Here is a 115,343-nt window from a genome sequence, read left to right on the forward strand (position 1 = left end):
CGCAGGCGGAAGTATCTGGATTGATGCTCTCAGTATAGCAGGCACAACCGGCTCTATTTCTGCTGACGGAGGAAATAGCGGCGGCCTTGTAACTACTGCAAATGGCGGCGGCGGCTCAGGCGGAAGGATTGCGGTTTCTTATACAACCAATACAAGCAGTATTTTAACCAGTACCAATACTACCGCTACCGGTGGAACAGGTTTTGCTAATGGCGGCAATGGTTCCATCTATGACGGAAACACAAGCGCAACATATATGGGTGGAGGATATGGCCTGGCGTATTTTAATAATTCCAATTCGAGATTGGCGAGTAATGATTTAAAACAGTATCAAGTATTAGGTATTAAGCATAAAGTGTCAGAAAACCAGGATTTGAATATGAGATTGCTTCGCTTGTCCGCTGACAGTCTCGCAATGACAGAAAAAGGGAATCCCGGCATTTTTTCTACCATCAAATTCTATCTATCCAATTTTTTCTCTCAAGCCAAAAATATCTTTGATCTCGCTTTTAGCATTCCCTCTGCCAGCGCCGCGACAGTGGCTGATTATACTTCTCCATATAAAGACACCACATTCCCGATAGTTTCATATACCACTGTCTCATGGAATGCTTCAATTCCGAGCGGCGCAACCTTGCAATTCCAGATCCGCACCGCGCCTGATTCTTCCGGCTCTCCGGATTGGACGAACGGCTCCAAATGGTGCGGGCCCACAGATTGCGCCGCCACTGCCGGCGACGCGGATTATGCCGCGAGCTATTATACGACAAGCGAAACTGATTTAAATTCTGTTCACTCTAACGATGAAAATGATCGATATATCCAATACAAAGCATGGTTTGATTCAGGCTCAAGCGGGGATATAATCACTCTTACAGATATAACCATTAACTATTCCCAATCCGGCTATCCGGGCGAAGCGTTTCTGCTTTCTTCTCCGTATAAAGCCGATGTCGGCATCGGTGATAATAAGTTTAATCAAATTTCTTGGAATGAATTAGTTCCCGGCGCCGCTTTTGACGTGAAATTCCAAGTCCGCACCGCGCCCGATTCTTCCGGCTCTCCGGATTGGACGAGCGGCTCCAAATGGTGCGGACCAACTACTTGCGCCGATACTGTGGCGGACGATAGCTATGCCACCACTTTTTACAACACTACCAAAACAGGAGAATCTCTTAACTCAGTTCATTCCGCTGGAGCCAATGATCAATGGTTGCAATACAAGATTTGGTTTATCGGCGACGGCACAGCCACCTCCAAGCTTTACGATGTCTCCTTCAACTATTTCAATACCCTTACCGGTAACTTCACCTCTTCCTCCTACAATACCGAGCAAACCTACAACGTGCCTTACTCTCTAAGTTGGAATCAAACTTTGGGAAGCGGTAATACGATTAAATTCCAGATCGCCACTTCTGCCGATGGTTCAAGCTGGACAAGTTTCTATGGTCCGGCCGGTACCACCGATATCAACATTGATTTCTATTCTTCCGCCAATGCCGTCAACTGTTCCGGCGCCGCGACCGTCACTTGCAATATTCCCCCAAACTCAATTTTATCCGATGGCTACTCTGATCAATACATCAAATACAAAACATATTTTACTTCCGCGGGAACTGCCGCGCCGACTATCACCAGCGTCACTTTTGAATACAAACAAAACACCGCGCCAACAGCTGCTATTACTTCCGCTTCCCAAGGCGCTGATGGAACCATCACCGTAAATTACAATCTTTCCGACATCGAGCAATCCGATATCGATATTTCTGTTTTAGCCGATATTGGCATTACTCTGAATCAAGTTTTATCTAACGATACCGCCGGCGGCACGATTCTTGTGTCCGGAGATATCACTTTTTTGCCCGCCTCCGGCACTGTTCAAGTGGAAAATGAATTGATTTCCTACACCGGTAAAGGTTCCGGCTCTTTAACCGGCGCCACTCGCGCTATCAATAACACCAAATACGCCGGTCACGCTTCCGGCACAGTGGTCTGGATTAAAGCCGCAACGGTTTCCGGCGCCGGCGCGCTAACCGGCATCACTGCTACTCCCGCTGCCAAATCCGCCATCTGGACCGCAGCCGCCAATCTGCCTAATTTCTATTCCACCGCTGCCAAAATCCGCGTCACGGCCAATGACCGCGAAATCGGCAATCCGACCGGCACAGGGGATTCAGGCAATATTACCATTGACACCAAAGTTCCAGCCTATGCTTCTTATGCCGTGAAAATGGATGTTAATGCTCCCTCCGGTCTTACTATGAATATTAGCGCTGCTGCCGGCCAGACCGCCGCCTTTATGAGATTTTCCAACGCCAATGATTTGCCTGCCGCTTGCACGGATATTACTACTCCATGGGAAGCCTATACTGCGACAAAATTATGGTCATTTGCTCCTCCGGATGCCAACGGAGTCTATATGGTCTATTGGCAGTTCAAAGATGATAATTGCAATATGATTTCCGGATATTCTTCCAATCCGGCTATTCCGGTTAATATGAAGATCACGGATATCTCCGCAGTGCCGGCTAGCAAATATCGGGATATTTTCTGGTGGGATGTGGTTTCCGTCGCTACGGCATACAATGTCTGGCGCTGCGAGCAAACCGCGGCCGAGATCATCTCCGATCCTAATAAATGCGACAGCCAGGTTAATTATGGCGGTACTTCTTTTGCGGTTATCACCACTGTTGCCGGCGCCACCAATTATTGCTTTGACGAAGGCGATGGCAATTGCGCGGACAATGCTCTTGGTACTCTTATCCCCACCACTAAATATTTCTACAAAGTGACAGCGGAAAATATTAACGGCGTTTCCGGTTATTCTGCCACAGTCTCGGCCATTCCCGATGGCTCGGTGATCGGAGAATCAAATGACGATGTCACCCCTCCTTCTTTGACCGTTCCTCCCACTGATACTCTCACTACTCAAACCGGTACAACCATTGGCTGGACTACGGACGAAGCTTCCTATTCCCTGGTCAAATACGGCACTAATCAAAACAATCTTAACCTGATTGCCGGCAATGCCACCGAGTCAATGCTGGCTCATTCCGTGGCGCTCTCTAATCTCGCTTCCGGCACTCTTTACTATTATCAAATTTTATCTGCTGATGCCGCCGGTAATTTACTCAAAAGCCCGGCTAATCCTCCCGCTGGCTTATACACTTTCACCACTCTGGCCGATTCCACCGTTCCTTCCATTGTCGGCACGCCTTCAGTCATCGCCGGTCAGGTTTCAGCCACGATTTCCTGGACTACCAGCGAAGCTTCCACTTCTCAAGTAAAATACATTGAAGCCGTAGATAACACTACTGATCCGGCCGCCGGCACTGCCACCTCGGTTCAATCCGAACTGGTTACCAATCATATTGTAATAATTCCTAGCGGACTTACTCCTGACACCATTTACAATTACCAGGTACTGAGTAATGACGCTTCTGCCAATAATCTGACCTATCAGACTGTTTCTCCTTTTGATCAATTCAATACCGCGACCACGGCTGATATCACTGCTCCTACTCTGGATGTGGCTCCCGCCGACACCGGCACGACTCAAACTACCACCACTATCGGCTGGACTACCAATGAAAATTCTTACTCCGTGGTCAAATACGGCGCTAATCAAAACAATCTCAACCTCACCGCCGGCGCCGTGACTGATTCGGTTACCGTTCACTCCGTGGCTATCGCGAGCCTCACCCCCGGCTCTCTTTATTACTATCAGATTTTTTCCGCTGATTCTTCCGGCAATCTCCTCAAAAGCCCGGTTACTCCTCCGACCGGCCTCTACACTTTTACCGCTGCGGCTGATTCCACCCCTCCAAGCTTGGTCGGCACTCCGGCCGTTACTGCCGGCCGTGATTCTGCCACTGTGAGCTGGGTAACCGATGAGCCCTCTTCTACCCGGCTTAGATATGTCGTGGCCGTGGATAATGCCACTGCTCCGGTTACCTATACCGATCTTCAACCGGAATTAGTCACCAATCATTTTGTTATTCTCACTTCGCTCGCTTCTTCCACCACCTACAATTTTCAAATCATTTCCGCTGACGCGAGCGCCAATACCCTTACTTCTCCTTCTGCCTTTCCTTATCTTCAATTCACGACTGAATTTGATAAAGCTGATCCGACCGCGCCGATCATCACTTTCACCGAAGCTGCTCAAGGCCCGTCAACAGCCAACTCTTCCTTAGGCGATACTACCGCCTCCGCTATTTTCTCAGCCAACGAAAACGCTTTCTTCTCCGTTATCTACCAGCCCTCTGCCACTCCTCCGGCCAGCTATTCCAAAGAAACCGGCTATCCCTCTTTGATCACTTTCGGTGTTTTGAATACCGTAACCATGGAAGCCCTTAGCACCAACACCAAGTACTATTACAAACTCCGCGCCCGCGATCTTTTCGGCAATGTCGGAGAGTCCGTCCCATATTTCTTCACCACCACCATTGATTCCATCCCTCCCGCGGCTATCTCCGATTTGGCCGCTCCGGCTGCCAGCATCGCTTCAACATCCCTCACTCTTACATGGATCGCTCCCGGCGACAACGGCGCTACCGGCACGGCAACCAGTTACGACATCCGCTATTCCACGGTTTCCGCTTCGGACATTGACACTAATTGGAACGCGGCCACCCAAATTGCCAACGAGCCTCTGCCCGCAATTTCCACTACGGCTCAGTCCATGACTGTCACAGGGCTTACCCCTTCCACCTCTTATTATTTTGCCATCAAAACTTCGGATGAAATTCCTAATGTCTCGGCTATTTCCAATATCGTTTCCGCCGCTACTCCGGCTCAGCTTGATATCATCGCTCCGGTCATTACCAATGTCACGCTTGGCGCTGTCGGCACCACCACCGCGATTATCTCCTGGGACACGGATAAAAACTCCTCCAGCTTGATTGATTACGGTCTTACCGCTTCTTACGGCTTTACCCAAGGTAGTTCTTCCGTTTCCACCAAATCTCATACTGTTAATATGGCGGGACTGGCTCCCAATACCAAGTATTATTACCGCGTGAAATCCATCGATTCAAGCGGCAATGCGGGTTCAAAAGAAGATCCTTCCTATTTTTTCACCACGCAAGCCGATGCTAGCGCCGGCACTCTGCCTATCATCTCTTCAATCGCGTCTTCCGGCATTGCCGCCACTTCCGCCACGATCACTTGGACCACGAGCGTTAACGCCGATTCCACTGTCGGCTACAGCTTGGACAAAACCTACGGCTATGAAACCGGCGTCGCCAGCAATCTCACTTCCCATACTGTTACCCTGACCAGCCTGGCCCCTTCCTCTATTTATTATTACCGCGTCAAATCTCGTGATGGCAATCAGCTGGCCACTGACGATAACAGCGGCGCGGGTTTCACTTTCACTACTCTGGCTGGCACAGACAATATCCCCCCGATTATTTCCAATGTCCAAATTTCCACTGTGACCGCCAACAAAGCGATCATTACTTGGACTACCAATGAAAACTCCAATTCTTACGTGGAATTTGGCACGGTGGCCAATATCTACACTTCGGTTCAAGGCAATCCCGGCGATTCTTTAGTTTCCCATTCCGTTCAGCTGATTTCCTTAACCCCTCTTACCCCCTATTATTTTCAGGTCAAATCCACCGATGCCGCCGGCAACCGCGGCGTTGACAACAATTCCGGCGCCGGCTACACATTTTCCACTACTGCCGGCGCTGCTGTGGATTGCCCGTCTTGCCGCTCTTGCCCGGTTCAGGAAACTCTTACTTGTCCGATTATTGACACTGCATCCCCTATAATTTCTGACATCAAAGTTTCCGCTATTGATTTCAACGCCGCCACTATCACTTGGACCACGGATGAAGCTTCCAGCTCCATGGTAGGCTATGACACTTACTCCTATGACATTAAAGGGAAGTACGCTTATTCCAGCGGCAACAGCAAAGACTCTGTTAAATCTCATTCCGTCACTCTTAACAGTCTTGACTCCGCTTCCACTTACTATTTCCGGGTTCTGTCTACTGATCTTCGCGGCAACACTGCCGAATCCCAAGATCAATCTTTCAAAACCCCGGCTATCTCCGAATCCAAAGACAAAGGCGCGGCTACGGTGGATACTCTTAAAAAAGAATTTGAATCCATTGCCAAAACTTTAATTAAAGACAAGCTGGCCACTGAAGAAAATATTAAAGAACTTCTCTCTCGAATCGTTAATCCTCCTATCATCGGAGCGGAAGGTCCAAATATCAAAGACATTCGAAGTTATGGAGCGACGGTTTATTGGCAAACCGATCGAAGAGCTAATTCCATTGTGAAATTCACAGAAGAAAAAACCAATTCATTGTCGAAACAAACCGAATGGACTAAAATAGGCGATAATGATATTTTCAGCACCAAACACGAAGTCGCGCTTCTCGGTCTGGTTCCCGCCACCAAATATTCTTTTCAAGCTCAATCCCAAGATATTCTTGGCAATACCGCTTCTTCCGATATCAAATCTTTTACCACCGCCTCAGCCTCTTCAATTTTCAATGTTCTTGTTTCCGATCTTAATCTCACCTCTGCCAAGATTAGCTGGGAAACAGCCAATATTTCCACCAGTTCTCTCGAATACGGACCAACTTCAAATTATGGCAACTATCAAGAAAACAAAGACGAGCAAGTCAGGCTTCATTCCATCATTTTGACCAATCTGGCTCCTTCCTCGGTCTTCCATTTTCGAGTCCGTTCCACCGAAGACCTCGGCACCATCCTGGTCTCCGACGATTATTCTTTTTCCACTCCTTCTCTCCCTGAGATCACCAAATACACCCTCAGCGAGGTCAAAGACAATTCCATCGCTCTGGCCTGGACATCTAACATTCCGATTAATTCCAACGTCCGCTACACCAATGCCGAAACCAGCGAAGTGAAAAATCTCGGCAAAGAAGAAAAAACTATTGACCACGCCATTCTTCTTGCTTCTCTCGAAGCCGGCAAGACCTACAAGATCGAGATCCAAGGCCGCGACGATGCCAATAATCTGGCTTCCGTTCCCGCTTTTGATGTCCAGACCGGTATGGATGTGGTTCCTCCCGAGATCTCCCAAGTTAGAAGCCAGTCCGCCGTCCTCTCCACCGTTGATGACAAAGTCCAGTCCATTATTTCCTGGAAGACCAACGAACTTTCTTCCACCAAAGTCCTCTGGGACATGGGCGGCACCAAAGGCGACACTCTGGCCAACGAATCCGCTCTTGACGCCAACCTTACCACCAACCACATCGTGGTCCTTACCCAGTTCAAGCCCGGCACCGTCTACCGCTTCCGCGTCGCTTCCACCGACAAATTCGGCAACACCACTATCTCCTCCGACTACACTATTCTTGCTCCGATCAAGCGCCAATCCATCATCCAGATGATCATCAACCAATTCGAGAATATCTTCGGCTGGGCTAGGGGGATAGGGAGGTAGGAAGAGGAATAGAGACAAATTATGATAGAAAAATCCGCTGATCAAAAAACAAAAACAAAATCAATAAGCAAAAAAACATTATTTTTTACAGTAGCTATATTAGCCATTATTGCTACTGGTTTTTTAATTTATAAAATATATTTTAAGCAAAGCATAAGCAATAAGAAAATAGCTCAGAGCGAAGAAAATGCTGATAACTCATTTAAAAATACCAAAGAAAGTTTTGATGCGGAATATATCGTCCGAGAAGGAGATACTTTATCCTTGATTTTGGAATCATTAAACGCAAAAAATGAGGAGAGAATTAAGATAATTGAAGCTTTTGAAAAAATTTATAGTCCGACAAAAATAAAAATAGGGAATGCGATAAAAATTAAATTCGAGGAGGATAAAAGTTCTGTGAAAAAAATTGAGTACGCGATTAGCGCGGAAAAAGTTTTAATAATAAGTAAAAAAGATGAAAATGAATTTATTGCGGAAGAAAAAGAAATTATTTTTGATGTTAAAATTGCCAGCAAGGGAAATAAGGTTACAAGCTCGCTTTTTGAAGCCGGAAGCGAGATAGGATTGAGCGCAGGCACGATTTTGCTTATGGCGGATGTTTTTTCCGGAGAAATTGATTTTGCTACTGATATCAGAGAAGGCGACAATTTTAAAATAATTTATGAAGAAAAATACAAAGATGGCGCGCTAGCGTTGGAAGGGAATATTTTAGCGGCGGAATTTCAGAATCAAGGACAAACGTTCAGGACGTTTTATTTTGATGATCCGGGGAATGCCAGTTCTTATTTTGACGAAAACGGAAAGTCGCTCAAAAAAGCGTTTTTAAAATCGCCTCTGAACTATCGTTATATCAGTTCAGGTTACACCAACGCGCGGCTACATCCGATATTAAAAATAGTCACCTCTCACAGAGCTATTGATTATGTAGCGGCTGGGGGAACGCCGGTAGTAACAGTGGGAGACGGCAAGATTATGCTGGCTACTTGGCGATATGATTATGGCAATTATATCGGTGTGCGCCATTCGAACGGATACGTTACTTATTACGGACATCTTTCGGGTTTTGCCAGGGGAATAAAAGTCGGGACTTCGGTTTTACAAGGTACTACAATCGGATATGTTGGATCGACGGGATATGCTACCGGCGCCCACTTGGACTATTCAATGAAATTAAATGGAGCATATATCAATTCACTGACAGTAAATATTGTTGTCGGGGATCCGATTTCCAAGGCGTCTAAAGAAGATTTTGCTTCTTATGCGGAGAAAATGGTAAAATTACTGGAGGCGATAAAGGAATAATCAAATATTAAAAAAACACTCCTGAAAAGTTGAGAGTGTTTTTTTGTGCGCAAAAAGTTTTTTAGTTGCCGCAAGAGGCGCTGCTTGCGCTGGTGCTGACGCCGGTTCCAAATCCCGGAGCTGGAGCAGTCGCGGAAAGCGTGACGCTACATTCTTTAGGCGGAGTATTAAAGGCGGAACAAATAGTTTTTAAAAGGCTGGCTGAATCTCTGGCTGAATCTGCCGTTGCGCCATTTATAATAAGGGTTGGAGAGCCGGGGACTCCATATTTTGCATTATCTTCGGCGTAAATATTAAAAGTGGGGTAATTTCCTTTCCAGGTGTTTTTGTCGGCGAAGTTGGCTGTTACTTTGAATTTTTTATCAGTGGCGGCAACACAGGAAGATAATTTAGTTTTGTTTACACTTGCTTTCGTAAGACAGGTTGCCGAGTCTCCGCTTGTGCTTTCAATAAAACATTTTAAATAGTTATTAAATTTTGCGGGTTCGTTTGTTTTGATGCAGTATTGGCTAAGCTCTTCCTGTAATTCTTTTTCCCCATGCATGGCATAATCAGTGAATTTAATATCAAAGTTTATTTTATTTCCAAGAGCGCTGACTACAGGAAGAATTCCTTTTTCAATTTGCGTGCCATAAGGGCAGTGGCTCATAACAAAGAGCTCCACTTCCGGTTTGTCGCTTTTTACCAATTCGGTTTGAGCGGCAGAATTAGATTGAGCCGCGTTTTTTTTATCATTTTCCGTTTTTTCTATATCCACGGCTTGAGGAAAAAATATTTTTCCGTCCTTGGTCATGTAAGCGTCAATATCGTTTCCCGAACCGGTATTGACGGCGATTTTGTAAAGGCCGTTTTTTTCCTCAGCTCCTTTTATCGTGATTTTGCTTCCCGGAGCCATAAGATTTTTGTTAATAAAAGTTTCAGCTTTTATTTTGGCTTGTTCCAATGTGATGGGATTTTTTATTGATCCGTTTTTAATAAGAGGGGATAGTTTTAAGGAAACTATTCCGGTCGCCAAAATAGCCATGATAAAGAAACCCGCCAAAAATCCTTTGGAAAAGCTTTTATTGTCGAATAATTTTTTCTTTTTTTTCTCAAGGGTTAATTCGAACACTGTTTCATCTGTCCTTTTGTGTGTTTCGTGACCGACACTTTTATGGTTTTCTTTCTTTGTTTCCATATTTTTTATTTTATTTTTTTTATAACCGATAATGCATAGATTATAGCACAAAGCTTTTTTTTTGAAAAGATTTCGGTTTTTTAAAAAAACTAAAAAGCCCTTCCTTAGGAAGGGCTTTTTATATGGAGTAAGTTCTACCATTTTTTAGTTTTAAATTTAAATTTGGATCTTTTGCGGTGATTTCCAAAATTTTCAAAAGATTTTGATGGTTCTTGCGATCCGCCATGAGATCTGCCTCGTGATTTGCCCCAGGGTTTTGCGCTTTGTTTTTCTTGCGAAGCAAAAGGATGCGTCTGAATGCGTGTTGCTCCGGTTTGCCGGAAGCTTCCCTGAAATCCGCCAGGCTGAGCTTGAGGTCTCGGTAAATTCGGCAGAGGAGAAACTGGCAATTGTTTTTTGATAAGGCGTTCAATGGTTTTAATATCAAATCTTTGGTTGGGCGTGGCAAAAGAGATCGCGTGTCCCGAATGTCCGGCGCGTCCGGTGCGGCCGATGCGGTGCACATAGTCTTCGGGATTTTCCGGCAAGTCAAAGTTTACCACCAGTTCAATATTGGTGACATCAATGCCGCGGGCGGCAATGTCGGTAGCCACTAAAACTCGGAAAGCTCCGGTTTTAAATCCGGACAGCGCTTTCAGTCTCTGGCTCAGGCTGCGATTAGAATGAATTTCAGCCGCGGTGTGTCCCATGCCTCTGATGGTATAAGCGATTTTTTTCGCGCCATGTTTTGTCCGGGAAAAAACCAGAGTGCTTCCTTTATGTTCTTTTAAAACCGTTTCCAATAAAGATAATTTTGATTCTTTTTGGACAAAGAAAATTTCATGCGTGACGTTGGTTGCCGCCGTGCCTTGAGGAGCCACCTCGACTCTTATCGGGAGCTTCATGTAAGAATTAGCCAGAGCGACGATCTTTGGCGGCATGGTCGCGGAAAAAAGCATGGTTTGCCGATCGCGCGGCACAGTCTGCAATATCTTGTTTATCTGCGGCGCAAATCCGATATCCAGCATATGATCAGCTTCATCGAGCACTAAAATTACCACATTGTTCAGGCTGACCGTTCTTTGTTCAAGGTGATCAATAAGCCGGCCGGGGGTGGCGATAATAATATGAGGATCCCGGCTCAAGGCCCGGTTTTGGTGGAACATTTTTTCTCCGCCGATCAATACCGCGGTTCTTAAACTTAAAGGCCTGCCAATTTTATCAATCGCTTCATTTACTTGCAAAGCCAGCTCTCTGGTCGGAAGCAAGATAAGCCCTTTACCTTTTAAAGTTGCCAGCCGCTGGATCATTGGAATGCCAAAAGCCAGAGTTTTGCCGGTTCCGGTTTGAGCAATACCTACGATATCTTTTCCCGTCAGCGCGGGAGGGATAGATTGAAATTGTATCGGAGTTGGCGCGGTAAATTTTAGCGCATCCAATATTTCTAAAATTTTTGGCGCAATGCCAAGTCCGTCGAATGTTGTTGGTGTCATATATTTATAAAAAATTCTGACCCATTCAAAGTCAGAAATATATACCTAAATATAAGCTGAGAAAGATGAGTCTGTTAATTAGAAACTACACTATATCATATCTAAATAGGTTTGTCAAGTCCATTAATAATTTTATTTTGAATGGAATTTTGGTCTTGCCGGAAGATAATATAGTTTTTGTTATCATGGGAGCCGTTTTCATATCATATATTTGATTTTAGTGTGTTTAATAAAGTTTACCCCGTACGATATTTTATATTCATTTGTGTTGCAAAATAATATTATTTATTTGTTTTGGCGATTTTAATTTTTATTCTTAGCTTATTGTAAATTATCGTTTGGAGTTTACTTTTTACACAATTTATGTTATATTTTATATTAAGCAGTTAATAATTAATAAATAAAAATATGATCGAATATGTATTTTTAGTAGCGGTATTAGCGATAATTTTGTGGGCTGTTGGCATTTATAATGGCCTTGTAACCTTGAAAAACAGGGTAGACGAAGCCTGGAGCGATATTGATGTTCAGTTAAAAAGACGGTATGATTTGATCCCGAATCTTATCAATACAGTTAAGGGATATGCGACGCACGAAAAAGAGCTTTTTGAAAAAGTAACTCAAGCTAGAGCGAATGCGATGAACGCGCAGAGTCCTGAGCAAAAAGCTGGAGCGGAAAATATGCTTACGGGCGCACTTAAGAGCCTGTTCGCGGTTTCGGAAAATTACCCTCAACTTCGAGCTAGCGAGAATTTCTTGGAATTACAGCGCGAGCTGACTGATACGGAAGACAAAGTTCAGGCTTCCCGCCGATTCTATAACGGTAATGTGCGCGATTTCAATATCAAGCTTGAAGTTTTTCCGGATATGATTGTGGCCAATATGCTGGCTTATAAGAAGAGGGAATTCTTCGAGATTGCCAACGTGGCGGAAAAAGAACCGGTGCAAGTGAAATTCTAGTATTCGCTAGTTGCGAAATATGCTGTTTTGTCATTTCGAATTCGCCATCAGGCGAAGAGAAATCCCTTATTCTTGTTATTTTGTATGTTCAAGGGATTCCTCGTGGAGTTTATCCTGAGGAACCGAAGGGCTCGGAATGACAAAAAGAGAGTATTTCGTGTTTAGAATTAAAATTATGCCAACTTTATATACCCAATTAGATAAAAATACTCATAATCGTTATATTTTGGGTGTTTTTATTTTTTTATTTTTATTTTTTCAACCGCTGTCTCTCGATTCATCTTTTTCTGAGACGAAGACTTTCGGCATTAATATAGCAAAAGCGGCTTGTCCGACGGGGTTTGCGGATTGTGATGGAAATTCATTAAATGCATGCGAAGTTGATTTATTAACTGATAAAAATAATTGCGGATATTGCGGAGTAAAATGCAATGGCGCCTGTACAAATGGCCAGTGTTTAAAGATTGCGGGAGGACTTATTTCTTGCGGCAGACTTTCCGATAATTGCGTTACTCCAATCGACGAATCTGCTCCTTGCGGCCTTTGTGCTTTATTTTATATGCTGAAAAACATCATTAATTTTGTTATGACCTTGACAATCGGCGTCGGAGTATTTATCCTTGTCATCACCGGACTTCTCTATGCTTTTTCCGCCGGAAATTCTCGAAAGATCGAATTGGCTAAATCAGCCGTCACCAGTGCAATTACTGGAATAGCCATTGTTTTTATTGCTTGGCTTGTTATCGCGGTAATTTTGCAAGGAATGGGATACGCTAATATGGCTACATGGAATCAGGTGAATTGTAATATGCCAAGCGCAACCGTAACTTGTGTTTGCGGTGATGGTATTTGGGATCCGGAATTGGGAGAAAGTTGTGATGGATTGAGCGGGGTAGCTCGCTCGCCGGAAGAAAGTTCCCCTTCTCACCAATATGCTTGTACCGCTAGCTGTACTCCTACTGGCGGATATGCCGGGGATGGCATAGTGAACGGACCGGAAATTTGCGATCAAAATAGTCCTATTACAAATGATTGTTCAGGTATATATACGACAGGGCTTCCGGCATGGTGTACGGGTGTACCGGTTGCGGGGACGCAAACCTGCAACAGCACTAGCACGGATTGGGGCGCTTGTACTGTTTCAGAACCGCTTCCTGTAGGTAGTTCTTCTACCGCGTGCTCCAGCACAAGTCCGCAAATGAATGATTACGCTTGTTGCGAGCTAGTAAGTTGCACGAAAGACGGATGTGATTGCTGCGGGAGACCTGCGGGCGCCGCAATACCAGGCGGTTATACAAATGTTCAAAGCTTAAGTCCGTGCGGAACCAGCAATAATAGTTGCAGGTTGAATCAAAGCATTGCTATCCCTAGAAACTGGACGATAACCACAAATCATACAACAGCCGCTTTTAGATGTTGGGAATAAAATAAACCCAGGTTTATGTTTAATAAAACAATAAAAATTATTATAGGAATTATAATATTGGCTTTAGTAGCTTTTGCAATTTTTTTATTTAAAGATACCGAAAACAACAACGGGAACGGGGGGTCAGAAAATATTGTAAATAGATTGCCGGAAAGTGAAAATATTGCCAGTATTTTAGAGGAGTTAAAAAATAATCATCCGGAATTTAGCGCTTCGCAATTAGAATTTTATCGCGAAACAGCAAAGAGCGATAAAGAAATTATTAAACTATGTAAGGGGAGAGGCGATGAAAATGATTGTATCGCTTCGGTAGCTTTTATTAAAGGTGAAAGCGCCGTTTGCGGCGAAATTGAAAATTCAAAAATACGAATTGAATGCGCGAATGCAATCTTGCAAAGATTGGGCGTGGAAAAGATTGATAAATGTTGGTCTTTTGACGGCTATGATCTTATGCACTGTTTGAGGAACATTTTTGTAATGTATGATAAGCCGGAAGATTGTTTAAATTTAAAATCTGAAAAAACGCAGCAAGTGTGCGAAAGCGTTTTTTATTACGAGATAGCTTTTATACAACATGACGGGGAATTGTGTAAAAAGATTACAAACGAGAAATTAAATCAATATTGCTTTGAAAATGCAGGCGGTAAATTTCCGGATAGCGATAACGATGGATTAACTGATTATGAAGAAATAAATAAATATCATACCGATCCAGCTAATCCCGATACAGACGGCGATGGCTATACCGACGGCGACGAAGTTAAAAATGGTTTTAATCCATTAGGGGAAGGCAAATTAAAATTCTAATTTGTAGTTGGTAGGAAAATTTTGTTCCTGCTACTCACTACAACCTACTCACTACTTACTATGCCTACTTTATACAATCAAGCTGATAAAAATATACGAAACTCTTATCTGTTAATTACAGCTTTTTTGATATTCGCGATAGGAGTGGGCTGGGTTTTCAGCCGGGCAATGGATAGCCCCGGCATTTTGGTTTTTGCCGTGATATTCAGCATGATAATGAGTATCAGCAGCTATTGGTTTTCCGATAAAATTGTTTTGGCCATGAGCGGGGCCAAAGAAATTGATCACGACAGCAATCGCGAGCTTTATCATATCGTGGAAAATCTTTGCATTACGGCCGGACTTCCTGTGCCGAAAATTTATATTATTGACGACACGGCGCCGAACGCGTTTGCCACCGGCCGCGATCCCCAGCATGCAGTCATCGCGGTAACAACAGGAATTTTGCAGAAACTCGAAAAATCCGAACTGGAAGGAGTATTGGCTCACGAATTAAGCCATGTAGGAAACCGCGATATTTTATTTTCCACGATCGTGGTGATTTTGGTGGGTTTTATTACTTTGCTGGCTGATATGTTTTGGCGATCGTCTTTATTCGGAGGCGGGCGCAGAAACAGGGAAGGCGGCGGGGCGATTATGATTATCGCGCTTGTTTTGACAATTTTGGCGCCGATCGTGGCGACTTTGATTCAGTTGGCGATTTCCCGGAAGCGCGAGTTTTTGGCTGATGCCAGTGCCGCGCTTTTGACACGACATCCCGAAGGATTGGCCAGAGCGCTCGAAAAAATCTCCGGCGACACTGAACCGCTGGAAGTGGCGAACAAAGCCACGGCGCATATGTATATCGTGAATCCTCTGAAAGGCAACGGTAGCGGCCGGAGCTGGTTTGCCAATATGTTTTCCACTCATCCGGCCGTAGAGGAGCGAATTGCGGCGCTGAGAGGATTGGAAATAAAATAATTTATTAATTTTTTAAATACAAAAATATGAAAATAATAGAGAATATCAAATCCAGTATTTACAACTCCGCCTATTACAGCGAAATTTTGAATAAGCCGTTTTCTTATTCACTAAAATATTTTTTATCCTTGATATGCTTGATCGCCTTGGTTTCCACTATTATTTTTACTTTTTCAACATTGCCGAAAATCAATAAAGTCTTCGACGAGATCGGTTCCAATGTTTTAAATTATTATCCTGAAGAATTGGAAATAACCGTAAAAAATGGAATAATTTCAACTAATGTTTCGGAGCCGTACTTTATAAAAGCGCCGGCCGAGTTTAAAAATGACAGCAAAAGATCGGACAATAAAACAATAAAAGATGAAATTGATAATTTATTGGTTATTGATACCCAGTCGCCTTTGAACCTGGACGCGTTTAAAGATTATAAAACCTTTGTTCTTATAAGCCGCGACAGTATTGCTTATCGCGACTCGAACGAAGCTATTAAGATCCAATTTTTAAATCAAGAGTTCAATGGAGTTATTACCAAAACGAAAATTTCCTCGGCGCTGAACAAAATTATGCCATATTTAAAAGTTATACCGCTTGTTTTGGTGCCGCTGGTTTTTGTCGGATCAATTTTAGGCGCTACTATTAAATATCTTATTTATTTGATCTTTGGCGCGCTTGTTATCTGGATTATGGCTAAAGCGATGAAAAGGAATTTGAGATTTGGTAAAAGCTATCAGATCGGTATTCACGCGATAACGCTCGGAGTGATCTTGGAAGCGACAGTTTTCCGATTTTATCCGAATTTGGAATTTCCTTTATTTTTTACGCTTTTAATGTTTGCGATCGTCTGGATAAATCTTAAATTTTTGCCTAGTGTAAGCATTCCCATACCGACATTGAAAAAAGATTAACTTAAAGCGTTAATTTTTAAAAACTAATTTTGAACGGAGGTGATAAAAATGGAAACTCAACAAATGCCGCCGCAAAATACGCCGCCGGTAGCGCCGCAAGCGCCGCTGACTGACGAGCAGGATATCCAGCAGAATAAAATCTGGGCGCTTTTGAGCTATTTGGGAATTTTGTTTTTAATTCCGCTTTTAGCTAAAAAGGACAGCAAATTCGCTCAATTTCACGCAAAACAGGGAGTGATTTTGTTTGTTATATCGTTTGTTAGCGTTATACCGATAATCGGATGGATGTTATCACCTTTAGTGATATTTGTATTATTTATCGTATCCGTGATTGGTATAATAAATGTTTTGCAGGGTAAATATTGGAAAATTCCGGTGATTGGAGATTACGCGGAGAAGATAAATATATAAAATTTAATAAAATCTATTGATTCTAATACCGCGATATGAAACCCGCGGTATTTTGTTGTAAAATTAAAAGAATATGATATGATTTAAGTAAAGACAATCAAAAACAAAGCGATAAAATATTTGATTTTGAAGCACATTTTATCGCCCTTTGTAAAAACTTTTAATAAATTCATTTTTGGGCGATAAAATCTGAGCGAGGTGGAGTTGATGTAGCTATCTGGTATAATTGCGGCCGAGCGTCTGAAAAATTAAGTATTTTATCGCTTTGTATAAAATCTGTAGAATTATAAGAAATTTTATGCTTCACTCCATTGCTAAAATTTTTAGTAAAAGATTTATTGCACTTCCCGCTATTTTTATTTTCGGTTTTTTATTGTCTTTCCAAGCAGCGGAAGCGAAAAGTTACTCTTATGATTTAATTGATGTAAAAATCAATATAAATCAAGATTCCACTTTTGACGCGGAAGAACAGCAGACTTTTAATTATATCGGCGAGTATCATTCGGGCTGGCGGAGCATTTTGCTTAATAAAACCGATGGAATTTCAGATATTGAAGTTGTCGATGGTCAAACAGGGCAAAAATTGGCGTATAGCAGAAAAAGATTGGATAAATTGGATTCGGCAAGCTGGGGGCGCTTCACTTATTTCAAGGAAAATGGCGCTGAAAATATCGAATGGTATTATAATTTGGCGGATACAACCTATAAGTGGATCATTAAATATAAAGTTCATGGCGGTATTGGTTTTTTCCCTGATTATGACGAGTTGTATTGGAATGTTTTTACTGATTACGAAATGCCGGTAAAAGAAGCGACAGCGCAAATAATGCTTCCCGAAGAGGTTAATTACAGTAATGTGATTTTTAAAGCCTATAGAACCGATGTTTATCAGGAATATTTTATCGATAAGTCTCCTTTGCCTGACAAAAAAAGTTTTCTTTTTGAAGCTAAAAATTTTAAATCCAAAGAAGCGTTCACCGTCCAGCTGGATTGGCCCAAAGGCATAGTGAGCCAGTCCGCTTACTGGCAGGATTTTTTAAGGATTTATTTATTTTATCTTTTGGCAGGACTTATTACGTTTGCCAATTTGATTTTTATATTTGTTCACTGGTATTGGCGGGAAGTGCGGCCAAAAGGCAGGGGAACGATCATTCCGCAATACGCGCCGCCGGAAAATCTGCGTCCGGCAATGGCGGAAATATTGATCAAAGAAAGGGTGACGGATAAAGGCTGGTCGGCGACGGTAATTGATCTCGCGGTAAGGGGATATGTCAGGATTAAAGAAGATACTGCGGATTGGATGGATACCGCTAGAAATATTTTTCCGATCATTCCTATTATATTAATCTTGCTGATATTTATCACTCAGATCGTAAGATTTTCTGCTTATAAAAATTTTTGGTTTGCTGTTAGTTTTGGCGGCATATTCATGTGGCTTATTTTTATGTTCGTTAAACCTTTATGGGCATTGTTAAAAAACGGCTTAAAAGATTTTTTTGTTCCCAAAAATTATATATTGGAAGAAGTGGAAGACGCTGATAGGTCATCGCTGGAAGACTATGAAATTTTATTTTTAAGCGTGATTTTTGGGGAGACAAAAACTTTTTCAACTAAGGCAATGAAACACGCCAGTAATGCAAGAAAAAGAGAATTATTTGAAGCGATGGAAAAATTGAAAGAAAAATTATACAGCGAAACCACTATTGATACCGGGGCTTTTGAGATCGGGGTTGAAAAAGAAAAAACCGGGTGCGGGATTTTAGCCGTTGCTTTTATTGCGGTTATTCTTATTTTTGCCTTTTTCCAAACCATCGTGGCATCATTTGCGATTTTTTTAGGCGCTGTTTTTTTAAACGGGATACTTATCTACATTTATCTTAATTACGAGGCCCGGCTTTCTAAAAAAGGATTTATCCTGAAAGAAGACTGGCTGGGATTTAAAATGTATTTGGAAACCGCGGAGCGGTATCGGATGCAGAATTTGACGCCGGAAACTTTTGAAAAATATTTGCCGTATGCCATAATTTTCGGTATTGAGAAAAAATGGGGCAAAGCTTTTGAGGCTTCTAATATACAAAATCCTTCCTGGTATATCGGCGTTTATGTCGGGGGTGGAATTCACTCCGGTGGATTTTCCCAAGGCGGCGGATTTTCGCCTGCCGGTTTTTCCGCGTCTTTCAGTTCCAGTTTTTCCTCGGCATTTTCTTCGGCGGGTGGCGTGGGAAGCGCTGGCGGAGGCGGAGGCGGTGGCGCGGGAAGCGCTGGCGGGGGCGGTGGCGGGGGAGGAGCGGGGTAGGCTGTGCACTTTTTACGAATTGGCGAAAATATGGTATTATATATACATAGGTAAAATATTCTCTATTTTTTAAATACAAAAATAATTTTATGCAAAATAATCAACTTCTCGCGCCTCCTCATAATCTGATCAATGACCATAAGCATAATGGCAAAGACAAAAGCAAAGAATTAATTCTTTGGTTTTCCGATGTCGGTATCGGGGATGTCGGGCTGGTCGGCGGGAAAAATGCCAGCCTGGGCGAGATGTATCAGAATCTTGCCGCAAAAGGGGTAAGCGTTCCGAATGGCTTTGCGACCACAGCTTACGCTTATCGATATTTTTTAGAACAAAGCGGATTGAAAGATAAAATTAAAAAAATATTAAAAGGGTTAAATACTCATGACATCAGGAATCTGGCGAAGCGCGGTGCCGCGGTGAGAAAAGCAGTCTTGGCGGTGGAACTTCCTAAAGATTTTAAAAAAGAAATTCTTGAGGCGTATTATCAACTTGGCGCCAAATACGGCAGCCATAATATCGATGTCGCAGTAAGAAGTTCGGCGACAGCCGAGGATTTGCCGGATGCTTCTTTTGCCGGCCAGCAGGAATCTTATTTGAATGTTCACGGTGAGAAAGCGCTTTTTAAAGCAGTGAGAGATTGCGTGTCTTCTTTGTTCACTAATCGGGCGATTTCTTACCGTGTGGATAAGGGTTTTGATCATTTTTCCATCGCGCTTTCGGTCGGCGTGCAAAAAATGGTGCGAAGCGATTTGGCCACGAGCGGAGTGATGTTTTCCTGCGATCCGGATTCCGGATTTGCCGATGTTACCGTAATTAATGCCGCTTATGGATTGGGAGAAAATGTGGTCAAAGGCCGGGTAAACCCCGATGAATATTGGATTTTTGAGCCGTTTTTAAAAGAAGGAAAAAATTCGATCATCGAAAAAACGATCGGCAGCAAAGAATGGAGAATGATTTATTCCGGCAGCGCGAATTCAACTAAAAATACTAAAGTTTCTCAGTCGGATAAGAAAAAATTCGTATTGACTGATAAAGAAATTATTCAGCTGGCTAAATGGTCGGTAATCATAGAAAATCATTATAAGCGGCCGATGGATATTGAATGGGCTAAGGATGGCAAAACGAATAAATTGTATATTGTCCAGGCGCGGCCTGAAACCGCTCATCAGAGCAAGCGCGATGTAAATATGCTGGAAGTTTATAAATTAACCGTACCCAAGACCGGACTGCAAGTGGTTTCAGTCGGAGTAAGCGTGGGCGCTAAGATCGGAGTTGGAAAAGCTAATGTGATAAAAAGCGTAAAGCAGATTAATAATTTCAAGCCCGGACAGGTTTTGGTGACAAAAATGACCGATCCCGACTGGGAGCCGATCATGAAGATCGCTTCGGCTATCGTGACCGATGCCGGAGGCAGGACTTGCCACGCGGCGATCATTTCCCGGGAACTCGGAATTCCGGCCGTGGTGGGCACGAAAAACGGCACCGCTACAATAAAAAATAATTCAGACGTTACGGTGGATTGCTCTCAAGGAGAGACCGGTTATATTTATAAAGGAATTATTCCGATAAAGGTGGAAAAAACCGATCTGGGCGCAATTCCCGCGCTTCCGGTGAAAATTCTTATTAATTTGGGCGAGCCTGATCAGGCGTTCAAATATTCTTTCTTGCCGCAAAGCGGGATCGGCTTGGCGCGTGAAGAATTTATCATTAATAATTACATTAAGATCCATCCGTTAGCCCTGATCAATTATAAATTTAAAAAAGGCGGAGTGAAGCTCGACAGGCAAACAATTAATAAAATCGATGAATTAACCGTCGGCTACACCGACAAAGTCCAGTTTTATGTGGATAAATTAGCCGAGGGAGTGGCGAAGCTGGCGGCCGCTTTTTATCCGAAAGAAATAATTGTCCGTTTTTCTGACTTTAAGACCAACGAATACGCGAATCTTGTCGGCGGCGCATATTTTGAGCCGAAAGAAGAAAATCCGATGATCGGCTGGCGCGGCGCTTCCCGATATTATGATAAAAAATTCAAGGAAGCGTTTAGACTGGAATGCCGGGCGATCAAAAAAGTTCGCGATACTTTCGGATTCACTAATGTCATTGTAATGATCCCGTTTTGCCGGACCGTCGAGGAAGGAAAAAAAGTTTTGGAAATTATGGCCGGCGAAGGATTGAAGCAAGGCGACAACGGCTTCAAGGTGTACGTGATGGCGGAAATTCCCGCGAATATTATTTTGGCCGAAGAATTCGCCAAGATTTTCGACGGATTCTCGATCGGCAGCAATGATCTGACTCAATTGACCCTTGGGCTTGATCGCGATAATGGCACTTTGGCGCATATCGGCAACGAAAAAAACGAAGCGGTAAAAATATTGATCAGGCAATTGATCAAAGTGGCGCACAAATATAATCGTAAAGTCGGCATTTGCGGCCAGGCGCCAAGCGACTTCCCGGATTTTGCGGAGTTTTTGGTACAGGAAGGCATAGATAGTATTTCTCTTAATCCGGATACGGTATTGAAGACGACAATAATGTTGGGAAAAATGGCAAAATCGGCTAAAAAATCTTCAATGTTCGCGGGACTTATCGGGTTGATCGGGTTATAACTTCGCGATAAATATAAAATAGTTGAGTTATCATTGCGGCGGAGCTACGAGCTCCGCCGCTTTAGCGCTATTGAAAAAATAACCATATTGTGGTAAATTTAGTAAGCTAAGTCGTTAATCTATATTTATGAAATGTCCAAAATGTTCAGCAGATCTCGGGGAGTTTTCTTCTCAAGATCTAAAACTTGCCAGGTGTTTTACCTGTCATGGCATTTGGTTCGACAAAAATGAATTAAAAAAAGTCATTGATGAGCGGGATATGGATCTTGCCTGGATGCATTTTAATCTGTGGAGCGATAAAGATAAGTTTAATGCCGTTTCCGGGAAAAAAATATGTCCAAAATGCAAAAAAACGATGGCAGTGCTTAAATATGATAAGAGCGAAGTGGAAGTGGATGTTTGCGCGGATTGCGGCGGAATGTGGCTTGATAGTGGAGAGTTCACGAAAATCGTTGATTTTTTGGAAAAAGCATTATTGAAAAAAGATGTGCCGGGATATATCGCAGAGCTCGCGAAAGAAGGGGAGCGGGTTATCTTGGATCCCGCGCATGGCGCGGTGGAAGCCAGACATTTTTTAATTCTGACAAAATTGTTGCAATATCGCATTCTGGCCGAGAATACATTCATTGCCAGTATTATTTCCGCGCTTCCGAAATAGAAAATAATAAGTATTAGTTTCCGCCAATCGGCGGTTTGGAGAGGTCGCATAGTGGCCGAGTGCGTCCGCTTGGAAAGCGGATATACCGAAAGGTATCGAGGGTTCGACTCCCTCCCTCTCCGCAGGTATTGACATTAATGCTTTAATCGTTTATAATTGTTTTTGTAAGTTTCGAAGGGTTTTCTTTCCTTATATAAAACAATTAAGTATAAGTTAAGTTGAGCCGTTTGGCTCCTGAAAGCAAATCCCAGAGAAGTAGTCGACTTGCAAAATTAATTAGTTTATATAAGGAAAAAACACATGGCAAAGAAATTATATGTGGGCAGCTTATCATATAGCACCACAGATGACGCTTTGAAAGCGACTTTTTCCGCAGCTGGAACAGTAACATCAGCCTCAATTATCATCGATAAGATGAGTGGCCGATCAAAAGGTTTTGGTTTCGTGGAAATGAGCTCCGACGAAGAAGCAGTCAAAGCTATTGAAATGTTCAATGGCAAAGAAGTTGATGGCAGAACCATTATCGTTAACGAAGCGAGACCGATGACCGAGAGACCACCCCGCGCAGGCGGACGTGGCGGATTCGGCGGCGGTAATCGCGGCGGCGGACGAGGTTTTGGCGGAAACGACAGATTCTAATTATAAAAATATTTAGAAAACAAGAAGACGGCTTTCGGGCCGTTTTTTTGTTTTTAGTTGAACAAAAGCGTTTTTTTTGATAAAATTAAAGGATGTTAGCGTTAATGACAAATTTTCAATGTCAAATGACAATTCAATATCAAAGCTCAAATATCAAAAGTAATAAATAAATTAAGGAATAATTCATGGATTCTAAAAAAATAATCGCAAAATTAAAATCACAAAGAAATCCAAAAAATATCGCCGGAATGGCGCGATTTGGAATTAGCGCGAAAAACACTTTGGGCGTAAGTATGCCGTATTTGAGAAGTTTGGCAAAAGAAATCAGGAAAGAGGCTAAGACAGATAAAAAAGGCGCGGAAAATCGCCATAAATTAGCGATAATGCTTTGGAAGTCAAAAATTCACGAAGCGCGGATTTTGGCGGCGTTGATCGATGAGCCGGAAATGGTTGGCGAAAAGCAAATGGAAAATTGGGCGAAGGATTTTGATTCGTGGGACGTGTGTGATCATGTCTGTATGAATCTTTTTGATAAAACAGAGATTGCCTGGCAAAAAGCGGCTGATTGGAGCAGGCGAAAAGAGGAATTTGTCAAAAGAGCCGGCTTTGCTCTTGTGGCGGCGCTGGCTTTTCACGATAAAAAAGCCGATAATAAAAAATTCATTGAATTTTTCCCGCATATTAAGCGTGAGGCGGTTGATGGGCGAAATTTTGTCCGCAAAGCCGTAAATTGGGCGCTTCGCCAGACCGGCAAAAGAAATAAATCTTTATGTGTGGCGGCTTTGAAAACGGCGCGGGAAATTCAATCAAAAAACCCCGAGAATAAAACCGCTAAATGGATCGCTTCCGACGCGATCAGAGAATTGGAAAAGAAAAAGTTCTAGCACCGCTTGTTATTAGGTTCGGCGTCTATAAAAAATTAATAAATTAATTTAAAAATTATGACAATGAAGGTTGAGTACAATCCAGGTCTTGCTTTGAGAAATATTTCGGAATTTAAGAATGGAAATCGGAGAATCGAGGAATGCATTCCGGAAAATCTTGAAGTGGGTAAGACCTATCCTTTTTTGAAAAAAGACCAGAGAAATTTTTGGCTTTACGGAGAAGTTCCTTTGGCTGAAACAAAAGGCAGCGAGATAATTTCGAGTTCGAAAGCAAGCATTCTGATCCTTGAAGCGACGCATTATATGGAAAATAATGAAATTTATACGAAAGGAATTTATAAGGTTTTGGAAATATGCAACGGGAAGGATAATTGCAGGGTTTTTAACAGGATCGGGTTAAAAAAATAGTTAATAGCTGAATAGTCTTGCTTACGGCAGGGCTATTTTTTTTGGTTTAAATATGATAAAATACACTTATGGTTAATATGGGCAAAGTTGTAAAAGATATAAAATCCATTAAAATTCAAGGTGCCACTAATATTGCGAAAGCATCGATTGGCGCGCTTTTGGATTTCAGCAAAGATTTTAAGATCGGAGCTCTGCCAAAAATATCAAATGGCAAAATTTGCAATTTTTTAAGAGCCACAGAGATTAATGCCAATAAATTGGCCTGGGCCAGGCCTGACGAGCCGCTGAACCAAAATCTTCTGAATTTAATAATGGCGCAGCTCGCGCGGGATAAAAATAAAAATGTCAAGAAAAAGATTGCTAATTTTCAAAAGTCGTGCCTGGAAACGCTCGATTTGATTCAAAAAAATGAGGCACGGATAACCGCTAATGGAATAAGTTTGGTCAAAAAAATCTATAAAAAAAAGAAGAAACCGGTTTTGGTTTTTACTCACTGCAATTCTTCGTCGGTGTTTAAGATACTGATCGGCGCGCGCAAGGAAAAAATACGGTTTAAGGTCTATAATTCTGAAACCCGGCCAAGATTTCAAGGGAGGATCATGGCAAAAAATCTTGTTAAAAAAGGGATTGACGTGACGATGATGACTGACAGTGCGGCGCCGTTCGTGATCTCCAAAAATGATCCGGACAAGATCAATATTGACTTGGTGATCATCGGAGCGGACGTGGTCGGTATGGACGGTTCAGTACTGAATAAGATCGGCAGCTATTCTTTATCTCTCGCGGCTAAAAGCGCCGGTGTGCCTTTTTATGTGGCTGCCAGCCTTTTGAAAGCTAGGAAGGATATAGACTCTTACAGGGAAATAGAAATTGAAAAAAGAGATCCAACTGAACTTTGGCCATCCTTCGCCAAGGCTACGGATGGCAAGCAAAAAGGAATTAAAGCGATCAATTACGCTTTTGATACCGTGCCGCCGGAATACACCAAGAAATTAATTACGGAATTCGGGATTTTAAAGCCGGGGAAGGTCAAAAAAGCGGCGATGAAGAACTATAAGGAGATTTTTAAAAATAAACATTAAATTTCTCAAATAATTTTTATGTCTAAATTATTCTATCTGTGTCTTGGCGCGGAAATCGATAAAACCAAGCATATTATTGCGACCTTTAGAATTGAGTCGAGTTTGCCGCTTGAAGAAGCCGCCGGTGAAATTGCGGCGGAATCATCGATTGGCACTTGGACCAAGGTAGGAACTTTAAGCGAAGAAACTTTTGATCGCTTAGCGGCAAAAGTTTTTGATATTAAAAAGATTATTGGCGATTGTAGCGCTGATATTAGCGAGCTATTCTGGTATTTTTCCAAAAAAGGAAAGCCGCCGATCAACAGGGGGATCGTGAAAATTGCTTACCCTTTGGATTTATTCGAATTTGGCAATATTCCGCAATTGCTCTCATCGGTAGCGGGAAATATTTTCGGAATGAAAAAAACAAATTATCAGGCTTAGAGGATGCGTGTTTCGTAAATTTTATTATGTCCACCGAACAACAAAAAATAAGATTGGCGAAAATCGCTTTTGAAAGATTTTTACAAAAAATCATTCTTTTGCTTGGTGAAGAAAAACAATTATTTGAACGGATTATGGGGAAAATCGAGCAAAGAAAAATAAATGAATGCCGGGGAAAAATTTGCGAGATCTACAAAAATAAATAATTGATAATTTTAAAAATATGAGCGATGAAAAAGAAATAAAAAAACCAATAGATCCGGAAAAAGAAAAAGCTGGCGAGATTAGAGGTGAAGCGCCGGAAAAAGAGCCAAAAACCTTAGAAGAGGAAATTAAGAGAGACGCGGTTGAAATAGAAAACGCGAAAGCGGCTATTACAGAACAACAAGAAAAAGATGAGAAAACTTTGGCGATCAACGATGCGGACGAGTCAAATAAGGAAGAATTTAATAATGGGAAAAAAGTGATCGGTGAAAAAGTAAAAGCGGCGGAAGGCGAGTATGGGGAAGAAGTTAACAAAATACGGGGCGATGTTGCTAATAAAATAATTTATAATGATAATAATATGGAAAATAAAGAAGGAGCAAGCCAAAATTTATCAAAAGAAGAAATAGGGGTAAAAGTGACAAAAATCAATGAACAATTAGATAGTGCGAGATTAAGCCCTAGACAAATCACTGAATTAAAAAAAGAGAGAGAAGTATTGTTAAATATGCTTCCAGAGTATCAGGGAGATTGGGGAAAAGGACCGGGAGCGGAGAATGAGATTACCGATCTTGATGATAATAAAACAATAAAATCGACAGATAGAGAAAGTAAAACTAAAGAAGAACCGAAGGAATTTAAACAAACAACCTTGGATAAGATTGAGAAATTAATGAGAGACCCTAGCTCTGAACTTTTTATAATCAATAAAGCTGTAAATTTTGAAGAGGAAAAGATACCAAAGCTTGAATTTGAGCTTGCTGACACGGAGTCGTCGAAAAATAACATACAAAAGGAAGAAAGAATTAAATTCACAAAAGCTAACATTAGAGAACATAAAAAAATATTGGAAAATTTAAAAATCAAGGTTAAAGAAATATTAAATAAGCTTGAAACGGAGGATTAAGCCGAATATTTATTAATAAAATAAAAATTAGAAATTTTAACTATGCCATATTTTAAAGCTAGAAAATTAGATTTTGAGTCAGGGCATCGTCCGGAGGTGGTATTGCGGGAAGAAGAGGCGCGGCGTTATGGGATCAGAAAAGCCGATATTTTGAAAATAGTTTGGAAAAATAAAAGTTTTTTCGCCGCGGTTAATTATACTAATTCAAAAGTCGAGGAAGGAGAGATCGGGTTTTTCCGGGAAATTTGGCAGGATAGCAAGGGCAAAGCGATGAATAGCGCGGGGATAGTGGAAGTTTCTTTGATCAAAAGGCCGGATTCGATCAAAGCGATAAAGAAAAAATTATTAGGTTCCCCATTGAACTATAAAGAAATAAAATCCATTATCAAAGATATTAGTGACGGGCTTTTGGGCGACATTGAAACGACCTATTTCGTGGCTTCAAGCTTTCGGGGTAATTTTTCCGATACGGAATTATATTATCTCACCAAAGCGATGGTTGAAACAGGGGATCGGATGAAGTTTAAAGGAATAGTTGTCGACAAGCATTCGGTAGGCGGACTTCCGGGGAATCGAGTGACGCCGATTTTAGTTGCCATTATGGCCAGCTTGGGTTTTACTATTCCTAAAACTTCTTCGCGGGCGGTTACTTCCCCTGCCGGCACGGCGGACACGGTTGAAGTTTTTATGCCGGTATGCCTCGAAACGTGTGATATTAAAAGAGTGGTTGAAAAAACGGGAGGATGTTTGGTGTGGGGCGGCGCGCTTCGAATCGCTCCGGCTGACGATAAGATCATAAAAGTTTCTTATCCGCTGGTGATGGAGCCTTATAATAAAATGATCGTTTCAATTATGGCTAAAAAAGTCGCCATGGGCATAAAATATCTGATTATCGATATGCCGATTGGAAGAAATACCAAAATAAAAGACAAAAAAGCCGCTGATATGATCGAAAGAAAAATGCAGTATATTGCGGGCAAGTTTGGCATAAAATTGAAAGTTATGGTTTCTCGGGTAATTGATCCTTCCGGCCGCGGGATTGGCCCGGCTCTTGAAGCGAGGGATATACTGAGAGTTTGGCAGCAAAAAAAGGATCGGCCGATGGATCTAGAAAAGAAAGCGTTGAAAATAACTTCCGCTTTATTGGCTTTAACCGGAAAATTCAGCGAAGTTGAAGCGCAGAAAGCCGCTCGAGAAAATCTTCGGTCTTTGAAAGCTTGGGATAAAGCAAAAGAGATAATCAAGGCTCAAGGCGGGAATCCTAATATCAATTCCGAGAAAATTAAATTAGGCGCGTATCGGCACAAAGTTAAAGCCGTGAAAAATGGGCGGATCGCTATGTATGACAATAAAGCGATCATTGAATTTTGCCGGATTTTGGGAGCGCCGTCGATCAAGCAAGCTGGCATATATTTGGATAAAGTGATCGGCAATAAGTTTAAAAAAGGCGAAACGCTTTTTACGTTGTTTGCCGATAGTCCGGATCGTCTTGATTTGGCCAAAGCGGCTTTAAAAAAAGGAAATATTTTGAAGATAGTTTAGAAGACAATGTTTCTTTGACACTATAACCGAATATAATTTAATTTTTATACTGCGGGGATTAGTCATTGATTTTTTATTACAATATATAAATTGTTTTGGCAATTGAGCGTGTGTTCATTGGTTATGTTTTTTACTCACTAATCCATGTCCTCGTAAAAAAATTAAAATATATTCGGTTTTTTTAATTATTTATTAAAAAATTAATATGACAAATTTTATAGTTCCGATTCTGGGAATTTCGGCATTATCCTTGTTCGCTTTTTGTTATTTTATTTTTACTTTTTTATTTGTTTATGCGTTGCTTTTTGGGGCGCCATATGTGCCAATTCCGAAATACGGTCTTGATAAAATGATCGAATATGCTAATGTTAAGTTTGGCCAGAAAGCGGTGGATCTGGGGAGCGGCGACGGAAGGATTATGATCGCTTTGGCCAAAGTCGGCGCAGTTGTGCATGGCTATGAAATCAATCCTTTATTGGTTTTATGGACTAAATGGAAAATTAAGAAAGAGGGGCTGGAAGGCAGAGCCTTCGTGCACTTGAAGAGTTTTTGGGATACAGACCTGTCCTCTTTTGATATTGTGACTCTTTTTGGTGTCAGAAAAATTATGGGACGGCTCGAGGAAAAATTAAATAAAGAATTAAAGCCTGGCGCGAAGATCATTTCTTTTGGATTTTCTTTTTACGGCTGGGAATATTTAAAAAAAGAGCAGGCGACGTTTTTGTATGAGAAAAAATAATTATGGAAAACTTCTGGAAAAAATTAAAGCATCCGATAATTGCTTTGGCGCCGATGGCGGGAATTACCGATCAGCCCTTCCGGCAGATTTGCAGGGGCTATGGCGCGGATGTGGTATATTCGGAAATGGCCAGTACGAGTGCGATTTTCTACAATAAGAAAAAAACCATCGGTATTACGCGTTTTAACAGCAAAAAAGAAAGTCCGTATGTGGTACAGCTCTTCGGCGATAAACCGGAGCATTTTTTGTTTGCGGCAAAAATTATCGCCAAGCAGATCAGGCCTGACGGAATTGATATAAATTTCGGCTGTCCGGCGCGGAAAATCATCGCTTGCGGGTCGGGCGCGGTTTTGATGGATAATATAAAATTGGCCCGTGAAATAATCGAGGCTACACTGGAAGGCGTGGCCGGAAAAATCCCGGTTTCAATAAAGATTCGCGCCGGTGTGAAAAAAACTACAGCGTTGGATTTTATAAAAAAAATCAAGGATTTGCCGATTAGCGCGATTATGATCCACGGCCGGACATTGGAGCAGGGCTTTACTGGAACGCCGGATTATGAGATGATAAGAAAAATTAAAGAGGCGGTGGATATTCCGGTTTTAGCCAATGGAGGGATTTTGAAGCCGGAAGACGCGAAAAATATGCTTGAAAAGACCGGAGCGGACGGAATTGGCCTTGCCCAGGGAGTTTTAGGCAAGCCATGGCTTTTTAAACAAGTGAAAGATTATTTGACCAAAGGTTCGTATGCCGAATTTGAATTATCGGAAATAAAAAAAGTGGCGATCAAGCATGCTGAGATGATGTATAAAAAACGAGGCAAGCAAGGGGTGATCGAAATGCGAAAACACTTAGCCTGGTATTTTAAAGGATTTTCCGGCGCCAGCGAGCTGAGGCAGAAATTAGTGCATGTAAAAACAATTAGTGAAATTAAAAAAATACTAAATACTATTTTATGATCATTGATGAAGTGAAAATCAAGATTTCAGCCGGAAAAGGCGGCGACGGCATGGTGGCTTTTGATCGCAGTAAATTCAGCCAAGGGCCAAGCGGCTCCAAAGGCGGCGACGGCGGAAGTGTTTATCTGGAAGGAGTTTCCAATCTCAACGCTCTGAGCCAGTTTCGTTTTACGAAAGATTTTGCCGCCAAAGACGGAGAAGGTGGAAAATCTCGCCGGCTGGACGGTGCGCGCGGCGAAGAACTGGTGCTAAAAGCTCCGGTAGGTACTATTGCGCATAATCTTACAACAGGGAAAGATATGGAAGTTGTTGAGGTCGGACAGCGGTTGCTTTTAGCGCGCGGGGGAAAAGGCGGAAGAGGCAATTGGTATTTCCGTTCTTCTACCAATGTTACTCCGAAAGAGTTTGAGAGGGGAACGCTGGGAGAGAATTTTGATATAGTTTTGGAGTTGCAGCTTATAGCCGACGTAGGATTGATTGGTTTGCCCAATGCCGGTAAGTCCAGCCTGATAAATCTTTTAACCAGAGCGGGGTCAAAAGTTGCTCCTTATGCTTTTACCACTCTCGAACCGGTTCTTGGCGCTTTTTTTGATATTGTTATTGCGGATATTCCCGGTTTAATTGAAGGAGCGGCGGCGGGAAAAGGCTTGGGCATAAAATTTTTGCGCCATATTAAGCGGACAAAAGTTTTATTCCATTGTATTTCTTCGGAGTCGGAAAATTTAACTCGAGATTATAAGACCATAAGAGAAGAATTGCAAAAATACGATTCCGATTTGGCGAAAAAACAAGAATATGTTTTACTGACCAAGACAGATCTGGTTGATGCGAAGGAAGTAACTAAAAAAATAAAGGAATTAAAAAAAGTCAATCCCGAAGTGCATCCTCTTTCAATTTATGACGAAAAAAGCATTGAAAAAATAAAGAATTTATTGAGTAAGATAAAAATACAAAAATAAAATTTTCAGCCACTTGCTAATAATTGTATAAATAAGTATAATACCTCTATACATTATATTTTTAAGAATTAAATATTTTTAAAATTTAGCATTTTTATTAAAATGTTAAATTGTTAAAATATTGAAACGGGTTTATGAGAATTAAAATTGATCGGGAACTTTGCATCGGCGACGGCTCCTGCGCCTCAATCGCCCCAAAAACTTTTAAATTGGATTTGGAAGGTAAAGCGGTAGTGATCGATGATTACGGCGATGATGACGAAACAATTAAAATGGCCATTGAGTCATGTCCGGTGCAGGCGATTGTCATAGAAGATGAAAAATAAGCAAAACGCAGAATTTGTCGTTGACTTATCGGTTTATTTGGGTTTTTAAAGCAAATCCAAGTGTTTTTTCGCCAAAGCTATTGACTAAATATAGATTATAGGGTAATATTTAATAATCATCCGCCAATGGGCGGACTGATTTTAATTTTAGTTTAAAGTAGAGAAAAAAGAACAGAAAGTGCATTTATTATGACCATTAAAACCACACAACCAAATATCCGCAATGTTGCCATTATCGCTCACGTTGATCATGGTAAAACCACCCTGGTAGACGGTTTGCTCAAACAAACCGGGACTTTTCGCGTTGGGCAGGAAGTGGCTGAATGTATTATGGATTCCAATGTGCTGGAGCGTGAGCGCGGGATCACTATTTTGGCCAAAAATGCGGCGGTGAATTATAAAGGCGTAAAAATAAATATTATTGATACTCCGGGACATGCGGATTTTTCCAGCGAAGTGGAAAGAGTTTTAAAAATGGCGGAAGGTGTCTTGCTTTTGGTCGACGCGGCCGAAGGTCCTTTGGCGCAGACAAGATTTGTTTTAAGCAAAGCGCTTCAACTAGGACTTCAGCCAATCGTGGTAATAAATAAAATTGACAGAAAAGATGCCAGAGTTGAAGAAACCCTGGATCTGATCTATGAATTATTCATGGATTTGGGAGCAAACGACAAACAGCTGGAGTTTCCAATTATTTATGCGATCGCGCGCGAAGGAATTGCCAAGACCTCAATGACCGAAGATTCCAAAGACTTAACCCCTCTTTTAGACAAGCTTATAGAATATATACCAGCGCCGCAAGTATCAGATGAAGGTCCTTTGCAAGTTATGATCACGGGACTGGATTATAATGATTTTGTCGGCAGGATCGGTATTGGTAAAGTTGTGCGCGGAAAGATCAAGGCCGGAGAAAAAGTCGCTTTGATCAATATTAAAGGCGAGATAAAAAATTATCCGATAACCAAGCTTTATTCTTTTGATAAAATGGGAAAATGCGAAGTGCCGGAAGTATCGGCGGGCGATTTAATGGCTTTGGCCGGTATTGGGGAAATATCAATCGGCGATACAGTGGCGAGTGTTGAAAAGCCGGAAGCGCTGGAACGAATTAAAGTGGAAGATCCGACGATCACTATGGATTTTATAACTAATGATGGTCCGTTTGCCGGCCGCGAAGGAAAACTTATTACTTCCAGGCACTTACGAGACAGACTAACGAAAGAACTGGAAAGCAATGTCGGATTGAAAGTGGAAGAAACTGATTCGGCCAAAGCATATAAGGTTTCCGGCCGGGGAGTATTGCATTTGGGAGTATTGGTTGAGAATATGCGCCGCGAAGGCTATGAAGTGGCGCTTTCCAAACCGCAAGTTATTTATAAGGAAGTAAACGGCGAGAAACTGGAGCCAATGGAGGAGCTTCACGTCAATGTACTTGACCCGGATGCGGGAAAAGTTATCGAGCTTGTCGGAAAAAGAAGAGGCGAGATGAGCAATATGAAATCGCATTTGGGGCATACGGATCTGAATTTTACGATCAGTTCGCGCGGACTTATCGGGTTTCGCTCGGAATTTATTATGATCACTCATGGTACCGGTACGATGGATCACAGGTTTACCGAATATGGAAAAGTAAAAGGCGATATTCCTTTCCGGACGAACGGCGTAATGGTTTCGATGACCGGCGGAAAGGTTTTGGCCTATGCTCTGGATCTACTGCAACAGCGGGGAAAGATGTTCGTGAAACCGGGAGACGAAGTTTATGAGGGTTTAATTGTCGGTTTGCGGCCGGAATCCGGCGACCTGGCAGTCAATCCTTGCAAAGCAAAACATGTTTCAAATGTCCGAAAATCAGGCGGCGAAGAGGCGATCGTGCTGGTTCCGCCGGAAGAAATGACGCTGGAAAAAGCCATTGAATTCATTGATGACGATGAGTTGGTGGAAGTAACGCCGAAAAGCATTAGATTAAGAAAAAAATTGCTTACCGATAACGCGAGAAGAAGGCAGGAAAAAGAACAATAGAATTTTGAATAATATAAAAGAGCGGCGGATCCGCTTTTTTATTATTTATTATTGACATTTGTATAATATCTGCTATAATGAAAAGTCTTTCAAAACGATCATAAAATTGTAATTTAAAAGACAAAACAGGAGGGAATTTGGTGAGAAAAAAGAATGGGTATAAGTATAGGCCACTATCGACACATGTACTATTTGATGAAGCGACTGTCGTCGCAATCGGTCAGATGTTTAATGAGGAGGATCCCGATCAAATAAAATTTTTTGAGAAAAATATTCGCGCGTATTATTCAGAGCAAGATTGTCCTCTTGTGCTGGAAGCAATGCAAGAAGTAAAAAATGAAACAAAGGGAACAGATATAAAGAGAGTGGAATTTATTGCAAGCGTGAATAGGCGGTATGAAAAAAAGCTTGAAAAAAGGATAAAAGAAAGAAATAGAAGAAAAAATTTAAAAAAACGCAGAGCAAAGAAGAGAAAAGGCGGGGCAAAAAGCCTCAGTAGTCAAAACCTTTGATCTTCTTTTTTATTTTGACACCTTAACAAATTATTGCTACCATATAATAAAATCATACTTTTTTATTATATTTAAGACATAACACAAAACTATGCTCGATATAAGATTTATCAGAGAAAACAAAGAAGAAATCAAAAAAGCGGCAAAGAATAAGCATGTTGATTTGGATTTGAAGCGGCTTTTGGCGCTTGATGATAAACGTTTGAAAGCTATGCAAGAAGTTGAAGGCTTGCAGGCGGAAAAGAACAAGATCAATGATTCCATTCGCTCGGCGAAAAATAAGAACGAGAGGGCTAAAATTATCGCAGGGGGAAAGAAAATTAAAAGCAAGATTGATCTGGTGGAGCCGGATTATAATAAGATTTTAAGCGAATACAATTCCTTAATGATAAAAGTTCCGACTATTCCTTCAGCTGATACGCCGATAGGAAAGGGCGAAGAGGATAATAAGGAAGTTTATGTTTGGGGAGAGAAGCCAAAATTCGACTTCAAGCCGAAAGACCATATTGAGATCGGAAAAAACCTGGATCTTTTAGATTTGGAGCGCGGCAAGAAGGTGGCCGGTTATCGGGGTTATTACTTGAAAAACGAAGGCGCGCTTTTGGCGATGGGGCTTATGATGTACGCGCTTAAAAAAATGGTTCAAAGTGGATATACGCCGATAATCCCACCGACTCTAGTGAAAGGCGGAGCGCTTTTTGGCAGCGGGTATTTCAAAGGATTGGAATATAGTGATGAAGTAGATGAAATATATCAGATTGCCAGTCAGGATAAAGAGGTGGATGGTGCAGCTAGCAAAGAAAGGAAATTTTTAGTGGGTACATCAGAGCCGTCGCTTTTGGCATATTATGGGGGAGAGGTTTTGGAGGAGAAAAATTTACCGCTTAAAATGACAGGCTATAGTCAATGTTATCGAAGCGAGATAGGAAGTTATGGCCGGGATACGAAAGGAATTTATCGCGTTCATGAATTTATGAAAGTAGAACAGGTGGTATTTTGCAAGGCTGATAAAAAAGAGGCGGAGAAATTACAAGATGAAATGTTGGGTATTTCTCAGGAAATCTTGGAAGACTTGGGCTTGCCGTATCGAAAAATTATTATTTGCACCGGGGATCTGAGTGCCGGCAAGTATCGGCAATACGATCTGGAAGTGTGGCTGGCGGCGAATAGCTGGTATCGGGAGAGCGGTTCGGCAAGTATTTTTCTGGACTGGCAGTCGCGCCGTTTGGACGTGAAGTATAAGGATGCGAATGATAAAAAGCAATATGTTTATATGCTGAATAACACCGCCATTGCCACGCCGCGTGTTTTGATTGGGATTTTGGAAAATTATCAGCAGAAAGATGGAACGGTGCGGGTGCCGAAAGCGCTCGTGGAATATGTGGGGAAAGAGATAATAAGGCCGAGAAAATAAGAATTTGATTCTAATAAATAATCTTACAAATATGGAACAATTCGAAACTTTTCTAAGCAATTTTTTAAAAAACTACGGAAACGGAATTTTTTGGATTTTGATTCTGATAATTTTTGACAGAGTTTTTTTAAAGATAGCGGTGAAGCGGTTAGTTAAGCTGATTATTAAATTTGATTTTAGTAAAAACGGCGCGAAAGAAAAATTAGAGATGAAAATGAAAACACTGGGAGGCGTGGCGGTTAATACAGGGAATATGCTGATTCTGTTTGCCATTGTTTTGATTTTACTGCGGATGTTCAAAGTTGACACGGGACCGGTTTTGGCAGGAGCCGGCATTATCGGATTGGTTATAGGTTTTGGAACCCAATCCTTAATCAAGGACTTCGTGTCGGGACTTTTTATTTTAATAGAGAATCAATATAATGTCGGCGATCGGGTGAAAATCGGGACATTTGAAGGCAAGGTTAAAAAAATCACGATACGCTCCACGATTTTAGAAGATAATGAAGGCAGGATTATTTATTTGCCTAACGGAATCATTACCACGGTTATAAATTATTCACAAGGTTTGCCGCCCGGGAAAACGGCTTAATTTTATGATTTGGCTTTACATCCTAATTTTTATAATTTCTTGCATTCTGCTTTATTTTTCCGGAGAACTTTTAGTTGGAAGCCTGACAAGAATAGCCAAATTCATGGGCTGGAAGGAATTCGTAGTCGCTTTTTTATTAATGGCTTTTGCAAGTTCCCTGCCTAATCTTTTTGTTGGTGTTTTTTCGGCTTTGCACGGAGTCCCCCAGCTTTCTTTCGGCGATGTTTTGGGAAATAATATGGTAGCTATGACCTTGGCCGTAGGTTTGGCAGCTTTCTTTTCCCATACCGGAATTCCAGGCAATAGCCAAACGATTCAAACAACGGCGGTTTTCGTTTTAGTCTCTGCGATTCTGCCTTTGCTTTTGTCGGCGGACGGAATCCTTTCAAGGGTTGATGGCGTTTTACTCATATCTTTTTTTGTGTTTTACCTTTATTGGCTCTTTTCAAAAAAAGAAAGATTTTCACGAGTTTATAACGGCGAACATAGCGCTTGTATTTACTCAAAGGTTTTAAGTATTTACAAAGACTTGGGCAGGGTAATTATAGCGGCAGTTTTCATAATAATTGCGGCCGAAGGAATCGTAAAATCAGCTGCTTTTTTTTCCTTTACTTTTAATTTGCCGCTGATTTTAATCGGAATTTTTATTACCGGACTGGGAAATGCCTTGCCGGAAATATATTTTACCGTAGCTTTGGCTAAGAAAGGGCATAACTGGATGATTTTGGGAACTTTGATGGGTGCTGTTATAATACCCGCTACTTTAGTTTTAGGAATTGTCTCTTTAATACATCCGATTGAAATTATTAATTCTTCATACGGAGTTATCGCAAGATTATTTTTAATTATTGCGTCTTTATTCTTCTTTTTCTCGGTGCTAACCGGAAAAAGAATTACGAAAAAGGAAGCTTTGGTTTTACTGGGACTCTACTTTATTTTTATCTTAGTCGCAATCGCCGTAGGAACATATGAAAATATTTAATAGCGCTAAGACAGAGCGTTTTATCTGCGATTTTCACATTCATTCCAAATATTCCCGCGCTACCAGCCGCGATATGGAGCCCGAAGCGTTGGCTTATTGGGCCGCGATTAAAGGCATTAAAGTAGTGGGAACCGGGGATTTTACGCATCCGGTTTGGATCAAGGAATTGAAAGAGAAACTGGAGCCGGCGGAAAAGGGGCTTTATAAATTGAAAGACGCGAAGCTTGCGATAAAAAATAATTTTAATAATGCTAAAATTCCCGCGGAAGTAGTTTCGAAGATCCAAGCTTCCGCTCTTGGCGAGATAAGATTTATTCTGACCGCGGAGATTTCCAGTATTTATTCGAAGGGCGGCAAAGTGCGGCGGGTTCATAATATTGTTTTTGCGCCTTCTTTTGAAATAGCCGATAAGATAAACGAGAAATTGAACACTATTGGAAATTTGCATTCGGACGGACGGCCGATCTTGGGACTAGACTCGAAGGATCTTTTAAAAATTATTTTAAATATTTCCACTTCCGCGGTGCTGGTTCCCGCGCATGCCTGGACTCCTTGGTTTTCGGTTTTCGGTTCCAAATCCGGTTTTGATTCACTGGAAGAATGTTTTGACGAATACACAAAATTTATTTTTGCCGTTGAAACCGGATTATCCAGCGATCCGGCGATGAATTGGCGCTTGAGCAAGCTTGATAATATTTCGTTGATCTCCAATTCCGACGCGCATTCTCCGGAAAATTTGGGACGAGAAGCCAATATTTTTGAAGGAGAGGTGGTCGATTATTATTCAATAATGAGCGCGATAAAGAATAAAGGGGAATCTGACGTTAAAAAAACCTTACCGTTGAAATTTGTTTCGACTGTCGAGTTTTTTTCCGAGGAAGGGAAATATCATTATGACGGTCATCGGCTTTGCAAGATTTCCATGAGTCCCGAGGAAACCAAAAAGGCGAAAGGCATTTGTCCGGTTTGCGGAAAACCGCTGACCATAGGCGTGATGTACCGGGTGGATGAATTAGCTGATAGAGCGATTGGCGGAAAACCGGCTAAATTCGTGCCTTATAAAAATTTAATTCCGCTGAAGGAGATCATTGCGGATGCTATGGGCGTGGCCAAAGGCGCAAAAAAAGTAAATGAAGAATATTTTAAACTAATAAGCCATTTCGAGACAGAGTTTGCCATTCTGCTTGACGTTGATATTAAAGAGATAGCCAAAAATACGACTTCTTTGATTGCGGAAGGAATTGAGAAAATGAGAGCCGGACATGTGCAGCTTGTACCAGGTTTTGACGGAGAGTATGGAAAAATCAAGATTTTTGACGGTAAGAAAAAGGAAAAACAATAAAGTTTGGTATAAAGCATAAATCCGCGCAGGGCTTGACAAGAAAATTAATTATTGCTATACTTTTTAACGCTAACCACTTAGTAATCACAAAGGTAATCACAGGTGGCTTACTGCTTAGTTTTTGGCAGGTTCTTCCGCCAACACTCCTCCCTTTGTGATTCTTTTTTAAAATCAAGCTTAAATAAGCTTGGTGTGTGGTCAGGTGGGCGATAGTTCGTAATTTCTAATGATACTTTGCCGGGATGCAAAGATTAAGATACGAACTATACGCCCTTTTAATTTTGCCAAAAAAGCTTAAAATGGTAGAATTGATGTTAGAGAAAGCTCTCGTAGTTCAATGGATAGAATGCGAGCCTCCGAAGCTTGTGATACAGGTTCGATTCCTGTCGAGAGCACCAATTAAATAATTTTTAATGACCGATTTTATGCAAATTATTAAACCAAAAAAACTTCAAAAAGGCGATATGGTGGCAATTGTTTCGCCGTCCGGAGGAGTGTCAGAAGAATTAAAAAATCAATTTAATAGTGGCATTAAATTTCTGGAAAATTTGGGTTTAAAAGTAAAAATTAGCAAGAATGCTTTAGGTAGATATTATTATTCTTCAGGAACGACAGAAGCGCGATTGAGTGATTTTCACGAAGCATTTAGGGATAAAGAGGTTAAGGCGGTAATAATGTCTATTGGAGGAACAACAGCTAATAATCTTTTGGACGGATTGGATTTTGATTTGATCAGAAGAAACCCAAAAATATTTTTAGGGATCAGTGATGGTACAACCTTATTGAATCCGATATTTTCTAAAACAGGTTTAATTACTTATCATGGGCCTGATCTAATTTTTACTTTCGGCTTGCCAGTGTCGCCGGTAATCAAAGAAAACTTAGTTAAAACTTTATTTGAAGGAAAAGGAGGGCAATTATCGCCGAATCCGGAATGGAAGGGTCTGGATAAACTGAATGAAAATGAAAAGTATCAAGGGTGGCGAACAGTGCGGCCGGGCAAAGCGAATGGGCGATTAATCGGCGGGAATATTGCTTGTCTTGAAAATTTGGATAATACCGAATTTAGACCGGATTATAAAAAAGTGATTTTGTTTTTGGAAGCGTATATGGTTAAAATCGAAGATATTGATATGACACTTACGCACTTTCGCCAGGCGAAAATTTTTGATGAAATCAGTGGTTTGATTCTTGGTCAATTTTATGGTTCGCATATGGCGGACAAAAAGCAAGACAGGGAAGTGCGGGATGTAATTTTAGAAGTTACAAAAAACTATTTTTTTCCGATTTTGGAAGTCGGAGAAATTGGGCATAATGTAGAAAATTATATTATACCTATCGGTTGCCGGGCAACTGTTGATGCCGAGCGGAAATATTTTTCAATTGACGAAGAAACGGTTATATAAGCAAATAGTTTAAACAATAAATCTATGGCGGGAAAAATCAAAAAAATATCTTCAGAAGTAGATTATAAGACCCCATATTTTAAAATTGTTAAAAGCGGTTTTTTGATTCCTGGGCAAAAAAAGCCGATTTATTGGTATCTTTTGAAACGCGCAAGTTACGCCGCGATTTTAGCGAAGGAGGGAAATTATTTTTATATGGTGGAGACATATAGGTTTGCGGTGGAGAAAAAAATGCTGGAATTTCCGGCAGGAGTTATTGAAAAAGGAGAAACGCCGCGGGTGGCGGCAAAAAGAGAGCTTGGCGAAGAAGCCGGCATTGTTGCCAAAAAATTTACTTTTTTGGGCTGGTATTACGCTTTTGTCGGAATGTCAGATAGCAAATCTTATGTTTTTTTGGCTGAAAATTTAAGTTTTACAAAACAAAAACTGGACGAAAGCGAATATGGTATGAAAGTGAAAAAAATAAAAATTTCCGATGTGGAAAATTTAATAAGAAAAGGAAAAATCCGGGGCGAGCATAGTATAAATAGTTTTTATATTTATAAGCTAAAAAATAAAAAATAAGCCGAATGGTTTCGGCTTATAGATTTTTTACCATATATTCATCTTTTAGTCTATAACTCAATTTTCTGTAATAATCGCGCACTCCAATTCCGGAGATGACCGCGATTTTTTTTATGCCAAATTCTTCGCGCACGATCCGTTCGGCTTCGGCGATCAATTGTTTGCCCAATCCGATATGTTGAGCGTTCCTTGTGCCTTTTTCCGCGATTGGCACAAGTTGGCCGTAAGTATGCACTTCTCGGATAATTGCCGCGTTTTGCAATGCTGGAATAAAATGTTTACCCTCCGAAGCCTTGGCGAAGGGGGGCTTTTTGCGTGATAATACTTTCGAAGGTATTCTCAGGCGCAAAAGCGCGAATAGTTTATCTTGTTTGGTGTCCTCAAAAGATAAGAAAATTTCTTTTCCGCCCGATGCCGGATAATCCATTCTTTTTAATTTTAGATTTTTAGGCGCGAATGTTTTATCTTTGATCTCGCGGCAGCGGATGCATCGGCAATGCAGAATATCTTGGCGAGTTTTTTGCTCGATTATTTGGCGCAGGTTGGAAATCTTACTTCCGGCGATAATGCTTTGCGAAGGGATATCGCGCACAAGGCGCATAATTCGGACATAGGGCGGAATATCTTTTTTTATATCAATCAAAAGATTCAGCAGTTGCTTGTCGGAGTATGGCTTGTATTTACCTCGTTTCCACCATTGATAAAGCTCGGAATTTTTTACCACTACGGTCGGATAAATTTTTAAAATATCCGGCTGGAAGTTTTTGTTGCTGAAAATCTCTCGAAACATTTTTTTATCGCGGCTTATGCTGGATCCGGGAAGATTCGGCATCATATGGTAATTGATCTTTAGCCCGGCGTCTTTCAGAAGTTTTGTAGCTTGAATGGTTTGGGAAATATTGTGTCCGCGTTTATTTAATTTTAAGACATCGTCATAAATGCTTTGTACGCCGAGCTCTACCCGAGTTACGCCGAGTTCGCGCAGTTTCAAAACTTCTTTTTCATTAATATAGTCTGGCCGGGTCTCAATAGTAATACCGACAAGACGATGTTTAGATTTCTCGTTTATTTTTTTAATTTGTTTTAAAGTTTGTGTTTTGGAATTTTTGATTTGTTTGGGATTTGGGATTTGGGATTTGGGATTTGTGGCAAAAGTATTTGCCGCTTGGTAGCATCTTTTAATAAATTCGTATCTATACTTATCCGGTATGGAACTAAAAGTCCCTCCAATAATAATTAATTCTATCTTGTCTGTAGGGTGGCCGGAATTTTCCAGTCCCTCAAGGCGCGTTTGGACTTGCCGGTATGGATCAAAGTCGTTGGCAATTGCCCGCATTACCGCCGGTTCGTTGGAAAGATAGCTTTTGGGCATGCCTTTTTCTGTGGGGCAATAAAGGCAATTGCCCGGACAGCCGAAGTCTTTGGTCAGCACCGCTACTACTGCTACGCCGGATTGGGAGCGCACTTTTCGAGTGCGGAGGAGGTTTTTTATCTCTTCTTGGCGGCTCAAAGAGGGCTTAAGCGCGCCGCTTTTTATCATTGTATTATACTCTTTAAGGAGTATAATATTTGTAGGCGTTTTAAGGTATTTTTTGCCGAATTTCCGCTTCAAAACGGAAAGAGCGTCAGGATTATTGACGTTGTTTTTAATGATTAATCTAATAAGCTGTTGGTTAATTGTCATCCCGTTTTTATTTATTATTGCAAGATATGGATATTCAATACGCAAAATTTTTAATGGAAAAAACCAAGCGAGATTACGATGAAATTGCCGAGGAATTTTCGGCTACTCGGAAGTCTATGTGGCCGGAGCTCGGGGATTTGGATAAATACGCGGAAGAAGGCGATAGTGTTCTTGACATCGGCTGCGGAAACGGCAAACTTTTCGGATTTTTGGCGGAGAAAAGAAAAAATTTTTCGTATGTCGGTTTGGATATTTCGGAAAATCTTATAAATATTGCGAAACAGAATTTTAAAGCGGAAAATGCCGAATTTAAGGTTTTTGACGGAATCGAAATTCCATATGCTGAAAATAGCTTTGATATTATTTATTGTCTCGCCACATTGCCTCATCTTCCTGGCCGCGAAATGCAGATAAACTTCTTGGAAAATGTCCGAAAAATTGCGAAACCCGGGGCAAAACTGATCATAACTTGCTGGAATCTTTGGCAGTTTAAGTTTATCAAATATCAAGCAAAAATGATAGTTAATTGTATCACAGATAAGATTTTAGGCAAGGATGAGTATGATTGGGGTGATTTGTATATTCCTTGGAAAAAACGCGGAGTTCCGCCGATTTTTCGCTTTTATCATGCTTTTACACTTGCTGAATTAAATAGTATTTTGAAAAAAGCGGGATGGGAAGTGGAAGAAATCGGTTATAAAAATCGCAACGGGAAGAAAAATTTCAATCTTTTCGCAGTGGCAAGAAAACCGATATAGTTAAAGTATGTTAAAAAGCAGGGTATTTCGCTCCGCTTTTTAAAATAGTGTTTTTAGTTGATTTTAAGCGGGTTTTGGGGTAAAATTAGGTAATAGTTGAATTTAAGGAAAATAATTATGCAAGAACAAGCGAAAGAAAAAATAAAAGCGCTGGTGGAAAAATACGAGAAAATCAAGAGTTCGGGGAAATTAAAATCATATACCGAAGAAGAAACCAAGAAAGATCTAATCCTTCCTCTTTTGGAAGCGCTGGGCTGGAATGTTTTCGACAAAAACGAAGTTTCAGCCGAAGAACATATCATTTCTTCTGGCAGGGTTGATTACGGGATCTATCTTAACGGCAGGGCTAAATTTTATCTGGAAGCAAAAAAGCTTAGCGCGGATTTGCAGCGAGAGGATTTTGCCAACCAATCAATTCGCTATTCGTGGAACAAAGGCGTGACTTGGGCCGTTTTGACCGATTTTGAAAGTTTTAAAGTATTCAATGCTCAAGAAATTGATAAATCGCTGGCGGATAAATTGCTTTTTGAAATCCCTTATACCCAATATCTTGAACGTTTTGACGAACAATTAAGCCTTCTTTCCAAAGAAGCGTTTGAAAAAGGCCTGATTGATAAATACGCCGAGGAACACGGCAAAAAACTGCAAAAAATATCCGTAAGCGCGCTTTTATACAAAGATTTGCAAAAAGCCAGAGATATTCTTACTAAAAGTCTGGCGGCGTGGAATGAAAAAGTTCCCAAAGACCTGCTTGACGAAGGCGTGCAAAAATTGCTTGATCGCCTTATATTTCTTAGAGTAGCCGAAGATCGCGGCGTTGAGCCGCCGACATTGATTCCGATGATTAGGCAGTGGCAGGCCAGAAGCAAACAAGAACGCATTTACAAATCAATGATTGAGAAATTTCGGGAATTCGATAAGATTTATAATTCCAATTTATTCTCGCCGCATCCTTTTGAAGAGTGGGAAGAATACGACGACTCGACTGAAAAGGTGATTAATATTCTCTATGGTAAAAAAGGATATTATGAATACGATTTCAGCGCGATGCCGGCCGATGTGTTGGGTAGCGTTTACGAGAATTATCTGGGCTATCGGCTTTCACAGTCCAAAAAAGGAATGACTGTTGATAAGGATGCCAAAAAGCGCAAAGAGCAAGGTATTTATTACACGCCGACTTTTGTGGTTGATTATATTGTCAAAAACGCTTTGGGTCCGGTTTTGGCTGAATGTAAAAGCATCACCGATCTTAAAAAAATCAAGGTTCTTGATCCGGCTTGCGGTTCGGGCTCGTTTCTTGTCAAGGCTTTGGAAGCGATAAATGATAAATATAAGGATTTCGGCGCTGACGGCGGGGTTTATACCAAGCTTCAGATTTTAACCGAAAATATCTACGGGGTTGATCTTGACGAACAGGCGGTGGAAATCGCCAGATTGAATTTGTTGATTAACGCTTTGGATAGCAAGATTAAACTGCCGTCGCTCGCGAAAAATATTAAAAATGGTAATTCACTGATCTCCGACACCGACGAAGAATTAAAAAAATATTTTGGCAAAAATTTCAGGGACAAAAAGCCATTTAATTGGCAGGAAGAATTTCCAGAAGTTTTCGCGCAAGGCGGTTTTGATGTGATTATTGGCAATCCGCCGTATATTTTTGCTCGTGGCGGTAATTTTGATGAAAATGAAAAGAAATATTATTATGATAACTTTAAATTGCAGCAGTATCAACTAAATACTTTTTTGCTTTTTATAGAGCAAGGTTATAATTTATTAAAACAAAACGGCGAGTTTGGTTTTATTGTTCCCAATAATTGGTTGACTATAAATTCATTTTCAAAACTGAGAGAATTTTTGCTAAAAAATGTTGCTGATTTAAAAATTATTAACGCTATCGAAACTGTTTTTGATCAAGCTAGTGTGGATACAGGCCTTTTGTTATTTCAAAAATCAAAACCGACAGAAATTCAACTTGGGGAATTGAAAGAGGGTAATATGCTCGATTTAACTACCTATAAACCAGAAAATTTCTATCAAAATGATTTTATTATTAATATTTCAAAATCTAAGAATGTTAACGATAACAATATTTTGAGTAAATTTGAAAAATGTGTTCAACTTAATGAAATTGCGATTGTAAAATCTGGGCTAAAAGCATACGAAGTCGGAAAAGGTATTCCTGCTCAAACTAAACAAATGAAGGATGATAGAGTTTATCATTCAAAAACAAAAATTGATCAAAATTATTTTCCCTACTTAGAAGGTAAAAATGTTCAAAGGTTTAAAATAAACTGGAGTGGTTGGTATTTGAAATACGGAAAATGCCTTGCTGCCTCCCGAGAAGAAAAGTTATTTAAAAGTGAAAGAATTTTAGTTAGGCAAATTCCGTCTCCTTTTCCTAGTTGTATAAACGGTGTATTTACCAATAAAGATTATTTAAACGATATAAACAGCATGATAATTTATGCTTCTACTAAAGAGTATAATCTTAAATATATTTTAGGGGTTATAAACTCTAGATTAATTTCTTATTGGTTTGTAAAGACTTTTGATAAATTTCAGAGAAAGATATTTCCGCAATTTAAGGTTAATGAGCTTGCAAAATTTCCTATTTATCCAGCCAACAGGAAGCAACAGATGACTGTTGTAAATTTAGTTAATAAAATGCTTGCGTTTAACGAGGAGCTTTTAGAAGCTCCCAAAAATTCCAATAAATGGAATTCGATAAAAGAGGAAATTGAGAAGACGGATAGAAAAATAGACAAGGAAGTTTATGAGCTTTATGGATTGAGGGAGGAGGAAATTAGGATCGTGGAAAATATATGAATGTAAAAGATAAACAAATTTTAAAAGATTCAATTGATGTTATTATTTCAAATATTCCAGCATTGAATATTGCTTGGGGGTTAAGTAGAGCACTTTATGGAGCGGGGTTGAAATTACGGGAACAAAGAGCTTTGGAGTGGGTGGAGATGGTAAGGGATAATCCAGAAGTTTTTACTCAGGAAATATTGCAACAGGAAGAGTTTCAGGACGGATTTGTGTTTTCTCTTGAAAAGTATTTAACATCACGAAACGAAGAAAAACGTAGATATTTTCGGAATATATTTTTAGGATATTCTAAAAATGATAATAAATACGAGTTTGAATTGGAAAGATTTGTTCATGTTTTGTCGCAACTAAGTTTAGAAGATATAGATGTTCTTAAATATGTTAATGTTAAAACTCGCAATAGTTACCAAGTTTTTGACGATTCAAAGTGCTTATCAAGCATTTATCATTTGATTAATTTAGGTATTTTATACAATGATCCTTCGTCTCGAGTTGGTCCTATTGAATTTCCGTTTGTTTATACTTCGACACTCGGGATAAATTTTATTAAATACCTTAAAAATGAAAAATGTTTGGCCAATAAAAAATAGGAGAAATATATGAATGATAACGATTTATTAAAAATATTTTTAGCCGCGCAAGAATGGCAAACATTCGAATGCAAAAGAGCTGCCATTAAACCTGCTGATTTATTAGAAACAGCGGTTGCTTTTGCAAATGCCGATGGCGGTCTTGTTGTTATAGGTCTTGAAGATTCCATGAAGGCTCAAGGAGAAAAAAGGTTTATTGGAATTAGTGAGAACGCGAGTAATGTTTCTGACTTTTTGAAACTGCTAGAAAAAGAAATCGAACCGCCGCTTATGTTGTGGGGAAAGTTTGAGCTTGATATTACAAACACGCAAGGCAAGGCGGATAAGCTTGTGGTAATAAATATTAAAAAGAGCAATGATGTGCACTCGCTTAAAAGAGGCGATACTTTCGTGAGGAAAGGCCATCAAAATGTTAAAATTGGCTCTACGGAAATAATACGGCTTAAATATGAAAAAGGCGCCATAAAGTTTGAAAATGAAAAATCCGATATTGGCCAGCTTAATGATTTAAACCGCGACCTTTTTGAACAGTATAAAAAAGATACATCATCCAGCGGTTTAGATGACTGGCAATTCTTGAAAGACAACGGATTAGCTCTAAATGAGGGTGGCAAATATGAATTAACTAAGGCGGGAATACTTCTTTTTGGTAAAAATCCGTCTGTTATTCTTAAAAGTAAGTGCGGAATAAAAATTTCTCATTACTATGGAACAAAGCCAACATATACCGATAAACCGAATTTTGTAAATCGACCGTTTACGATAGAAGGACCGCTAATAAAGCAAATAGAACAAGCCATTGAATATTTTAGCAGTGTTGTTAAAAAGTCTCCGCCAAAGTTAATTGGCGCTTCTTTTGTTCCGACCTTTTTAATACCGGAATGGGCATTTCAAGAAGCAATAACTAATGCGGTTATCCATCGCAATTATTTTGTGCAAGACGATATTCAGGTTAGATTTTTTGATGATCGGGTTGAAATAGAAAGTCCAGGCACATACCCTGGTCATATTACAGTTGACAATATTAGATCGGAAAGATTTTCAAGAAACCCCTTGATTTTAAGAACACTAAATCGTTTTCAGATTGCTCCTAATTTGGATATTGGTGAGGGCGTTGATCGCATGTTTAAGGTAATGAAAGAACAAAATTTATATGAACCGTTGTATTTTCCGCCGACCTTAAGGCCAAATTCCGTATTATTGATTTTATTAAATTTACACAAAGTCCAATATTGGGATACTGTCAGTAAATACGTAGACGAGAATTATCGAATTACAAACAAGAAAGCTCGCGAAATAACCGGTTTAAATGATGTGTTAAAAATGTCTAGGCTTTTAAAGGCATGGGTTGATAAAGGATTACTTGAAAAAATTGGATTGGCAAAAAAAGATAGCTATTATAGAAAGCCGGGTCAAGAAATACCTAAGCGTTTATTTTCAACAGGTATTGATAATAAAATAAAAAATAGGTAATTATCCTTTGTTTATGCAGGTTTTCTTTAATGTCATTTTCACAGCTTTTAAAATTCAAATTCTCCAAAAAGCTAGGCTTTTTAAAATAATTTTATACGGATACAAAATTTTCAAAAGATTCAATCAAACCCAAAATCGCGGAAATTTTTGAGCAATATTTCGCAAAAATCGGACATTGTAATATCTCGACTGAATTTTCTTGCCATGGCATAAATTTTCAGTTACAGTAATTTATTTTTAAAATGATTTTACCTAAAATTTTTAAAAAGAAAGATATTGAGAAGCCAAACGCAATATATGTGTTTATTGATGCGTCGAATTTATGGCAGGCGCAAAAGGCCAAAGGAAAAATGTTTGATTATCAGAAGTTGAAAATATTTTTGAAAATAAAATTTGGCGCTTCCGAGATTCAAGTATTTTATTATACCGCCTATCCCGCCAAAGGAACGCGAGATTACTGCCTTGACGGCAGACATAAGTTTTTTACCTATTTAAAGAAAGGGCTTGGATTTATTGTGAGAAAGAAAGAATTAAAAAGAATAACAACCCATAGCGATGAACTTGGCGATTCAATTCAGGAAAAAGGAAATATGGATGTCGAAATGACGATTGATGTAATTCATCATATGAAAAAGTATGATGTTGCTGTATTATTTACGGGCGATTCTGATTTTCTTGAGTTGGTAACTTATGTAAAAAATGGAGGCAAAAAAGTTTATATCTTTTCTTCAAAGAATAATATTTCCCAAGAATTGCGAACAGGCGGGGATGGTTATTTTGATGTACTTAATATTGGAGAAGATATTTGGGGCAGAGAATTAAAGCGTAGGGAGAATATGCCGAAATAAAAAGCAACCCTCCTCGCGGAAGGTTGCCCTTGGATGTAAAACCCTATCAGTTTATGGAAAACCAATAGATACTTATAATATACTCTTTCTAAATTTAAAGTCAATAGTCTATCCACATAATCAATAAAATTAAAATTTTCCAAAGATCTAATCAAAGAATAAGATAAATATTATGGAAACTACAAAAATAGCTTTATTTAAAGGAAAAAAAATTAGACGAATTATTTTTAAAAATGAGTGGTATTTTTCAGTTGTTGATATTATTGAGGCGTTAACGGATAGCGTTCAGCCGAGTAAATATTGGACCGCAATGAAAGCAAGGGTTAATTTGGAAGATGAAGTTCAGTTATCTACAATTTGTAGACGACTGAAATTCATCGCCAAGAAAATTCAGAAGGCATACCAAAATTAAAGCAAGATGCCGGCAGGGGAGGGAAGATAGCCGGAAACGCCAGAAAAGAACTGGAAAAAGAATTAGGCAGACCAATTGTGTCTAAAAAGAATTATTTGCAAAAACCGAAAAATAAAAAGTTATTAGATAAATAATATGAACTTAAAAATCTTAAAAATCAATTCATATTGAAAATCTGAACACAAAATTTTCAAAAGATTTAATTAAAGGACAAGATAAATATTTGGCGCTTTTCAAGAGTATAATTTATGAAAACAAAAACAAAAGAAAATGATCTATGGGATGTCGTGGTGATCGGCGGAGGGCCGGCGGGAATGATGGCGGCGGGAAGGGCGGCGGAGCGCGGTTTGTCAGTTTTACTCTTGGAAAAAAATGCGGTACTCGGAAAAAAACTTCTGCTTACTGGCGGCGGGCGGTGCAATTTAACTAATAATATTTCCGATATTCGCTTGTTGTCAGCGAAGTATAAAAAAAGCGGCAAGTTTTTATTGTCGGCTTTTTCACAGTTTGGCGTTGAGGAAACGCTTGAGTTTTTCAATAGCCGGGGAATGGCGACGAAAGAAGAAGACGACGAAAGAATTTTTCCTGTTTCCAATCAGGCGCAATCGGTTTTAGATGTGCTGATTCGCTATATGAAAAAAGGCGGAGTAAAAATTGAGACTAATTCTGAAGTTAACGATTTGACGATTGGCGCGAAAAAAAAGCATTTTAACATTCGGATCAAGGACGGAAAAGAGTTAAAAGCGAAATCATGTATTGTCGCGACCGGAGGCACTGCGCTTTCTGTTACCGGTTCCACCGGCGATGGATTTATTTGGCTTAAAAAACTTGGACATGCTATTGCCGAAAATAATCTCGCGCTTGTGCCGGTCGCGTTGAAAGATATTTGGGCGAAAAAATTAAGCGGAATAATTCTTGAAGATATTAAGCTTACGATATTTCAGAATGGCCGCAAATACGGAGCGGAAAAAGGCAAGATGCTTTTTGCCCATTTTGGGATTACCGGACCGCTAGTGCTTAATATGAGCAGGGAAATCGGCGAGCTGATAAAGAATGGCGAAGTTATTATATCGCTTGATCTTTTTCCGGGCCTTGATCAAAATGCATTGAGTAAAAAATTTCTGGAACTTCTCCAAAACGAGAGTAATAAAAAATTGAAAAATACATTAAGCCTTTTTATTCCTTCGGCGCTTGCTTTAGAAGTTTTAGAGATGGCGAGTATTGATGGCGAAACTTTTAACCATAGTTTAAAAAGCGAAGAACGGGTGAAATTACTTGCGATGTTAAAAAATATTACTCTTAATGTCCGGGGCTTGCTTGGAGCGGATAAAGCGATTGCTTCTTCGGGCGGTGTTGAGCTCCGAGACGTAGACTTTAAGACAATGCAGTCGCGTCTTGTGCCTCGCTTGTATATTATCGGAGACGCGTTAAATATTGATCGCGCTTCCGGCGGCTACAGCCTGCAGCTTTGTTGGACGACCGGTTTTGTGGCGGGAGATAATTGCTGAAGGCTATAAAGACTTTATTTGCTTCTCATACCGGGCGCAAAACCCGGTTTTTAATTTTATGGCAGATTTACAGGGTTTGTGATATAATTAAACAAAATAGCTTAGAATAATCTTATGTTTAGTCCCGTTATTAATTTTTTTTACGGCTGGTATATTGATGATACGAGAAATTTTTGGAATTGGCTCGGCAAGCTTTTAAAAACCCTTGATCGCGACATAGGATTAGTTGGTAATTTGCAAAACTGGGCAAGTCCTCTTTATGGAGACTATACTTATGTTGGGATAGTGATAGGGCCGATCCTAAGGACTATGAGGATTTTTTTTGGTCTGGCTTTTTACTCGGTAATAGCTTTTTTTTCGTTGATGGTTTATTTATTTTGGATAGCTTTGCCAATGGTGGCAATTATAATGGTATTTTTAAATTTATTTGATAAAAGATAATAATGGCGGGGATCAATGTCAATAAAAACAAGGATAGTATGGAAATTATAACTTGCTCTGTTTGCGGCGGCTTGGGAATTGTTGTCGCTCGTCAATCGGAAGCAAAAAGCCAAACGTGCCAAGAATGCGGCGGCGCGGGAGTGTGGCTCGCAAAAGGCAATGAAAAATATTTTTGGCAGCCGCAAAACAAAATAGGTTCGTCCTTATCCCGATGGCTAAAGACCGTTGTAGCTGTTGCTATTAAGATTTTGGCGATTTTTTTTATCATTTCTTCTTATGACAAAGCGATTGTTTTTCTGGAATCTTCCGATGATATTTTTGCTTTGTTCACTCAAAAAGGCGTCGAACCTTTTCTTTTTTGGGCATCAACGCTTGTTTTGGTTTACTGGATCTATCTTTTGCGGGCGGCGGCAAAAAAAGAGCGCGAACAAGATTTTGATATTTTTAAAATAGTATTCGGTGTGTTTGATAAAGCGGAAACAAATCGGGGAAGCGGGTTCAATATTGAGCCGCTTTTGGATTCTTCGGCCAAGGGAAAAATTTACGAAGCCGGAGCGATTGCCGAAGGATCAAAAAACCAGGTTGGCGTTTGGCATTTACTGAAAGCGCTGTTTAGTGATCGGGATATTGAACGGATCATTGCTATGCTTGAAGTCAGCCAAAAAGAAATGATCGAATTAATAAATAATAAGATCAAAGAAACCGCCGAGCCGATCTTAGGAGAGCAAAAAGTTCAATTCAATGCCGATATTAAGAAAGCCGTGATCGGTTCTTTGCTGGAAGCGGTAAAAATGGGTAGGAAAGATATTGATAAAATAAGCCTTTTTTCTTCGGTGGCGATAAATCTTAAGGATGTTAATTTTTTCTTGCAGGGATCGGGGATCAACGCGGAGAATCTTCATACGGGAGTATTGTGGTCTCAAAAGGAAAATAACGGAGGATTCTTACAAAAGTTATTTATAAAAAAAGGGCTCAGAAGAGTAACGATCAAGCATCGGATAATGAATAGCGCGTGGACAGCCAGGCCGACGCCGACTCTTGATAAATTCAGCTACGACATAACCGATTATGCGGCGGCGGGGGTTTTGCCTCCGATCGTGGGCAGAGAAAAGGAGATCAGCGAAGTAATGAGAATTTTGGAGAGAAACAGCAAGAATAATGTGCTTTTGATCGGCGAGACAGGGAGCGGCAGAAGATCTATCGTTAACGCGATCGGCAGATTAATGGCTAGTGATAAATGTTTGTCAAAACTTAGAGACAAGCGTCTGGTTTCTCTTGATGCTTCATTGGTAGTTTCCGGAGTGACGGCAGGCGGTGAGCTTGAGGAGAGAATACAAGATATTTTGCAGGAAATCCAATTGGCGGGGAATATTATTTTTTTTATTCCCGATATTCATAATTTAGCCGACTCGGGCGCTGAGCATGGTTTTGATGTTTCGGAAATCCTAACTCCGGTTTTCAGACAAAGCTATTTACAGGTAATTGGTACGACAACTTTTTTTGATTATCACCAGACGATCGAGAAGCGCGGCGATTTTGCCGATACTTTTGATATAGTTAAGGTGGAAGAGGTTACTCCCGATGTTGCTTTGGAAATTTTATCAAGGGAATCATACGGAATAGAGGAAAAAGAAGAAGTTCGGTTTACTTTTAATGCTCTTAAAAAAGCGGTTGATCTTTCCCAAAGGTACATTTTTAACAAGCTTTTGCCCGCCAAGGCTGTGGATCTATTAAGCGAGGCTGCGGTTATGGTGAAAGTGCGATCGGGAAAAGATTCTTTGGTAAAGAGCGAAGACATCATGGCTTTGGTGACCGAAAAGACAGGGGTGCCGGTTATTGATATTACAAGCAAGGAAGCGAATATATTAAATAATCTTGAATCAGAGATTCACAAAAGAATGATCGGCCAGGATTTGGCGGTTAAAGCGATTTCCGAAGCGATCAAAAGAATGCGAGTGGGTTTGAAGAACGAGAAAAAACCTATGGGTGTGTTTCTTTTTTTGGGGCCGACGGGAGTGGGGAAAACAGAGCTGGCTAAGACTCTGGCTGAGGTTTATTTCGGTTCGGAAAAATTAATGGTGCGCCTGGATATGAGCGAGTTTCAGTCGGTGCAAAGCATTGAAAAACTGATCGGTTCTCCGGACGGAGTTGTCAGCGGCCAGTTGACCGAGGCGGTAAAAAAGAAGCCGTTTTCGCTTGTCTTGCTTGATGAGTTTGAAAAAGCGCATCCCAATGTTCTAAATTTATTTTTGCAGGTTTTTGACGATGGCCGCCTTACGGACAGTTTGGGCCGGTTGGTGGATTTTACCAATACTATTATTATTGCCACATCCAATGCCGGATCGAAGATCATTCAGGAGCGGCTAAGGGAAGGAAAAACCATACCGGAATTCCAGGCGGAATTCGAAAAGAATTTATTGGAATATTTCAAACCGGAACTTTTGAATCGTTTTAACGCGCAGATCATATTCAAGACTTTATCCGAGGACGATATTACTCAGATCGCGAAGCTGCAGATCAAGAATCTTTCCAAGCGCATGGAGAAGGCTCAGGGCATTGAAATAAAGATCACAGATGAGGCGGTGGCAAAAATTTCAAGAATAGGATATAATCCTTTTTTTGGCGCTCGTAATTTGCAGAGGGTGATCACAGAAAAGATCGAAAACGTTATTGCCGATAAGTTTTTGAAAGGGGAGATCAAGCGCGGACAGGTTTATACGGTTAAAGATATAGAATAATTTTTAAGTTATAAAGTTATAAAGTGAAAAGTTATAAAGTAAATTAAATTACGACCTTACAACTTTAAGAACTTTATAAACTTTTTACTAATTCATGGGTGTTATTGAAAATAATTCCAAGTGGTTTTTTAAGAGGACGCTCTTTCTTTGGCTGCCATTTGCCGCGATCATTTTACTTATTCAAAAATGGCGAGAGGAAAGAAAGAAAAAAGAAGAGGAAGAAAAATGATCAGTTTATAAATTTTTTACCGGGACATGCTTAATGCCAGATTTTTCAATGCTCTTGCGATGCTCGTCGGCACTATTATCGGCGCCGGTATTTTTGGTTTGCCATATGTCGCGGCAAAAACGGGCTTGGTTCCCACGGTGATTTATTTGACAGTGCTGACTTTTATCGTTTTGTTGATGCATCTTTTGTACGGAGAAGTCGTTTTGAGGACCAAAGGCAAGCATCGCTTGGTGGGTTACGCCGAGATCTATCTGGGAAAATGGGGGAAAAGGGTCGCGACTTTATCCGTTGTTTTGGGCGGTTACGCCGGCCTTTTGATCTATATAATCTTAAGCGGCGTTTTTTTATCCAATCTTTTGGGAGAATTTTTTGGCCATGATCCGCGGCCTTATAGCATAATCGTATTTTTTGTCTCTTTTATTTTTATTGCCGGCGGGCTCAAAGTTGTTTCGTGGGTAGAGTCATTTTTGTCTTTTTTGCTTGTTGCCGCTATTTTTCTTTTTTTAGCAAAAGGATCTTCTTCAATCAGCCTTTCCAGTTTTACAGAGAGTATTAATTGGTCCGAAATTTTCTTGCCCTACGGGGTGCTTCTTTTTGCTTTGACCGGCGGTTCGATCATTCCAGATTTGATATCGGTTTTGGAAAAAAAAGAAAATTTGATCAAAAAAACAATCATTATCGGCACTTTGATCCCCGCCGTTATTTATTTTTTATTTATCGTAATAATTTTTGGAATTACCGGAGAAGCTACTACGCCGGACGCGATAACGGGATTAAAAAATTTTTATGGCGACGGGTTCGTGAAGATCGGCGCGCTAGTCGGATTTTTGGCGGTGATCACTTCGTTTTTGGCTTTTGGCATCAATTTGAAAAAAACCCTACAGCATGATTATAAATTTTCCAAAGCTTTATCTCTGGTGCTGGCGCTATTTGTTCCGTTCTTGATATTTTCAACCGGCTTTAACGATTTTATCCGCGTGATCGGATTTTCGGGAGCGGTAATGGGTGGCATTGACGGCGTCTTGATAATTTTGATGTATCAGAAAGCCGATCGCGAAGGCAAAGGCACAAGAAAGCCGGAGTATGATATTCCAACTTCAAAAGCTTTGGAATATTTGCTAGTTGTTGTTTTTGCGTTGGGAATTATTTATGCGATTTTAAATCCATAAAACAAAGTTTTGCTTGAAAAATATTTATATGAATTTTAAAGATAAAAATATTTTGAATTGGATATTGCTCATTTTTTGGATGGGAGTTATTTTTTATTTTTCCAATCAGCTGGATCTGAAATCCGGATTTGAAAGCCGGCTGGATTTTATTTTGCGAAAAGCTGCGCATATTGCCGAATACGCGATTTTGACATATTTGGCCTGGCAGGCGATAGGCGACGGGGTGAAAAGTAAAAAATATTTGATCTATGCCGTGATTTTTTCCATATTATACGCGATTGGCGATGAATATCATCAGACATTTGTGCGCTCAAGGATCGGAAGTCCCATTGATGTTTTAGTTGATAGTGTGGGAATAACTCTGGCCGGGTTGATAATTTGGAAAAGAAAATAAAACAGGTTATAATAAAAACTGCCGTAAAGGGCAGTTTTTATTTTTACAGAAATATGCTTTAACTTATTTTCGCGCCGTTTCCACTATTGTTTTGAAAACTTCGGGATTTTTGACGGCCAATTCCGATAATACTTTCCGATTTAATTTGATATTGGCTTTTTTAAGTCCGCCCATGAATTTGCTGTATGAAAAATCATAAGGCATCAATGCGGCGGAAATTCTGATATTCCAAAGCGCGCGGAAATCGCGTTTTTTAAGCCGTCGGCCGATCCAGGCGTATTTGCCGGCTTTGAGCAGAGCTTCATTGGCCGCGCGGAAAGTCGTGCTTCTTCTGCCAAGAAATCCTTTGGCTCGTTTTAATATTTTTTTGTGGCGCTTTCTGGTTATTACGCCTCTTTTTACTCTGGTCATAGGTTTAAATTTTTAATTTCTAATTTTGTGATTTTAAAATTTCGTTCGGTAAAAATTACTTATACGGCATCATTTTTTTAATGCCTCTTTCGTATTTTGGCAATAGGTCGGAATCTTTTCTTTTTGATCTGGTAGTTTTGCCGGTTTCTCCGGCGTTGAAATGATCCTGTCCAGCCTTGCGATGGCGAAGCTTGTTGGTCGGCGTGATCTTAAATCTTTTTGCTACCGCTTTTATTGTCTTTAATTTCATAAATTTATTTTTTAGCTTTTGATATTATTGCGATCAATCCCCATGATTGGCGTTTTGGCCTTTGTTCCATTATTATTTTTCCCGTAAATTTCGGATTGGAGTTTATTATTTGCAAGAATTCATTTACTTTTTTTTCAGCCAGATCGGCATGCGCTTTTTCGCGGCCTTTCATCAGGAGGTCGATCTTGATTTTTGATCCTTCATCCATAAATTTTTCGGCTTGCCTGGCTTTGGTTTCCATATCGTGCAGACTGATGCGCGGACTCAATCTTATTCCTTTCGTCTCGATCGTTTTTTGTTTTGCTTTGTGCTGGCGTTCCTGCTTGGCGATCTTATATAAATATTTTCCGAAATCCATTATCTTGCATATCGGGGGAATGGTTTTTGGCGAGACTTCGATCAGATCCAGCCCTTGCGCCTTGGCAAGGTTGATCGCTTCCAGAGTGTTCATTGGACCGAGATTTTTCCCCTCGCTGTCGATCACCGAAACTTCAGGAACTCTAATTTGTTCATTTATTCTAAATTTTTTTGCTATATTTTTAAAATTAATTATTAGGGGTGGAGATGGCGGGAATTGAACCCGCGTCTAGAAAGAAAACCTTAAAATTATCTACTGATGTAGTCTGTTCGTTGTTTTTCGGATCTTTGGTTAGTGAACAAACAAGAATACAAAGATCTTATGCTCGGTCTTTTCGGTGAAAGCTCGGAGCCGGGAGAATCCACCTATCCTAATTAATGACACCAGATAACCGACTATTAGGAGTTATCGGTCTGATGGGTCGTGAACCTTCAACTTGGCTTGTGGCCGAGTAATATTAGGCTACGGCGGCAGCAAAGCTAGGAACTGCAAAAGCTTGCGCTACTGCAGACTTAACTTTACCAATAAGTGTTTTGGCACTTAAGTTTGATTCTAAAAGTTTTACGAGGTTTTAGAATACTCGATCAGCAATTTTAAGTTTCAGCTTCCTATCGAAGCCGGTCATCCCCAAGCGCTGCGAACAAAGCGTCACTTTCCGCGCAAGGCTCGCTGGATATTTCTTTTGGATTCTCGTTCACCAATCGCCGCGCGCTTGTCGAACTGCTTCTTTCCGCGCGCTACAGCAAAGGAAACTTTAATTTTTCCTATTGTGTTAGTATATACCGAAAGTGGTATCAGTGTCAAGCCTTTTTCCTTGGATTCTCCAATTAAACGGTTGATCTGATTTTTATGGAGAAGGAGCTTTCTGGTGCGGGTCGGCTCGTAGTTCAGAGGCATATTTTTGGGCTGATAATGCGAAATATGGGCGTTTAAAAGAAAGGCTTCGCCGCCGATGATGACGACGTAAGCGCCTTTTAGGCTGATATGGCCCAGTCTCGCGGCTTTTACTTCATACCCGGCCAATACCAAACCAGCCTCGAATTTATCCAGGATCTCATAATCAAATGTCGCTCGTTTGTTGGTGGCTAGTGTTGGCATATAGTTTTTTAATTACTTTAATACTACCGTAAAAAAGCGATTTTGACAATTAAATATTAAGGCACTGAATTGAATTTTTCTTTTAGTTTCATTGACGTTTCACTCAAAAAATGTTAAATTTAACATAGGAGTTGTCTATAAATTCTTAATTCTAAACCTATGCGCATTGGCATTGACGCTCGCACAATTTTAAATCCCGAGCTTGGCGAAGCGATCGGGATCGGCCACTATACTTTTATGCTGATCCGCCATTTATTGAAAATGGACGCGGATTTTAAAAATGGAAAAAATGAATACGTTTTATTTTTTGATAATCGCGTAAGGAAAAAAGATATTGAACGGTTTAAGATTACCGGAGTAAAGATCGTTAACTTTCCTTTTTCTTCGTACCGAAGGTATTTGCCGGGAGTTTATTCGGAAATTTTGGTTAACGCGATGTTTTCGCGCGAGAAGCTGGACATTCTTCATTCACCCGGCGGTTCAATCCCGTTGTCTTATCGTGGCAAGACAGTAGTGACGGAATCCGGCATCGGTATTCGCAAATTCAGCGATATGTTTCCGCCTTATCAGAGGTTGAGTGCGTCTTTCGCCAAATCTATTTTAGTCAAAACAAATCATATCATTGTTAATTCCTGGGCGGCGAAAAAAGACACGATTGATTGCTTTGGCATTAAAGCGGAAAAAATAACCCCGATATATAAAGGCGTTGATCAGAGGTTTTTCGATAAGGTTAGTCAAAATGAAATTGCCAGAGTAAAAGAAAAATATAAGATCAAAGGCAGATATTTCTTGTTTTTGAGCACTATCAAGCCGATCAATAATTTGGTTGGGTTAGTCAGGTCTTTTGCCGAAGTGCGCGGAAAAATTCTCAAAGACGCGAAGGATACGCATTTTGCGCTGGAGAACGATTGCTCCAACTGCCAGTTGGTTTTAGCCGGCAAGGAAGGGTGGCTGAGCGCCGAAGAAGTGGCGGAAACGGCCAAAGAACTGCAAATTGAAAAAGATATTATTTTAACCGGCTATGTTCCGCCGGAAGATCTGAATGGAATTATCCAGGGAGCGGATCTGTTTTTGTTCCCGCCATTTTATGAGGAATTCGGCGCGCCGGCCCTAGAAGCGATGGCTTCCGGAGTGCCGGTCATAGCTTCGAGAATTCCGTCGCTGGAAGAAATTTTGGGAAATGGCGCGATATTTATTGATCCGAATAATACTGATCATTGGGCGCGAGAAATTGTTAGCCTGATCAATAACAAAAGCCGCCAGAGCGAACTTATCCGGCTTGGCGCGGCGCAAGCAAAAAAATATACTTGGGAAAAAACGGCGGAAGAAACGCTTAGGGTTTATAAAAATATTGTAAAGTAGTTGTTTAAGCGGCTATTTTTTGCAACGATGACAGAATTTTTAGAAAAAAACATAAAAAAACTTAAGAAAATTGCCGGATCCTCATTATTCGCGGCTCTGCCTCTAGAACCGGTTACGATGAAGCCGATGGCAAACTTGATCGATTCGCTTCTTAATACTATTTTGGCAATAGTTGCCGGCCTTGGAATTTTGTTTTTGATCATCGGCGGCATAAGATACATCAGAAGCTGGGGAGATTCCGACCAAATGGAAAAGGCGAAAAAAATGATCACTTATGTGATTATAGGTTTGGTAGTGATTTTAGTGTCTTATTCCGTGATAGCTACTTTGGATACGATAATTAACGGATAGTTGACAAAATGCAAAATTAGTTTATGATTAATTTAAACAAATTACAGGAGGAATAAAGTATAAAAGGAAAAAATAACAATATTGTTTCTCCTATTGTGGATAATGGGGGAAACGGAAGAAAAGTAGCATATTGTCCTCATCATGAAATGATATTATGCAATGAATTTATGGCAAAAAAAGGGTGTCTTAAAAACTGCAATCATGTAATGACGGTAAAAAAGAAGTATATACATAAATTAAAAAAATATACAAGAACGACGGATATAGACACAAAACTGCGTGATCTGCAAAATACCGTAAATAATGGCATAAAAGTGGATTATGATTATTGGAATGCAGTTCTGTATAGCAGGCATTGATTGTCTGCTTATTTTTTTTGACCAAATTGTTTTTTTCAGTTAAACTAAAAGAAGTATTAAAAGTAATTCACCCCGTTAAATAGGTTGCAATACAACCTAAAATTCTGAAGGATTTTATTTAACAGGGTAAAATATATGAAAAATAAAGCGGAACAAAAGCAAAAATCTGAAGTGGCGCTTCGGGAAGAAGCGATTTTGAAATTTTGGGAGGAAAACAAGATTTTTCAAAAATCCGTCAATCAGCGTTCGGGATCAAAAGAATTCGTTTTTTATGAAGGTCCGCCGACTGCCAACGGGAAACCCGGAATTCATCATGTTTTGGCGAGGTCTTTCAAAGACATAGTCTGCCGTTATAAAACAATGCGGGGATATAGGGTTGAGCGGAAAGCCGGCTGGGATACGCATGGGCTTCCGGTAGAGCTTCAGGTGGAAAAAGAATTAAAAATTTCTTCTAAGCCTGAAATAGAAAAATATGGCATTGAAGAATTTAATAAGAAATGCAAAGCGTCGGTTTGGGAATACAAAGACGAGTGGGAACGCCTGACCAAGCGCATCGCTTTCTGGCTGGACTTGGAGCATCCTTACATAACTTATAGCAACGAGTATATTGAATCAGTTTGGTGGATTCTGTCGGAAATTTACAAAAAAGGCTTGCTTTACGAAGGCCACAAAGTTGTGCCGTATTGTTCGCGCTGCGGCACGGGGCTCTCGAGCCATGAAGTGGCGCAAGGATATAAAAAAATACCGGAAAAATCCGTATATGTGAAATTCAAAGTCAAAAGCCGGCTGGGCACGGGGATTGTCGTCGTCAACGAAAAAGGCGAGATATTGTTGGGGAAAAGGATCAAAACCGGTCAATGGACTTTGCCCGGAGGAAAAGTGGAAAAAGGCGAAACATACGAAGAAACGATCGTACGCGAGACCAAAGAAGAAACAGGGATTGATATCGAGATCGTGAAAACTTTGGGATTGGCCGAAAGCATAATTGACGGCGCGCATTGGCGGTATCAGAATTTCATCGGCCGCGCAAAAGGCGGGGAATTGAAAGACGAAAAAGGAAAGATCGAAGGCTGGAAATGGATCGCGCCGGATAAATTGCCGGAAAATATTTACGAGCCGAGCGGAAAAACCTTGAAGCTTTTTTTGGCTGATAAAAAAGGGATTATAAGTGATGTCTTGGTGCATGAAAATGATTCCACATATTTTTTGGTTTGGACCACTACGCCGTGGACTTTGCCGGGAAATGTGGCACTGGCAGTAGGAAAGGATATTGATTATGTAATAATTAAGTATTTTGGCAATAAATCGTCCAGAAGTATCATTGGGAGCGGGAATAGAAAAGAAGGATTAACTGAATCTACAATATTAGCTCCAGGTAATTATATAATAGCCAAAGATATTTTACAAAAAAACTTGGAATCAAATGCGGGGCTTATAGAAATCAGATATTTGTTCGGTAACATTGATGTGTTTAATGAGAATTTAAGGAAGCATCCTGCGCATCAAGATCTTGACGGTTTATTAAAAGCATATAATTTTGATGTTATTAAAGGATCTGAACTTGTCGGTTTGGAATACAAACAATTATTTGATTTTGTAAAACCGGACCCGCTTTCTCCGTCAGTAGGCGGATTCAGCGAGGCAAGTAAGCCTGCATTTCGAGTCGTGGCTGGGGATTTTGTGACCACGCAAGACGGTTCGGGCATAGTTCATATTGCGCCGGCGTTTGGCGAGGATGATATGCGAGTGGCAAAAGAAAATGATTTGCCGGTTTTGATGACTGTGAATTTGCAAGGCAAATTTATTCCGGAAATTACTCCATGGGCGGGAAAATATGTGGCCAGAGAAGAAACCAATAAAGAGATTATTACCGAATTGGACAAGAGAAAAGTTTTATTCAAAACCGAAGATATAGAGCATGATTATCCTTTTTGCTGGCGATGCAATACGAAACTGATCTATTACGCCAAAAAATCTTGGTTTATTAAGATGTCTGATCCGAAAATCAAGAAAGCTTTGATCGAAAATAACGAAAAAATAAACTGGATACCGGAACATATCAAGAAAGGCCGGATGGGCGAGTGGCTCCGCGAAATAAAAGATTGGGCACTGAGCCGCGAGCGCTATTGGGGAACGCCGCTGCCGATTTGGAAATGCGCCAAATGCGGAGATGATAAAATAATCGGTTCGATCGCGGAACTGGAAAAATTTGGCGGTAAGAAACTGGAAGACTTGCACAGACCGTTCATAGACAAAGTTATTTTTAAGTGCGATAAATGCGGCGGCGAAATGAAGAGGATCACGGACGTGATTGATTGCTGGTTTGATTCCGGCTCAATGCCTTTCAGTCAATGGCATTATCCTTTTGAAAACAAAGAATTAGTCGACCCTTCGACAGGCTCAGGGCAGGCTAAAGGCAAGAAATTTCCGGCTGATTATATTTCCGAAGCGATCGATCAGACAAGAGGGTGGTTCTATACTTTGCTGGCGATTGCCACGCTTTTGGGAAAAAGCGCGCCTTACAAGAATGTCATAACTTACGGCCATATTCTGGACGCGAAAGGCCAAAAAATGAGCAAATCCAAAGGCAATGTCGTCAGTCCATGGGAAGTGGCTGATAAATATGGCATAGATATTTTGCGCTGGTATTTTTATACGGTCGGCGGACCCGGAGAGCCGAAGCGTTTTGATTTCAAGGATCTTAATGAAGTGCAAAATAAATTTTATCGCACTTTATGGAATTCATATCAATTTTTTAAGACATACGCGGGCAAAGCCAAAAGCCAAAAGCCCACAGCCAAAAATCAAAATTTATTGGATAAGTGGATTGTTTCGCGGCTCAATGAAACGATTTTTGAAACGACAAAACTTTTGGATGATTATGATATTATTCGCTCGGCTCGTCTTATCGGCGATTTTACGGATGATCTGTCGAATTGGTATATCCGCCGCTCACGCGACAGGATGCGGGTTGAGGAATCCGCGGCCCTTTGGACGCTTTTGGCGGTCTTGAGCGAATTGACAAAGCTTGCCGCGCCTTTCGTGCCGTTTATTTCAGAAGAAATTTATCGAGATATTAAAACAGGCGGTTCTCCGGAAAGCATTCATCTTTCGGATTGGCCGAAAGCCGATGAAAAATTAATTGATAAGAAATTAAACGAGGAAATGAAATTAGTCCGTGAAATTGTTACTTTGGGTTTGGCCGCGCGCGCGAAATCAAAAATTAAAGTCAGGCAGCCTTTGGCCCTGCTGGAAGTTCAGGGAACGAAAGAAAAAATAAAAGCCGACTTGTTGGAATTAGTAAACGATGAATTGAATGTTAAAAAAGTAGCTTTTGTTTCTGAGGTTAGCGCAAAGAGCGGTTGGATATCGGAAACTAATGGCCGGATTGCAATTGCGCTTGATACAAAAATCACCGATGAACTTAAAGAAGAGGGAGTTGTTCGCGATATTGCGCGGCATATCCAGACAATGCGCAAAGACTTGGGTTTGACCAAGGAAGATTTGATCGAAGTTTTTTACGGAAAAAACGGAAGTGCGGGGAAAATTTTCGCCAATGCCAAATGGCAAAAATATATCAAAGAAAAAACCATTACGAAAAATATCGATAAATATGAAGAAGGCGGAAAATACGATATGGAAAAAGATTTGGAGATCGAAGGCGAAAAAATTAAATTCGCGGTTAAGAAAGTGAAATAATATGGAACTCCCTTATTCGCAGGAAGGTATAATTTTAGCCAGCGATTATTATAAAGACAGGGACAGGATACTGACTGTCTATACCAAGGATATAGGCAAGATCCGCGCTATTTGCCGCGGGTCAAGAAGCATTACTTCAAAACTGGCGCCGCACTTGAAAGTGCTCGATTACGTGGATTTAATGCTATTTGACGGCAAGGCCTTGATCACTATTACTAAGGCATCCGAGATCAGATCTTTCCGGAATTTAAAAAACGATTTTGAGCGATCCGCGATCGCGCTATACGCGGCGGAATTGGTTAATATTTCGACAATAGAAAGATTACCCGATCAAAAAATTTTCAACCTTTTATTGGATCTGTTCGAGTATTTAGATTCGAAAAGCATTGGTAAAAACGCAATACCTGCCAGTGAAGAAATAGTATTGGCGTTCAAGTTGAAGCTGCTGGATATTTTAGGATTGCGGCCGATGGAGATAGCGGAAGACCATAAAGATGGTTTAAGAATAATCGAGGAAGGTTTTTCATATTTGGAAAATATTGGCTGGCAAGCGATAGGGAAGGAGAAGCTGGGAAAGCTCTTGGATCATTCGCTGGAAGATATACTGAACAGGCAAGTGATGAGCTTTGGCAAGTTTATTTGTTGATAATTATTTTTTAAAAATAGAAGAAAGTGATATAATAAGTAATAGTTATAAAGCTTCTAAAGCAATAATAAACATGAAGAAAATCTTTTTAGGAATAGCGATTCTGGCTATCGTCGGTCTTATAGCGGGAGTGGCTTATCAAATTTTTTATAAGAATCAAAAAGCTTTTGCCGAATCCAATACCGTTGTGAAAATTTTTGGAACGGAAACTTTGGATGTAGGGGGAGAAACTGATATAGAGATTACCTATAAAAATGACAATCGGACAAATTTGAAAAATGCGGTTTTGTCTTTGAGTTATCCCGCGGAAGGGTTTAGCGATATTAAAGATAAATCCGGTTTTGGCAAGATAAAAGGTTCGCAGATAGTTTGGGAGCTGGGAGAAATTTCTGCCGGTTATGACGGATCGGTTAAAATTTCCGCAAAAATTACCGATGTTAACGCTAATGTGATATCCGCTTCGCTTGATTATGATCCGGAAAATTTTAATTCCAGTTTTTCAGCCAAAGCCAATCATAGGTTTAACGTTAAAATAGCCAAAGTTTCTGTTAATTTATTTGCGCCCAAAGAAGCGGTCGCGGGCCAGGAAATTAAATATATTTTGACTTATACGAATGCCACGGCGATGGATTTTGAAATGATCAGGATAAAACTCAATTATCCTTCCAGTTTCGTATTTACAAGCAGCAATCCTTCCGCAACGCAAGCGCCGGATACTTGGGAAGTGTCTGGTTTTACTCGGGCTTCAAGCGGGCAGATAGAGATTATCGGGACATTAAATAGTTCGGAAGTGGAAACTAAAATAGTCGGGGCGGTGATCGAGCAGAGAAACAGAGACGGAAAATATATTTTTAATAATGAAATAAGCGCCAACACCAGCTTGATAGGTTCGCCTTTTGTTGTTGTTCAGACGGTCAATGACAAAGAGAATTATGCCGCCGATATCGGGGAAACATTGAATTATAAAATTAAGATCAGGAACTTAAGCAATACTAAGCAGGAAAATCTTATTATTAGCGCGGTTTTGGATGGTCAGGCATTGGATTTTACCTCTTTGGTTGCCGAAAACGCCAATCTTGATCGGGCGCTTCACACTATAATATGGGATAGCAAGGTAAGAAGCGATTTGGCGGCAGTTGATCCGAATAAAGAAATAGAAGTTGAATTTAGTGTAAAGACCAATGGAAGCATTACGATAATGGACGGCAACAGCAAGAATTTTCTGGTAAAAAATACCGTTACTATTAAAGATGGAAATATTTTTAATGCTGACGGATTAAATAAAGTAATTGTTGCGGCCTCTTTTGAGACAAAGATCAACTCCAGTCCTGTTCTGTTTGTCAGAGGATATTTTAATGACGATGATCGCCTGAAAACTTCCGGGGTTATTCCGCCGAAAGTCGGACAGACTACCGCTTACAATATCCATTGGCAAATTTTAAATACGGTCAATAAAATTAAAAATGTAAAAGTTACGGGGGTTTTGCCGGCCAATATCAAATGGACGGGAAATATTTTTCCTCTCGACGCCAAGATCTTTTACGATATAAATACCAGGACCATTACTTGGGAAGCGGGCGATATAGAAGTCGGCACCGGAATAATTTCGCCGTTGAAAGAGGTGTTATTCCAAGTAAGCGTTGCGCCGACTATCAGCGATGTCGGAAATTATTTAGTGCTGATCGATAAAAACTTCCTGAACGCTACTGATGAATTTACATTGAGTGAAATTGCGGTTACGGCCGAAGGCATAACTAGCCGTTTGCCGGATGATCTGAGCGTCACGCCCGAGGAAGGGAAAGTGGCGCTATAAATTTGACAGATTTTTTATATATGCTAATATATTTATAGATTAGTGAAATTTATGAATTATACGCAAAACAACAATTTCTTTTTCTTTTTTACACCGTCCTAAGGCAGGTTGTTTATGCGTATAAGTTAAAGAGAAAAAAGATTCAGAAGATTACGCGAACAAGCCTGTCGAGGGCTGTTTTTTTGTTGCCTCAAACGGAAGATTTTAGAAAAAAAAGTTTTCCGCCTGCGGCAAAAATCGCGGGATAAGATTATTGTCTTATCGATTAAGTATAAGGAGGAATTGAACCTTGAAAACAAATGTTAAAATAGAGTCTGAAGATGCAATAAAAAGCTTAGAAGCTATGGTAAAAAGGTTTTCACTAAAAGCCCAAAGAGCTGTAAAATTCAAAGATACAAGGTCGCAAAACTATAATACTAATAAAGTTGCGGGGCTGAAACTAAAAATCAAATACCTGAGAGATAAATAGCAGGAGGACAAAATGGAAGAAATTATTATAGAGGTAAAAGAAAAAGAAGAAAAAATAAAAATAAAAATCGTGGAGCATAAATTTATGTCTTCTCTTTTTTTGCCAAAAAGCCGGAATTAGTATAATGTATTATGTATCGGGCATTAAGTAAAATACCAGTATATGCAATTTTTTAAAATTTTTAAAAAATCCAAACAATCAAAAGCGAGACGCGGAAGGATAAGCACTTCTCATGGAGTTGTTAATACACCTTGTTTTATGTCGATTGCGACGCGCGGGGCGGTAAAAAATATAACATCGGACGAATTGGAAAAGATCGGCACGGAAATCCTTCTTAGCAATACTTATCATCTGTATTTGCGGCCGGGCGAAAAACTCGTGAAAAAGGCCGGGGGGTTGCATAAGTTTATAAACTGGAAGAAACCTATTCTTACTGATTCTGGAGGTTTCCAGGTTTTTTCGCTTGGGCAAAAGGCGCGGAAACAAAATTTTTCTACTGCGGAACTCGCCTCGCAAAATACTCGTCTCAGACAGTCCTCGCACGAAAAATTTATTCCCGCGCCTTTTCAAGGAGGAGTGAAGATAGAGAAGGAAGGCGTGGAATTCCGTTCGCCGATAGACGGAGCGAAACATTTTTTAACTCCGGAAAAATCCATGCAAATTCAGCTGGATCTGGGCGCGGATATGATCATGGCTTTTGATGAATGTACGCCATATCCGGCTACCAGAGAATACGCGAAGAATTCGCTCGATATAACTTATCGGTGGGCGGCGCGATGCAAAAAGTATTTTATTGCAAAAACCGCCAAAATGAAATCAAAACATTTTTTATTCGGCATAATCCAGGGTTCGACTTTCAAAGATTATCGCGAGGAATCGGCTGGTCAAATCGTCGGACTGGATACCGATGGCGTGGCAATTGGCGGAGTTTCGGTAGGCGAGCCGCCGGAAAAAATGCTGGAAGTTTTGGACTGGGTGTCGCCATATTTGCCGGAGGGAAAACCGCATTATTTGATGGGTGTGGGTTATCCTGATCAGATCGTGGAAGCGGTAAAGCGGGGGATCGATATGTTTGATTGCGTGATTCCGACTCGCAACGGCCGGCATGGAGAATTATTTGTTTGGTCCGCCAGTGGGCGGATTAAAAACGCAAGCGTTTTTAGAAATAAGAACTTTTATTCTTCAATTCATATTACCAATAAAAAATTTACATCGGATTTTGGTCCGGTTGATAAAACCTGTGATTGTTATACTTGCCGGAATTTCAGCCGGGCTTATTTGCGCCATCTTTTTATCACCAAAGAAAATTTGGGTTTACGATTGGCGACGATCCATAATCTGGCGTTTTATTTGGAATTGATGAAAAAAATCAGAAAAAACATTTGAAAGGTAGATAAAAAAAAGAGCGGTTAAGCCGCTCTAAAATTTTAGAGATATTGTTTCTCCGTTTATTGTTATCACATCGAGCTTTGCCATAAAATCTAAGTATGGCGTGAGGGTGATATCCTTTATTCTAAATATTTCTCTTATTTTTCTCTTTTTTAAAGATCCTCCTGCGTCATTCAGCTTCTCCAATATTTCTTTTTGTTTATCACAAAGTTCGGGTGTGGCTTTGAGTTGCGCTAACGTTCTTTTAGGTTTTCCTGCGATATCTGTACCGTTTACATTGCTTTCATTTTGCAACTTTTCTCTCAGCTCATTCATCGTAACTATTTTTTCCTCCGGTTTTTCTTGCGGCGGCTTATCTTTTTCGAGCTCGCTCAAGAACTCTGTTTCACTCAATAGTTCGATCGTGCTATTTTCGAAATCGTCTTCGTTAAGGCTGATTTTTATAGCTTTTATTCGGTCGTTTGGATTGTCGGTTTTTTTATTCATTGTTTTGACAATTGCCGAAATAAAAGTTTTTGCTTGATTTTTCTTAACGCCCGCCTTACTGCAAACAACAGACAAACTGATTTTTTCTCCTTTTTCCAGATAGTCATTTAAGTAGTCTTCCACTTGTTGTTTTCTATTATCTGGTAAGGAACTTAGCAAGCCGGGTTCTTTGTTTGTTAAAGAATCGGACAAGAGCAATAATTCAGCTTTTATTGTTTCGTTTGGCTCTGTTTTTGTTTCCGTCGATTTCGGCGGTTTTTGAACGATTTCCGGCTCTGCGATTTTTTCTTCCGGTTTTTTCTGTTCTGACGGTTGGCGCTGGCTATTCTCGTCTTTTTCTGGAGTTATTTCTGGTTTTGTCTGCTCCGTAGGTTTTATCATATCCGGAAGCTGGAGTCGGATTTGATCCACTTGAGCTGTTACTCTGGAACGTATGCCCTCTTGCCTATTTTTAACCAAACCTTTTTCAGCCAGTGTTCTTACGGATAGGTTTACTCTGGTCTGGATAATGCGGGTTTTTTCGATTATTTCTTGTTGCAAAATACCAGCTTGTCCGTTTTCAATTATTACCCGCAAGACTTGCAAGTCTTTTAGAGACAGCTTTACGTCTGCCAAAGACTTTTTTTCTTTCGCAGGATTTTTTTCCGCAATTGTTTCATTTGACGTTTTTAGTTTTACCGAGTGTTTATGCTTTTCGGCGATTCCCAAAGTTTCCAGCTCTTTTGCCAAGCTACGGACAGTAGCGGTTGTGCATCGCATTCTTTCCGCCAGATCTGTTATTGTTGTTTGCTGCTGATCGCTGTTGATAATAATACCGACAGCGGCAGCTAAACTGCTTACCCTTGTGTGATTTCTATTAAGATTGGCTTTCCGCAATTTTTCCTCTATCAGCTCCTGGATTTTTTTCATTTGTTCGTCTAGAGAACCGATCAGTTTTAGATCTATTATCTCTTTATAAAGATCGCCGGTTTCCGGTGCTGGTTCACTTGGTTTATCGGTTATTTTTGTCAGCTCGTTAACTTTTTGAGTTTTTTCGCCTAACAATAAACTGAGTTTGATTATTTCTCCATCGAGCCGTTTAATTGTCGCGTTGCGATCGGCGATTGTTTTTTGAGCTTCTTCAAGCCGCAGGTTTTTTTCATCAAGCCATTCTTTGAATTTGCCTTTTTCTTTTAACGCTTGATCGAGCCGTCTTTCTAATTCGGCAACTTGATTTAACAGTTCTTTGTCTGTCGGTAACCCTTTTTCCCGAGCTTCTCCGAGGGCTTTTTTAAGTCCTTCTATTTCAGTATAAGCCATTTGGCAAATTTCCTCGGATTTTTTAAGAGCTATCGTCAGTTTCTTGATTTCTTTCTCGTCCGGTTTTGGGATTTCGGCAGAGTGGCCATTTCCTGTTAAATTTGTTAGCACGCTTCCGTTATTGGAAATACTGTAGAAGTCAGTATTTGTCTTGTCAATGCCGTTTACGAAACCCTTTTTAAGGAGAATTCCCGGCAAGCCGTCGCCGCTTGAAACCATCAAGGTAATAAGCGACAAGTGCATTTCTTTAAACGCGCACTCTTTGAAGCTTTCTATGGCGCTTGCGATCATTTCTTGGTTATTCCGCATCGATTTTTCAAAAGCGATGCTGAATATCCCGAAGCTATTTTTAATAATCGTATGCGCCAGCACAACCCCGATGGCCGTTTGTTTTTGATCTTCGTTTTTTTCTATTATAAATACGCGTCCGCAGGTTGTTTCTTTCTGCAAGGTTTCATCGCAAAACGGCTTATCAATACAGACAGCCTCTGTTGAATTAATTATACTAAGTATGGCTGGGATCAATTTCTGATCCGATGCGAACTTGCTCATTACTCTAATGCCTATTCCATCATTTCCCATAGTATCACTTCCCGCGCTTGAAGCGCTTTTGTTGTTCGTCCTTGTTTTTAATTGTAAGGTACAGTGATTCCATATTAATATAAACAAGAATTTTGTCAATAAAAATAGCAGCCGATTTTGCGTTATGGCTGCTTTTTCTTTTTTATTTTTATGTACCAGATTTCCAGCTTTCCTTCTGTTTCGGAAAATATTTCTATTTTCGTATCCGGGCTGCGGTAGTTGGCGCGCATATCCCATATTCCCCGTTCGCTAGTATCCATTATTTTAGCCGCTTCTTCCAGCGTGATCGCTTGATCTCTTCCGGTTAGTAAGGCCTCAAGCTCTTTAAGTTTTCCAACAATCAGGTTTTTTTCAGGGTTTTTCATCATTCTTTGCAGCCTTTCAAAATTTATCCGCTGTTGTTCCGGCGACACAGTTTTGGTTTTTTGATTTTTTGGCACGGTTGATTCCTCCTTTAAAGTGCTTTTTGATAAATTTTATCTATATTAGCATATATCCACAGCTTGTCAATCGTGGTTGTTTATGATAAATTAAAAGAGTTAAACTACATCAAATTATATTTATGGCAGAAAAAAATACAGACAAAATGGAAAAAATCGTTTCGCTTTGCAAAAGACGGGGTTTTGTGTATCCGGGAAGCGAAATTTATGGCGGATTAGCCAATACTTGGGATTACGGTCCTTTGGGCGCAGAATTGAAAAATAATATTAAAAGGCTTTGGTGGAAGACGTTTGTTCAGCAAAGAGATGATATGGTGGGAATTGACGCCAGTATTTTAATGAATCCGAAAGTCTGGGAAGCGTCCGGACATACGACCAGTTTTGCCGATGCGAAAATTGATTGTCTCGCGTGCAAAGCCAGGATCAGAGCGGATCATATGATCGAAGATGAGCTGAAAATAAGCGTGGAAGGGAAAAGCTTGGAAGATATCAATAAAATTATTTCTGACAATAAATTAAAATGCCCGGTTTGTAAGTCCGTAAAATTGACCGAAGCGAGGAAGTTCAATTTGCTTTTCAAAACCCAAGTCGGATCGCTGGAAGACGCGAAGGCCGCGGTTTATCTTCGCGGCGAGACGGCTCAAGCAATGTTTGTAAATTTCAAAAATGTTTTGAATTCCAGCCGCAAGAAAATTCCTTTTGGTATCGCGCAGGTCGGAAAAGCTTTCCGGAACGAGATCACTCCGGGCAATTTTATTTTCCGCACTTTGGAATTCGAGCAGATGGAAATAGAATATTTTATCCGCGAGAAGGATTGGGAGAAAACTTTTGATTACTGGAAAGATGAAATGAAAAAATGGGCTACGAAAATTTTAGGGCTTAAAAAAGAAAACATTCGGGTGCGCGAGCATGCCAAGGAAGAATTGTCGCATTATTCCCGGCGCACTGTTGATTTCGAGTTTAATTTTCCGTTCGGAGGATTCAAAGAATTATATGGTTTGGCATATCGCACGGATTTTGACCTGACGGCGCATCAAAAAGCGAGCGGCGAGGATATGAGCTATTTTGACGAAGCAGCCAAAGAGAAATTTATTCCGCACGTGATCGAGCCGACTTTTGGAGTGGACAGAAGTATTTTGGCAGTGCTGGCCGACAGTTTCGAGGTTATTAAAGGCGGGCGAACGACAACTACGGAATCGATCAAGGAAGAAGAATTTGTTTTGCGTTTGGCTCCGCGCATCGCGCCGATCAAAGCCGCGATTCTGCCTTTGGTAAAAAAAGATCCGCTGAAAAAGCTGGCTGGGGAAATTTACAAAGACCTTCGCGAGCAGTGGATGGTGCAGTACGATGAAACCGGTTCGGTTGGCAAGCGATATCGCCGGCAAGACGAGATCGGCACGCCATTTTGCGTGACGGTGGATTTTGATTCGCTGGAAGACAATGCGGTCACGGTTCGCGACCGCGACACGATGAAACAAGAGAGAATAAAGATTGCCGAGCTCGCGGATTATCTGGAAGAAAAATTAATTTAAAAAGATGACGATAAAAGAAATTTATAATTTGGCGATAAAGATGGGAATCGAATCCGATCTGCGCGGGAAAGAAAAAGTCCAGCGGCTTTTGAAGCGCGCAAAAGAACAATATGAGAAATTAAACAAAGAAGAAAAAGAAGAATTTGATGCGGAAAAATTAAGCAATCCTTATTCGGATTCAAGAATACTTTTGACGGATTCGGATAAAAAAGTAAAAAAAATATTGGCGGGCATAGATATTGATACGGGAGAGGTGTTGCTGGCCGATAAGCTAGGGGTTGATTTAATTATTAGTCATCATCCAATGGGGAAAGCGCTGGCAAAACTTGATGACGTGATGCATTTGCAGGCAGAGGTGCTGAATATTAAATATGGCGTGCCGATAAACATTGCTCAAGGAGTGATTAGGGAAAAAATCAGTGAAGTGGGGCGTTCGGTTATTAGGGGGAATTATAATCAGTCAATTGATGCCGCTCGGCTGATTAAGCAAAGCATGATCTGTGTTCATACGCCTTGTGATAACTTGGTGGCAAAATTTCTTTGCGAAAATATTGAAAAAGAAAATTTTGAATATGTTGGTGATTTGCTTAAGTTTTTAAAAGAAATTTCTGAATATAAGGAAGCGATAAAATTAAATGCCGGACCGCGTCTTTTTGCCGGTTTGCCGGAAAATTATACCGGAAAAATTGCCATAACGGAAATTACCGGAGGCACCGAAGGCGCGCCGCAAATTTACGAAAAAATGGCGCAAGCGGGAATTGGGACGATTATAGGCATGCATATGAGCGAAGAGCACAAAAAAGAGGCGGAAAAGGCGCATATCAATGTTGTAATTGCCGGCCATATGTCCAGTGATTCGCTCGGAATGAATTTATTTCTTGATGAATTGGAGAAAAAAGGAATTGAAGTTATCCCATGCTCGGGATTAATCAGGATTAAAAGGTTTTTAAAGAAATCATAATCAACGTGAATTCAGATTTATGTATAAAAAAACCATTTTAAATAACGGGCTTCGCGTGATTATCGCGCCGATGGAAGGCACTAAAACCGCTACGGTTTTGGTAATGGTGGGGACCGGAAGCAAATACGAAGACAAGAAAATTAGCGGTATTTCCCATTTTTTGGAGCATTTATTTTTCAAAGGCACGGAAAAAAGACCGACTACATTGGCTATCTCGGAAGATCTGGAAAAAATAGGCGCGGAATACAACGCTTTTACAGGCAAAGAATATACCGGTTTTTACGCCAAAGCGGCGGCATTCCATTTGGATAAAGCGATGGACGTAATTTCTGATATTCTCTTGAGAGCTATTTTTTTAAAGGAGGAAATGGAGCGGGAAAAGGGTGTGATTTTGGAAGAGATAAAGATGATCAAAGATGATCCTCCGAGATACGTATCTGATCTATTTGAAGTTTTGCTTTATGGCGATACTCCGGCCGGGCGCGATATTGCCGGTACGCCCGAGAGTGTGAGCGGGATAAACAGAGAACAGATTATTGAATATTTTCAAAATCAATATGTGGCGAAAAATATTACTATTGTGGTTGCCGGAGCGGTTGAAGGTGAGGAGGCGCTAAGAAAAGTTGAGAATTATTTTAATAAATTTGACGGCAGATCTTCTAAAGTAAAAGAGCAAACAAAAGAATTTCAAAAAAATCCGGAAATTTTAATTTATCCCAAAAAAACCGAGCAAACACATATCAGTCTTGGCGCGAGAGGATACGCTCTTGGTCACCCTGATCACTATGCTCTCAGGCTGCTCGCGGCGATTTTGGGCGGAGGAATGAGTTCGCGGTTGTGGACTTCCGTTCGCGAACGCCAAGGTTTGGCTTATTATGTTTTTTCTTCCGCGGAGTCTTATACCGATTCCGGCTATTTTACGACCCAAGCCGGCATTGACGCCAAAAATTTGGAAAAAGTGATAGAGATAATTTTAGGCGAATATAAAAAAATCGCCGAACAGGGGACGAGTGGAGATGAATTGCAAAAAGTCAAAGATTATATCAAAGGCAGAATGATAATGAATCTGGAATCCTCATCGTCTATGGCGAGTTTTTTCGCGGATCAGGAAATCTTGGAAGGAAAAATTCTGACTCCGGAAGAAAAAATGGCGAAAATTGACGAGGTGACAATAAAGGATATCCAAAAAGTAGCGGCCGATATTTTTAAAAACAATAAATTGAATCTGGCTTTAATCGGGCCTTTTAAAGAGAAAGATAAAAAAAGTTTGGAAAAAATTTTTAAATTATAAATAATTAACATATGGAAAAATATCAATTGGAAATTTCTTACAATACGATTTTTAAAGTAATTTTTTCGATCATTGTCGTGGTGTTCTTGTTTTTGACGCAAAAATTGCTTTTGGCGCTTTTTGCCGGATTCGTGATCTCGACGGTGACTAATCCTATAGTTGATTGGGCTGAGATAAAAAAAATACCGCGCACTATTGCGACTATTTTGGTGTTTTTGATCATTTTGATATTTCTTGGCCTGGTTTTTTCATGGATAGTGCCTTCTTTGGCTAGGGAAATTAGCGGTTTGGCTTTGCACTTTCCGCAGTATTTGGAACAAAACATCGCAAAATATCCTTTTTTGGAGAGATATGGTTTGAAAGACAGCATTCATGGGTTTATTTCTGAAACTTTCAGCCTTTTGAAAGATCAAGCGTTGGGCATTGTTTTTTCGACCGTTTCTTATTTGGGAAACTTGCTTTACGTGTTTGTCGCTTTGACGATCTCTTTTTATTTAACCGACGAGAAAAGTTTCGTTAAAAAATATTTGCGAAAGATCATTCATCACAGCCGGCATAAAGAATTGGTTGAAGTTTTGGATGAAATAGAATTTAAAATGGGCCGGTGGTTTTTAGGACAGGTGATTCTCAGTTTAGTCAGCGGCGCGGCCATATTTTTGGGTCTAACACTGTTGGGCGTGCCCTTTGCTTCGGCGCTGGCGGTTCTGGCGGCTATTTTAAGATTCGTGCCTTATTTGGGGGGATTGATCTCGGATGGAACTGGCGTTTTGATCGCTTTTTTGAGTTCACCCTGGCTTGGGGCGGAGGTTTTTTTAATGTATTATATTATCCAGCAGATCGAATCCTATATTATTATTCCAATGGTAATGCAAAAAACAGTGGGGCTTAATCCGATTATCGTGATCCTTGCGGTGCTAAGCGGCGGGCAATTGGGCGGGATTACCGGCGCGCTTTTTGCCATTCCTATCGCTATAATCGTAATGATTTTGGTTAAAAAACTTGTTATTGGGGAAAAAAATAGTTTAGCGCAATAAAAAAGCCATTGGATTTTCAATCTAATGCTTTTAATTAAATATGTCAATAAAAAAAACTAAGTCAAAAAATTTTTATATTACGACTCCAATTTATTATGCCAATGCCAAGCCGCACATTGGCCACGCTTATACGACTGTAGCTGCCGATGTTTTGGCGAGATGGAACAAGCTTAACGGCAAAGAGACATTCCTTCTTACCGGTACGGATGAACACGGTTTGAAAATTCAAAAAGTGGCTGAAAAAGCGGGGAAGGAGCCGCAGCAATTCGTTGATGAAATTTCAAGCGAGTTTAAAACACTTTGGAAAAAATTGAACATAGATTACAATAATTTTATTCGCACTACGGATGCGCCGCACAAAAAAGCGGTTCAGGCAGCTTTACAGGTTTTAAAGGATAAAGGCGCAATTTATCAAGGTACTTATGAAGGGTTGTATTGTATTGGTTGCGAACAGTTTAAAACTGAAAATGAATTGGTTGACGGAAAATGCCCGGATCACAATGCCGTTCCCGAGAAATTAAAAGAGGAATGTTATCTTCTTCGGATGTCCGGAAAGACACAGGAACAGCTTGAAGAAAAAATAAAAAATGAATTTCAAATTACGCCCGATAAGTACAAAGTAGAGATTTTATCTTTTTTTAAAAATCAAAAGATAAAAGACATTTCGATTTCTCGTAAAAATGTTTCTTGGGGAATTCCTTTGCCTTTTGATCCTTCGCATACGACTTATGTTTGGGTGGATGCGTTCTTGAATTATCTTACCGGTCTTGGCTGGAAAGGGGATCCAAAAAAACTTCCAAAACAATGGCCTCCCGAAATGCAGCTTATCGGGAAAGATATTTTACGGGTTCATGCGACGATTTGGCCGATAATACTTATGCATCTTGGCATTTCGCTTCCTAAAAAACTTTTTACTCACGGGCATATTTTAGCCGGTGGTAAAAAAATGAGCAAGACCCTTGGAAACGTGATCGCTGTCGATGAAATGATCGGTAAATTTGGAGTAGATGCTACACGATATCTTTTGATGAGCGCCGGCACTTTTGGAGAAGATGTGGATTTGACGATGGAACGGGCGGCGGAAAAATATGCGGCGGACCTGCAAAACGGATTAGGGAATTTAGTGGCTCGGGTTTTGACGATGGTTGAAAATTATTTTGACGGAAAAATACCAGATGTTGATTTAAAAAAGACTGGAGAAATAAACAAATTTAAAGAGCATGCTTTTGAGGCAAATAAAAATGATTTCAAGGTCGTTTGGGATAGTTTAAGTAAAGGATTTAATAATCTAAAAATAGACAAGGCATTGGGATTAATAATATCATTTGGGGAAGGAGCGGGGGGAATGGTGAGAAAGCAAAATCGGTATATTGACTTTTCGGAGCCATGGAAGCTTATTAAAACCGATAAGGAACAAGCTGCTTTAGTCATTTATGATTTATTAGAATCTTTACGTCAAATTGCTTGGTTAATCCGATCTTTTATGCCAGAAACATCGGATAAGATTTTTTGCCAATTATTTGCGGATGAAAAAGAAAGAGCCGCGGAATTATCTAAAACTTTGAGCGAAGCGCAAAAGTGGGGCGGATTAAAACCCGGCACGAAAATAAAAAAAGGCGAGAATTTATTCCCGCGATTAAAATAATTTTTAGCTATGATCGATACCCATGCCCATCTTAATTTTAAGGAATTTGATCTTGACCGCGAGAAAGTTATCAAGCGGTTTTTTGACGCGGGCGGAGAAAAAATGATCAATGTTGGCTGTGATCTGGCTTCGAGCGAGGGAAGCATTGAGTTGGCTAAGAAGCATAAAAATATTTTTGCTTCGATTGGCATTCATCCTCACGACGCGGAAAAATTAAACGAAGAAGCGCTTAAAAAATTGGAAGAATTGATAGCGCAAAAGAAAGTAGTTGCAGTGGGGGAAATCGGTTTGGACTTTTTTAGAGATTTGTCGCCCAGAGAAATTCAAACAGAAGCTTTTAAGGCGCAATTGGAATTGGCGGAAAAACACAAAAAACCGATCATAATTCACTGTCGCGAGGCTTACGTGGATCTGCTGGAAATTTTAAAGAGTTACAAAACATCCGGCTGGCGGGGTGTGACGCATTGTTTTTTGGGAAGTTGGCTGATTGCCGAAGAATTGATAAAGATGGGGTTTAATATCGGATTCACCGGAGCTATAACTTATGTAAAGAAACCCAAAATAGTTAAAGCGCCATTACTGCAGGACATTGATTTAGCCGAATCGCTCATAACCGATGAAGTTGAACCGGAGATTTATAAGGTGATAAAAAATACGCCTTTAGATAGAATTTTTATTGAGACCGATTGTCCGTATTTGGCGCCAGTGCCGCATCGCGGCGAGCGCAATGAACCGGCTTTTGTGAGTCATGTGGCAAAAAAAATCGCGGAGTTGAAAGGCGTTAGTGTTGAGAAACTTGAAAAAGCGACAAGCGAGAACGCGAAAGAATTATTTGGAATATAACTTTTATGGAATTTGAAATCGTAAATTTTTTTAATCAACTTGCCGCGGGGTGGATTGATCCGGCCACGATTTTTGTCAGCTCGAATACTTTGCTCGGAATTTTGGGAATTATTATTACCGGATATTTTTTAATTTGGGATAAAAAAAACGGCAAGCAAATTGCCGTAGCCGCCGTGATTGCGGTGGGCTTGCATTTTTTGACGAGCGAGATATTTTTTAAATATATTTTGCCAGAATTCGGTTTGTTCAGATTGCGGCCGTATTTAGCGCATCCGGGAGAGTTAATTCCTTTGGGAAAATTAAATACCAGTTCTTCTTTTCCTTCCAGTCATATGGCATATATTTTGTCTTTGTCGACAGTATACGTCTATTACTATCGGAAATTTTTATTGCCAGCTGCGGCTTTCGCGCTATTTATGGCCTTTGCCAGGATCCATAACGGCATGCATTATCCGAGCGATGTTTTGGCAGGAGCAGTGCTGGGAGTGCTGTACGGAATAATGGCGATTAAAATTAGCAAAAAATATGCTAAAAAAGACATTTAAAATTTTATCTGCCTTTTTGATTTTATTTATCGCCTTGCTCGGCTACGCTTATTTTATTGAGCCGAATACTTTGAAAATAGAAAATCAAACGATTAAATTAAATTGTTTAAAAAAAGATTTGCCGGATAGATTTGTCCAGATCTCCGATTTGCATTTTACTCGCGAAACAAAAGAAACAAGGATCAGTCAAATCTATGAGGCGATAAAATCGCAAAATCCGGCGGCGGTTTTCGTTACCGGAGATTTGGTCAGCGATGATACCGGAATGGAAAAAGCGGTAGAGCTGATCGGGAAAATTTCGGCGAGCTACAAAACTTTTGTGATTTTTGGCAATTGGGATTATTGGGCGCTGGATTATGGGGTCGGGGAATTAAAAACGCGTCTTGAGGCGGTTGGCGCAAAAGTGCTGATAAATAGTTCTGAAAAAATTGTTTCAGGGAACGAAACATTGAGTATATTGGGAGTTAAGGATCCGTATACGAGCGGAGAGCTGAAAGGCGATTTGGAAAAAGCGGAAAAAAATTTGGACGAGGGCGACAAGAATTGCCGGATACTTTTGGCGCATTCGCCGAATATCATCAAAGAAGCCGCGGATAAAAATATTGATTTGGTTCTAGCGGGACATACTCACGGCGGGCAGGTTTATATTCCATTTTTAACCAAATATATAATTCCGGCGAAAAGGCCGGCCGGGAAGGGTTTTATCAAAGGGCTTTATACGATTGGCAATACTCAGATGTATATTAATCGCGGCATCGGTATGAGTGTTTTGCCGTTTAGATTTCTTGTTCCGCCGGAAGTGACGGTGATAAAACTGGAAAAACAATAATAAGTTACATTTTATGGTTTTATTAAAGATAAAATTTCTTCAGAAAGGCGGTTTCGCGCATCGGGAATCGCTAAAGACAGCGCTTTTTTTTCTATTTTTTTTCTTTCCCCCGGATTTTTTAGAAGAGTTTCAATTTTTTCCGTTAAGAATTTTTTGTCAAAATTAACTTCGTCAATCGTTATAGTGGCACCAAGATTTGAAAAATGGTTCGCATTTTTTGCTTGATGATCGTTTGCCGCTGTTGAAAGCGGGACAAGAATACTGACTTTTCCCAAAGAAAGTATTTCGCTTATGGAATTTGCTCCGGCTCGGCTGATAACGAGGTCCGCGGCCGCGTAAGCTTCTTTCATTTGTTCATTAAGAAAAGGATAAGCGTGATAATTTTCCGCATTTTTCAGATTTTTATTTTCTGCCAAGCTTTTTGATTCTTCGTAATTATTTGTGCCTACCAGATGTATTACCTCAGAAAAGCCAAGTATTTCCGGTAGTATTTCCAAAATTATTTCATTTAATCGTTTGGCGCCTTGACTGCCGCCTGTAATTAGGATTACGGGTAAATTGCTTTTCAGTCCGAATTCTTTTCTCGCTTGTTCCTTAGTTCCTTTTAATAATTCTTCCCGTATAGGATTTCCGGTGAAAACTATTTTTTCCCCAGGAAAATATTTTGCGGAACCTTGAAATCCGAGAGCGATACGGCTCGCAAATAACGCGGACAAGCGATTGGCGATACCCGGAACCAGATCGGATTCATGAATGATCACCGGAATGCCCAGTATTCTACCGGCGACTACCGGCGGGAAGCCGGCATACCCGCCTTTGCTAAAAATAACATCCGGTTTTATTTTTGCCAAAAACCAAAGCGACTGAAAAAAACCGATCATTATTTTAAATATATCGGTGAAATTTTTCCAGTCAAAATAACGCCTTAACTTGCCGCCTTGGATCAATTTACAACTAAAATTATTTTTTTTAAAAATTTCCATTATCTGCTTGTCGCCGGCAGCAATGAATACAATTTCTGTTTTTAAAGCGGTAGAGCCGGAAATTTGTTTAAAGTGATTGGCCAGAGCGATGGCCGGCATAATATGTCCGCCGGTTCCGCCGCACGCAAAGACGATTTTCGCCATAATTATTTTTTTAATCCGGATGAATGTTTATTCTTTCTTTGTATGTAAATACTATAATAATTTGACTATCTTGACAAGGATGATTAAAAGGAATACTATAATATATTAGTTCTTTAAAAATTAATTTCTGCGGTGCCAAATATTCGCTGAAATCGGCAAATAGCGGCTATTTGGCACTGCGGAAAAAATGTTTTGTTCTTCGCGGTGCGCGCTTCGCGACCGAAGCAAAAAGGTAGATAAAATGAGGAGGAAAAGACATGGAAGTTAAGGAAATGTTTCCCGATATAATAAGAGAGACAAGAATTTGTACCGGAATAAGGAATCCGGAAATCCAGAAAGCTCCGGCTCCCGGCGATTTGATCGACGGTGTATCGTTTTCAGCAGAGCAATGTATTTTGCTCTACGGCAATCATACGCGCGAGCAGATATTGCAAGAATGGAGAAATAAAGGATTTTCGTCGGTTCATCTTTCCGGCGGATGGGCAAATCCATTTCAGCAGGAACTGATTACATTGCTTTCTCTTGCCGGAAATGTTCCGTTAAGAGAAAGAACGGTGGGTGATATTATGGAGGCTTACCGGAAAGGATCTATGGTGAGAATTTTCCACGATTATTTCCAAGCATGGGAAGAGCTTTTTAAGAGAAAAATGACCAAGGAAAACAAAACATATGGCTCGAAAGAATCTGAGATATTGTTTAAAAATCAAAAGATCGGCGACCTTTTGGCAGTAGGCGCTCCTGATTTTTGGGAGCTTTGCTCCTGGAAAGACGGCAAAAGAACAGTGCTTAATAAATCGGTTTCCAATCCTTATGCCGGACAGGCTAGTGAACCGGGACATATCACGGTAATGCGAACCGATGACTTGATGGTCATAAGTAATGCAACTGGGTCCAAAGGAGATGGGACATTCGCGCTGAATTGTTTGATGGTATTTCTGACAAACGGAAGAGAAACTGCACGAAGGTTCTATGTCGAAAATGCTCTTAATCGGGCCAGAGTTCTCAAAGAAACCGGGAAAGTGGCTTTGTTTTCCTTAGAAGACATAGAAACTCTGGTAGAGGAATTTCTGGATTCGGCAGAACGCGTAAAAGCGGACTTGGAAGAGGTTCTTGACCCCCATGATATAGCAGAAGTATTGGTATTCCAATACGCGGCAAATATTACCATTGTCAAGAATTTGCCGGCGAGGATTGATACAATGTCGAGTGTTCTGCCATATTGCTGGATTAAGAAGGAAGAAGGCTGGGAGACCCCTTAAAAAAATTTTGAAAGCGAGAAATGGTTCTTTGGCGAAACTGCCAAAATAGAGAATTATTTCCCGCTATTTTTTTTATCCAAAATTTATGCAAATCGAGTCTTGACAAATTTTTATTTTGTGCTAAGCTTAAAGTACAAATTTGGAGGTATTTATGAAATGGTTTGAAAAATTGTTTGGAAAAAAGGCTGAAGAATCGGAAGAAGAAAAAGAGAGCGGCGTAATAGAAATAAAGACAATTGGAGAGTGGGAAAAACAAAAAGTGTCCCAAAATCTAGAGACCGTAGAAGTAGGTGACAGTACCATTAAAGTAAAAGAACTGTATGAGCTAAAACCGCGAGTTTTCTCTGTATTTCGTGCTATAAAAATGCACGAATATATCGGGGATATTCTGGCGCCGGCGTATGTCGGTTTCCTGCTTCAAAGCCAACCCTACCGGAGTTAATTTTCTCTCCGGATTTTTTTATGGAAATTTTTGACTTAGCTTCGCTTTTAAGATAAGATTTAAGAGCTAAAGTTTTTTTAAAAAAAATTTATGGCCATCTCTCTTAATATTGAAAAAACCACTCGAGACGTCACAGCGGCGCATTTCGGAGTAATGTTCGCTTACAAACTTTTTTCTTTGTATTTTCCGCTGTTTTTGTCAGGGCGAGGATTTTCTTTGCCGGAAGTGGGTTATGCCTATTTATTGATTTATTTGCTGTTCGCGATTTTTTCGCCCATTGTCGGTTTTTTGAATCATAAAATTAATCCGGCTAAATTAGCCACGGCGGGCATTGTTGGGTATGGGTTCTATTCTTTGGGAATGATTTTTATTCATAGTCCCATTTTATTTTATTTTCTTCAGGCGATGCTTGGGATTTCCGCCGCTTTGTTTTTTGTTTCTATCCGGGCAATTTTGATTTCCTCTCCGATAAAAAATTACGCGAATTCGTTCGGCTGGTTTTATTCGGCTCCGTTTTATGCCAATGCGATTGCTCCTCTTACCGGAGCTTTAGTGATCTGGAAGTTTGGATTTTCCGGCGTTTTTATCGTGAGTTTGGCTTTGCAGTTTTTGCTCGCCATTTTATTTTTTACCAGGTTTAAAAATCAAAAGCCGGATTTTTTGAATAAATCTTTTGATTTGGCCAAGTTACGCCGTAATTACGCGGATGTTTTTGATAAATTGAAGGTGAGCCGGATGCTTCCTTTTTTCGCCTTATCAATGATAGTGTTAATTTTTGACGGATTTTATCACGCCTTTTTTCCTTTATTTCTCAAGAGTCTCGGTTGGTCACAAAATTATATTTTGTTTTTTTTATCCGCGTTTTCTCTTTTGTTTTTGCCAATTTCTTTTTTAATTATCAGGCAGTTTGGCAAAGATGGACATCAGAGCGAAAGCGCGATTATTAAAGGAAGCTTGATTGCCGCGATTTTTTCCATTGTACTGGGAATATTCGCCGGATTTATGAATTTTTTTATCATCCTTTTTCTTTTCTTGGGAAAAGCTGCCGGAGTTTATATCGCCGATACGGCGCGGAGCGGTTTTGTGGCTGAGAAGCTTAAGGTCAACTCCGAAGAAGCCGGAGCCATAGATTCGGTTTTTTCTCCATTAGGTACGGCTCTCGGCTCGCTGATTTCTGGTTTGCTTCTCGGTTCTCTGGGTTTTGGCCTGATGTTCATTCTCGGCGGTGTAGTAGCGGGATTGTTCGGAATGGCGGCAGGAAGAAATTTTTTACGCTCTAAAAAATGATTTTTGATCGCAGTTAATAAGCGCGTAAACAATTGACAGGATTGATTTTCTATGATAGGCTGAATTCAGCAAAAGAGGAGGATTTTTATCCGGATTTTCCGGACCGTTCTTTTATAAATGAGGTGATAAACGTGAATAGAAAAAAAATAAATAAAAATCTGGAAAAGATGATACAGGTACTTGTTGCCGCAGGTCACGATCTCCAAGCAGCGATCGCAAAAGGCGATTTACCGAATTGTACCAAAGAAGCAGTGGCGAATAATGTTCAGAGATTGGCTTTTGAGTTTTCGGAGATAAAAGAAAAGTGTGTCTTTTCCGGTGACGACTGGACATGGGGCAATGACGGGGAAGAATCTAAATTTCCCAAACCAACAGCAACCATTGCCATATCTCTGCGCGACGATAAGGGCAACCTTGAGGCTTGTGCTGTAAAAACGGTGTTTGAAGATTTGCCGATAGTAGTCGGCGATAAAGATGGTGTCTGGATTTACAGGAACAATAATTTTACAGAAGTTACAGCTGTGGATAGAGTCTTCTGTATTCCGGAAATTAAGCCTCAATTATGCGTCTACGGACAGAAAGCCAAACCCCATTGGGTAAAAATGGCCCACACGATTGGCGATATAATCAAACAAGGCATTGGAGTTTACAACTCCATGGGTCCATTCTGGATGTTGAAGCAATATTTCGGCAACTTTGACGAAAATACTGGTACGGTTAAGCCTTTTAACTTCGCGCTTTGCGAGCCATTCGCGAATAAACCAAAAGAAGAGATAGTCTTCACGGTGCTTTTCTGGCTTAATCAGAATTTGCCGGAAAATCAGCGGTTTATTATTACCAATATGGCCGGTGAAGGAGCAGTGTTTGAAGGAACCCATATCAAAAAAGCCGAGCCGCCCGTCTGCGAAATATATTGTGCTCCGGGCTTGATCGTCGCGCCTACTCCCGAATGTTGGGCGACCATAATGATGGCGTTTTGCAACGCAAATGAAATGGCAATACCAACAAAGGTTAGGGAATTGGCAAAAGGACTTGAGGCCGCAAGAGAAAAAATAGCAATTTCTGCTTGAAAACGCAGGATAAAACTTGAACAAAGCAAGCGGAGTGATTTATCAGTAGTAACACGCGATAAATCCCCGCTATTTTTTTTTGACAAAATCTTTAATTAAGCTATACTAAAAGTAGATTTATAAGAAGCTTTTTCTTTGTTTGAAAGGCAAAAAGAACAGTTTCGCATTAATTTAATAAGTAAAAGTATATGGAAAAAAATATTGTTTGTTTTGGCGGAGGAAACGCTATGCCGAAGGCAATTTTGATGCCGCTTAAAAAATATTCAACGATGATTACCGGTATTACTTCAATGGTTGATAATGGCGGGTCAGCCGGGCAATTGAGAGTAGATTTTAACGTTTTGCCTCCGGGAGATATCAGACGGCATATTTTGGCTTTATCCGATGCACCTCAGTGGAAAAAAGATCTTTGGGTTTTCAGGTTTGGCCATGAAGTTTTTGACGGCGGGCACAAAGGGCATGTTTTTGCCAATGCTTTTATAGCGGGACTGGAAAATAATTTAAAGGATTATGGAAAAGCATTGGATGTGATGCATGAATTTATGGAAGTGAATAAAAAACACAGAGCTCTTCCGGCGACTATTGAGAAAACCCAGATTTACGCCGAATTGGAAAATGGAGAGATCGTAAAAGGCGAAGATGAAATTGATGTTCCTCTTAAGCATGATCCGAAACTGAAAATTAAAAAAGTTTATCTAGAGCCGAAGGCCAAGGCTTATCCGAAAGCGCTTGCGGAGGTGGAAAAAGCTGATTTGATAACTATCGGTCCGGGTGATCTGTATTCTTCCGCAATTCCTTGTTTGATGATGGAGGGAATGAGTGAAGCTTTTAAAAAATCCCGAGCGAAAAAAGTATTAATAACGAACACTATGACCAAGCTCGGCGAGACGAATGATTTTTCCGTGGCGGATTTTGCCAGCGAAGTGGAAAAATACATGGGTTGCCCGCTGGATTTCGTGATTTACAACAGTCAGACACCTGCGAAAGAAAGGATCGAAGAATACAAAAAAGAAGAGCCGGCGATAATGGAATTAGTAAAAGCGGATAAAGGACTGGATAAAAATAAATTTATAACCGGCGATCTGCTTTTGGCAGACGGACCAGTAATTTATGATCCGGAAAAATTGGTAAAATTATTAATGAGCCTATAAGATATTTTTAAAAACTAAAAATTACTTTATGCAAGCAATTTTATTGGCCGCGGGAGAATCATCGAGATTTTGGCCGTTGGCGGAAAAAAAACATAAGTCTCTTATAAAAATAATGGGAAAATCATTGATCGAGTGGACGGTGGAAGCGGTGGCGCGAGCCGGCGTCAAAGATATTATTATCGTGCATTCGCCGAATTCTCAAATAGAAAAATTTCTTGGAGATGGCTCTCTTTTCGGCGTAAAGCTTTCGTATCTCGTTCAAAAAGAAGCCAAAGGGATGGGCGATGCGGTAATGCAGGCGGAATCATTGATCAAAGATTCGTTTTTTGTCTTAAATCCGGATATTTTTAACGCTGATAAGTTTTTGAAAATAATGCTTGCCAAGCAGAAAGAAACCGGCGCAAAAATGGTTCTACTTGGCGCCAAAACAGACAAGCCATGGAAATACGGGATGCTTGACTTTAAAGGCGATAAGGCAAATTCAATCATTGAAAAGCCGGCGCAAGGAAAAGAGCCTTCGAATATTAAGGCGGTTGGGATTTATTTATTGCCCAAAGTTTTTTTTTCTTATTATCGTAAGGTTAAAGAGCATATGTATGCTTATGAAGATGCGCTCTCGCTTTTTATGAAAGAAAATGATACGCGTCTCGCGATCACCGAAGAAGAAACTCCAAGCTTGAAATATCCCTGGGATCTTTTTAAAGATAGTCAGATAATGATAGACGCGCTTATTAAAGAACAAAAGATTAGCAAGAACGTAAAAATTGCCAAAAGCGCTATTATCGAGGGACCGGTTTGGATAGGAGAAAATTCAATTATATTTGAGCACGCGGTTATTAAAGGTCCTTGCTATATTGGAAATGGCTGCACTATTGGCAATAATACTTTGATTAGGAAATATGTAAATTTAGAAGACGGGGTTTTAATTGGCGCGAATGCGGAAGTTACTCGTTCGATTTTTCAATCGCGGAGTCATACACATTCCGGATTTTTCGGCGATTCTATTATTGGAGAAGATGTAAAAATTGGCGCCGGAACGATCACTGCTAATATTCGGGTAGATAGGCATGAAATTAGGCCGATAGTAAAAAGCGAAAGAGTAGAAACTAAACTCGCGGCACTGGGCGCGATTATTGGCGATCGGACACATTTGGGAATTGCCGTAAATTTAATGCCCGGGGTGCTAGTCGGATGCGATTCAAAGATTGGACCCAATTCTTTGGTCAGGGAAAATATTTCCAATAATGTTGTTTTATACACGGAATTTAAAAATATTGTTAAAAAAAATACAAAAGCCAATGATTAAAGCTATAATATTTGATGCTGACGGAACGCTTTATGGGGTGAGGACAGAACGCGCATATAAGGCGGCGGCTGATTTTTTGGAAACTCGCACTGGCGTTAAGGCGGATAAAATCTTAACGGAGTGGAAAAAAACAATTGATAAAATTAATTTTTTTATTCCTGATGCTCGAGATCCTCAAAAGCGCGATCGGCGATATGCGCTTAAAAAAACGCTTGAAGCGCTTGAATTGCAGGGTAAAAATACAGATAAAATTGTCGGCGAGGCGCTGGATATTTTTTGGCGCATGGCGATAGAAGACCTGGAAGTTTCTCCTTTTTGCTTATCCGCGGTTAAAGAGCTTAATAAAGAATATGTATTAGCGGTAGTCAGTGAGGAGTTCAAAAAAAACTTGGTTCGCAAAATCAATCAGGCTTTTAGTTCTTGGGAAAAATATTTTAAATTTTTGATCACGCCTGAAGATACTGGCGCTATGAAGCCTTCGGAAAAATATTATATTGAGGCAATGAAAAAACTGAATTTATTCCCGTCGGAAATCTTAGCGGTTGGGGATTCCGAAGAGCGGGATATTGCGCCGGCAAAAAAACTCGGGATCAAGACTTTGATTTTTAATTTTAAGGAAGCGGAAAGTTTGTTGGAAAAAGTGAATAAATTGATTTAATTTATGAAAAAATACGATCCAGAAAAACTTGAGCCAAAATGGTCCCGCCATAAAAAAGGCGGGATTTCGCCCGCTGTTGTGGGCTCAACAAGTATGAATAACAAATATAAGCCAGAAATCATTGAGAAGAAATGGCAAGAGACATGGAAAGAGTTAGGGATTTATAAAACAAAAGATTTGGCTAAAAAACCGAAGTTTTATGCTTTGGATATGTTTCCGTATCCTTCCGGCGTCGGGCTTCACGTTGGGCACCCGAAAGGATATATTGCTACGGACGTGATTTCGAGAAAAAAAATTCTTGAAGGGTGTAATGTTCTTCACCCGATGGGCTGGGATGCTTTTGGTTTACCCACGGAAAATTACGCCATAAAAAATAAGATTCATCCGCGGATTGCGACTGAAAAAAATATAGAAACTTTTAAAAATCAACTGGAAAAATTCGGTTTTACTTATGATTGGGATCGGGAGATCAATACTACTGATCCGGAATTTTACAAATGGACGCAGTGGATATTTTTAAAAATGTTCGAGCGTGGCTTGGCGTATCAATCCGATGAACCGGTGAATTGGTGTCCGAGTTGTAAGACGGTTCTCGCCAATGAGGATCTGGAAGGCGGACTTTGCGAGCGGTGCGGAACTCAGGTAGTGCAAAAAAAGATGAAGCAGTGGGTTTTAAAAATGACGGCGTACGCGGACAGATTGCTTTATGATCTGGATACGGAAAATTTGGACTGGGAAGAATTGATCAAAGAACAGCAAAAAAACTGGATCGGCCGGAGCGAGGGCGCAACCATTAAATTTGAAATTAAAAATTCAAAATTATCTTTTGATGTTTTTACCACACGGCTGGATACGATTTTCGGCTGTACTTATTGCGTGGTGGCGCCGGAACATTCTTTGATTCAAAAATTTAAGAACGAAATTGAAAATTATAGCGAAGTGGAAAAATACATAGTTCAAGCACAAAATAAAACCGAGATGGAGCGAACGGCTTTGGCCAAAGAAAAAACCGGCGTGGAACTAAAGGGTGTTAAAGCGGTCAATCCGTTTACCAATGAGGAAATCCCGGTTTGGGTGGCGGATTACGTGCTGGGATTTTACGGCACTGGCGCGGTAATGGCCGTGCCGGCGCACGATGAGAGGGATTTTGAATTTGCGAAGAAATATGGTTTGCCGATTAAAGTAACTATTAGGCCTACAGTTGTGTCGATTGCCGGGATATCGATATTGGGAGAGAAAGCGAAAGAGAAAGCGATAGCAGCAGGATATAGAGAAAAAGAGCAGTTTTTAAAAGGCGAAAAAGCATTTTGTAAAGATGGCGCATTAATAAATTCTGAAAAATATAATAGTTTAACTTCGGAAAAAGCTCGTGAAGAGATGACTAAATGGTTGGAAGAAAAAAATATTGGCAAGAAAAAAGTTAATTATAAAATGCGCGATTGGGTTTTTTCCAGGCAAAGATATTGGGGCGAACCGATTCCCATTATTCACTGCGCCAAATGCGGCGCGGTGGGAGTGCCGGAAAAAGATCTGCCGGTGAAACTTCCGGAGGTTAAAAGTTATGAGCCAACTGGCACCGGCGAATCGCCTTTGGCAAAGATCAGTGAATGGGTGAATGTGAAATGTCCGAAATGCGGCGGCGCGGCTAAAAGAGAAACAAACACAATGCCGCAGTGGGCCGGCTCCAGCTGGTATTATCTAAGATATGTTGATCCGAAAAATAAAAAGGCACTAGTGGATAAAAATAAAGAAAAATCTTGGATGCCGGTTGATCTGTATGTAGGCGGCGCGGAACATGCCACGCGGCATTTGCTTTATGCTCGCTTCTGGCATAAATTTTTATTTGATATTGGTGTTGTGAGCACGGAGGAACCGTTCAAAAAACTTTTCCACGTGGGTTTGATTTTGGCTTCCGACGGCCGCAAGATGAGCAAGCGCTGGGGCAACGTGATCAATCCGGATGATGTTATTCGTGAATTTGGCGCGGATTCATTTCGTCTTTACGAGATGTTTATGGGGCCTTTTTCACAGTCGGTTAGTTGGAGCACAAAGGGTGTGGTAGGAATGAGAAGATTCTTGGAGAGAATATGGCAATTAAATGACAAATGTCAAATGACAAATGTCAAATCAATGTCAAATGACAAATTAGAGCGGTTAATCCATAAGACGATTAAGAAAGTCGGGGAGGATATTGAAGGATTTAAATTTAATACGGCGATCTCGACGTTGATGATTTTATCGAATGAGTTTGAAAAACACGAAAAAGTTCCGAAAGATCATTTTGAAAAGTTTTTAATTTTATTGAGTCCTTTTGCTCCGCATATTGCGGAAGAATTATGGCTGGCGGTCGGAAATAAAAAAAGCATATTTTTATTCGAGTGGCCGAAATATGATCCGAACTTGGTAAAAGAAGAAGAAATAGAACTGGTAATGCAAATTAACGGCAAAGTAAAGGACAAAATAAAAGCTGCGGCGGATATTTCGGAAAATGAAGCGAAAAAAATAGCGCTGGCAAGTGAAAAAATTAAGAAAGTGATTGAAGGCAAAGAAATTAAAAAAGTGATATTTGTGAAAGGAAGATTAATTAATATAGTTATTTAGTTCATCAAGTTATAAAGTCATAAAGTAAAATTTTGCAAACTTTATAACTTTAAGAACTTTATAAACGTTCAACTAATACCATGTGTGGAATAATCGGCTATACTGGCCCTCAAAAAACTTTAGACATTTTAATTTCAGGATTGAAAAATCTTGAATATCGCGGTTATGATTCCGCGGGTGTTGCCATAGCGGGCAATAAAAATAATATTTTTTCTTTAAAAGCAAAAGGGCGGATTTTGGTTTTGGAAAATCTTTTGAAAGAAATTGGCAATATGGAACACGACAGAGCGGGTATTAGCCATACGCGCTGGGCGACGCACGGAATTCCCAATGAAACCAATGCTCATCCGCATCAAGATTGTACCGGAAAAATTTGGGTGGTGCATAACGGCATTATTGAAAACTATCGCGCTCTTAGGAAAAAACTCGAATCCGAAGGGCATAAATTTGTTTCCGAAACCGATACCGAGGTTTTATCGCATTTGATAGAAAAATACTATAAAGGTGTGTTGGAAGACGCAGTGCGTCTGGCGCTTAGGGAAGTTATTGGCGCTTACGGAATTGCCGTGATTTCCGCTTCTGAACCGGATAAGATCGTTGCCGCGCGATTATCCAGTCCTTTGATCATTGGCATCGGAGATGGCGAGGCTTTTGTGGCCTCGGATGTTTCGGCAGTTATCAATTTTACCAGAAAGGTAATCTATTTGGATGATTCCGAAATGGTGATCATAACTCCAAAAAACTACAAGATCATGGATTTGGAAAATCATGTGGTAGAAAAACAGATTAAGGAAATTGGTTGGGAAATGCAAGAGGCGAAAAAAGGCGGTTTTTCCCATTTTATTTTTAAAGAAATTTATGAAGAACCAGAGGCGATCAAGAACGCTATTCGAGGAAGAATAAACAAAGAAGAAGGTATCGCGAAGCTTGGTGGGCTCGAAATGGCAAAAAAACAATTGGCCGAAATTGAAAGATTGGTAATTGTGTCTTGCGGAACTGCGTCTTATGCAGGAAAAGTGGGAGAATATATGATGGAAGAATATGCCGGTATCGCCACTGAAGCGGAAGTCGGTTCTGAGTTCAGATATAAAAAACCGATTTTAGATAAAAAAACTGCGGTGTTGGCTATAAGCCAATCAGGCGAAACTGCTGATACTCTGATGGCAGTTCGGGAAGCAAAGTTAAAAGGATCTTTTACCTTTGGGCTGGTTAATACAGTAGGGTCGAGTATTGCGCGCGAGTGCGGCGTTGGTGTTTATAATCATGCCGGCCTTGAAGTGGCTGTGCCGGCCAGCAAAAGTTTTGTTTCCCAATTGTCTATTTTAGCGCTTATTACCGTTTTTTTAGGGCGCCAAAGGCAAATGTCAAATGTAATGGGCACGCGTATTCTAAATGAATTGGAAAACTTGCCGGTTTTGGCTCAAAAGATATTAGAACAGGATAATAATATAAAAAATCTTGCGAAAAAGTATTCAAGCTATAAAAACTTTTTGTACTTAGGGAGAAAATATAATTATCCGATCGCTTTGGAAGGGGCGCTCAAACTTAAGGAATTAGCCCATTGCATTCACGCGGAAGGATATCCGGCAGGTGAAATGAAACATGGGCCGATCTCTATGATTGATGAAGATTTTCCGTCTATAGTTATTGCTCCAAGTGACAGCGTTTATGACAAGATGTTTAATGCCGTGCAAGAATTAAAAGCGCGGAATGGGAAAGTTATCGCGATCGTTACCGAAGGTAATGAGGAAATGAAAAATTTTGCCGATGATGTGATATATATTCCCAAAACCCTTGAAATGCTTACGCCTATTTTATCCGTTATTCCCCTTCATCTTTTTGCCTGCCATATGGGAGTATTCCATAATTGCGATATCGATAAGCCTAGGAATTTGGCTAAATCAGTGACCGTAGAATAATTTTTAAAACTTAACAATAATGCGAATAGGAATATTTACTAATTATTTTCCACCTTCGGTAGGCGGGCTTGAGAACTCGGTGCTAAGCCTTTACGACGGTTTAAAAAAAGCCGGCCACGAAGTTTTTATTTTTGCTCCCAAATATTCTAGTCTGGATAAAGAAGAAAAAAATATTTTCAGATGCAGAAGCCTTCGGTTTAAATATAAGGGGTATCAATATGCCATTACTGTGCCTTTTTTGTTCGGTATGGATTCCGTGGTAAAAAATTTACATTTGGACATAATTCATAGCCAGCAGCCTTTTTTACTGGGAGATGAAGCTTTAAAATTTTCCAAAACTTTGAGCATACCCCTTGTTTTTACTTATCACACGAAGTACGAAGATCATTTGCATTATATCCCTTTTATTTCCAAGCTTATTCCTAAAACCTATATTATCAACAAAGCGATCGCTTATCTTAATCAATGCGATGGAGTGATTGCGCCTTCTTCTTCCATAAAAAAATTTATTCTGAGCCACGGAGCAAAGCCGTCGATATCGGTTATTCCAAGCGGAATAAATATAGAGAAGTTCAGTAAAGACGGCGATGGAAGAAAAAGGATAAGAGAAAAATACAAGATTAGCAATGATGAGGTTGTGCTTGTTACCACCAGCCGAATTGCTGAAGAAAAAAACGTAAAATTTTTGATAAATTCTTTTTCGAAGATCTTTAACAATAATAAAAACGTAAAATTTATTATTGTTGGCGACGGTCCTTTGAAAAAAACTCTTGAGCAGATGTCCAAAGAACTTGGTCTTGAGAAAAATATTATTTTTACCGGATGGATTTCACAGGAAAAAATTGTGGCTTATTATCAGGCAAGTGATATTTTTGTTTTTGCATCTTTGACCGAAACGCAAGGTTTGGTGGTGGCGGAAGCTATAGTTTCCGGTTTGCCGGTTGTGGCGATCAATGCCAGTGGAACGGAAGATGCGGTTGTTAACGGAGAAAATGGATTTTTAGTTGAAAATTCAGTAGATGATTTTTCCGAAAAAGCGCTGAAAATCATTAATGATATCGAGTTGAGAAAGAAAATGGCTGCTCAGGCAAAAATAAGTTCTAAAAAATTTTCACAAGAATTGTGGATAAAAAAAATCATAAGCTTGTACGAAAGTTTGCTATAGACAGATAATTTTAATTTAAATTATTTATAAAATATGATTCTTTCTATAATTATCCCCGCGAAAAACGAAGAAAAACAATTACCCGTGCTTCTTGCGAGCATTAAAAATCAAACCTTTAAAGATTTGGAAATAATTGTGGCTGATGCCAAGTCAACCGATAAAACTCGAGAAGTGGTGGCAAGCTTGGGGGGAAGGGTAGTGGAAGGAGGAATGCCCGGGCCAGGAAGAAATCGCGGAGCCGAGGCCGCTCTGGGTGAAATTTTATTATTTCTCGACGCTGACGTGATCTTGGTCGGAGATGATTTTTTGGAAAAAACCGTCGCGGAATTCAAAGTTAAAAAACTTTGTTGCGCCGCGCCATTGAGCCGGACTTCCTCGGATATATTCCTCGATAGACTATATCCTAAGCTTTGGAATATTTGGATTATGATCGCTTCACACTTTAGTCCTTGTGCCGGCGGATGGTGTATTTTTGCCACCAAAGCTGCGCATGATAAAATAAAAGGATTTGACGAAAAAATAATTCTTGGCGAGGATTCGGACTATTCTTATCGCGCGAGCAGAATTTGCAAGTTCGGAATTTTAAAAAGCGCCGTGGTGGAAAATTCTCCGCGCCGGCTGCACAAAGAAGGATATTTAAAAGTATTTTTGCAAGTTGTCGGCGCGGGTTTTAATCGTTTTATCATGGGTCGGCGGGATTATCAAAATAAATTTAATTATAAATTTGACATTTATGATAAAAAAGATGACAAAAAATAAAAAAACCCAAACGTATGTTCTTTCTGTTGGCGGTTCTTTAATCGTGCCCGAAGAGGTAGATGTGGAATTTTTAAAAAAGTTTCGCGCTTTGATTTTGAAAAAGGTGGAAAATGGCGATAGGTTTTTTATTGTTTGCGGCGGGGGAATAATAGCAAAGAACTATATTGAAGCGGCTAAAAAAACAAGAGAAATGAGCGATGACGAGCTGGACTGGATAGGTATTTACGGTACAAGGATAAACGCCGAATTTATGCGCGTGTTGTTCGGAAATTTGGCATACGAGAAAGTAATTATTGATCCGACAAAAAAAATAAGCTCCAAGAAACCAATTGTGATTGGTGCGGGTTATAAACCTGGCTGGTCTAGCGATTATGACGCGGTAATGATTGCCAAAGTTGCCGGAGCCAAAACAGTGATCAACCTCTCCAATATCGACTATGCTTATACTGATGATCCGCGAAAAAACCCGGAAGCAAAACCGATAAAAAATATCAGTTGGAAAGATTTTCGAAAAATCGTGGGGGATGTATGGAAGCCTCGTATGAACAAGCCTTTTGATCCGATCGCGAGCAAATTAGCCGAGAAAGGCAAGATTAAAGTAATTATTATGAATGGTAGAAATACGGAAAATTTTGAAAATTGTTTGGAAGGGAAAGAATTTATGGGAACGGTGATAGACTAAAATTTAAAATTTTACTCGTTTTATGTCCGCTCCAAGTTTTTGAAGCTTTTCTTCGATTTTTTCGTATCCGCGATCCAGTTGGTAAATATTGGAAATTTCAGTTTCTCCTTCAGCGATAAGAGCCGCAATCACCAGAGTTGCTCCGGCGCGAATATCGGAACTTGAAATGGAAGCGCCTTTGAGCTTGACCGGTCCGTTTATAAAAGCTCGATGCGGGTCTGTTATTTCAATATCTGCTCCCATTTTTCGTAATTCCTGGGCATATCCCAGCCGTGATTCAAAAAGAGGATCATGGATCAGGCTTTTTCCGTGAGCCTGGGTTAAAAGTACACTGATCATTGGTTGGAGGTCAGTTGGAAATCCGGGGTAAGGAAGGGCTTGAATTTTTGTCGCTTTAAAAATTTTTTTCGGTCTGACGATTATATTGCACAATTCACTTTTTTCGTATAAATGACCGTTGGGCTTTATTTCCAGGTCTACGCCTATGTCTCTTAATTTTTCACAGAATATCAGCAAATGTTCAGGAATAATGTTTTTAACTTCTACGTTTTTTCCAGCGATTGCCGCTGCGATAATGAAAGTGCCGGCTTCAAGAGGGTCGGGGACGATAGAGTGACTGGCGCCGCCTAAAGACAAAACTCCTTCAATAGTGATAGTGTGAGTGCCGACGCCGGAAATTTTTGCTCCCATTTTTTCAAGCAAAAATCCTGTATCTTGAACTTGCGGTTCAGCAGCAGCCAGTTTAATTACAGTTTTTCCGGGAATCAAACTTGCGGCCATTAAGATATTTTCGGTAGCGGTAACGGAAAATTCTTTTAAGATTATTTCTTTGCCGGACAATCCTTCCGAGTCGAATTTATAGAAATCCCCTTCATTTTTAATATTGGCGCCGAGGAGTTTAAAAGCTTCCAGGTGAGTTTCAATCGGTCGCAACCCGATTTTATCTCCGCCAGGATGAGGAATTTTAAAATGCTTAAAACGCGCGAGGAGTGGGCCGATCAGCAATACCGATACGCGCATTTTTTTTACCAATTCATAATCCATTTTTTCCGGATTAATGTTTGAGCCCGCTTTGATTTTTATTTTTCGCTTACTGAGCCAAGAGACTTCTACTCCGATACTTTCCAAAACTTTGATTAAATTTAGAACATCTTCAACCAGAGGAAGATTGTCTATAACGCATTCTTTGTCAGTTAAAAGGGTTGCGGCTAACACTGAGCCCGCGGCGTTTTTATATCCGCCAATTTCCACGGAACCTTTTAATTGTTTTTTGCCTTTTATAATAAATTTTTCCATATGGATTTTTTCTTAAATCGGGTGTAAAATATTATAATAACTATACAGCAATTTAATATTTTTTGCAATAAAATAATTTTTAGCAACAATACTTAATAACCCTATGAAGATTATTAAAATCAATCCAAAAAATCCTTCCTTGAAAACGATTAAAATTGCCGCCGAGGTTATTCGAAAAGGCGGTGTGGTTATTTATCCCACCGATACCATTTATGGTCTTGGCGCGAATGCTTTAAGTCAGGAAGCGATAGATAAAATTTATAAAATAAAAAAGAGGCCGGAGGCTAAGCCATTGAGCGCGGTGGTAAGCGATATTAAAATGGCGAAAAAATATTGTATTATTGGCGCGTCACAGGAAGAAATTTTCAGCGCTCTTTTGCCGGGCGCTTTTACTTTGGTTTTTAAGGGTAAAATTTTCAAGAAGAGTAATATTTTAACAATGCACAAGGGAACATTGTCGATACGGATTCCGGATTTTAAAATCACTAAATTATTATCAAAAGAATCCAGGGTTCCTTTTACTGCCACCAGCGCTAATATTTCCGGGCTTCCCGGGAGCGGGAATATCAATAAAGTTTTAAAACAGCTGGGAATTAAAAAGAAAATATCAAACCGGCCTATTTTGCCGGAGCGTGAGCGAGACGATCGGATTGATTTGGTTTTGGATGCCGGCATTTTGCCTAAAAAAAATCCGTCAACAATTATTGATTTGACGGGAAAAAAGCTGAAAATAATAAGGAAGTAGCGAAAAGGGCGGCTTTTTGGTATAATAAAAGATAGTTATAGAGTTTATGTGTGCCGAAGGAGGGGGTCGAACCCTCATGAGCGTAAGCTCGTACGATTTTGAGTCGTATGCGTCTGCCAGTTCCGCCACTTCGGCTGATTTGAGATATAGTTAAATCTATTTAAAAATATTAGCAGAAAAAGGCGGGATAGTCAATTGCTCTCGCATCAGTTGCAATTATATTAATATTTCAGCACATTAATATTTTAATAAAAAACAGGATCTGATATTGGTATGTTTAAATGCTAAAATGCTAAAATGTTAAAATGTTAAAATAATTTTGTGGCCAAAATAATCGGCATTGTCAATCAAAAAGGAGGAGTGGGAAAAACCACTACCGCAGTAAATCTGGGGGCATATTTGGCTTCTAAGGGCAAGTATGTGCTTTTGATCGATCTGGATCCCCAAGCCAATGCTTCCAGCGGCCTGGGAATAAGAGTTGACAACGAAGAAGGGAAAGAGCCGTCTCTCTATGAGGCGTTAATGAACAATATTCCAATTTCTGAGGTTGTAAGGAAAACAACGATTTTGGGTTATGATATTATTCCTTCCACGACCGATTTGGCTGGAGCGGCGATAGAATTGGTATCAAGAGAGAATCGGGAATTCGCGCTTTATAATTTACTGCATTCAGTCAGGAGCTCTTATGATTATATTATCATAGATTCTCCGCCAAGCCTCGGTCTTTTAACGATCAATGGCTTGGTAGCCACTGAGCAACTATTGATTCCGATTCAATGCGAGTATTACGCCTTGGAAGGACTGGGACAGCTTTTAAAAACCGTGGATTTGATCAAAGAAAACATCACTCATTCTTTGGATATTATGGGTGTTGTTTTAACCATGTACGACAAGAGAAACTTGCTTAGCCGGCAGGTGGAAAAAGAGGTAACACGTAATTTTCCCGGAAAAGTTTTTAAAACAATTATTGCCCGCAATGTCGAGTTGGCCGAAGCGCCTTCCTTTGGCAAGCCGATAATTCTTTATAAACCGAATTCTGTCGGCGCGAGATTGTATGAAAACTTGGCGAAAGAAATAATCGCAATGGAAAAAAAGATAATACATCCGAAATTTACGATTTGAAAATAAATTTTTAATTTCCAATTTTGAATTTCGAATGAATTTTAAATGAACCAATTTTGAAACAAAAGTTTTGGTAAAAAGTTTCAAAATTAAAAATTAGAACTTGAATCAAAATTCAGAATTTATAATTTTAAATTAATTATAATTTATGTCAAAAATAGTTTTAGGCAGGGGGCTGAGCTCTCTTATTCCTTCGAAAAATAAAGCGCTAAGCTTTGCCGCAAACCCCGCGTCCGGCAAGGAAAATCAAAATTCTTTTTCCTATGCGGGAATTATCGCCAACATTGAAATTAAAAAAATTTCCAAGAATCCCAGCCAGATGAGGAAAATTTTTGATCCCGGGGCGTTGAATGACCTGGCGGAGTCCATAAAAATGCATGGAATTTTACAGCCATTGGTCGTAACAGAGAGATCACCCGGCGCTTACGAGCTAATTGCCGGAGAGCGAAGGCTTGAAGCTTCAAAGATCGCCGGTTTAACTAAAGTTCCGGTAATAGTCCGCACTGCCAGCGAACAGCAGAAATTGGAGCTGGCTCTGGTGGAAAATATTCAAAGGGAAGCGCTTAGTCCCATAGAAGAAGCGATGGCTTATAAGAATTTGAACACCGAATTTAATCTTACTCAGGAGGAAATCGCTTCTAAAAGCGGGAAAAGCCGGTCTCGCGTAGCTAATTTTTTAAGATTGCTGTCTTTGCCGCTGGAAATTCAGAATGCTATTAATGAAAAAAAGATTTCCGAAGGCCACGGAAGAGCGATTTTATCGCTTACGAATCCCGAGAAACAAAGAGCGCTTTTCGCGGAAATTCTTAAAAATAATTTAACCGTCCGACAGGCCGAAGAAAAAGTCAAATTAGTTTCGGTGGCCGGACACACGAGAAAAATTGGCAGAAAAAATTCTCCCTGGCAAGAGACAGAAAATATTTTATCGGAAGCGTTGTCTACCAAGGTGGAAATTAAGAAATCAGGCAGCGGCGCTAAGATCATTATAGATTGTTATGAAGGAGAGACAGACAGGATAGTTGGCCGTATTTTAAACAAATAAAAGCCGGAGTTGAGCTAATTTTAGAAAAGTGGTATAATAGAGAAAGAAAGAAAGAATAAAAAGCTAAAACTCCAGGTCTTTCAAAAGGTATTAATTTTTAATTTTTAATTTTTTAAATTATGACTTTAAAAGGAATGTTATCTGCTCTTGGCGGCGCTCCCGCTAAACCATTTAAACGCCCTGAGGGTAAAAAGTATATTCTTTTAATTGAAGACGATAAAGATCTTATGGAGATGTACAAAACGAAACTGGAGAACGAAGGCTTCTTTGTTTTGATCTCTCAAGACGGGAAACAAGGGCTTAGGGATATTAGGGATACTCGCCCGGATCTGGTCCTTCTTGATATTTTAATGCCGGTTAAAGATGGTTTTGACGTTTTGGAAGAAAAAGGCAGGTGTTCCATTCCCGGGGTTAAGGAGATTCCCGCTATTGTTCTCACTAATCTTGCTTCTCCCGATGATCAGGCTGAAGGCAAGCGCCTAGGCGCCAAGGATTGGTGGATCAAAGCTTATAATACTCCGGCGGAAGTGGCGGAAAAAGTGAAAAAATTTCTTTCTAAGCAAAAGTAAAAAATATACGATAAAATAAATCTGTGCGCATAATTGATATTTTTAGGCTCTCTACGAGAATTTTTAAAACCAATAAGCTGAGAACTTCGCTTACAATTTTAGGTATTTCTGTGGGTATTGGCGCCATATTGTTCTTGGTTTCATTGGGCTCGGGACTGCAGCATGTTTTGATCAGCCAGATTGCGACCTCGCTACTCTCAATGGATATTAAAGTTGATTCCAATGCGCTGGTAAAAATGGATAAAAATCAAATTGAGAAAATAAGATCTATAAACGAGATTACTGAAGTGAGTCCTATTTTTAGAGCCAGTTCAATGATGAAGGTTGATGAATTAAGCGGTGCTATTTCGACTATTTTAGTTAAAACATCCTTTTTCCGAATGGAAGGAATTAAGGTCATAAAAGGTGATTTTTTTACCGGTGACACTGATAATAAAATTGTTATCTCGGCTGCTACTTTGCAGCTTTTTAATTTGAATAAAGACAATGCTTTGGGGAAAACGGCTCGTTTTGAATTATATATGCCGAAGATCGATGAAACTGGAAATTTGGTTGATACGGAAGAGGTCGTTATAAAAAGCATAGAAAAAACCTATGAAATCGTCGGCATTATTGATGATAATGCCGAAAGTTATGCTTATATGCCAATGGATTCCGTGGAAGACTTAAATATTCCTTTTTATACGCAGTTAAAATTAACTGCCCGGAACCAGATAGATATTCCAAAGATAAAAGCTGAAATTGAAGTTATCGGTTTTACTCCGACGGCGATGAGCGATACTGTCAGTGATACGGACAGGATCTTTCAGGCTATTCAGATAATTCTTTCGGTGTTTGGCGCGGTGGCGTTGATCGTATCAGCTATTGGAATGTTCAACACAATGACTATCGCTCTTCTCGAAAGAACGCAGGAAATTGGAATTATGAAAGCGCTCGGCGCTTCCCGCCAGGATATTTGGAAATTGTTTTTAGCAGAATCGGTTATTATTGGTTTTTTGGGCGGAACAGTCGGGATCATTCTTGGATTCGTGGGCACCTATGCTGTAAATGCGGGTATTAATGTTTTGGCTAAGAATTTCGGCGGTCAGCAGGTTAATCTATTCTATACATCGAACAGTTTCGTGCTTTTCATCATAATTTTTTCCACGGCAGTAGGTTTTATAACAGGATTATATCCTTCGCGGCGCGCCAGCCGTTTGAATCCTCTCGAAGCGTTGAGGTATAAATAAAATCCGCTTAGCCGACTTGCAGTTTGCATTAAATTTTTGTTATGCTATAATATAACCATGATTAGACAAAACTATCAATATATTTCAGTCGTATGCCTGAAATACGCGAGAGAGAGTAAACGAGACTCGCCGAGTTTTAGTTTGTTTAAATTACCTGTCGAGTAAAGCGTCTTTTTTTTGACGCTTTTTTGATTTTTAAATCCATATTTAAAATAACATGAAAATTTTTAATAAACAAAATTTATCCAGCGGGGTTAAAAGCGGTTTAACCGTTCTAATCTCGGTCTTGATTATTTTTACGGTTGTTAAAGGCGGCACTATCACGCCGCCTTCCGGCGGAGGCGAACCAAGCGCGAAGTTTTATACTATTTCGGAAATTTACAATTTTATTGCTAGTAATACTCCGGCAACCGAGGGCGCGCATAGTTTTACTTTCTCGGACAACTTGGAAGGAACCGGCCGCACTTTGACCGAAATTTACAATGCTTTGGCCGGCTTGATTTCCGCTAACCAAGTTAAAAAGGATACGATTTATCTCGGGAAGACCGGCACGCTTGTGCCTTCGGGCGGCGATGCCTCGCCTGACTATGTTTTAAGCGGCAAGACATTTTTTGGCGGTTCGCAGGGGGATTGGAATTTGCAAACTGGTTCAATGGCAAATAATAGTAGTTTTGGTTTGATTTGCGGCGCCTCCAATCAAGCAGTTACAGCAGGTTATTATAGCGGCGGAAATTTGCCCGGCGATGTGGATTTAATTGCTGGAAATATCAAATCTGGCGCTAATATTTTTGGAGTTTCGGGCAATTCAAATGTAGTTAACACTTCTTCGGGCGACGCTATTGCTGGTAATATTTTAACTGGTAAAAAAGCCTGGGTGGCCGGTTTAGAGATTACAGGCAGCGTGGCGGCTGGAGCTAATGTTTCCGGAAGTAACAGCTTGTTGTCGTTCAACATTCCCGATGGTCTTTATTCCGGTTCAAAAACTTGCACCGCTAGCGATACTAATTTAGTGGCGACTAATATCGCTTCAGGTGTGGATATTTTTGGAGTTTCGGGCACGCTTCTGAAAAATCTTTATAATGGCACTAGCCGGTTCGGATCTCTCGTCACTGTAACCCTGAATGCCGGAGGATCCGGATACACTAACGGCGCGCAGGTTTTGACAGTTGTTCAAACAAATGGCAGTCTCGGAACCGTGAATGTTACCGTAAGCGGAGGAACGGTTATTTCAGTTGATTCAATCGTCGAAGCAGGAGTTGGATATATAGTGGCAAATAGTTTGGCAACTACCGGCGGAGGCGGTACATTGGCAAAGGTAAATATAACCGCGATCAGTTCGGATTATCCTATAAACACAGGAGGAGTGGATGATTATAATGATGATGGAACTATGCCTGCTGATAGCTATGCCGCAATATGGACAACCTGTAATGTTGGGAATAATTATTGCGATACTGGCGCAATTAACGCTACTAACGCAGATAAAAAAGACAACAGCACCGGCTTGGTGTGGTCAATTAGAACAGGTACTAGCAGTTGGTTCTCGGCCAATAATTGTAAATATCCAAACCAACTTCTTGGAGACGACGGAGCCTGCGGCACTCATGGCGAAATCGCTTGTAAGTGCGTAAAACAGTCAGCAGGAAGCATGACTGGATGCGAAACTTTAGGAGCGGCGGTAGCGGGAAATAGCGGCGGATGGCGTTTGCCTAGCCAGAAAGAACTGATGCAAGCGTATATCAATGGTTCCTGGGGCAATCTATCTTCAGCCGGTTACTTTTTTTGGTCAGCTACTACTACTTCCCACACCACGTTCAGCGCCTGGTATACGTACTTGGGCACCGGCCCTACGGATACCACTACTAAGACCAGTACTACCGTCAGTGTTCGTTGCGTTCGTTAGTTCTGGCAACAATCCAGCTTCAATTTTGGTTTCGCTAAGCTTCTTGCTAAGGAATTTCAATGATATTTTTTTGTCATTTCGAATCCGTCAACAGACGATGAGAAATCACTTGTACTCACTATTTTTGTGTGTTTAAGGGATTCCTCTTTGCCTGCTGGCAAATCGGAATGACAGAAATAAAGACTTAGTGCCGATAGGTTTAATTTGCTTTTTAAAATATTGAAACAGTTTTTTAATCCTCGTCCCAGACAAAATAACCGTAATTTTCATCTGCCGGAATCAGATAAATCTTTAAAATTCCAAAATGTTTTTCAAAGAGCGACTTTTGTAAATTATAGCAATCAGCGTGCTTGAAAAATCCGTAAACTGAATTAATTGACGAAAAAATATGGCGGAAATTTTCTAAAAATTCCGGGTTGGCGAAAATAATAAACGGATCGTCAAAAATCATATCGCAAGCGCGCGGCGTATTATTCGGAGAAAGCGAGTCTAATATTTTTTTATTGAATTGCCATAGTTTGTTCTTTAGTTTTTTCACGGTTCGCCGCCGGATAAGCGCATAGCCGGGTTTGATGATATAGCCGCAAAAATTGATGCCATTTATCGCCGGCTGAAGAATTTGTTTTTTAGGATGGAGCTTGAGCTTCAGGCGGGTTTCAACGAAATTATTTATATCATCTTTCCACAGAAGCAGCTGTTCTTTTGAAGAATGAAGCAGCAGCAGATCGTCCATATAGCGGAAATAATATCGGCATTTGAGAGAATGTTTAACAAATTGATCAAGCTCATTCAAATAAATATTGGCGAAAAACTGGCTGGTCAAGTTGCCGATCGGCAGACCGCAATCATTTTTGCCAAAAAGCGATTTATGCGGCGGTACGGAAGCGAGCAGTTTCAGATCGCCCTTGGCGAAGTAATTTTTGGTCGGATCATGGAAAATTATTTTTTCAGTGAGCCATACGATTTCAGGATTTTTGATATATTTTTTGACAAGAGAAGACAAAACATCTTTATTTATACTGACAAAAAAGCTTTGAATATCCGCTTGGAGAAAAAATAAGCTTGGAGAGATTGTTTTGTTAAGATAGCAGATAGCCTTGTGGGCGCCTTTTTCCCGCCGGCAAGCATACGAATGAAAGATAAACATTTTTTCCCATATGGGCTCAAGACGGCTGACAAGCAAATGATGGACGACTCTGTCGCGAAAATCAGCGGCCCAGACCTCGCGCAATTTGGGATCGGTAATGGCAAAACAGATAGAGCGGCCGGATTCATAAGTATGGCGCTGGAGCTCTTCCTCAAGTTTCAAAAGCTCTCTTTCAAAATTTATTTCAAATTTTGCCGCGCTTGAGCTTTTTCTTTTTGTTTTTCGGCATCGATAATAAGCCCCTAAAAGATTTTGAAAAGAAAAAACATCTGAGCGCGGATTTACTCTCTCTCTCTCTCTCTCTCTCTCTCTCTCTCTCCCTCCCTCTCTCCCTCTCTCTCTCTCTCTCTCTCTCTCGTTGCGGTGTTCGGATTTTGTGATATTATTTGTCATATAAGAAATATAAAAAGTAACAGTGTTTTTATTATAGCATAAGCGGACAAAAAAAGTTGAATTTTATGCCAAAAGAAATTATTACTACAGCTAAAATTGCTTTATTCAGAGGTAAAAAAATAAGAAAAACTATTCATAATAATGAGTGGTGGTTTTCGGTAATTGATATATGTGGCGCTTTAACTGATAGTATTGATGCCGGCGCTTATTGGAGAAAGTTGAAACAAAGATTAATCGAAGAAGGCAGTGAGGTCGTGACATTTTGTCACGGACTGAAATTGGAAGCTTCTGACGGTAAAAAATATGAAACTGATTGTGCTAATACAGAAGGTATTTTTCGCATAATCCAATCAATTCCATCGCCCAAAGCCGAGCCATTTAAACGTTGGTTGGCGAGGGTCGGTTACGAGCGAGTTAAAGAAATAGAAGATCCGGAATTAGCCACAAAAAGAACAAGAATGTTGTATAAAGCCAAAGGATATAGCGATGGCTGGATTGAGAAAAGAATGCGCGGCATTGCTATTCGCGAAGAATTGACTGATGAATGGCAGAAACGAGGAGCGAGAGAACAGAGAGATTATGAAATTCTGACGGCGGAAATTTCGCAAGCCGCTTTTGGATTAAAGCCGAATGAATATAAAAAATTGAAAGGATTGAAACGTGAAAATTTGCGCGATCATATGGATGATTTTGAGCTTATTTTCACTATGCTGGGCGAGAGATCAACCACTGAAATTCATCGCCAAGAAAATTCGGAAGGCTTGTCAAAATTAAAAAAAGACGCGAATAGAGGCGGGAAAATAGCGGGAAACGCCAGAAAAGAATTGGAAAAAGAATTAGGCAGGCCGATTGTTTCTAAAAAGAATTATCTCGGCGGCGGAGATGAAATTAAAAAATTAAAAACAGCAGATGATGAAAAATTTTAAAATAATTCATTCTTTTATTATAGTGGCAATGGCAATAGCTGTTTTTGCGTTTCCCGCTTTCGCTTCCACCACCGACGGCACGATTGATTCAACGAATAAATACGCTTGGGGAGAAAACATCGGCTGGGTGAATTTCGGCGCGAGCAATGGAAATGTTCATGTTACGGATTCCGCGCTTTCTGGTTATGCCTTAAGCGAAACTGTCGGCTGGATAAATTTATCCAATGTTCTTAATGATGGAGCGGGAAATTTATCGGGGTATGGCTGGAGCGAGAATACGGGCTGGATAAAATTCAATCCGGCCAGCGGCGGCGTGATTATCAATTCATCGGGCGAATTCACCGGCTCGGCTTTGAGCGAAACTGTCGGCTGGATTATTTTCGGCGGAGATTACAAAGTTAAAACCGATTGGCGACCGCAAAGCGCGAGAGGAAGCGGCGGAGGTTTGCCGCCAGCGGCTTACAATCCGCCGGTGCCTCCTTCTGCCAGCTCGACTAATCCCGAAGCTGGATTTAAAATTTCCATCAATCAAGGAGTTGAATATACCAATAGCTTTACAGTTAATCTTTCTCTTGTTGCCGGTTCGGATACTGTCAGAATGGCTATTTCCGAATCTCCTGATTTTAAAAATGCCAGTCAAATTCCATATCAACAGGAAATAAAATACGAGCTGTTGCCGATTCCCGGCAATCAAATTCCCAAACAAGGGATAAGAAGGACTATCTACGCAAAATTTTATACTCAATACGGCGTAAGTTCTGAAATTGTTTCCGCTTCCATTATTCTTGTTACCTCTTTGCCCCAAACCCAGCCTTCGCCTTTTACCCCGAGCGGAGTCGAGGGGGCGCTTTCCGCTTCTCCGAAACCGGCAAGAATTCCATCCGCTTCAATTTCTCCTGCCCCCTTTGCCTTTAGCTACCCCGCCTCCATATTTTGAAACTCCGCCGGAAAAACCCGAGCCTGTTAATCCCGATTGGAATCTCATAAAACTGCCGGAAGTTAAAAACTTTTTCCCTCAATCCAATGAAATTTCTTTTTTCAGTGAAAAATTCTCTTCTTTGTCCGAAACTTTTAAAAAGCTTGGCATCTCTCAAATTTCCGATATCGCTTCCCGCATTCCATCCGTCAGCTTTAGCATTCCCAATCTCTGGAAAATTCTCAAGCTTCAGCCGGCGGACAGCAATCCAGCGCCTTTAGTTGATCTTCCCGCCGATCTAAAGGAACAAATACCTTCAGAAATCGTCTTTGTTTCCGCCGCCTCGGGAAAAATCAATCTTGATTCTTCCCTGGTGCTGGATGAGAATTCCCTGAAACAAAAAATCTCCGCGCCTTCTTCAATCAATTTGAATATCGCCATCAAACCCAACCAGCCCGCCCGCTCCATCAGCGGCTATTTGGCTTTGAAAAAAAGCGCCTATTCCGCCAATCCCGCGCCAGAAGGTCTATCTTTTTGGGATGATATTTCTTCTTTTCTAATTCCTTCCGTTTCCGCTCAAGAATCTAAACCCATAGAAGTCGAGCAGCGCTTTGTCTTGGCTCAATTCCAATATTCTGACTTTGACAAAGACGGCATCTGGACCGCTGATATTCAAACTCCGGCTGTTACCGGTGAATACGAAATTATTTCTTTAATCAGCTACCAAGACCCGGCTATTCCTGCCAAAGAGATTCGCTTAATCACTGTGATTGATCCGGAAGGGTATGTATTCAGGTTAGAAACTGATGGCGCGGAAACAAGAATTGCGAATGTAAAAATTTCTATCTATAGACTTAATGCCGACACTTCAAAATCCCAAATCCCAAATTCCAATGACCAAACAAATTCCAAAACACAAAATACAAATTATAATTTTGACATCAATCAATACGAACTTTGGAACGCCCAAGATTTTGATCAAAAAAATCCCCAGACCACGGATGCTACCGGCAAATATTCTTTCCTGGTTCCGGCCGGCTCCTATTATCTCAAAGCCGAAGCCACGGGCTATTATCCATATCAAAGCGATGCGTTTGAGGTCTCCGAAGCCAAAAATGTGCATATGAATTTGGAGATGAAGCCCGAGTGGTCGCTGGCAAGAGATTGGAAGACAATAGCGATAGTGATTTTAATTATTTTAGTGGCGTATAATTTTTATCGGGATCGACGAAGAGATTAAGGGGTTTGGGCAATGAGGTATTAAAAAAATCCCGATTACGAGATTTTTTTAATAGAGAAATGAAATATTAATTTATTCTTTCGTTTCAGCTTCGTTTATCGGATTTTTTGAGTTTGTAAAATCGCACTTTGGGTACTGGTTGCAACCATAGAAAATTCTTTTGAATTTGCCTTTTTTCTCGATAATTTCTCCTTCGCCGCATTTGGGGCATTTCATACCGATTAGTTTTTCTATTTTTTTAATATTTTTGCATTCTGGGTATTTATTGCAACCCAAGAACGCTCCAAAGCGTCCGTATTTGACCTGCATTGGCGCGCCGCACAAGGCGCATTTTTCGTTTATTAGAGATTCTTTTAGGGCTTTTTCTTCGCCCATTGGCTTGGTGGTTTTGCAGTCCGGGTAATTGGTGCAAGCCATAAACTTTCCGAAGCGTCCGAGCTTGATTATCATTGGCGAGCCGCACTTGGGGCATTTTTCGTCCGATTTTTCTTCAGTCAAGTCTTTTTTATTTATTTCTTTTTCTTTTTTTATTAAGTTTTTTTTGAACGGGCCGTAGAACTCTTTTATAACCGGCACCCATTGTTTTTTATTTTCCGCGATTTCATCCAGGCTTTCTTCCATGGCAGCGGTGAATTTTATGTCGACTATTTGAGGAAAATGTTCAACTAAAACCTTATTGACCAGAACCCCGATTTCTTTGGGATGGAATCTTTTTTCAATTTTTTCCACATAGCCGCGGTCTTCAATCGTGCTGATGGTTGGCGCGTAGGTGGACGGTCGGCCGATGCCGAATTCTTCCAGCGCTTTAATCAAGCTTGCCTCATTATATCTTGGCGGAGGCGAAGTGAAGCGCTGTTCGGTCGCAGTATTTATCAAATCCAATTTTTCTTCTTTTTCCAGTATGGGCAAGATAACATCTTCTGATTTAGTCGGATAAACTTTTAAAAATCCGTCAAATTTTATTATTGATCCGTTTGCCCGCAAAGTGTAATTTTTTTTATTTGCCGCTTCGGCGTTTATATCCACGCTGGTCGAATCAATTATGGCGCTGGCCATTTGAGAGGCCATCATTCTTTGCCAAATAAGCTGGTAGACTTTGAATTGTTTGCTGTCGAGGAATTCTTTTATGCTTTCGGGGTCGCGCGCGGGGTTGGTGGGACGGATCGCTTCGTGCGCCTCCTGAGCTCCTTTGCTTTTTGTTTTGAATTTTCTGGGCTCATTGGCAGCGTACTCGCGGCCGAATTTTTCGGTGATATAAGTTTTGGCGGCCGCGAGGGAATCTTCACTCAGATTAAGCGAGTCGGTTCTCATGTAAGTTATTAATCCGACTGGTCCGGCGGCGCCTAGTTCCATACCTTCATATAATTGTTGGGCGATCATCATCGTCTGTTTGGCGCTGTATCCGAAAGTATTGCTTGAGGCTTGCTGAAGCGTGCTGGTGGTAAAAGGCGGCAAAGGGTTCCGTCCCGTTTCTTTCTTTTTTATTTCCAGTACTTTGTACTTCGCGCCGTCCAGTTCATTTTTGATTTTTTCCGCTTCGGTTTTTGTTTTGATTCCCAGTTTCGACAGAGTTTCGTCGTTTACTTTGACTAATCGCGCGGTGAAGCTTTCGTCTTTTTTTGTTTGCGTTTCGGGATTTGACCGGGATTTGACCGAGGCTTTTTGAAGCAATGTTTTTATTTCCCAATATTCATCGGGAATAAATTTTTTTATTTCTTCTTCGCGCTCCACGATCAAGCGGACGGCAACCGATTGCACGCGTCCGGCGGAAAGTCCGTAGCGAATTTTTTTCCAGAGAAGAGGGGAGAGTTCGTAGCCGACCAGGCGATCCAATACGCGGCGCGCTTGTTGGGCGTCCACTAGGTGCATATCGATTTGGCGCGGATTAGCCAAAGCTTTTTCAATGGCAGATTTGGTGATTTCGTGAAAAACGATCCTTTCATATTTTTTCTTGCCTTTTTTGGAGCCGAATTCTCCTAGGTTTAAGATCTGAGCCAAATGCCAGGATATGGCTTCTCCTTCACGGTCTTCATCGGAAGCGAGTATGATCTTATCGGCATCGGCGGCGATGCTTTTCAGCTCAGCGATATGTTTTTTGCTTTTCGGGTTTGAGATATATTCTGGTTCAAAATCATTCTCTGTGTCAACGCCGAGTTTGCTTTTGGGCAGATCGCGGACGTGGCCATAGGAGGATCGGACAATGTAATCATCGCTTAAAAATTTTGAAATAGTTTTTGCTTTGGTCGGAGACTCCACTATTATTAAATTCATAGGTTATGATAAAAATTATATTAGAATTATTATTTATTTCATTATCGCATAATTTCCGCTTCCCAAGTTTCGCACCAGTCCTTTCATTTCCATAAGCGTCAGAGCGCTGGATATTTTATTTGCATCGTTTTTAACTTTTTCAGCAATGGCGTCTATGTGGAGCGGTTCGGCGCCGAGAAAAGATAAAATAGTTTCTTCTTCCGGCGATGCGGAAACAATACTTCTATTAATAGTATATTCCTTGGCTTTAGTCAAGTTTAGTTCGTCAAGAATCTCTTGGCAAGAGGTGATTATTTTTGCTCCTTGCTTGATTAAATTGTTTGTTCCGACCGAGTTCGGCCAATGAATTCCGCCCGGGATCGCAAAGACATCTCTATTGCAATCAAGAGCAAGCTTGGCTGTGATGAGGGCGCCTGATTTTTCCGCCGCTTCGACTACCAGCACTGCCGGAGTGAGTCCGCAAATAATTCGATTTCTGAGAGGGAATTGGTGTTTTAGCGCGGGTTTTCCGAATGCGTATTCGGAGACAAGGGCGCCGTGCGCGATGATTTTTTCCGCGATTTGTTTCCGGGGGGAAAGATTGTATGAATCAAGTCCGGAAGCCAGAACCGCGATCGTTTTCGCGCCGTTTGATATCGCGGTTTCGTGCGCGGCAGTATCAACGCCATATGCCATTCCGCTGACAATGCTTAATCCGGATCTTGCCAGGCCGCCAACGATATCGTTTATTACCTGGGTGCCGTAAGAGGATATTTTTCTTGATCCTACAACTGCCAGAGGAAAATTTAAGGCTTCGGTCAGCTGGCCTTTTATGTAGAGTATCGCGGGAGGCGAATAACTTTCTTTTAAAAGTTTCGGATAATTTTTATCATTAATTGTTATGGCAGTGATTTGCTCTTTGGCTAATTTTTCCCATTCTTTATCGGGAGAGATTGCCGGGCGCAGGCTTGTTATTTTTTCGGTTAACGATTCGTCCAGTCCGCTTTGTTTCAGTTCTTGAGCGCTGGCGTGCCAGGCATTTTCCAAATTTTTAAAATAAAACGATAATTTTTTAAATCTGACCGGTCCTATTTCTCCGATAAGATTAAAAGCGTTATAATATTTAGTATCGTCGGTCATAGACTAGGTTTAAAGGAAAAATTATTTTGCTATTGACAAATTTTATATATCTGCTATAATATTTAGTTCTAACGAATATGTATCCAGTGCATTACTTCTCAGTATTCTACTGGCAAGTCGCGAACGCATGCCTATCCTCCTTGGTTATGCTAGTAGCCATAAGTTAAAGTTAGCTTTTTATAAAGCAAAACTTTTCACTTGTCGGTAGTATTTTGAGAAGTAATTTTTGTTCTTTTAAAATAATTCTTGCAGGAAGAAAATCGGGTATTAATGTCGGTCGAGAATTTATTTTCTTGACCTTATTTTTTTGTCAAAACTTCAAATTAATATTTGTCATGCTGAATTTATTTCAGCATCTTTAAGACTCACTTATAGTATTATGGATTACTATTGTGTGTTATAATTATTTTTTTAGATCCTGAAATGAATTCAGGATGACAGGAATAGTCTTTTCAACAACCGCATTAATTATTTTCTGTTCTTCTGCTGTAAAATTTTCCAAAACAAATTCTTTTGTAAGAATTTGTTTTGCCCCGAGCTTGTCGAGGGGCTTATCTTCAATCCCGATTCCTATCCGAATTCTGGTAAAATCTTTTGTTTCCAGCGCATCAATGATCGATTGTACTCCTTTGTGTCCGGCGGAAGTGCGGCCCCGCGCGATCTTGTATTTTCCGAGCTGAATATCCAGATCATCGTGAATGACGATAATATCCGCAACATTGATTTTATAATAATCAGCGATAGCCTTGACCGCTTTGCCCGATTCGTTCATAAAAGTTTGCGGTTTGGCAAGAATAATTTTTTCGCCATCAATCATTCCTTCCGAAATTTCCGCGTTAAATTTAAGTTGTTTGCCCCGAGCGGAGTCGAGGGGAAAATTGGCGGCGATTTTATCAAGCGCCATAAATCCGGCATTGTGCCGGGTTTTTTTATATTTCTCACCCGGATTTCCCAGGCCGATGATTAGTTTCATAATTTTAGTTTTTAAAAATTAAACTCATTATTCCTGATAAAACTTTTTCAATTCTTCATAGCTTGGATCTTTTGGCAGCAATACATCCGCCTCGTTTATATTATCAGCGCGCAATAACCCTGTTTCCATATTCGAATTAGGGATTTTGCTTTCTGTATTTTCGACGTTCTTTGCGATGGCGTTCAGTTTTTGCAATTGAGGAAGAGAAATGTCGGTTTTGACATTTTCACCGATAATATTCAGAATATCCGTTACTTTGAAAATGTTATCCCAAAGATTATTTTTTTCTATTTTTTCTTTTAACAGAAAAATTATCTTATGCTGGCGTTTGATGCGGCTAAAGTCTCCTTCAATGTTGTGGCGCGACCGGGCCAGCTTCAGAGCCAGATCGCCATCCAGATGATAATTGCCCGCTTTCAGAAAAAGCGGATCGTAGCCAAAACTGTCGTTGGGAAATGTCGGATCAGCGAGGTCTTCTTCCAAGGTATAATCTATGCCGCCCGCTACATCGATAATTTTCTTAAAAGCTTCAAAATTAGCTATAACATAATAATTAGCGGGAATGCCGGTGATCTTTTTGATCTCCTCGGAAAGAATTTTAATTCCTTTTCTGGGATCGTCTTTGGCATATCGGGCATAGATGGAATTTATCTTGCCCCAATATTGGCTTTCCGGCAGTTCGACATAAAGATCTCTCGGAATAGAATTAACGGTTACTGTTTTTTGGTCGGACGAGATCGTGAGGATAATGATCGTATCCGTCAGATTTTCCCCGTTATGTTTGGGACCGGCAATGCCCAGAAGCAAGATGTTAGTTTCGTTATTCGGGTTTTTTCTCAATTCATTGTCGCTGGCTAATAAAATTTTTTTGAATTGGCTGATGATCTCGTTTTTTGAAGGGTTTTCGAATTCGTAAATGTTCTCCGCCGCTCCCATAAATTTCGCGCCGATGAAAACAAAAGCGGAAACAATGATCATTAGAAAAATTATCAAAAATAGGGATTTTTTCATTGAATTATTTTATTGTATATACTAAATATACAGGATACTTGAAATTGATTCAATAGGGTGGTACAATGGATAGGTAAATATAAGCTATGAAAAATAGCGAGTTATTGTTATTGTGAGTGATAATAGCAAAAAAAAGTTTTTAATGACAAAAGTCAAAAGTCAAAAGTCAAATGACAAATGTCAAATCAATTTTAAAATTCAAATGTCAAATTAAGTCATTTGTCTGGCTTTACCAGATCTTGCGCGGCGAGAGATTTTAGGCTTTGAATTTGAAGAGTTATTTGATTTTTGAAATTTGTATTTAGAATATTATGTATAAAAGCCTTAAAAAAGAAATCGACGAGCTGTCGGGCCGCGAAGAAAATCTTGAGAAAAGCAACCAGAAAAAATCTTATAAAGTTTTTTTTGATTTTTTAAAAGAAATCATAAAGGTAGTAATAGTATCGGCTATTGTGGTTATTCCGATCAGGTATTATTTGATCCAGCCTTTTTTTGTCAGTGGAGCAAGTATGGCGCCCCAATTTCATAATGGAGAGTATTTGATCATTGACGAGTTTAGCTATAGGAATAACGCGCCCCAAAGAGGAGATGTTATTGTTTTTCGTTATCCGAAAGATATGTCTCAATTTTATATCAAGCGCATTATCGGATTGCCGGGTGAGACAATACAAATAAAAAACGAGCAAGTTGTGATTTATGACAAAAATAAGCAACTTTATCCCTGGGGGTTATTGCTAGACGAAACCGGGTATCTGAATAAAGAAGAGGCGACTAAGGGCAATATCGATCTCGTGCTTGAGGACAATCAATATTTTGTTCTGGGCGATAACAGGCAGTTCAGCTCGGATTCCCGATATTGGGGGCCGGTGGACAAAAAATTTATCATTGGAAAAGTTTGGGTTCGCGCTTGGCCATTCAATAACCTAAAAATATTTTCACAGCAAATAACTTATTAGTTCATAATCATTTAATATTATGTCGCCAAAAGTAAAATTAGAAAATCTTATCGCTCCAAAAGGAATGCAAGATGTAATGCCCAGCGATTATTTATACCGGGATCATATTTTTTCTGTTGTGGATAAACTGGGCAAGATATATGGCTTCAGCCGGATCGAAACGCCTATCTTGGAAGATTCAAGATTGTTTCTGAGGAGCATCGGGGAAAATACGGATATAGTGGAAAAAGAAACGTACAGCTTGATCACTAAAGGCGGCGATAAATTAAGCTTGCGCCCGGAAGGCACCGCTGGCGTAATAAGGGCGTATATCAGCAATGGTATGGCAAACTGGTCTCAGCCGGTCAAGCTTTCCTATACAGGGCCGATGTTCCGCTATGACAGGCCTCAGGCGGGAAGACAGCGGCAGTTTACTCAAGCGGGTTTTGAAATTATCGGCAGTCTGGATCCGGTTTTTGATGCGCAAATGATACAGCTGGTTTATTCCATTTTTAAAAAAATAAAACTGAAAAATATTGTTATCAATATCAATAGTATCGGAGACGCGAAATGCCGCAATAAATACAAGACCGCTTTGGTGGATTATTATAAATCTCGGGCGAATAAATTATGTCCGGATTGCCGCCGCCGATTAAGTAAAAATCCCTTAAGGCTTTTGGATTGCAAGGAAGAAAAATGTTCTGCCATGAGGGAGTTCGCACCGCAGATAGTGGATTATTTATGCGCGGAATGCCACAATCATTTTAAATCGGTTCTCGAATATCTGGACGAAATAAATATTCCGTACATTTTAAATCCCTATTTGGTCAGAGGATTGGATTATTATACAAAGACGGTTTTTGAGGTTATTGTTGAAGGGGATAATAAAAGACAATTATCTTTGGGCGGCGGCGGCCGGTATGACGATTTGGTGGAAATTCTGGGCGGCGCTCCAACGCCGGCGATCGGAGTGGCTTTGGGGATCGAAAGAATCGTGGATCAGCTGAAAGCATCTCGCGTTGCTTTGTCAAAAAATTATTTAGCCAAGGTTTTTATAGTTCAATTGGGCGACAAAGCCAAGAAAAAAAGTTTTAAATTGTTCAATGATCTCTTGGAAGCCGGCATTCCCGCGGCAGAATCTTTCGGCCGCGGCAGCATCAAAAGCCAGTTAAGAGTAGCCAACAGGCTCGCGGTAAAAATAGTTCTTATAATCGGACAGAAAGAATCTTTGGATGGTACGGTTATTTTGCGCGATATGGAAAGCGGAATGCAAGAAATTATCGACGGCGCCAAGATCGTTAAAATGGTTAAGAAAAAAATAAAAAACGGAAACTAGATCATGTGTGTTTTTTGCAAAATAGTAAATAAAGAAATAAAAGCGGAGATTCTTTACGAAAGCGACGATGTTCTGGCTTTTAAAGACGCTCATCCTTTGGCGCCGGTTCATGTTTTGATCATACCCAAGGAGCATATTGAGGGGATAAATTTCTTGGGAGAAACGGAAAAAGACGTTCTATTGGCGGGAAAAATGATAATTGCCGCAAAAAAAATCGCGGAAAAAGAAGGAATCGGAAAAAAAGGCTATAAGCTTTTATTCCGGGTAGGGCGAGACGGCGGGCAAGAAGTTTTGCATATCCATTTACATTTATTGGGGGGCGCGAGGCTTGGAGAAAATATACAGCCGGCATAGAATTTTAAATTTATTTTTTTAAAATAAGCTAGCTTTACATTTAGTTAACTTTATTGTATTATATAAACCCCTGTACCAATCTTTCTGTAAAATTAAAAAATCAGTATAATAAGAGAAAAAAGCTATTTATTATACAATTTATAATTACACAAAGAGATTGGTACCGGGGTAAATCCCCGCATCGGCGGAATATATTTTAAAATATTGAAAGTGAGGTGTGATTTATGGTTGAAGTAAAAAGGAGAGAAAAAGAAACAGCCGGCAGTCTTATCAGGCGTTTTACTCGAAAAATTCAGCAAAGCGG

97 protein-coding genes, 3 tRNA genes, 1 other RNA gene and 1 pseudogene (1 of these 102 running past the window's edge) are annotated in these 115,343 nt (G+C 40.3%); 84 read left to right on the forward strand and 18 right to left on the reverse strand.

Annotation, left to right across the window (positions count from 1 at the left end):
• Together Q8N37_00295 and Q8N37_00300 are read left to right on the forward strand one after the other, a co-directional pair.
• Window positions 1–7,432, forward strand: a 7,432-nt coding sequence (locus Q8N37_00295; GenBank protein MDP3056948.1) for a fibronectin type III domain-containing protein, incomplete at its 5' end; no start/stop codon positions are given.
• A 21-nt stretch (window positions 7,433–7,453) separates the two neighbouring features.
• Window positions 7,454–8,737 (forward strand): peptidoglycan DD-metalloendopeptidase family protein, encoded by a 1,284-nt coding sequence (locus Q8N37_00300; protein MDP3056949.1) that lies wholly within the window; start codon window positions 7,454–7,456, stop codon window positions 8,735–8,737.
• Window positions 8,738–8,798: 61 nt separating this feature from the next.
• Here the strand turns inward: Q8N37_00300 and Q8N37_00305 are convergent, their stop codons facing one another.
• Together Q8N37_00305 and Q8N37_00310 are read right to left on the reverse strand one after the other, a co-directional pair.
• The gene (locus Q8N37_00305; GenBank protein MDP3056950.1) at window positions 8,799–9,914 is read right to left on the reverse strand and encodes a hypothetical protein; all 1,116 of its coding nucleotides are present in this window, start codon (window positions 9,912–9,914) and stop codon (window positions 8,799–8,801) included.
• Window positions 9,915–10,048: 134 nt separating this feature from the next.
• Window positions 10,049–11,386, reverse strand: a complete 1,338-nt coding sequence (locus Q8N37_00310) for a DEAD/DEAH box helicase (GenBank protein ID MDP3056951.1) — start codon at window positions 11,384–11,386, stop codon at window positions 10,049–10,051.
• 408 nt (window positions 11,387–11,794) lie between these two features.
• Between Q8N37_00310 and Q8N37_00315 the strand changes: the two genes are divergently transcribed.
• The 31 genes from Q8N37_00315 (at window position 11,795) to Q8N37_00465 (ending at window position 40,318) form a co-directional block, all read left to right on the forward strand.
• Complete coding sequence (locus Q8N37_00315; GenBank protein MDP3056952.1) at window positions 11,795–12,346, forward strand: LemA family protein; 552 nt, start codon at window positions 11,795–11,797, stop codon at window positions 12,344–12,346.
• 175 nt (window positions 12,347–12,521) lie between these two features.
• Window positions 12,522–13,772 (forward strand): hypothetical protein, encoded by a 1,251-nt coding sequence (locus tag Q8N37_00320; protein MDP3056953.1) that lies wholly within the window; start codon window positions 12,522–12,524, stop codon window positions 13,770–13,772.
• A 15-nt stretch (window positions 13,773–13,787) separates the two neighbouring features.
• Window positions 13,788–14,579: a hypothetical protein gene (locus Q8N37_00325; protein MDP3056954.1), complete on the forward strand. Its 792-nt coding sequence runs from the start codon at window positions 13,788–13,790 to the stop codon at window positions 14,577–14,579.
• A gap of 60 nt (window positions 14,580–14,639) precedes the next feature.
• Window positions 14,640–15,539, forward strand: a complete 900-nt coding sequence (locus tag Q8N37_00330) for a M48 family metallopeptidase (protein MDP3056955.1) — start codon at window positions 14,640–14,642, stop codon at window positions 15,537–15,539.
• 26 nt (window positions 15,540–15,565) lie between these two features.
• Window positions 15,566–16,447, forward strand: coding sequence for a DUF1189 family protein (locus Q8N37_00335; protein MDP3056956.1), 882 nt, complete (start codon window positions 15,566–15,568; stop codon window positions 16,445–16,447).
• Window positions 16,448–16,495: 48 nt separating this feature from the next.
• A complete protein-coding gene (locus Q8N37_00340) occupies window positions 16,496–16,858 on the forward strand; it encodes a hypothetical protein (GenBank protein MDP3056957.1) in 363 nt (120 codons plus the stop codon).
• A 298-nt stretch (window positions 16,859–17,156) separates the two neighbouring features.
• Window positions 17,157–19,154, forward strand: coding sequence for a DUF2207 domain-containing protein (locus tag Q8N37_00345; GenBank protein ID MDP3056958.1), 1,998 nt, complete (start codon window positions 17,157–17,159; stop codon window positions 19,152–19,154).
• Between the two features lie 89 nt (window positions 19,155–19,243).
• Window positions 19,244–21,763, forward strand: coding sequence for a phosphoenolpyruvate synthase (ppsA, locus tag Q8N37_00350; GenBank protein MDP3056959.1), 2,520 nt, complete (start codon window positions 19,244–19,246; stop codon window positions 21,761–21,763).
• Between the two features lie 127 nt (window positions 21,764–21,890).
• Entirely contained in the window at window positions 21,891–22,421 is a 531-nt protein-coding gene (locus Q8N37_00355; protein ID MDP3056960.1) for a zf-TFIIB domain-containing protein, read from the forward strand.
• 37 nt (window positions 22,422–22,458) lie between these two features.
• A tRNA-Ser gene (locus Q8N37_00360) sits at window positions 22,459–22,543 on the forward strand.
• A gap of 178 nt (window positions 22,544–22,721) precedes the next feature.
• On the forward strand, window positions 22,722–23,060 hold the full coding sequence (locus tag Q8N37_00365) for an RNA-binding protein (protein MDP3056961.1): 339 nt from the start codon (window positions 22,722–22,724) through the stop codon (window positions 23,058–23,060).
• Window positions 23,061–23,245: 185 nt separating this feature from the next.
• Window positions 23,246–23,944 carry a DNA alkylation repair protein gene (locus tag Q8N37_00370; protein MDP3056962.1) on the forward strand — a complete coding sequence of 233 codons (699 nt, stop codon included), beginning with the start codon at window positions 23,246–23,248 and terminating at the stop codon, window positions 23,942–23,944.
• A gap of 57 nt (window positions 23,945–24,001) precedes the next feature.
• On the forward strand, window positions 24,002–24,352 hold the full coding sequence (locus tag Q8N37_00375) for a hypothetical protein (GenBank protein MDP3056963.1): 351 nt from the start codon (window positions 24,002–24,004) through the stop codon (window positions 24,350–24,352).
• A 68-nt stretch (window positions 24,353–24,420) separates the two neighbouring features.
• Window positions 24,421–25,434 carry a translation initiation factor eIF-2B subunit gene (locus Q8N37_00380; protein ID MDP3056964.1) on the forward strand — a complete coding sequence of 338 codons (1,014 nt, stop codon included), beginning with the start codon at window positions 24,421–24,423 and terminating at the stop codon, window positions 25,432–25,434.
• A gap of 18 nt (window positions 25,435–25,452) precedes the next feature.
• The gene (locus Q8N37_00385) at window positions 25,453–25,857 is read left to right on the forward strand and encodes a hypothetical protein (protein ID MDP3056965.1); all 405 of its coding nucleotides are present in this window, start codon (window positions 25,453–25,455) and stop codon (window positions 25,855–25,857) included.
• Between the two features lie 26 nt (window positions 25,858–25,883).
• Entirely contained in the window at window positions 25,884–26,063 is a 180-nt protein-coding gene (locus Q8N37_00390; protein ID MDP3056966.1) for a hypothetical protein, read from the forward strand.
• Between the two features lie 17 nt (window positions 26,064–26,080).
• Complete coding sequence (locus Q8N37_00395; protein MDP3056967.1) at window positions 26,081–26,968, forward strand: hypothetical protein; 888 nt, start codon at window positions 26,081–26,083, stop codon at window positions 26,966–26,968.
• Between the two features lie 42 nt (window positions 26,969–27,010).
• Window positions 27,011–28,510 (forward strand): thymidine phosphorylase, encoded by a 1,500-nt coding sequence (locus Q8N37_00400; protein MDP3056968.1) that lies wholly within the window; start codon window positions 27,011–27,013, stop codon window positions 28,508–28,510.
• A 205-nt stretch (window positions 28,511–28,715) separates the two neighbouring features.
• Window positions 28,716–29,249: a class I SAM-dependent methyltransferase gene (locus Q8N37_00405; protein ID MDP3056969.1), complete on the forward strand. Its 534-nt coding sequence runs from the start codon at window positions 28,716–28,718 to the stop codon at window positions 29,247–29,249.
• Between the two features lie 2 nt (window positions 29,250–29,251).
• Window positions 29,252–30,208, forward strand: a complete 957-nt coding sequence (dusB, locus tag Q8N37_00410) for a tRNA dihydrouridine synthase DusB (protein ID MDP3056970.1) — start codon at window positions 29,252–29,254, stop codon at window positions 30,206–30,208.
• Window positions 30,205–31,167: a GTPase ObgE gene (gene obgE / locus Q8N37_00415; GenBank protein ID MDP3056971.1), complete on the forward strand. Its 963-nt coding sequence runs from the start codon at window positions 30,205–30,207 to the stop codon at window positions 31,165–31,167. The genes dusB and obgE overlap by 4 nt, the downstream gene beginning before the upstream one ends.
• A gap of 134 nt (window positions 31,168–31,301) precedes the next feature.
• Window positions 31,302–31,493, forward strand: a complete 192-nt coding sequence (locus tag Q8N37_00420) for a ferredoxin (protein ID MDP3056972.1) — start codon at window positions 31,302–31,304, stop codon at window positions 31,491–31,493.
• Between the two features lie 195 nt (window positions 31,494–31,688).
• The gene (gene typA, locus Q8N37_00425) at window positions 31,689–33,506 is read left to right on the forward strand and encodes a translational GTPase TypA (protein ID MDP3056973.1); all 1,818 of its coding nucleotides are present in this window, start codon (window positions 31,689–31,691) and stop codon (window positions 33,504–33,506) included.
• Between the two features lie 137 nt (window positions 33,507–33,643).
• Window positions 33,644–34,018, forward strand: a complete 375-nt coding sequence (locus tag Q8N37_00430) for a hypothetical protein (GenBank protein MDP3056974.1) — start codon at window positions 33,644–33,646, stop codon at window positions 34,016–34,018.
• A gap of 91 nt (window positions 34,019–34,109) precedes the next feature.
• Complete coding sequence (gene serS / locus Q8N37_00435) at window positions 34,110–35,432, forward strand: serine--tRNA ligase (protein ID MDP3056975.1); 1,323 nt, start codon at window positions 34,110–34,112, stop codon at window positions 35,430–35,432.
• Between the two features lie 31 nt (window positions 35,433–35,463).
• Window positions 35,464–36,024 (forward strand): mechanosensitive ion channel, encoded by a 561-nt coding sequence (locus tag Q8N37_00440; protein ID MDP3056976.1) that lies wholly within the window; start codon window positions 35,464–35,466, stop codon window positions 36,022–36,024.
• A gap of 4 nt (window positions 36,025–36,028) precedes the next feature.
• On the forward strand, window positions 36,029–37,006 hold the full coding sequence (locus Q8N37_00445; protein MDP3056977.1) for a sodium:calcium antiporter: 978 nt from the start codon (window positions 36,029–36,031) through the stop codon (window positions 37,004–37,006).
• On the forward strand, window positions 36,993–38,348 hold the full coding sequence (locus Q8N37_00450) for an endonuclease Q family protein (protein MDP3056978.1): 1,356 nt from the start codon (window positions 36,993–36,995) through the stop codon (window positions 38,346–38,348). The genes Q8N37_00445 and Q8N37_00450 overlap by 14 nt, the downstream gene beginning before the upstream one ends.
• Window positions 38,349–38,671: 323 nt before the next feature.
• Window positions 38,672–38,746 (forward strand) — tRNA-Arg (locus tag Q8N37_00455).
• A 27-nt stretch (window positions 38,747–38,773) separates the two neighbouring features.
• Window positions 38,774–39,754 (forward strand): LD-carboxypeptidase, encoded by a 981-nt coding sequence (locus Q8N37_00460; GenBank protein MDP3056979.1) that lies wholly within the window; start codon window positions 38,774–38,776, stop codon window positions 39,752–39,754.
• Window positions 39,755–39,778: 24 nt separating this feature from the next.
• Window positions 39,779–40,318 carry an NUDIX hydrolase gene (locus Q8N37_00465; protein MDP3056980.1) on the forward strand — a complete coding sequence of 180 codons (540 nt, stop codon included), beginning with the start codon at window positions 39,779–39,781 and terminating at the stop codon, window positions 40,316–40,318.
• Window positions 40,319–40,334: 16 nt separating this feature from the next.
• On the opposite strand, the gene Q8N37_00470 is transcribed toward Q8N37_00465, so the two are convergent.
• Entirely contained in the window at window positions 40,335–42,002 is a 1,668-nt protein-coding gene (locus Q8N37_00470; GenBank protein ID MDP3056981.1) for a tRNA uridine(34) 5-carboxymethylaminomethyl modification radical SAM/GNAT enzyme Elp3, read from the reverse strand.
• Window positions 42,003–42,028: 26 nt separating this feature from the next.
• Here Q8N37_00470 and Q8N37_00475 point away from each other — a divergent pair, with 26 nt between their 5' ends.
• The 11 genes and pseudogenes from Q8N37_00475 to Q8N37_00525 all read left to right on the forward strand — a co-directional run bounded on the left by Q8N37_00475 (window position 42,029) and on the right by Q8N37_00525 (window position 55,394).
• Window positions 42,029–42,760, forward strand: coding sequence for a class I SAM-dependent methyltransferase (locus Q8N37_00475; GenBank protein ID MDP3056982.1), 732 nt, complete (start codon window positions 42,029–42,031; stop codon window positions 42,758–42,760).
• Window positions 42,761–42,877: 117 nt separating this feature from the next.
• Window positions 42,878–45,586 (forward strand): N-6 DNA methylase, encoded by a 2,709-nt coding sequence (locus Q8N37_00480; GenBank protein MDP3056983.1) that lies wholly within the window; start codon window positions 42,878–42,880, stop codon window positions 45,584–45,586.
• Window positions 45,583–46,182: a hypothetical protein gene (locus Q8N37_00485; protein MDP3056984.1), complete on the forward strand. Its 600-nt coding sequence runs from the start codon at window positions 45,583–45,585 to the stop codon at window positions 46,180–46,182. Before Q8N37_00480 ends, Q8N37_00485 begins: the two co-directional genes overlap by 4 nt.
• Window positions 46,183–46,191: 9 nt before the next feature.
• Entirely contained in the window at window positions 46,192–47,655 is a 1,464-nt protein-coding gene (locus tag Q8N37_00490) for an ATP-binding protein (GenBank protein ID MDP3056985.1), read from the forward strand.
• Between the two features lie 242 nt (window positions 47,656–47,897).
• Complete coding sequence (locus Q8N37_00495; protein MDP3056986.1) at window positions 47,898–48,503, forward strand: NYN domain-containing protein; 606 nt, start codon at window positions 47,898–47,900, stop codon at window positions 48,501–48,503.
• A 172-nt stretch (window positions 48,504–48,675) separates the two neighbouring features.
• A complete protein-coding gene (locus Q8N37_00500) occupies window positions 48,676–48,915 on the forward strand; it encodes a hypothetical protein (protein ID MDP3056987.1) in 240 nt (79 codons plus the stop codon).
• A 284-nt stretch (window positions 48,916–49,199) separates the two neighbouring features.
• Window positions 49,200–50,423 (forward strand): annotated as a pseudogene (locus Q8N37_00505) (aminoacetone oxidase family FAD-binding enzyme).
• Window positions 50,424–50,537: 114 nt separating this feature from the next.
• The gene (locus Q8N37_00510; GenBank protein ID MDP3056988.1) at window positions 50,538–50,864 is read left to right on the forward strand and encodes a hypothetical protein; all 327 of its coding nucleotides are present in this window, start codon (window positions 50,538–50,540) and stop codon (window positions 50,862–50,864) included.
• A 2-nt stretch (window positions 50,865–50,866) separates the two neighbouring features.
• Entirely contained in the window at window positions 50,867–53,602 is a 2,736-nt protein-coding gene (locus Q8N37_00515; protein ID MDP3056989.1) for an AAA family ATPase, read from the forward strand.
• Window positions 53,603–53,857: 255 nt separating this feature from the next.
• Window positions 53,858–55,000: an aromatic amino acid transport family protein gene (locus tag Q8N37_00520; protein ID MDP3056990.1), complete on the forward strand. Its 1,143-nt coding sequence runs from the start codon at window positions 53,858–53,860 to the stop codon at window positions 54,998–55,000.
• Between the two features lie 28 nt (window positions 55,001–55,028).
• The gene (locus Q8N37_00525) at window positions 55,029–55,394 is read left to right on the forward strand and encodes a VanZ family protein (protein ID MDP3056991.1); all 366 of its coding nucleotides are present in this window, start codon (window positions 55,029–55,031) and stop codon (window positions 55,392–55,394) included.
• A 63-nt stretch (window positions 55,395–55,457) separates the two neighbouring features.
• Here Q8N37_00525 and rplT read toward each other — a convergent pair whose 3' ends face one another.
• The 5 genes from rplT to smpB all read right to left on the reverse strand — a co-directional run bounded on the left by rplT (window position 55,458) and on the right by smpB (window position 57,511).
• Entirely contained in the window at window positions 55,458–55,805 is a 348-nt protein-coding gene (gene rplT, locus Q8N37_00530) for a 50S ribosomal protein L20 (protein ID MDP3056992.1), read from the reverse strand.
• Window positions 55,806–55,860: 55 nt separating this feature from the next.
• Window positions 55,861–56,055, reverse strand: coding sequence for a 50S ribosomal protein L35 (locus tag Q8N37_00535; protein ID MDP3056993.1), 195 nt, complete (start codon window positions 56,053–56,055; stop codon window positions 55,861–55,863).
• 4 nt (window positions 56,056–56,059) lie between these two features.
• Window positions 56,060–56,572, reverse strand: a complete 513-nt coding sequence (gene infC, locus Q8N37_00540) for a translation initiation factor IF-3 (protein ID MDP3056994.1) — start codon at window positions 56,570–56,572, stop codon at window positions 56,060–56,062.
• Window positions 56,573–56,611: 39 nt separating this feature from the next.
• Window positions 56,612–57,042, reverse strand: a transfer-messenger RNA (tmRNA) gene (ssrA, locus tag Q8N37_00545).
• A 19-nt stretch (window positions 57,043–57,061) separates the two neighbouring features.
• Window positions 57,062–57,511 (reverse strand): SsrA-binding protein SmpB, encoded by a 450-nt coding sequence (smpB, locus tag Q8N37_00550; GenBank protein MDP3056995.1) that lies wholly within the window; start codon window positions 57,509–57,511, stop codon window positions 57,062–57,064.
• Between the two features lie 159 nt (window positions 57,512–57,670).
• Between smpB and Q8N37_00555 the strand changes: the two genes are divergently transcribed.
• From Q8N37_00555 to tgt, 7 genes are all read left to right on the forward strand, one after another.
• Window positions 57,671–58,873 carry a glycosyltransferase family 1 protein gene (locus tag Q8N37_00555; protein ID MDP3056996.1) on the forward strand — a complete coding sequence of 401 codons (1,203 nt, stop codon included), beginning with the start codon at window positions 57,671–57,673 and terminating at the stop codon, window positions 58,871–58,873.
• A 27-nt stretch (window positions 58,874–58,900) separates the two neighbouring features.
• Window positions 58,901–59,224 carry a pilin gene (locus tag Q8N37_00560; GenBank protein ID MDP3056997.1) on the forward strand — a complete coding sequence of 108 codons (324 nt, stop codon included), beginning with the start codon at window positions 58,901–58,903 and terminating at the stop codon, window positions 59,222–59,224.
• Window positions 59,225–59,391: 167 nt separating this feature from the next.
• The gene (locus Q8N37_00565) at window positions 59,392–59,583 is read left to right on the forward strand and encodes a hypothetical protein (protein ID MDP3056998.1); all 192 of its coding nucleotides are present in this window, start codon (window positions 59,392–59,394) and stop codon (window positions 59,581–59,583) included.
• 135 nt (window positions 59,584–59,718) lie between these two features.
• Window positions 59,719–63,282 (forward strand): class I tRNA ligase family protein, encoded by a 3,564-nt coding sequence (locus Q8N37_00570; GenBank protein ID MDP3056999.1) that lies wholly within the window; start codon window positions 59,719–59,721, stop codon window positions 63,280–63,282.
• A 1-nt stretch (window position 63,283) separates the two neighbouring features.
• Entirely contained in the window at window positions 63,284–63,928 is a 645-nt protein-coding gene (gene recO, locus Q8N37_00575; GenBank protein MDP3057000.1) for a DNA repair protein RecO, read from the forward strand.
• A gap of 73 nt (window positions 63,929–64,001) precedes the next feature.
• Window positions 64,002–65,741: a hypothetical protein gene (locus Q8N37_00580; GenBank protein ID MDP3057001.1), complete on the forward strand. Its 1,740-nt coding sequence runs from the start codon at window positions 64,002–64,004 to the stop codon at window positions 65,739–65,741.
• 631 nt (window positions 65,742–66,372) lie between these two features.
• Window positions 66,373–67,596 (forward strand): tRNA guanosine(34) transglycosylase Tgt, encoded by a 1,224-nt coding sequence (gene tgt / locus Q8N37_00585; GenBank protein MDP3057002.1) that lies wholly within the window; start codon window positions 66,373–66,375, stop codon window positions 67,594–67,596.
• Between the two features lie 33 nt (window positions 67,597–67,629).
• Here the strand turns inward: tgt and Q8N37_00590 are convergent, their stop codons facing one another.
• Together Q8N37_00590 and Q8N37_00595 are read right to left on the reverse strand one after the other, a co-directional pair.
• Window positions 67,630–69,966, reverse strand: coding sequence for a hypothetical protein (locus Q8N37_00590; GenBank protein ID MDP3057003.1), 2,337 nt, complete (start codon window positions 69,964–69,966; stop codon window positions 67,630–67,632).
• A 122-nt stretch (window positions 69,967–70,088) separates the two neighbouring features.
• The gene (locus Q8N37_00595; protein MDP3057004.1) at window positions 70,089–70,406 is read right to left on the reverse strand and encodes a hypothetical protein; all 318 of its coding nucleotides are present in this window, start codon (window positions 70,404–70,406) and stop codon (window positions 70,089–70,091) included.
• Window positions 70,407–70,528: 122 nt separating this feature from the next.
• On the opposite strand from Q8N37_00595, the gene Q8N37_00600 reads away from it, so the two are divergent.
• The 8 genes from Q8N37_00600 to Q8N37_00635 are packed head-to-tail and all read left to right on the forward strand — an operon-like array spanning window position 70,529 to window position 79,086.
• Complete coding sequence (locus tag Q8N37_00600) at window positions 70,529–71,938, forward strand: glycine--tRNA ligase (protein MDP3057005.1); 1,410 nt, start codon at window positions 70,529–70,531, stop codon at window positions 71,936–71,938.
• A gap of 4 nt (window positions 71,939–71,942) precedes the next feature.
• On the forward strand, window positions 71,943–72,899 hold the full coding sequence (locus Q8N37_00605) for an NGG1p interacting factor NIF3 (protein MDP3057006.1): 957 nt from the start codon (window positions 71,943–71,945) through the stop codon (window positions 72,897–72,899).
• 19 nt (window positions 72,900–72,918) lie between these two features.
• Complete coding sequence (locus Q8N37_00610) at window positions 72,919–74,190, forward strand: pitrilysin family protein (GenBank protein ID MDP3057007.1); 1,272 nt, start codon at window positions 72,919–72,921, stop codon at window positions 74,188–74,190.
• An 11-nt stretch (window positions 74,191–74,201) separates the two neighbouring features.
• Window positions 74,202–75,224 (forward strand): AI-2E family transporter, encoded by a 1,023-nt coding sequence (locus Q8N37_00615; GenBank protein MDP3057008.1) that lies wholly within the window; start codon window positions 74,202–74,204, stop codon window positions 75,222–75,224.
• A gap of 40 nt (window positions 75,225–75,264) precedes the next feature.
• On the forward strand, window positions 75,265–76,869 hold the full coding sequence (gene metG / locus Q8N37_00620) for a methionine--tRNA ligase (GenBank protein MDP3057009.1): 1,605 nt from the start codon (window positions 75,265–75,267) through the stop codon (window positions 76,867–76,869).
• Window positions 76,870–76,878: 9 nt separating this feature from the next.
• The gene (locus Q8N37_00625) at window positions 76,879–77,712 is read left to right on the forward strand and encodes a TatD family hydrolase (GenBank protein MDP3057010.1); all 834 of its coding nucleotides are present in this window, start codon (window positions 76,879–76,881) and stop codon (window positions 77,710–77,712) included.
• 5 nt (window positions 77,713–77,717) lie between these two features.
• Window positions 77,718–78,257 carry a phosphatase PAP2 family protein gene (locus tag Q8N37_00630; protein ID MDP3057011.1) on the forward strand — a complete coding sequence of 180 codons (540 nt, stop codon included), beginning with the start codon at window positions 77,718–77,720 and terminating at the stop codon, window positions 78,255–78,257.
• Window positions 78,238–79,086, forward strand: coding sequence for a metallophosphoesterase (locus Q8N37_00635; protein MDP3057012.1), 849 nt, complete (start codon window positions 78,238–78,240; stop codon window positions 79,084–79,086). Before Q8N37_00630 ends, Q8N37_00635 begins: the two co-directional genes overlap by 20 nt.
• 11 nt (window positions 79,087–79,097) lie before the next feature.
• Here Q8N37_00635 and murG read toward each other — a convergent pair whose 3' ends face one another.
• A complete protein-coding gene (gene murG, locus Q8N37_00640) occupies window positions 79,098–80,213 on the reverse strand; it encodes an undecaprenyldiphospho-muramoylpentapeptide beta-N-acetylglucosaminyltransferase (protein MDP3057013.1) in 1,116 nt (371 codons plus the stop codon).
• 257 nt (window positions 80,214–80,470) lie between these two features.
• On the opposite strand from murG, the gene Q8N37_00645 reads away from it, so the two are divergent.
• The 12 genes from Q8N37_00645 (at window position 80,471) to pyrH (ending at window position 94,512) form a co-directional block, all read left to right on the forward strand.
• Window positions 80,471–81,472: a hypothetical protein gene (locus Q8N37_00645; GenBank protein MDP3057014.1), complete on the forward strand. Its 1,002-nt coding sequence runs from the start codon at window positions 80,471–80,473 to the stop codon at window positions 81,470–81,472.
• A gap of 151 nt (window positions 81,473–81,623) precedes the next feature.
• Window positions 81,624–81,914, forward strand: coding sequence for a hypothetical protein (locus tag Q8N37_00650; GenBank protein ID MDP3057015.1), 291 nt, complete (start codon window positions 81,624–81,626; stop codon window positions 81,912–81,914).
• 90 nt (window positions 81,915–82,004) lie between these two features.
• A complete protein-coding gene (locus tag Q8N37_00655; protein ID MDP3057016.1) occupies window positions 82,005–83,201 on the forward strand; it encodes an MFS transporter in 1,197 nt (398 codons plus the stop codon).
• A gap of 32 nt (window positions 83,202–83,233) precedes the next feature.
• Entirely contained in the window at window positions 83,234–84,271 is a 1,038-nt protein-coding gene (locus Q8N37_00660) for a hypothetical protein (GenBank protein MDP3057017.1), read from the forward strand.
• A 188-nt stretch (window positions 84,272–84,459) separates the two neighbouring features.
• Window positions 84,460–85,422, forward strand: coding sequence for a YvcK family protein (locus tag Q8N37_00665; GenBank protein ID MDP3057018.1), 963 nt, complete (start codon window positions 84,460–84,462; stop codon window positions 85,420–85,422).
• Window positions 85,423–85,450: 28 nt separating this feature from the next.
• The gene (locus Q8N37_00670; GenBank protein ID MDP3057019.1) at window positions 85,451–86,728 is read left to right on the forward strand and encodes a sugar phosphate nucleotidyltransferase; all 1,278 of its coding nucleotides are present in this window, start codon (window positions 85,451–85,453) and stop codon (window positions 86,726–86,728) included.
• Entirely contained in the window at window positions 86,721–87,386 is a 666-nt protein-coding gene (locus Q8N37_00675; GenBank protein MDP3057020.1) for an HAD family hydrolase, read from the forward strand. The genes Q8N37_00670 and Q8N37_00675 overlap by 8 nt, the downstream gene beginning before the upstream one ends.
• A gap of 93 nt (window positions 87,387–87,479) precedes the next feature.
• The gene (gene leuS, locus Q8N37_00680; protein ID MDP3057021.1) at window positions 87,480–89,987 is read left to right on the forward strand and encodes a leucine--tRNA ligase; all 2,508 of its coding nucleotides are present in this window, start codon (window positions 87,480–87,482) and stop codon (window positions 89,985–89,987) included.
• Window positions 89,988–90,067: 80 nt separating this feature from the next.
• Window positions 90,068–91,906, forward strand: a complete 1,839-nt coding sequence (glmS, locus tag Q8N37_00685) for a glutamine--fructose-6-phosphate transaminase (isomerizing) (protein MDP3057022.1) — start codon at window positions 90,068–90,070, stop codon at window positions 91,904–91,906.
• 19 nt (window positions 91,907–91,925) lie between these two features.
• Complete coding sequence (locus Q8N37_00690) at window positions 91,926–93,071, forward strand: glycosyltransferase (protein ID MDP3057023.1); 1,146 nt, start codon at window positions 91,926–91,928, stop codon at window positions 93,069–93,071.
• 33 nt (window positions 93,072–93,104) lie between these two features.
• Window positions 93,105–93,830, forward strand: coding sequence for a glycosyltransferase (locus tag Q8N37_00695; GenBank protein MDP3057024.1), 726 nt, complete (start codon window positions 93,105–93,107; stop codon window positions 93,828–93,830).
• Window positions 93,817–94,512, forward strand: a complete 696-nt coding sequence (pyrH, locus tag Q8N37_00700) for a UMP kinase (protein MDP3057025.1) — start codon at window positions 93,817–93,819, stop codon at window positions 94,510–94,512. Before Q8N37_00695 ends, pyrH begins: the two co-directional genes overlap by 14 nt.
• 3 nt (window positions 94,513–94,515) lie before the next feature.
• Here pyrH and murA read toward each other — a convergent pair whose 3' ends face one another.
• Window positions 94,516–95,808: a UDP-N-acetylglucosamine 1-carboxyvinyltransferase gene (gene murA, locus Q8N37_00705; GenBank protein MDP3057026.1), complete on the reverse strand. Its 1,293-nt coding sequence runs from the start codon at window positions 95,806–95,808 to the stop codon at window positions 94,516–94,518.
• 103 nt (window positions 95,809–95,911) lie between these two features.
• Between murA and Q8N37_00710 the strand changes: the two genes are divergently transcribed.
• Window positions 95,912–96,553, forward strand: coding sequence for an L-threonylcarbamoyladenylate synthase (locus Q8N37_00710; protein MDP3057027.1), 642 nt, complete (start codon window positions 95,912–95,914; stop codon window positions 96,551–96,553).
• 51 nt (window positions 96,554–96,604) lie between these two features.
• Here Q8N37_00710 and Q8N37_00715 read toward each other — a convergent pair.
• Window positions 96,605–96,688: transfer RNA gene (locus Q8N37_00715), tRNA-Leu, on the reverse strand.
• Between the two features lie 186 nt (window positions 96,689–96,874).
• On the opposite strand from Q8N37_00715, the gene Q8N37_00720 reads away from it, so the two are divergent.
• From Q8N37_00720 to Q8N37_00740, 5 genes are all read left to right on the forward strand, one after another.
• A complete protein-coding gene (locus Q8N37_00720; protein ID MDP3057028.1) occupies window positions 96,875–97,675 on the forward strand; it encodes a ParA family protein in 801 nt (266 codons plus the stop codon).
• A 148-nt stretch (window positions 97,676–97,823) separates the two neighbouring features.
• Entirely contained in the window at window positions 97,824–98,717 is an 894-nt protein-coding gene (locus Q8N37_00725) for a ParB/RepB/Spo0J family partition protein (GenBank protein MDP3057029.1), read from the forward strand.
• 119 nt (window positions 98,718–98,836) lie between these two features.
• On the forward strand, window positions 98,837–99,286 hold the full coding sequence (locus tag Q8N37_00730; protein MDP3057030.1) for a response regulator: 450 nt from the start codon (window positions 98,837–98,839) through the stop codon (window positions 99,284–99,286).
• Between the two features lie 23 nt (window positions 99,287–99,309).
• A complete protein-coding gene (locus Q8N37_00735) occupies window positions 99,310–100,515 on the forward strand; it encodes an ABC transporter permease (protein MDP3057031.1) in 1,206 nt (401 codons plus the stop codon).
• Between the two features lie 217 nt (window positions 100,516–100,732).
• On the forward strand, window positions 100,733–102,418 hold the full coding sequence (locus Q8N37_00740; protein ID MDP3057032.1) for a DUF1566 domain-containing protein: 1,686 nt from the start codon (window positions 100,733–100,735) through the stop codon (window positions 102,416–102,418).
• A 232-nt stretch (window positions 102,419–102,650) separates the two neighbouring features.
• Here Q8N37_00740 and Q8N37_00745 read toward each other — a convergent pair whose 3' ends face one another.
• Window positions 102,651–103,958 carry a reverse transcriptase/maturase family protein gene (locus tag Q8N37_00745; protein MDP3057033.1) on the reverse strand — a complete coding sequence of 436 codons (1,308 nt, stop codon included), beginning with the start codon at window positions 103,956–103,958 and terminating at the stop codon, window positions 102,651–102,653.
• A gap of 65 nt (window positions 103,959–104,023) precedes the next feature.
• Between Q8N37_00745 and Q8N37_00750 the strand changes: the two genes are divergently transcribed.
• The 3 genes from Q8N37_00750 to Q8N37_00760 are packed head-to-tail and all read left to right on the forward strand — an operon-like array spanning window position 104,024 to window position 107,040.
• Window positions 104,024–104,884: a Bro-N domain-containing protein gene (locus Q8N37_00750; GenBank protein ID MDP3057034.1), complete on the forward strand. Its 861-nt coding sequence runs from the start codon at window positions 104,024–104,026 to the stop codon at window positions 104,882–104,884.
• Window positions 104,868–105,821 carry a hypothetical protein gene (locus tag Q8N37_00755; GenBank protein ID MDP3057035.1) on the forward strand — a complete coding sequence of 318 codons (954 nt, stop codon included), beginning with the start codon at window positions 104,868–104,870 and terminating at the stop codon, window positions 105,819–105,821. The genes Q8N37_00750 and Q8N37_00755 overlap by 17 nt, the downstream gene beginning before the upstream one ends.
• Window positions 105,790–107,040: a carboxypeptidase-like regulatory domain-containing protein gene (locus Q8N37_00760; GenBank protein ID MDP3057036.1), complete on the forward strand. Its 1,251-nt coding sequence runs from the start codon at window positions 105,790–105,792 to the stop codon at window positions 107,038–107,040. The genes Q8N37_00755 and Q8N37_00760 overlap by 32 nt, the downstream gene beginning before the upstream one ends.
• Before the next feature lie 72 nt (window positions 107,041–107,112).
• Here the strand turns inward: Q8N37_00760 and topA are convergent, their stop codons facing one another.
• The 4 genes from topA to Q8N37_00780 form a co-directional block, all read right to left on the reverse strand.
• On the reverse strand, window positions 107,113–109,311 hold the full coding sequence (gene topA / locus Q8N37_00765; protein ID MDP3057037.1) for a type I DNA topoisomerase: 2,199 nt from the start codon (window positions 109,309–109,311) through the stop codon (window positions 107,113–107,115).
• 33 nt (window positions 109,312–109,344) lie between these two features.
• Entirely contained in the window at window positions 109,345–110,430 is a 1,086-nt protein-coding gene (gene dprA, locus Q8N37_00770) for a DNA-processing protein DprA (protein ID MDP3057038.1), read from the reverse strand.
• 403 nt (window positions 110,431–110,833) lie between these two features.
• Window positions 110,834–111,403 carry an aminoacyl-tRNA hydrolase gene (gene pth, locus Q8N37_00775; GenBank protein ID MDP3057039.1) on the reverse strand — a complete coding sequence of 190 codons (570 nt, stop codon included), beginning with the start codon at window positions 111,401–111,403 and terminating at the stop codon, window positions 110,834–110,836.
• Between the two features lie 27 nt (window positions 111,404–111,430).
• Complete coding sequence (locus Q8N37_00780; GenBank protein ID MDP3057040.1) at window positions 111,431–112,414, reverse strand: LCP family protein; 984 nt, start codon at window positions 112,412–112,414, stop codon at window positions 111,431–111,433.
• Between the two features lie 311 nt (window positions 112,415–112,725).
• Between Q8N37_00780 and lepB the strand changes: the two genes are divergently transcribed.
• The 4 genes from lepB to Q8N37_00800 all read left to right on the forward strand — a co-directional run.
• A complete protein-coding gene (lepB, locus tag Q8N37_00785; GenBank protein ID MDP3057041.1) occupies window positions 112,726–113,370 on the forward strand; it encodes a signal peptidase I in 645 nt (214 codons plus the stop codon).
• 19 nt (window positions 113,371–113,389) lie between these two features.
• Window positions 113,390–114,685, forward strand: a complete 1,296-nt coding sequence (hisS, locus tag Q8N37_00790; protein MDP3057042.1) for a histidine--tRNA ligase — start codon at window positions 113,390–113,392, stop codon at window positions 114,683–114,685.
• A 3-nt stretch (window positions 114,686–114,688) separates the two neighbouring features.
• Window positions 114,689–115,039, forward strand: a complete 351-nt coding sequence (locus Q8N37_00795; GenBank protein MDP3057043.1) for a histidine triad nucleotide-binding protein — start codon at window positions 114,689–114,691, stop codon at window positions 115,037–115,039.
• A 224-nt stretch (window positions 115,040–115,263) separates the two neighbouring features.
• Window positions 115,264–115,343, forward strand: partial view of a 30S ribosomal protein S21 gene (locus Q8N37_00800; protein ID MDP3057044.1) — the beginning only. The gene runs 193 nt beyond the window's last position; 80 of the gene's 273 nt are visible here — the first part of the coding sequence; the start codon lies at window positions 115,264–115,266; the stop codon falls past the right edge of the window.

This window comes from bacterium (genome assembly GCA_030693205.1).
Lineage (GTDB): Bacteria > Patescibacteriota > Minisyncoccia > JAHIHE01 > JAHIHE01 > JAHILZ01.

Bases quoted from the DNA above. Each gene is read 5' to 3' on its own strand.
- Q8N37_00480 (MDP3056983.1), top strand. From the start codon at position 42,878: ATGCAAGAACAAGCGAAAGAAAAAATAAAAGCGCTGGTGGAAAAATAC.
- Q8N37_00330 (MDP3056955.1), top strand. From the start codon at position 14,640: ATGCCTACTTTATACAATCAAGCTGATAAAAATATACGAAACTCTTAT.
- Q8N37_00695 (MDP3057024.1), top strand. From the start codon at position 93,105: ATGATTCTTTCTATAATTATCCCCGCGAAAAACGAAGAAAAACAATTA.
- Q8N37_00725 (MDP3057029.1), top strand. From the start codon at position 97,824: ATGTCAAAAATAGTTTTAGGCAGGGGGCTGAGCTCTCTTATTCCTTCG.
- Q8N37_00650 (MDP3057015.1), top strand. From the start codon at position 81,624: ATGAAATGGTTTGAAAAATTGTTTGGAAAAAAGGCTGAAGAATCGGAA.
- smpB (MDP3056995.1), bottom strand. From the start codon at position 57,511: ATGCCAACACTAGCCACCAACAAACGAGCGACATTTGATTATGAGATC.
- Q8N37_00580 (MDP3057001.1), top strand. From the start codon at position 64,002: ATGAAGAAAATCTTTTTAGGAATAGCGATTCTGGCTATCGTCGGTCTT.
- Q8N37_00365 (MDP3056961.1), top strand. From the start codon at position 22,722: ATGGCAAAGAAATTATATGTGGGCAGCTTATCATATAGCACCACAGAT.
- Q8N37_00500 (MDP3056987.1), top strand. From the start codon at position 48,676: ATGGAAACTACAAAAATAGCTTTATTTAAAGGAAAAAAAATTAGACGA.
- Q8N37_00450 (MDP3056978.1), top strand. From the start codon at position 36,993: ATGAAAATATTTAATAGCGCTAAGACAGAGCGTTTTATCTGCGATTTT.
- Q8N37_00570 (MDP3056999.1), top strand. From the start codon at position 59,719: ATGAAAAATAAAGCGGAACAAAAGCAAAAATCTGAAGTGGCGCTTCGG.
- pyrH (MDP3057025.1), top strand. From the start codon at position 93,817: ATGACAAAAAATAAAAAAACCCAAACGTATGTTCTTTCTGTTGGCGGT.
- Q8N37_00745 (MDP3057033.1), bottom strand. From the start codon at position 103,958: ATGACAAATAATATCACAAAATCCGAACACCGCAACGAGAGAGAGAGA.
- Q8N37_00555 (MDP3056996.1), top strand. From the start codon at position 57,671: ATGCGCATTGGCATTGACGCTCGCACAATTTTAAATCCCGAGCTTGGC.
- Q8N37_00535 (MDP3056993.1), bottom strand. From the start codon at position 56,055: ATGAAATTAAAGACAATAAAAGCGGTAGCAAAAAGATTTAAGATCACG.
- Q8N37_00375 (MDP3056963.1), top strand. From the start codon at position 24,002: ATGACAATGAAGGTTGAGTACAATCCAGGTCTTGCTTTGAGAAATATT.
- Q8N37_00630 (MDP3057011.1), top strand. From the start codon at position 77,718: ATGGAATTTGAAATCGTAAATTTTTTTAATCAACTTGCCGCGGGGTGG.
- recO (MDP3057000.1), top strand. From the start codon at position 63,284: ATGGAACTCCCTTATTCGCAGGAAGGTATAATTTTAGCCAGCGATTAT.
- Q8N37_00670 (MDP3057019.1), top strand. From the start codon at position 85,451: ATGCAAGCAATTTTATTGGCCGCGGGAGAATCATCGAGATTTTGGCCG.
- Q8N37_00445 (MDP3056977.1), top strand. From the start codon at position 36,029: ATGATTTGGCTTTACATCCTAATTTTTATAATTTCTTGCATTCTGCTT.
- Q8N37_00465 (MDP3056980.1), top strand. From the start codon at position 39,779: ATGGCGGGAAAAATCAAAAAAATATCTTCAGAAGTAGATTATAAGACC.
- Q8N37_00315 (MDP3056952.1), top strand. From the start codon at position 11,795: ATGATCGAATATGTATTTTTAGTAGCGGTATTAGCGATAATTTTGTGG.
- Q8N37_00470 (MDP3056981.1), bottom strand. From the start codon at position 42,002: ATGACAATTAACCAACAGCTTATTAGATTAATCATTAAAAACAACGTC.
- topA (MDP3057037.1), bottom strand. From the start codon at position 109,311: ATGAATTTAATAATAGTGGAGTCTCCGACCAAAGCAAAAACTATTTCA.
- Q8N37_00495 (MDP3056986.1), top strand. From the start codon at position 47,898: ATGATTTTACCTAAAATTTTTAAAAAGAAAGATATTGAGAAGCCAAAC.
- Q8N37_00355 (MDP3056960.1), top strand. From the start codon at position 21,891: ATGAAATGTCCAAAATGTTCAGCAGATCTCGGGGAGTTTTCTTCTCAA.
- leuS (MDP3057021.1), top strand. From the start codon at position 87,480: ATGAATAACAAATATAAGCCAGAAATCATTGAGAAGAAATGGCAAGAG.
- Q8N37_00625 (MDP3057010.1), top strand. From the start codon at position 76,879: ATGATCGATACCCATGCCCATCTTAATTTTAAGGAATTTGATCTTGAC.
- tgt (MDP3057002.1), top strand. From the start codon at position 66,373: ATGCAATTTTTTAAAATTTTTAAAAAATCCAAACAATCAAAAGCGAGA.
- serS (MDP3056975.1), top strand. From the start codon at position 34,110: ATGCTCGATATAAGATTTATCAGAGAAAACAAAGAAGAAATCAAAAAA.
- dprA (MDP3057038.1), bottom strand. From the start codon at position 110,430: ATGACCGACGATACTAAATATTATAACGCTTTTAATCTTATCGGAGAA.
- dusB (MDP3056970.1), top strand. From the start codon at position 29,252: ATGGAAAACTTCTGGAAAAAATTAAAGCATCCGATAATTGCTTTGGCG.
- Q8N37_00730 (MDP3057030.1), top strand. From the start codon at position 98,837: ATGACTTTAAAAGGAATGTTATCTGCTCTTGGCGGCGCTCCCGCTAAA.
- pth (MDP3057039.1), bottom strand. From the start codon at position 111,403: ATGAAACTAATCATCGGCCTGGGAAATCCGGGTGAGAAATATAAAAAA.
- Q8N37_00305 (MDP3056950.1), bottom strand. From the start codon at position 9,914: ATGGAAACAAAGAAAGAAAACCATAAAAGTGTCGGTCACGAAACACAC.
- Q8N37_00320 (MDP3056953.1), top strand. From the start codon at position 12,522: ATGCCAACTTTATATACCCAATTAGATAAAAATACTCATAATCGTTAT.
- Q8N37_00490 (MDP3056985.1), top strand. From the start codon at position 46,192: ATGAATGATAACGATTTATTAAAAATATTTTTAGCCGCGCAAGAATGG.
- Q8N37_00795 (MDP3057043.1), top strand. From the start codon at position 114,689: ATGTGTGTTTTTTGCAAAATAGTAAATAAAGAAATAAAAGCGGAGATT.
- Q8N37_00600 (MDP3057005.1), top strand. From the start codon at position 70,529: ATGGCAGAAAAAAATACAGACAAAATGGAAAAAATCGTTTCGCTTTGC.
- Q8N37_00560 (MDP3056997.1), top strand. From the start codon at position 58,901: ATGACAGAATTTTTAGAAAAAAACATAAAAAAACTTAAGAAAATTGCC.
- Q8N37_00390 (MDP3056966.1), top strand. From the start codon at position 25,884: ATGTCCACCGAACAACAAAAAATAAGATTGGCGAAAATCGCTTTTGAA.
- Q8N37_00510 (MDP3056988.1), top strand. From the start codon at position 50,538: ATGTTTAGTCCCGTTATTAATTTTTTTTACGGCTGGTATATTGATGAT.
- Q8N37_00340 (MDP3056957.1), top strand. From the start codon at position 16,496: ATGGAAACTCAACAAATGCCGCCGCAAAATACGCCGCCGGTAGCGCCG.
- Q8N37_00420 (MDP3056972.1), top strand. From the start codon at position 31,302: ATGAGAATTAAAATTGATCGGGAACTTTGCATCGGCGACGGCTCCTGC.
- Q8N37_00780 (MDP3057040.1), bottom strand. From the start codon at position 112,414: ATGAAAAAATCCCTATTTTTGATAATTTTTCTAATGATCATTGTTTCC.
- Q8N37_00610 (MDP3057007.1), top strand. From the start codon at position 72,919: ATGTATAAAAAAACCATTTTAAATAACGGGCTTCGCGTGATTATCGCG.
- Q8N37_00395 (MDP3056967.1), top strand. From the start codon at position 26,081: ATGAGCGATGAAAAAGAAATAAAAAAACCAATAGATCCGGAAAAAGAA.
- rplT (MDP3056992.1), bottom strand. From the start codon at position 55,805: ATGACCAGAGTAAAAAGAGGCGTAATAACCAGAAAGCGCCACAAAAAA.
- murA (MDP3057026.1), bottom strand. From the start codon at position 95,808: ATGGAAAAATTTATTATAAAAGGCAAAAAACAATTAAAAGGTTCCGTG.
- obgE (MDP3056971.1), top strand. From the start codon at position 30,205: ATGATCATTGATGAAGTGAAAATCAAGATTTCAGCCGGAAAAGGCGGC.
- Q8N37_00385 (MDP3056965.1), top strand. From the start codon at position 25,453: ATGTCTAAATTATTCTATCTGTGTCTTGGCGCGGAAATCGATAAAACC.
- Q8N37_00345 (MDP3056958.1), top strand. From the start codon at position 17,157: ATGCTTCACTCCATTGCTAAAATTTTTAGTAAAAGATTTATTGCACTT.
- Q8N37_00515 (MDP3056989.1), top strand. From the start codon at position 50,867: ATGGCGGGGATCAATGTCAATAAAAACAAGGATAGTATGGAAATTATA.
- Q8N37_00310 (MDP3056951.1), bottom strand. From the start codon at position 11,386: ATGACACCAACAACATTCGACGGACTTGGCATTGCGCCAAAAATTTTA.
- Q8N37_00755 (MDP3057035.1), top strand. From the start codon at position 104,868: ATGATGAAAAATTTTAAAATAATTCATTCTTTTATTATAGTGGCAATG.
- Q8N37_00615 (MDP3057008.1), top strand. From the start codon at position 74,202: ATGGAAAAATATCAATTGGAAATTTCTTACAATACGATTTTTAAAGTA.
- Q8N37_00605 (MDP3057006.1), top strand. From the start codon at position 71,943: ATGACGATAAAAGAAATTTATAATTTGGCGATAAAGATGGGAATCGAA.
- glmS (MDP3057022.1), top strand. From the start codon at position 90,068: ATGTGTGGAATAATCGGCTATACTGGCCCTCAAAAAACTTTAGACATT.
- Q8N37_00645 (MDP3057014.1), top strand. From the start codon at position 80,471: ATGGAAGTTAAGGAAATGTTTCCCGATATAATAAGAGAGACAAGAATT.
- Q8N37_00335 (MDP3056956.1), top strand. From the start codon at position 15,566: ATGAAAATAATAGAGAATATCAAATCCAGTATTTACAACTCCGCCTAT.
- Q8N37_00525 (MDP3056991.1), top strand. From the start codon at position 55,029: ATGAATTTTAAAGATAAAAATATTTTGAATTGGATATTGCTCATTTTT.
- ppsA (MDP3056959.1), top strand. From the start codon at position 19,244: ATGCAAAATAATCAACTTCTCGCGCCTCCTCATAATCTGATCAATGAC.
- Q8N37_00475 (MDP3056982.1), top strand. From the start codon at position 42,029: ATGGATATTCAATACGCAAAATTTTTAATGGAAAAAACCAAGCGAGAT.
- Q8N37_00485 (MDP3056984.1), top strand. From the start codon at position 45,583: ATGAATGTAAAAGATAAACAAATTTTAAAAGATTCAATTGATGTTATT.
- Q8N37_00655 (MDP3057016.1), top strand. From the start codon at position 82,005: ATGGCCATCTCTCTTAATATTGAAAAAACCACTCGAGACGTCACAGCG.
- Q8N37_00675 (MDP3057020.1), top strand. From the start codon at position 86,721: ATGATTAAAGCTATAATATTTGATGCTGACGGAACGCTTTATGGGGTG.
- Q8N37_00300 (MDP3056949.1), top strand. From the start codon at position 7,454: ATGATAGAAAAATCCGCTGATCAAAAAACAAAAACAAAATCAATAAGC.
- Q8N37_00565 (MDP3056998.1), top strand. From the start codon at position 59,392: ATGGCAAAAAAAGGGTGTCTTAAAAACTGCAATCATGTAATGACGGTA.
- Q8N37_00325 (MDP3056954.1), top strand. From the start codon at position 13,788: ATGTTTAATAAAACAATAAAAATTATTATAGGAATTATAATATTGGCT.
- Q8N37_00460 (MDP3056979.1), top strand. From the start codon at position 38,774: ATGCAAATTATTAAACCAAAAAAACTTCAAAAAGGCGATATGGTGGCA.
- Q8N37_00380 (MDP3056964.1), top strand. From the start codon at position 24,421: ATGGTTAATATGGGCAAAGTTGTAAAAGATATAAAATCCATTAAAATT.
- Q8N37_00665 (MDP3057018.1), top strand. From the start codon at position 84,460: ATGGAAAAAAATATTGTTTGTTTTGGCGGAGGAAACGCTATGCCGAAG.
- Q8N37_00370 (MDP3056962.1), top strand. From the start codon at position 23,246: ATGGATTCTAAAAAAATAATCGCAAAATTAAAATCACAAAGAAATCCA.
- Q8N37_00750 (MDP3057034.1), top strand. From the start codon at position 104,024: ATGCCAAAAGAAATTATTACTACAGCTAAAATTGCTTTATTCAGAGGT.
- metG (MDP3057009.1), top strand. From the start codon at position 75,265: ATGTCAATAAAAAAAACTAAGTCAAAAAATTTTTATATTACGACTCCA.
- lepB (MDP3057041.1), top strand. From the start codon at position 112,726: ATGTATAAAAGCCTTAAAAAAGAAATCGACGAGCTGTCGGGCCGCGAA.
- Q8N37_00440 (MDP3056976.1), top strand. From the start codon at position 35,464: ATGGAACAATTCGAAACTTTTCTAAGCAATTTTTTAAAAAACTACGGA.
- Q8N37_00590 (MDP3057003.1), bottom strand. From the start codon at position 69,966: ATGGGAAATGATGGAATAGGCATTAGAGTAATGAGCAAGTTCGCATCG.
- Q8N37_00710 (MDP3057027.1), top strand. From the start codon at position 95,912: ATGAAGATTATTAAAATCAATCCAAAAAATCCTTCCTTGAAAACGATT.
- Q8N37_00740 (MDP3057032.1), top strand. From the start codon at position 100,733: ATGAAAATTTTTAATAAACAAAATTTATCCAGCGGGGTTAAAAGCGGT.
- Q8N37_00405 (MDP3056969.1), top strand. From the start codon at position 28,716: ATGACAAATTTTATAGTTCCGATTCTGGGAATTTCGGCATTATCCTTG.
- hisS (MDP3057042.1), top strand. From the start codon at position 113,390: ATGTCGCCAAAAGTAAAATTAGAAAATCTTATCGCTCCAAAAGGAATG.
- murG (MDP3057013.1), bottom strand. From the start codon at position 80,213: ATGGCGAAAATCGTCTTTGCGTGCGGCGGAACCGGCGGACATATTATG.
- Q8N37_00690 (MDP3057023.1), top strand. From the start codon at position 91,926: ATGCGAATAGGAATATTTACTAATTATTTTCCACCTTCGGTAGGCGGG.
- Q8N37_00400 (MDP3056968.1), top strand. From the start codon at position 27,011: ATGCCATATTTTAAAGCTAGAAAATTAGATTTTGAGTCAGGGCATCGT.
- Q8N37_00635 (MDP3057012.1), top strand. From the start codon at position 78,238: ATGCTAAAAAAGACATTTAAAATTTTATCTGCCTTTTTGATTTTATTT.
- Q8N37_00520 (MDP3056990.1), top strand. From the start codon at position 53,858: ATGCTTAATGCCAGATTTTTCAATGCTCTTGCGATGCTCGTCGGCACT.